The organism is Streptomyces sp. NPDC055287, from assembly GCF_053646035.1.
This window is the reverse complement of sequence record NZ_JBSHNE010000006.1, coordinates 1-115,343: the sequence shown is the minus strand read 5'-3', so window position 1 is coordinate 115,343 and position 115,343 is coordinate 1. Positions and strand designations below refer to the sequence as shown.

The following is a 115,343-nucleotide window of genomic DNA, read 5'->3' as shown; positions in this document are numbered from 1 at the left end:
GATGTATAAGTAAGGTTAGCCTAACCTTATTTATGCTCGCAACGACCCCTCGCCCCCCAGGGGACTCAGCTGTTGTGGTGAAGGCGGCCGAGGCCTACGCCTCTTCGTCGTCCGCCCGCTCGCGGAGCTGCTCCTCGCTGAGCCCGCGGCGCCAGTAGCCCACGAACGTGACGCGCTTGCGGTCGAACTTCCGCTCCTGGACGAGATGGCGGCGCAGCGCCCGTACGGACGACGACTCGCCCGCGATCCAGGAGTACGGCGTACCTTCGGGCAACTCGGCGTCGGGCACGGCGCATACGGCCTCCAGGGCGGAGGGCGCGTCCTCGTCCCGTACCAGCCAGGTGATGTCCGCGTCGGCCCCCGTGGTCAGCTCCAGGCGGTCGTCTGCGTGCTGGACCTCGATCCAGACCTTCGCCTTCGTCCCGGCCGGCAGCCACTCCAGGGCGGCAGCGGCGGCCGGCAGCGCCGTCTCGTCCGCCCACATCAGGACCCAATCGGTGTCCTCCGGTGGGCGGAAGCGCACGGCGGTGTTGTCCTCGACCGCCGGGCCGAGCACCACGACGCGGTCGCCGGAACTCGCCTGCGCCGCCCAGCGGCTGGCGGGCCCGCCGTCACCGTGCAGGGCGAAGTCGATGTCGACCTCGTCCGCCTCGGCCCCGTCGGCGGCGCGGCGCTGCTCGCGCAGCGTGTACGAGCGCATGACCGCGCGCACCTCGTCAGGCAGCGCGCGGTACGCCGCGAACCAGTCCGGCTCGGTCTGCGGCGGCAGCACCGGCTCCGGCTGGCCCGGGTGCGGGAGGAAGAGGGAGAGGCTCTGGTCTCGGCCCCCGGAGGCGAAGGCCCGCAGGTCCTCGCCTCCGAGCGTCACCCTGAGCAGAGAGGTGCTGAGCCGGCGCGTCCGCACGACCGTCAGGCCGAAGAAGCGGAACGGGACGGTGGCCGTCTCCTCGGCAGTCTCGGTCTCGGCCTCCGTCATGGTCAGGCGACCTTCTTCGCCTTCTCGATGGCCTCGGCGAGGTCCTCGAGGATCGGCGCGCACTTCTCGTAGGAGTAGATCGGCTCCGTGGTGCGCGGGACGACCTGGCCGGCCTTGACGGCGGGCAGCCGGGTCCAGGTCGGCTTGTCCTTGAGAGCGGACGGCTGCAGGACGGCGGTCCGGTTGTCCATCATGATGATGTCGGCCTTGTACTTGTCGACGTTCTCCCAGCTCAGGCTCTCGAAGAAGCCGGCCGCGTCGACCTTCGGCTCGACGAACTTCACGCCCAGCTCCTGGAAGTAGAGCGTGTCCGCGGACATCTTCGCGAGGGAGACGTAGAAGAGGTCCGGGCTCGCGGAGCCGATCATGACCTTGACCTTCGGGTTGGCCTTGGCGGCCTGGCGCAGGCGCTCGGCGGCCTTCTCGAACCGGGCCTTGGCGTCGGTGGTCTTCTTGCCCTTCACGTCCGCGCCGAGGGACTCGGCCAGGTCCGCGTGGCGCTGGATCGCCTTGGGGATCGTGGTCTCCGCGGCCCACAGGGCGACGCTGGGGGCGCCGACCTTGAGAATCTTCGCGGTGGACTGCTCGGGGACGTACCAGAGCTTGTCCTTCTCCCACATCGCCGTGACCAGGAGGTCGGGGTTGAGGGCGGCGTACTCCTCGACGTTGAACTTGTCGTAGGCGTTGCCGAGGATCTTGACCTTGTCGACGTCGAGGTCGCCGGCCTGGACATCGGCCTTGCCGTCGGCGGTCTTGGTCGGGCCGAACACGCCCTTGACCTCGATGCCGAAGTCGTGGAGCGCGGCGGCGGTACCGGTGAACGCGACGATGTTCTTGGGGGTGGCCGGGCGCTTCGCCGTCTTGCCGCGGTCGTCCTTGAAGGACCACGGGCCCGACTTCCCCGCGGCCTTGTCCTCGCTTTTCGCGGAGGTCTCGCCGCAGGCGGTCAGCGCGGCGCCGATACCGAGGGCGCCGCCGGCGGCGAGCAGGCTGCGACGGGAAAGGCGGGAAGCTCGGGCGTGAGGCATGACGGTGTCTGCTTTCATACGTGCGGCTGGGTCCACCGGGGGACAAGTTCGAAGGTAGGTTAGCCTAACCTCAGATCTTGTCCAGAGGGTGGTTCCCGCAAGAACGCCCGGCCCTGCCCGCCGTTACGGCTCCGGGGCCCGTCCCGGAGCCGCTGCGCGGCGATATGTGGGTGCGTCAGTCCGTGAGGCCCAGCTCGCGGGCGATCAGCATGCGCTGGACCTCGCTGGTGCCCTCGCCGATCTCCAGGATCTTGGAGTCGCGCCACATCCTGGCCACCGGGTACTCGTTCATGAAGCCGTAGCCGCCGTGAATCTGGGTCGCCTCGCGGGCGTTGTCGACCGCGACCGTGGAGGAGTACAGCTTCGCGAGCGCCGCCTCCTTCTTGAACGGCTCGCCCTGGACCAGGCGTGACGCCGCGTCGCGCCAGCCGATGCGGGCCATGTGGGCGCGCATCTCCATGTCGGCGATCTTGAACTGGATCGCCTGGTTGGAGCCGATGGGCCGGCCGAAGGTATGACGCTCCTTCGCGTACGCCACCGACTCGTCGACGCAGCCCTGGGCCAGGCCCGTCGCGAGCGCCGAGATCGCGATGCGGCCCTCGTCGAGGATGCGCAGGAACTGGGCGTAACCCCGGCCCTCTTCGCCGAGCAGGTTGGCGAGCGGGACGCGTACGTCGGAGAAGGACAGCTCACGGGTGTCCGAGGCGTTCCAGCCGACCTTGGAGTACGGGGCGGCGACGGTGAAGCCGGGGGTGCCGGACGGGACGATGATCGCGGAGATCTCCGGCTTCCCGTCGGGCTTGCGGCCGGTCACCGCCGTGACGGTGACCAGGCCGGTGATGTCCGTACCGGAGTTGGTGATGAAGCACTTGGAGCCGTTGATCACCCACTCGTCGCCCTCGCGGCGCGCGGTGGTCTTCGTGCCGCCGGCGTCCGAGCCGCAGTCCGGTTCGGTCAGGCCGAACGCGCCCAGCAACTCACCGGAGCACAGGCGGGGGAGCCACTCGCGCTTCTGCTCCTCCGTGCCGAAGCGGAAGACGGGCATCGCGCCGAGCGAGACACCCGCTTCGAGGGTGATGGCCACGGAGGAGTCGACGCGGGCGAGCTCTTCGAGGGCGATGCCCAGCGCGAGGTAGTCGCCGCCCATGCCGCCGTACTCCTCGGGGAAGGGCAGACCGAAGAGGCCCATGCGGCCCATTTCGCGGACGATCTCGTACGGGAACTCGTGGCGTTCGTAGAGGTCGCCGATCTTCGGGGCGACGACGTCGTGGGCGAACTTCTCGACCGTGCGGCGGAGTTCTTCGTGTTCGACGGAGAGGCGGTGGTCGAGGGACATGGCTACGACTCCTTGTGGGACAGGGCACGCACGGTGCGGGAGGGGCTGGGGCGGCCCAGCCGTTCGGCCATCCACGCGCTGGTGGCGGTGAGACGGCCGAGGTCGACCCCGGTTTCGACGCCGAGGCCGTTGAGCATCCACACGAGGTCTTCGGTGGCGAGATTTCCGGTGGCGCTCTTCGCGTACGGGCAGCCGCCGAGGCCGCCCGCGGACGCGTCCACGGTGGTGACGCCGTGCTGGAGCGCGGCGAGGGTGTTGGCGAGGGCCTGGCCGTACGTGTCGTGGAAGTGCACGCCGATCGCGGAGGTCGGGACCCCGGCCTCGTTGAGGGCAGTGAGCAGGGCCAGGACGTGGCCGGGGGTGGCCACACCGATCGTGTCGCCGAGGCTCAGTTCGTCGCAGCCGAGGCCGAGGAGCGCCTTGGCGACCCCGACCACCTGCCGGACGGGGACCGCGCCCTCCCACGGATCGCCGAAGCACATGGAGAGGTAGCCGCGTACGTGGACCTTCTCCTCCCTCGCACGGGCCACGACCGGCTCGAACATGGCGAGCGACTCGTCGACGGTCCGGTTGAGGTTGCGGCTCGCGAACGTCTCGGTGGCGCTTGCGAACACGGCGATGCGCCGCGCGCCGAGCGCGAGCGCCCGGTCGAGGCCGCGGGCGTTCGGTACGAGCACGGGGAGCTCGGCGTTCACGTCGTGCAGGAGCGGGAACAGAGCCTCGGCGTCGGCCAGTTGGGGCACCCATTTGGGGTGCACGAAGCTGGTCGCCTCGACGGTGGTGAGTCCGGCGTCGGCCAGACGGTGGATGAACTCGGCCTTCACCTCGGTCGGTACGACGGTCTTCTCGTTCTGGAGGCCGTCGCGGGCGCCGACTTCGTGGATGCGTACGTGAGCCGGCAGGCCCGACGCCGGTACCCGCATCGGCAGTCCCCCGGTCATGACTCCTCCTGCGGGGTGACCACGGCCAGGACCTGGTCCATGGCGACGGTGGAGCCCGGCGTCACGTCGAGCTCGGTGACGGTGCCGGCGTGCGGGGCGGAGATGACGTGCTCCATCTTCATGGCCTCGACGACGAGGAGGCTCTGCCCGGCCTCGACATGGTCCCCGACGGCCACCTTGACCACGGTGACGGTGCCGGGCATGGGCGCGGCGAGCGTGTCGACGCCGGAGCGGGCCCCGCCGGTCAGACTGGCCTCGACCGGGTCGTGGGCCTGGATGTGCCAGGCGTCTCCGTCCCGGCCCAGCCAGATGCCCTCCGGGCCGATGGCGTGGCTGAAGGTGTGGGTCACGCCGGCGAGTTCGACGGTGACGGTGTCCGCGTCGGCGGTGACGACACGGGCCCGGACGGGCAGCCGCTCGTCGTCCCCCGCCCCGCCCGTCCCCTGGTGGGGCACCTGCGGCTCCGGCGCGATGGGGGGCAGGCCCCCCGGGCTCCGGGGCGGCAGCGCGGCGCCGCCGCCCGTGGGCCGGCCGGGGGGTGGCGTGTCGCGGGGGGCCGAACCGGTCCCACCGTCCGGGGTGACCGGTTCCAGGGGGATGGCGGTGGCCAGGTCCGGCGGCGCCGGTGCGGCTTCGGGGAGCAGGATCTGCGGGCCCGCCGCTGTCGTACGCAGCCGGATCCGCACCGGGTCGTGGCCCGGTACGCGTGCGTGGTGCACTGTCCAGGCGGGCGTTCCGCCCAGGCGCCAGCCGTTGCCGGCGGAGAACGGGTCCGCCCAGCCCGCGGTGCCGTCCGTACCCTTCGCGGCCCGCAGCAGCGCCGCCGTCGCGTACACCTCCGGGGGCACTCCGTCCGGGATCAGGCTGTCCGCGTCGCGTTCGACCAGGCCCGTGTCCAGCGCGCCCGAGACCACGTCCGGGTGGGCCAGCAGGCGGCGCAGGAAGCCCGCGTTCGTCGGCACGCCCAGGGTGACCGTGTCCGCCAGGGCCGAGCGCAGCCGCCGCAGGGCGGTGGCGCGGTCCGGGGCGTACGCGATGACCTTGGACAGCATGGGGTCGTAGAGGCTGCCGACCTCCGTGCCCTCCGTGAGGCCCGAGTCGGTGCGTACGCCGTCGCCCTGCGGCTCGCGCAGCGCCAGGATCGTGCCGCCCGACGGGAGGAACCCCCGCGAAGGGTCCTCCGCGCAGATACGGGCCTCCACGGCGTGCCCGGTGAGTCTGATGTCCTGCTGCGTGAAGGGGAGTTCCTCGCCGGCCGCGACCCGCAGCTGCCACTCCACCAGGTCCAGCCCGGTGATCAGCTCCGTCACCGGGTGCTCGACCTGGAGGCGGGTGTTCATCTCCATGAAGTAGTACGACGACGGGTCGTTGCCCGGGACGATGAACTCCACCGTGCCCGCACCCCGGTAGCCGCACGAGCGTGCCGCCTGGACCGCCGCCTCGCCCATCGCCGCACGGGTCGCCTCGTCGAGCAGGACGGACGGGGCCTCCTCGATGATCTTCTGGTGCCGGCGCTGGAGGGAGCATTCGCGTTCGCCCAGGTGGACCACGTTTCCGTGGGCGTCCGCCAGGACCTGGATCTCGATGTGCCGGGGGCGGTCGATCCATCGCTCCACCAGCAGCGTGTCGTCGCCGAACGAGGCCCGCGCCTCGCGCCGGGCCGCCGCGATCTCGTCGGCCAGTGCCGACTCGACCCGCGTGAGGCGCATGCCCTTGCCGCCGCCGCCGGCCGACGGCTTCAGGAGGACGGGCATGCCGATCTCCCGCGCCGCCGCGGCCAGTTCGGCGTCGCTCAGGCCGCTGCCGGACGAGCCGGGGACCACGGGCACGCCAGCCGCCCGTACCGTCTCCTTCGCCCGGATCTTGTCGCCCATCAGGGCGATGGCGGAGGAGGGAGGGCCGATGAAGGCGAGGCCCGCGTCCGCGCACGCCTGCGCGAAGCCGGCGTTCTCGGCAAGGAAGCCGTAGCCCGGGTGGACGGCCTGCGCGCCCGTACGGGCGGCGGCCTCCAGCAGGCGGTCGGTCCGCAGGTAGCTCTCCGAGGCCGCTGCCGGGCCGATACGGACCGCCGTGTCCGCCTCCCGTACATGACGGGCGTCCGCGTCCGCGTCGCTGAACACGGCCACCGAGCGCACGCCCAGCTCCCGCAGCGTGCGGATGACGCGGACCGCGATCTCGCCGCGGTTGGCGACCAGGACTGTGTCGAACATCGTCATCTGTCTCTCACATCCGGAAAACGCCGAAGGCGGGCTCGGTCAGGGGCGCGTTGGCGCAGGCCGTCAGGGCCAGGCCCACCACCTGCCGGGTCTCCAGCGGGTCGATCACCCCGTCGTCCCACAGCCGCGCCGTCGCGTAGTAGGCGTTGCCCTGGGCCTCGTACTGCTCGCGGATCGGGGACTTGAAGGCCTCTTCCTCCGCGGCCGGCCACTCCTCGCCGCGTGCTTCCAACTGGTCGCGCTTGACCGTGGCGAGGACCGACGCCGCCTGCTCGCCGCCCATCACCGAGATCTTCGCGTTGGGCCACATCCACAGGAAGCGCGGTGAGTACGCCCGGCCGCACATCGAGTAGTTGCCCGCGCCGTACGACCCGCCGACGACGACCGTCAGTTTCGGGACGCGCGTGCACGCCACCGCCGTCACCATCTTCGCGCCGTGCTTGGCGATGCCTCCGGCCTCGTAGTCCCTGCCGACCATGAAGCCCGAGATGTTCTGGAGGAAGAGGAGGGGGATGCCCCGCTGGTCGCACAGCTCGATGAAGTGCGCGCCCTTCTGGGCGGATTCGGAGAACAGGATGCCGTTGTTGGCGACGATGCCGACCGGGTGCCCGTGGATCCGCGCGAACCCGGTGATCAGCGTCTGGCCGAACTCCGCCTTGAACTCCTGGAAGCGTGAGCCGTCGACCGTACGCGCGATGACCTCGCGCACGTCGTAAGGCGTGCGGGAGTCCACCGGCACGGCGCCGTACAGCCCCGCCGGATCGACCTTCGGCTCCTCGACGGGCTCGACCGACCACGGCAGCGGGCCGCGCTCCGGGAGCGTCGCGACGATGTTGCGGACGATGCGCAGGGCGTGCGTGTCGTCCTCCGCCAGATGGTCCGTGACGCCCGACGTGCGGGAGTGGACCTCGCCGCCGCCGAGCTCCTCCGCCGTGACGACCTCGCCCGTCGCCGCCTTCACCAGCGGCGGCCCGCCGAGGAAGATCGTGCCCTGGTTCCGCACGATCACGGCCTCGTCGCTCATCGCCGGTACGTACGCCCCGCCCGCCGTGCAGGAGCCGAGCACCGCCGCGATCTGCGGGATGCCCGCCCCGGACATGCGGGCCTGGTTGTAGAAGATCCGCCCGAAGTGCTCGCGGTCCGGGAAGACCTCGTCCTGCATGGGGAGGAAGGCGCCGCCGGAGTCCACCAGGTAGAGGCAGGGCAGTCGGTTCTCGAGGGCCACCTCCTGGGCGCGGAGGTGCTTCTTGACGGTCATCGGGTAGTACGTGCCGCCCTTGACCGTGGCGTCGTTGGCGACGATCACCACTTCGCGGCCGCTCACCCGGCCGATCCCGGCGATCACACCCGCGGCCGGCGCCGCCCCGCCGTACATTCCCTCGGCCGCCAGCGGTGCCAGCTCGAGGAAGGGGGACCCGGGGTCCAGAAGTGTGTCCACGCGGTCGCGGGGGAGGAGCTTGCCGCGCGCGGTGTGCCGGGCACGGGCCTTCTCGCCGCCCCCGAGCCGCGCCGCGGCGAGCCGCCCTCGCAGCCTCTCCACGAGTTCCTGGTGAGCCGCTTCATTGGCCCGCCATGCCTCGGCTGCCGGATCGGCGGTGCTGGTCAGCACCGGTGCCTGCCGCATCTCCTGAGCCCCCTTGCCCGGTCGATGTGATGATGATCGTGACGCGCATGTTAGTGAGCGTTAACGCTTTTTCAGGTTAACGAGCGCTAACCTTCCTGTCCAGGGGGCGGATTCCTCGCGCGGTACGGGGCGGCCAAGATCGAGAGCTGTCAGGATCAGTCCGACTGCATTCCGTACGGGGTGAGGGCTGGTGGCGGCACTGAAGGGCACGGCGGAATCACGGCCGCGGCAGCGCATCCTGGAGGTGGACGCCCTGCGCGGCTTCGCGCTCCTGGGCATCCTGCTCGTCAACAGCCTGACCATGGCGGGCCCGTACGGCCTGCTGGGCGGCCGCCCACCCGGCACCGGTGACACGGTGGCCCTCTGGCTGGTCGAGTTCCTCGCGCGGAGCAAGTTCTACGTGCTCTTCTCGTTCCTCTTCGGCTACAGCTTCACCCTCCAGGCGGCCTCGGCCGAGCGCACCGGCGCCCGGTTCGGGCCGCAGACGACGCGGCGGCTGCTGGGGCTGTTCCTCCTCGGCGCCCTGCACATGGTGTTCCTCTACGTCGGCGACATCCTCACCATGTACGCCCTGCTCGGCCCGGTCCTCTTCGCCGCCCGCCGGGCCACTGCCCGGGGGGCCTTCCGTGCCGCGCTCCGGGTGTGGGGCGTGTGCGGGTCGGTCCTGCTGATCCTCGGCGTGCTCTGGACGCCTGCCGACGGTGTCGCGGACCCGGCGCCGGACGCGGGGGCCGCCGCGGAGGCCGCCGAACTCGTCGCCGCCTACCGGGGCGGTTTCGCCGACGTCGTCGGAGCGAACCTGGACCAGCTGCCGTCCGCCGCGCTCGCGTTCCTGTTCTCGGGCGGCTTCGTCGTGGCCGCCTTCCTCGTGGGACTCGCGGCGGGCAAGCGGCACTGGGTCACGCGGGCCGGCCGGGCCGGCCTGCGGCGTACCTTCGTGACCGGCCTCTGTGCGGGCGTGCCGGCCGCCGCCTTCTCGGCGGCCGGTACGGCGGGCCCGCTCTCCGCCCGCTGGGAAGTGCTCGCCGCGATGGCCGGCATCGTTGTGGCCCCCGCGCTCAGCGCCGCGTACGCCGCCGGACTGCTGCTCTGGTTCGGTACGCCGAGCGGGGCGCGGGTGGCCGCGGTGATGGCGCCCGCCGGGCGGATGGCGCTGACCAACTACCTCATGCAGTCGCTGGTCATGGCCCTGATCTTCACCGGGTACGGTTTTGGTCTGTACGGGCGCATGGGCATCGCCGCCTCCCTCGGCGTCGCGCTCGCCCTGTTCGTCGCGCAGCTCGCCCTCAGCGGTCTGCTGATGCGGCGATACCGGTTTGGGCCGGCCGAGTGGGCGTTGCGGGCGTTCACCCACCTCCGGGCGCATCCCGGAGAGCGTTCCGGCAGGCATTCCAGCGCATGTTCCCGTCAGGTTAACGACCGCTAACCTGACGGTTTAGAATGGGCTCATGAGCACCAACGCCGCCGCCCGCGTCGCGGCCCCGACCCGCCGCGAGCAGATCCTCAAGGAGGCCGCCCGCCTCTTTGCCGAGCGCGGCTTCCACGGCGTGGGCGTCGACGAGATAGGCGCCGCCGTAGGCATCAGCGGCCCCGGCCTCTACCGCCACTTCCCGGGCAAGGACGCCATGCTCGCCGAGCTGCTCGTCGGCATCAGCGAGCGGCTGCTGGACGGCGGCCGCCGCCGTGCCGCCGCCGCCGAGTCGGCCGACAGCCCGCAGGCCGTCCTGGGCTCCCTCATCGACGGCCACATCGACTTCGCGCTGGACGACCGTCCGCTCATCACCCTGCACGACCGCGAACTGGACCGGCTCAGGGAGAGCGACCGCAAGCGGGTCCGTCAGCTCCAGCGGCAGTACGTCGAACTGTGGGTCACCGTCGTACGGGAACTGAACCCCGGCGTCCCCGAGGCGGAGGCCCGGTCGGCCGTGCACGCCGTGTTCGGACTGCTCAATTCGACGCCGCACCTGGGTGCTTACGGCAACGGGCTGCCGGGGCGCGCGGCGATGGAGGGGCTGCTGCGGCGGCTGGCGCACGGGGCATTCGGGGCGCTGGCGCCGAGCTCGGCGGCCTGAGGCGACCGGGGGTCGGCCCGGACCGCTCCGCGCACCCCGGACGGGCCGGATGTGCCGGGCAGGGGTGCTTTTGCCGGACGGGGCCGAAAGTCGGACGGCACAATGGGGGCATGCCGATACCCAGCCGCGCCGCACTTGTCGATCACCTCGCCCGCACCCGCATCGCCGGGGACGTCGCCACCCCCCGCGACAACAACCTCTCCCACTACCGCAAGCTCGCGAACGGCGACCGCCACTACTGGCTCGGCCTGGAGCTCGGTGACCGGTGGACCGATGAGCAGGACGTCCTCGCGGTGATGGCCGAGCGCTGCGGCGTGAGCGACGACCCCGGGCACCGCATGGGCCAGGACACCATCGACCCCGAGCTGACCGTCGACGCGCTGGAGCGGATGGCGGCGAGGCTGCGCAAGGCCGCCGCCGGCAAGGAGCGCGTGCTGTTCGCGACGGGTCACCCGGGCGGGCTGCTCGACGTACACCGCCGAACGGCGGACGCACTGCGCCGCGCGGGCTGCGAGATCGTACGGATCCCCGGCGGGCTCACCGCCGACGAGGGCATGGTGTTCCAGTTCGCGGACGTCGCGATGCTGGAGCGCGGCGCCACCCTCTGGCACACGCACTCGCCCGAGCCGATGACGGCGATCCTCAACGGCCTGGAGCACGAGGGGCGGCCGCTGCCCGACCTGGTCGTCGCCGACCACGGGTGGGCCGGGTGCGCCGGCCAGCGCGGGATCGACGCGGTCGGGTACGCCGACTCCAACGACCCGGCGCTCTTCATCGCCGAGGCCGAAGGCACCCTCCAGGTCACCGTCCCCCTCGACGACCACGTCACCGACCCGCGCTACTACGACCCGATGACGGCGTACCTGCTGGACGCAGCGGGCCTGTCGGACGGCGCCTGACGAGTGGGGCCTGACGGGTGGGGTCCGCGGGCACGCGGGGGACGCCGCACCTGACCGGCGGTCAGCGAGGTACCCGGACCACGCCCTCCTGGATGACGGAAATCGCCAGCCGGCCGTCCTGCGTGTAGATCCTGGCCTGCCCCAGGCCCCGGCCTCCCGACGCGGACGGCGACTCCTGGTCGTACAGCAGCCACTCGTCCGCCCGGAAGGGCCGGTGGAACCACATCGCGTGGTCGAGCGACGCGCCGACCACATCGCCGGTCGCCCAGCCGCCGCGCCCGTGAGCGAGCAGCACCGAGTCGAGCAGCGTCATGTCGGAGACGTACGTGGCGAGGCAGACGTGCAGCAGCGGTTCGTCGATGGCACCGTCGAGCTTGCCGTTCGTACGGAACCAGACCTGCGAGCGCGGCTCGCGCGGTTCGCCGACGCTGCCGTACGGCGGGGCGTCGACGTACCGCAGATCGACCGCCGCGCGGGCTTCGAGCATGCGGTCGACGACACCCTGGTCGAGGAAGTGGTTTTCGTACCGGGGCAGCATCTGGGCCGCCGTGGGGAGCGATTCGGGGTCCGGCGCGGGCGGCATGTCCGTCTGGTGCTCCAGGCCCTCCTCGTACGTCTGGAAGGACGCGGAGAGGTGGAAGATCGGCTGCCCGTGCTGGACGGCGACGACGCGGCGCGTGGTGAACGAGCGGCCGTCGCGGATGCGGTCCACGGTGTAGACGATCGGCGCGCCCGGGTCGCCGAGGCGCAGGAAGTAGGCGTGGAGGGAGTGGGGGAGGCGGTCGCCGGGGACGGTGCGGCCGGCGGCTACGAGGGCCTGGGCCGCGACCTGGCCGCCGAAGACGCGGGGAACGATCGCCGAACGGCTCACGCCTCGGAAGATGTCCTCCTCGATCCGCTCGAGGTCGAGCAGATCGAGGAGGGCGTCGAGTGCCTTGTTCATGGAGGCAGTTCTACAGGGCGGGTCTTAGAGGCCCATGTCCTTGGCGATGATCATCTTCATGACCTCGCTGGTGCCGCCGTAGATGCGGTTCACGCGGTTGTCCGCGTACAGGCGGGCGATCGGGTACTCGTTCATGAACCCGTAACCGCCGTGCAGCTGGAGGCACTTGTCGATGACGCGGTGCGCCACCTCGGTGGTGAACAGCTTCGCGGACGCGGCCTCGGCGGGAGTGAGCTCGCCGGCGTCCAGGGCTTCCAGGGCGCGGTCGGCGACAGCCTCGGCGGCGTCGACCTCGGCCTGGCAGGCGGCCAGTTCGAACTTGGTGTTCTGGAAGGACGCGACGGGCTTGCCGAAGACGGTGCGCTCCTGCACGTACTGCTGGGCGAACCGGATGGCGGCCTTGGCCTGGGCGTACGCGCCGAACGCGATGCCCCATCGCTCGGAGGCCAGGTTCTTGCCCAGGTAGCCGAAGCCCTTGTTCTCCTCGCCGAGCAGGTCCTCGACCGGGACCTTCACGTCGACGAACGCCAGCTCGGCGGTGTCGGAGGTCTTCAGGCCGAGCTTGTCCAGCTTGCGGCCGACGGAGTAGCCCTCGGACTTGGTGTCCACCGCGAACAGGGAGATGCCGAAGCGGCGGTCGTCCTCGCGCGGGGCGGAGGTGCGGGCGCACACGATGACACGGTCGGCGTGCACACCGCCGGTGATGAAGGTCTTGGCGCCGTTGAGGACGTAGTGCGTGCCGTCCTCGGAGAGCTTGGCGGTGGTCTTCATGCCCGCGACGTCGGAGCCGGTGCCCGGCTCGGTCATCGCCAGCGCCCACATCTCCTCGCCGGACACGAACTTCGGCAGGAACCGCTGCTTCTGCTCGTCGGTGGCGAGCATCTCGATGTAGGGCAGGCCGAGCAGCACGTGCACGCCGGAGCCGCCGAAGTTGACGCCCGCGCGCGAGGTCTCCTCGTACATCACGGCTTCGTACTTGTGCGACTCGATGCCCGCGCCGCCGTACTCCTCCGGGACCCGGATGCCGAAGACGCCCAGCTCACCGAGCTTGTAGTAGAAGTCGCGCGGGGCCTGGCCCGCGGCGAACCACTCGTCGTAGACGGGTACGACCTCGGCCTCGATGAAGGCCCGGATGGTCTTCCGGAACGCCTCGTGGTCCTCGTCAAAAACGCTACGGCGCACGGGACGCCCCCTTCATGCTCATTGGCGATGCTGTTCTAAGCGCTTGCTCAGTCGAAGTTACCGGGTAGTCACCAACGCTGTCCAGGCTCCGGGACGGTCGTACGCGTCACAGCCAGCGCAGCGCGAACCACAGATCCATCCGTACGTCCGCGTCGTCCAGGTCGGCGTCGAGGAGGGTCGCGCAGCGGGCGACGCGCTGGCGGACGGTGTTGCGGTGGACGTCGAGCGCGACTGCCGTACGGTCCCAGCTCCCGTGCAGCGAGAGCCAGGTGCGCAGGGTCGTGGTGAGCGTGGGCGAGGCGGCGATCGGGCCGAGCTGAACCCGGGCGTGGGCGCGGGCCTCGTCCGGCGTGACCAGCGAGGCGAGCCCGGCGCCCGCCTCGCCCCCGTCGCGCACCAGGGGGCTCCGGGTGGCCTCGGCGCGGCGTACGGCCCGGTCGGCGCGGATGTCGGCGGCGGGCAGGTCGGAGACGGGCACCGGCGAGCTGACGCCCAGGGTCCAGCCCGGCTGCGGTTCGATGTCCCGGGCGTCGCTCACCAGGATCCGTACGCCGCCCCCCTCGTCCGTCGCGTCCACCAGCGCGGTGCCCAGGGCCGCGCCGAGCGCCGCGGCGGCCAGCGGATCGCGCCCGCCGGGGGCGGCCGCCGGCCGGGCGTGCACCACGGTCCAGTCGCCCGCGCCGAGCAGGGGCGCCACCTCGCCCGCGTCCGCCCCGAGCAGCAGCCGCACCAGCGCGGCGGCACGGCCGGCTTCCGCGGCGCCCTGATGCGGCGTGGTGAGCAGGGACAGGAGTACGACGGCGACGCCCGCGATGGTGTGGTCGCCGGCCTCCCGCCGGTCCGAGGCCACGGCGAGCACGAGCCGTTCGCCGCCGGCGAGGGCGTAGGCGGCGAGCTGGCTCCCGCCGACGGTGTCGGTGGCGGAGGCGGGCGCGGCCCTGGGGCCGGGGGCATTCCTGGACGCGGCGGCGGGCGGCGCGGCCGCGGCGCCGCCCTCGGCCGCGGACGGCCCCGGCGTCGACGGGCTGACCACGCGCGCGAGCCGCGTCAGGGCCGTGTGCGTCTCCGGCGACGGCGGGCGTCCCGCCGTCGCCAGCGGCGCACCTTCGGCGGACAGCAGCACCGCCCACGCCCCGTCGAGCCGCGCCGTCAGCTGCCGCAGGACCGCCGGGACGGGGTCCGGGCGGGCCGCCGCCGTGGCCAGCCCCTGCTGGGCCTGTGCGACGCGGCGCAGCTCCCGGTGGCGGGCCTCCGCCATCAGCCGCCACACCGCGCGGGCGATCGCCGTGAACGTCGTCGGCGGGGGGACCTCCACCAGCGGCAGCCCGTGGCGCTCACAGGCGTCCACCAGGGCGGAGGGCACCGTGTCGTACACCGGCGCGACACCGAAGCCGAGCGCCGCCGCGCCCGCCGCCACGACCCGGGAGACGTAGTGGTCGGGGTCCGTGAGCTGGACCCCCGCCGTCAGGAGAAGCTCACCGCCGAGCAGGTACGGGTACGGGTCGCCCATCTCCGACGTGTGCACCCAGTGCACATCCGCGTCGTCGGGCCCCGCGATGCGGCGCAGGCCGAGTTCCTCCCGATCCAGCAGCGCCGCCAGCGAAATCGACGGGGTCGGGGGGGAAGGGGAGGAGGTCACGGGCTCCGGCATGGATGGTCCATCCATCTGGGGTCGGGAGAGTGGATGAAACGTACACTTCAGCGTCGCCTTCCAGCCACCTAATGTCGAGCGAACCGGCGGCCGCGGGTACGGGCGGATGTCCCCGCACAAGAGCCGCCGCTCCTCTCTATCCCTGCACGACACGCCACTGAGGTGCGCGAAGGAGGATGGCTCATGGCCGTCGACTACACAGTGATCGTCATATACCTGGCCGGAATGCTCGCCATGGGCTGGTGGGGCATGCGCCGCGCCAAGTCCAAGAGCGAATTCCTGGTGGCCGGCCGACGCCTCGGGCCCGGCATGTACTCCGGCACGATGGCCGCCATCGTGCTCGGCGGCGCCTCCACCATCGGCGGCGTGGGCCTCGGCTACCAGTACGGTCTCTCCGGCGCCTGGATGGTCTTCACCATCGGCCTCGGGCTCCTCGCCCTCAGCATCTTCTTCTCCGCGCGCATTGCCCGCCTGAAGGTCTACACCGTCTCGGAGATGCTCGACCTGCGTTACGGCGGCGGCCGCGCCGGCATCATCTCGGGCGTCGTCATGTGGGCGTACACGCTCATGCTCGCCGTCACGTCGACCATCGCGTACGCCACGATCTTCGACGTCATCTTCACCATGGACCGCGGTCTGTCGATCGTCCTCGGCGGCACCATCGTCGTCGCGTACTCGACGCTCGGCGGAATGTGGTCCATCACGCTGACCGACATGGTGCAGTTCGTCGTCAAGACGATCGGCGTGCTGCTCCTGCTCCTGCCGATCGCGGTGGTCAAGGCGGGCGGCTTCAGCGAGATGAAGGCGCAGCTGCCCACCGAGTACTTCGACCCGCTCGGCATCGGCGGCGAGACGATCTTCACGTATGTGCTGATCTACACGTTCGGCATGCTCATCGGCCAGGACATCTGGCAGCGCGTCTTCACCGCCCGCAGCGACAAGGTCGCCCGCTACGGCGGCACGGTCGCCGGCACGTACTGCCTGGTCTACGCCCTCGCCGGCGCCGTCATCGGCACTGCGGCCAAGGTGCTCTACCCTAACCTCGCCCACGCGGACGACGCCTTCGCGACGATCGTCAGGGACGAGCTCCCCATGGGCGTTCGCGGCCTGGTTCTCGCGGCGGCCCTGGCGGCCGTGATGTCGACCTCGTCCGGCGCGCTGATCGCCTGCGCCACCGTCGCCAACAACGACATCTGGTCGCGGCTGCGCGGCGCCGTCTCCAAGGGCAGGCCGGAGGACGAGGCCCACGACGAAGTGCGCGGCAACCGCGTCTTCATCCTGATCATGGGCATCGCGGTCATCTGCATCGCCATCGCCCTGAACAACGTCGTCGAGGCGCTCACCGTCGCGTACAACCTGCTGGTCGGCGGCCTGTTGGTGCCGATCCTCGGCGGTCTGCTCTGGAAGCGCGGCACGGTGCACGGCGCCCTGGCGTCCGTCAGCGTCGGCGGACTCGCGGTCGTCGGCCTGATGTGGTGGTACGGGATCCTCGCCAACGAGCCCGTCTACTACGGCCTCCTGCTGTCGCTCGCGGCGTACGTCGTCGTCAGCCTCGCCACCCGCCCGACCGACGCCGCCGTCCTGGCCGCATGGCGTGAGCGGCTGGCCGGGCGGGACGCCGAAGTGGAACCCGAGCCCGAGTCCGTGCCCACGCCGGGCTAAAGTCAGATATCGCAACGAAGCGTAGGAAAGAAGGCAATTCACATGAGCAGCAGCAGCGAGCAGCAGTTCCGCGGCCCCGTCGACTCCTCCCGCGTCCCGCGGTACGCGGGCCCGGCGACGTTCGCGCGGCTGCCCCGCCTGGACGAGGTCGGCACGGCCGATGTCGCCGTCGTCGGCGTGCCCTTCGACTCCGGGGTCTCCTACCGCCCCGGGGCCCGCTTCGGCGGCAACGCGATCCGCGAGGCCTCGCGCCTCCTGCGCCCGTACAACCCGGCGCAGGACGCCTCGCCCTTCGCGCTCGCCCAGGTCGCGGACGCCGGTGACATCGCCGCCAACCCGTTCAACATCAACGAGGCCGTCGAGACGATCGAGGCCGCGGCCGACGATCTCCTCGGCACCGGCGCCCGCATGATGACGCTCGGCGGCGACCACACCATCGCGCTGCCGCTGCTGCGCTCGGTCGCGAAGAAGCACGGCCCCGTCGCGCTCCTCCACTTCGACGCGCACCTCGACACCTGGGACACGTACTTCGGCGCGGAGTACACCCACGGCACGCCGTTCCGCCGGGCCGTCGAGGAGGGCATCCTCGACACCGAGGCGCTCTCCCACGTCGGTACGCGCGGTCCGCTGTACGGCAAGCAGGACCTGACCGACGACGAGAAGATGGGCTTCGGCATCGTCACCTCCTCCGACGTCTACCGCCGCGGCGCCGACGAGGTCGCCGACCAGCTCCGCCAGCGCATCGGCGACCGCCCGCTCTACATCTCCATCGACATCGACTGCCTCGACCCGGCCCACGCGCCCGGCACCGGCACCCCCGAGGCGGGCGGCATGACCTCCCGCGAGCTGCTGGAGATCCTGCGCGGCCTGTCCTCCTGCAACCTCGTGTCGGCCGACGTCGTCGAAGTCGCCCCGGCGTACGACCACGCGGAGATCACCTCCGTCGCGGCCTCCCACACGGCGTACGAGCTGACGACGATCATGTCCCGCCAGATCGCGGCATCGAGGACCGACAAGTGACGCACGACCACGACCTGGTCCTGCGCCCCACCGAGGCCCAGACCGCCGCCGCACTGAACCCGCCCCCCGGCCGCAACGGCGGTGACCTCGTCGTGGAGACCCTGACCGGTCTCGGCGCGACCACCGTCTTCGGACTGCCAGGCCAGCACGCGCTGGGCATGTTCGACGCGCTGCGCCGCTCGTCGCTCTCGTACGTCGGTCTGCGCGTCGAGAACAACGCGGGCTTCGCCGCCGACGCGTACGGCAGGATCACCGGGGAGGCGGCCCCGCTCCTCCTCTCCACCGGGCCCGGGGCCCTGACCTCGCTCGCCGCGCTCCAGGAGGCGGCGGCGGCCTCTGCCCCCGTCCTCGCGATCAGCAGTCAGGTCCCGTCCGCCGGCATCGGCGGCGGACGGCACGGCTACCTGCACGAGCTGCGCGACCAGAAGGCGTCGTTCCGCGACATCGTGAAGTCGGTCCACACGGTCCGTACGGCGTCGCAGATCCCGTCGGCGATCGCCGAGGCCTGGGAGTCGGCCCTGACGGCCCCGCACGGCCCGGTGTGGATCGAGATCCCGCAGGACGTCCTCCTCGCGGAGACGACCCTGCCGCCCGTCACGGCGATGGACGCGACCCCGCGCGAGCTGCCCCCGCGTCCCGAACTGACGGCTGTGGCAGCACACTTGCTGTCGACGGCCGCCCGTCCGGCGATCATCGCGGGTGGCGGTGTCGTACGCTCCGACGCCTCCGGCAAGCTGCTCGCGCTCGCGGAGAAGCTGAACGCGCCGGTCGTCACGACCTTCGGCGGCAAGGGCGCGTTCCCCTGGGAACACCCGCTGTCGCTCCAGTCGTGGCTGGAGGACCGTCACACGACGGACTTCCTCGAAGACGCCGACGTGCTCCTTGTCGTCGGCTCGGGCCTGGGCGAACTCTCCTCGAACTACTACACGTTCAAGCCGCGCGGCCGGATCATCCAGATCGACGCCGACCTCGGCAAGCTGGAGTCCAACCACCCGGCGCTCGGCATCCACGCGGACGCCCGCCTCGCGCTCTCGGCGCTGCTGGAGACGGCGGAGGACCGCGAGGACGAGCAGGCGCACGAGCGCGTGGGTGACGTCCTGGCGAAGGTACGGGAACGCATCGCGTCCCAGGACCTGTCGCTGGAACAGAGCCTGATCGCTTCGATCCGCGAAGCCCTGCCCGCCACGTCGCCCAGCTTCTGGGACATGACGATCCTGGCGTACTGGGCCTGGTCGGCGTTCGACCCGCGCCACTCCAACACCATGCACTCGGCGCAGGGCGCGGGCGGCCTCGGCTACGGCTTCCCGGCGGCGCTCGGCGCGGCGGCGGCGGACCGAACCCGGCCCGTGCTCGCGGTCTCCGGTGACGGCGGCGCGATGTACTCGATCGCCGAGCTCGCCACCGCCCGCCAGCACAACCTCCCGGTGACCTGGCTGATCGTGGACGACGGCGGTTACGGCATCCTCCGCGAGTACATGACCGACGCGTTCGACGAGGCCACCGGCACGGAACTGGCCCGCCCGGACTTCATCGCCCTGGCCGAGTCCTTCGGCGTACCGGCCCACCGGACGAGCCCGGAGACCCTGAGCGAAGACCTGGCCAAGTCCCTGTCCGCTCCCGGCCCTTCGGTGCTCGTACTCCCGGCGTTGCTGCGGATGTTCGCCCCGACGCACCTGGGGAACGACGGCAGCTGACGTACAGCGAGGATGGGGGCCGTGAAACGCAGCAGACGCGGCCCCCGTCACCCGGCCCCGCACGGCATCTTCGCCGCCGGTGTGCAGGTGTTCCGGTTGTACCCGGACGGCACGGTCCTGGACGTCCTGGTCAAGCCGGCGCCCGGCCACGCGGACGGCGCGGCCGTCGCACGGTGGCTGCGCCGCGAAGAAGTCGTCCCCGGCGTGCACACGGCGCGCTACGAGCGACAGGGCGCGGCCATCTCGTTCACCACGCGAAGCCACGTCAGGAACGAGGACATCGCGGTGCGGGGCACCTGGGCCGACGGGCGGCTGACACTCGGCATGGCCGGGAGTTGCTGGAAGACAGCGCCGCGTACCTTCATCCGGCTCGACCAGCCGCGTCCCGTACAACCTTTCCGCCCCTCGAGGGTCATTTGAAGCAGAAGCCAACGGGGACGGGAAACCACACCATGACGCACAGCCGAATAACGCGCGCCGCGATCGCCGCAGCCCTGGCCGGGGTCGTCCTCGTGCCTGTCGCCGGCGCGGCGCCCGCCGCTGCCGCCACGGCGCCCGCCGTGGCCTGCACCTCGGGCAAGGCCGGCCTCGCCGCCAAGCTGACCGCGGACATCACCGCGGCGCTCAGGGGGCGGAAGTCCACCACGGCGATCTCGCTGTACGACCGCACCACCAAGACCACCTGCACCCTGCGCGCCACGCAGAAGTACGACTCCGCGAGCGTGGTCAAGGTGACGGTCCTCGCCACGCTGCTGTGGGACGCCAAGAAGACGAACCGCTATCTGACGGCGCGCGAGAACTCGCTCGCCACCGCCATGATCACCAAGTCGGACAACAACGCGACCACCACGCTCTGGCGCCAGCTCGGCATGACCAAGATCAAGGGCTTCCTCCAGGCGGCGGGGATGACCCAGACCGTCCCCGGGACCGGCGGCTACTGGGGGCTGACGCAGATCACCGCGCGCGACGAGCAGAAGCTGCTCTCGCTGCTGACCGCGAAGAACACCGTTCTGAGTGACAACTCGCGGGCGTACACCCTCAATCTCATGGCCAAGGTCATCTCCTCGCAGCGCTGGGGGACCCCGGCCGGAGCCCCGTCCACTGCCAGGATCCAGGTGAAGAACGGCTGGCTGCCCCGCTCCACGCACGGCTGGCGGGTGCACTCCGTCGGCGCGTTCACCGGCCGGGGCCACGACTACTCGATCGCGGTGCTCACCCACGACAACCCGACCATGAACGACGGCGTGAACACCATTCAGGCCGTCTCCCGGGCGATCCACAAGGACCTCAACCCGACGGCCTCCGCATCGACCCTGTACGCCCCCACGCAGACCCCGCGCGAGGCGATCCCGGCGGTGCCGAAGCCCTGACCATCAGCCTCAGCCACACGGCGACGGCGACCGGCCCCGACGCCGACCAGGAGCGCCGCCGCATCCGCCTTGCCACCGCCGACCGGAACGCCTTCGCACCGTGACGCGGCCGGACCAGGGCCCCGGGGAGCAAGGGCCGGGCCGCTCGCAGCCCGGCCGGTCCTAGGACCGGAGACCCGTATTTGTTGCGGAGGGATGAAATCCGCACCTCACCGCGTTGGTGACTTCCGGTAGATCAGGACGACCGGGAGGCACCAGTGGCGGCGGCAGATCAGGGGTGGGCACGGCGGCTGGCGGGCTATGCCTGGAGGTACCGGCGCAATGTCGTGCTCGCGCTCGGATCGTCGCTCGGCGGCATGGCCGTCATGGCGCTCGTCCCGCTGATCACCAAGGTGGTCATCGACGACGTCATCAGCGCCCATACGCGGTCCCTCGCCGTTTGGACCGGCCTGCTCATAGCCGCCGCCGTCGTCGTGTACGCCCTCACCTACGTTCGCCGCTACTACGGCGGACGGCTCGCCCTCGACGTCCAGCACGACCTGCGCACCGAGATGTACGGGACCATCACCCGCCTCGACGGGCGCCGCCAGGACGAGCTCTCCACCGGTCAGGTCGTCGGCAGGGCCACCAGCGACCTCCAGCTCATCCAGGGCCTCCTCTTCATGCTCCCGATGACCATCGGGAACTTCCTGCTCTTCCTCATCTCCCTCGTGATCATGGCGTGGCTCTCGCCGCTCCTGACCCTCGTGGCCCTGGCCGTCGCCCCCGCCCTGTGGCTGATCGCCAGACGCAGCCGCACCCGGCTCTTCCCGGCCACCTGGTACGCCCAGGGCCAGGCCGCCGCCGTCGCGGGCGTCGTCGACGGGGCCGTGTCCGGCGTACGCGTCGTGAAGGGCTTCGGCCAGGAGGACCAGGAGACCGGCAAGCTGCGCGAGGTCAGCCGCAGGCTCTTCGCCGGGCGGATGCGGACCGTACGCCTCAATTCGCGCTACACCCCGGCCCTCCAGGCCGTTCCCGCCCTCGGCCAGGTCGCGATGCTCGCACTCGGCGGCTGGCTGGCGACGCGCGGGGAGATCACCCTCGGTACGTTCGTGGCCTTCTCCACCTACCTCGCCCAGCTCGTCGGCCCGGTCCGCATGCTCGCCATGGTGCTCACCGTCGGCCAGCAGGCCCGCGCCGGTGTCGAGCGCGTACTGGAGCTGATCGACACCGAGCCGTCCATCGAGGACGGTACGAAGGAGCTTCCCGCCGACGCCCCCGCCACCGTCGAGTTCGACGACGTGTCGTTCGGCTATGCGGACGAGCGGCCCGTCCTCGACGGCTTCTCCCTGGAGATCCGGGCCGGCGAGACCGTCGCCCTGGTCGGCTCCTCCGGCAGCGGCAAGTCCACCGTCTCGCTGCTCCTCCCACGCTTCTACGACGTCTCGCGGGGCGCCGTGCTCGTCGGCGGACACGACGTCCGCGAGCTCACGCTCGACTCGCTGCGGGCCGCCATCGGGCTCGTACCGGAGGACAGCTTCCTGTTCTCCGACACGGTCCGCGCCAACATCGCGTACGGCCTGCCCGACGCCACCCAGGAACAGATCGAGACCGCCGCCCGCGCCGCCCAGGCCGACCGCTTCATATCGGAGCTGCCGGACGGCTACGACACCGCCGTCGGCGAACACGGTCTCACCCTCTCCGGCGGTCAGCGCCAGCGCGTCGCCCTGGCCCGCGCCATCCTCACCGACCCCCGCCTGCTCCTCCTCGACGACGCCACGTCCGCCGTGGACGCCCGCGTCGAGCACGAGATCCACCAGGCACTGAAGTCCGTCATGGCCGGGCGTACGACGCTGCTCATCGCTCACCGCCGCTCCACCCTCAACCTCGCCGACCGCATCGCCGTCATCGACGGCGGCCGCCTCTCCGACATCGGTACGCACGAGGAACTCCAGGAGCGCTCCGCCCTCTACCGCAAGCTCCTCACCGACCCCGACGAGCTCGGCGGCGTATCGCCCGGGCACCTCCTCACCAAGGCGCCGGAGCCGGCAGACGACCGGACCGTGCAGGACGAACTGGACGCCGAGTTCGACGCCGAGCGCGGCATCACCCCCGACCTGTGGGTACGGGACGAGTCCGCACCCGACAAGGGCACCGACCACGCGCCCGGCATGCCCGCCACCCCCGAACTGCTCGCCCAGGTCGACGCGCTCCCGCCGGCGAACGACGTGCCCGCGGTCGACGAGGCCCGCGCCGTCCAGCCGGAGGAGTCGTACGGCCTGCGCAGGCTCCTGCACGGCTTCGGACTGCCGCTGCTGGTCAGCCTCGCGCTCGTCGCCGTCGACGCCGGCCTGGGGCTGCTCCTGCCCATCCTGATCCGGCACGGCATCGACGAGGGCGTCACCCAGCTCGCGCTCGGCGCGGTGTGGGCGGCGGCCGGGCTCGCGCTGCTGTCCGTCGTCGCGCAGTGGGTCGCGCAGACCGGCGAGATGCGGATGACCGGCCGGACCGGTGAACGCGTCCTCTACTCGCTCCGGCTCAAGATCTTCGCCCAGCTGCAGCGCCTCGGCCTCGACTACTACGAGCGCGAGCTGACCGGCCGCATCATGACCCGCATGACGACGGACGTCGACGCCCTGTCGACGTTCCTCCAGACCGGCCTCGTCACGGCCTTCGTCTCGGTCGTCACCTTCTTCGGCATCCTGGTCGCCCTGCTCGTCATCGACGTGCAGCTGGCCCTGGTCGTCTTCGCGACACTGCCGGTGCTCGTCATCGGCACGTACTTCTTCCGCAAGTCGAGCGTCAAGGCGTACGAGCTGGCGCGCGACCGCGTCGGTGTCGTCAACGCCGACCTGCAGGAGTCCGTGTCCGGGCTGCGGATCGTCCAGGCGTTCCGGCGCGAGGGCTCCGGCGCCGAGCGGTTCGCGGAGCGCAGCGACAGCTACCGGCAGGCGCGCGTGCGTGGCCAGTGGCTCATCTCCATCTACTTCCCGTTCGTGCAGCTGCTGTCGTCCGTCGCCGCCGCCGCGGTGCTGATCGTCGGCGCCGGGCGGGTGGACGCGGGCACCCTCACCGCCGGTGCGCTCGTCGCGTACCTCCTCTACATCGACCTGTTCTTCGCGCCCGTACAGCAGCTCTCCCAGGTCTTCGACGGCTACCAGCAGGCGACCGTCTCCCTGCGGCGCATCCAGGAACTCCTCCGGGAGCCGACGTCGACCGCCGCCGCCGACCGGCCGAGGGAAGTCCCGTCGCTGCGCGGCGAGATCGCCTTCGAGGACGTGCGCTTCCAGTACGGGTCCGCCGACGAGCCCGAGGAAGCGCTCAGCGGGATCGATCTGCGCATCCCGGCCGGCCAGACCGTCGCGTTCGTCGGCGAGACCGGAGCGGGCAAGTCCACCGTCGTCAAGCTCGTTGCCCGCTTCTACGACCCGACCTCGGGGCGGGTCACGGCCGACGGCACCGACCTGCGCGACCTCGACATCACGGCGTACCGGCACCGCCTCGGTGTCGTTCCGCAGGAGGCGTACCTCTTCGCGGGCACGGTCCGCGACGCGATCGCCTACGGGCGGTACGACGCCACCGACGCCGAGGTCGAGGCGGCGGCCCGCGCGGTCGGCGCGCACGACATGATCGCCACGCTCGACGGCGGCTACCTGCACGAGGTCGCCGAGCGCGGCCGTAACCTCTCCGCAGGCCAGCGCCAGCTCATCGCGCTCGCCCGCGCCGAGCTCGTCGACCCGGACGTCCTGCTCCTCGACGAGGCGACCGCGGCTCTGGACCTGGCCACCGAGGCCCAGGTCAACCAGGCCACCGACCGTCTGACGGGCCGACGCACCACGCTGGTCGTCGCCCACCGCCTGACCACGGCGGCGCGGGCGGACCGGGTCGTCGTCATGGACCGCGGCCGGGTGGTCGAGGACGGCACGCACGAGGAACTGCTGGCGCTGGACGGGACGTACGCCCGCCTGTGGCGCACCTTCGTGGGCGAGGACGAGCCCGCGGCCGTCTGAGCCGCCGCCCGCCTGCCACGAACCTTCGCCGAATGTCCGCAACCGGCCCCTACCCTGCGAGCGTCCGTACGCACGTACGCTCGCTCATGTGGGGGAAGGGGAAACGCGTGTTCGATGCGGCGAGTGGGGCGACTGGGGCGATGAGAAGACACCTAACGTACGGACTTGCCCTGGTGGTCGCGGTGGCGGGCCTGACGCTCGCCGGTCCGAGCGCCCAGAGCGCCGAGGCCGTCGGAGCCTGCTCCGGCCGCAAAGTGCGGACCGTCGCCTTCCCGACCGGTGAACTGCGCATCTACAAGAGCCGCCGCTACGCCTGCGCCATCACCGTCTCCAAGCGCCCCGGCATACGGCAGATCATGACGGTCACCATCCAGGCGCGCGGCAGCCGCACGGCCAGGGACAGTGGCCGCTTCACCCACCGGGCCGGACCGGTCACCGTCTACGCCCTCAACCGCTGTGTACGGGCGCACGGTTCGGTCGGCACCAGGAAGGGATCCACCGGCTGGATTCTCTGCTGAGGCTGGTGGTACGGGAGTTGCCCCGCTAGGTTCGCCCCGTCGTCTGTGACTACAGGGGAGGGCGAATGCGCAAGGCGCGCAGCTTGCTGCTGTCGTTCGCGGTGCTCATAGGCACCGTAGGACTCGGCAGCGCACCGGCCGGGGCGGTCACCACCGCCGAGCCGGACATCAAAGAGCGAATACTCGCGATACCGGGCATGAGCCTGGTCGAGGAGAAGCCGTACACCGGCTATCGCTACTTCGTACTGAACTACACCCAGCCGGTCGACCACCGGCAGCCGTCCAAGGGCACCTTCAAGCAGCGGATCACCTTGCTGCACAAGGACACGAACCGCCCGACGGTCTTCTTCACCAGCGGGTACAACGTCTCGACGAACCCCGGCCGCAGTGAGCCGACGCGGATCGTCGACGGCAACCAGGTGTCGATGGAGTACCGCTTCTTCACTCCGTCCCGGCCGGCGCCCGCCGACTGGTCGAAGCTCGACATCAAGCAGGCCGCGAGCGACCAGCACCGCATCTTCACGGAGCTGAAGAAGATCTACTCCAAGAAGTGGATCTCGACCGGCGGTTCCAAGGGCGGCATGACCGCGACGTACTACGAGCGCTTCTACCCGCGTGACATGGACGGCGTCGTCGCGTACGTCGCCCCCAACGACGTGGTCAACAAGGAGGACGCGGCGTACGACCGCTTCTTCCGGGGTGTCGGCACCAAGGAGTGCCGCGACGCGCTCAACGCCGTACAGCGCGAGGCACTTGAGCGGCGCGGTCCGCTGAGCGCGAAGCTCAAGGAGTGGGCGGACGCCAACAACGCCACCTTCGACACCGTCGGCAGCCTGGACAAGGCGTACGAGTCCACGGTCCTCGACTTCGTGTGGGCCTTCTGGCAGTACAGCAAGGAGAGCGACTGCGCGGACGTGCCCGCCGCGGACGCCTCCGACCAGGCCGTCTACGACTACGTCGACGCGATCTCCGGGTTCTCCGCCTACAGCGACCAGAGCCTGGCGACGTACACGCCGTACTACTACCAGGCCGGCACCCAGCTGGGCGCGCCGCAGGTCAAGTACCCGCACCTCAAGGGCCTGATGAAGTACGGTCCGGACTTCTTCCAGCCGCGCGTCTACGTGCCGCGCGACATCCCGATGAAGTTCAACCCGAGCGCGATGCGGGACGTGGACAGCTGGGTGCGGCACAACGCCACGCGCATGCTGTTCGTGAACGGGCAGAACGACCCGTGGAGCGCCGAGCCGTTCCGCCTCGGCAAGGGCGCGCGCGACTCGTACGTCTACACCGCGCCCGGCGCCAACCACGGCGCCAACGTCGCGGGTCTCCACCCCGAGGAGAAGGCGAAGGCGACCGCCGAGATCCTCGAATGGGCGGGCGTGGCTCCGGCCGCCGTCCAGGCCGACCCGGCGAAGGCGAAGCCGCTGGCGTCGTACGACGCGAAGCTCGACAAGCGGGGGACGGAGCAGCGGCAGACGCTGCGGCCGTAGTACCGCCGGCTGTGCCCGCCGTGGTGGCTTCTCACACCCGGCGGGCGCAGCCCACCGGCTTCTCCCCGCCCAGCTGGACGTACAACGCCGTCGCCGGCGGGCACTGCGCCCGACGCTCGACGGAGGCGGCCACCTCGAACTCCGGGGCCGCCTCGCCCGACCCGTCGCACGGCGTCTCCTCCACCTGGCCCTTGCGCGCCGTGTGGACGCAGTCCCCGACGACCGTCCGTGGCCCGCCGCCCTTTCCCGGATCGCCGGGATGCGGCTGCTCAAGGTTGCGCATGCACGCGAACCCGCGCGGCACGGTCCCGTCGCCGTCCTCGTCGAACGCGGGCCTGCTCTCCGAGATGTGCAGGACGAAGTCCGTGGGTGGCGGACACACGGGCCCGCCGGCCATCTGCCCCGCGTGCCGAGCCAGCACCCGGGCGGTTGCCTTCTCGCTCGCGCAGGACACCTCACGGAAGTCGCGCCCGCGCGAGCTGCACTCGTCGATGCCGAGGAAGGTGGCGCCGTAGCCCGAGGGGGTGACAGCGCCGGTGAGGCTGCTGCCGGACCCCTGGCCCTCGCCGGTCCCATCCGGCGTTTTCTGGCACCCGGTCAATGCCGCGGCGCCCGTCGCGACGAGCAGCAGCGCGCACGCCACCGCCCTGGACCGATCCGTGCGCCGCATGAAGAACCCCCCGGTACGTCCCTCCAGCGTGACCCGCCGCAGCGGGCGCACGCCAGACGCGCGGGATGCTTTGCGCCACTTGTGGTGGTGCGCCGGTGGTTCGGCGTACGGGCGCGTACGCCCAATGCCCGAGCTAGTAGGTCAGCCCGTACCCGACCGGATACAGCACCTTCGCAGGATCGTCCGCGCGCTGCACCGGGACGGGCAGCTTCCCCCGGGGCGCCCGCAGGCCCGCGAGGACCCCGGCCGCCGCGCGCAGTTCGACATCGGTCCAGGAGTACGCGGCGACGCTCGCGTCGTATCCGGTCCCGGCGAGCTGGGCGATGTCGTAGGGGTTGCGGATGGCGAGGGTGACGACGGGCACGCCGGTCGCGGCCAGTTCGCGCACGAGCGTGCGCTGCGGACTGGTCGCCGAGACGTTGTACGTCCCCACGACCACCACGTCCTGGCCCTTGGCCGCCGCGACCGCTTCCTGGATCTTCGCCTGGGTCGGGGTGATCCCGGTGGACAGGACGCTCGCGGTGAAGCCGAGTTCGCTCAGGGCGCCGGCGATGACCGTGGTGGGCGGGCCGGTGGTGCTGGTGGGGGAGGCGGGATCGGCCCCGACCACCAGAACCTTCCTGTGCGTACGACGGCTGAGCGGCAGCAGCCCGCCCTCGTTGGCGAGCAGGGTGGTGGTCCCCTCGGCGATCCGGTCGGCCGCGGCGAGGTGCGGGCGTACCCCGACGGTCCGGTCGACGCCCCGGTGGGAGACGTACGGGTCGCGGAACAGGCCGAGCTTGGCCTTGAGCAGCAGGATGCGCAGGATCGATTCCTCGACGCGCTCCATGCTCAGCTCGCCGTCGCGTACCGCCTTGCGCACGGCGTTCCAGGCGACGGGCAGGTCCGGCGGGTTGAGCAGCTGGTCGCACCCGGCGAGGAGAGCGAGGACGGGCACGCGGTCGTCGCCGTACTTCTGGCGTACGCCGGCCATGGCCAGGGAGTCGGTGACCACGACCCCGTCGTAGCCGAGGCGCTCGCGCAGTACGCCGGTCAGGATCCGCTGGGAGAGCGTCGCCGGGTCCTTGTCCGGATCGAGCGCCGGTACGACGATATGGGCGGTCATGATCGAGTCGATACCGGCGGCGATGGCGGCCCGGAACGGCGGGGCGTCCAGCTCCTCCCACTGCTCGGCGGTGTGATGGATCGTCGGAAGGGAGTAGTGGCTGTCGTCCTTGGTGTCGCCGTGCCCCGGGAAGTGCTTGGAGGTGGCGGCGATCCCGGCGCCCTGGTACCCCTTCACCTGCGCGGCGACCATCCCCGCGACGGCCTGCGGGTCGGACCCGAAGGACCGTACGCCGATGACCGGGTTGGCGGGGTTCACATTGACGTCCGCGACGGGCGCGTAGTTCTGCGTGATGCCCATGGCGGCGAGCTCGGCCCCGGCGATCCGCGCGGCCTTCCGCGCGTCGGAGCGCGACCCGCCTGCCCCGAGCGCCATCGCACCCGGCACGAGGGTCGCGGGCCTGCCGACGCGGGCGACGATGCCGTGCTCCTGGTCGGTGGAGATGAGGAGGGGGACGGGGGTGTCCTGCGCCAGGCCGGCCCGCTGGATTCCGTTGGACAGGTCGGCGATCTGGTGGGGGTCGCGGGTGTTGTGCGCCCAGGCGAAGTAGATGATGCCGCCGACGTGGTACTTCGCGACGAGTTCGGCGGCGGTCCTGACCCCCATCTCCTTCAGGTTGAGGTCGATGTCGACCTGGTCGGGCTCGGTCGCGGAGTGACCGTACGCCCGCATCACGAAGAGCTGGCCGACCTTCTCCTCCAGGCTCATCCGGGAGATGAGTCGCTTGAGGCGGTCCCGGGTGGAGGCGTTGACGGATGCGCCGGACGCGCCCACGGCGGGTGTCGTACTGATGGCGGTCGCGGCCACTGCGGCGGCGGTCGCGGTGAGCAGGGTGCGTCTGGAGGTGCGGTGGTCGTGCACGTGAGCTCCTTACGGCCGTACTCGACAAGGGAGTTGAAGGAAACTTCCAGAGAGTCACGGATATCCGGAAACTAACTGCCAGGTCAAGGGTGCGGCAGCACAAAGGAGCCCGTGTCGGAAACGGGGTGCGGCGGTGGGGCCGGGGGAGGGGGAGCCGCCACTGGCGCATTCGGAGGGGGGCGCACCAGTGGCGGCTGTGCTGCCGGCCGCAGGCGGTTGGAGAGGGGAGTCAGCGATCGCAGCCGACAGCGCGTGCTGACACCGCTCTGCGGAGACTCACCGGCAGTACGCCGGTTGGACGGAGCGGACGGCCGACGGGTTCCCCGGATGCGTAGATTCCGGCGAAATGGTGCGGGTGTGGCCGGCTGGGCCGGGTGGGGCACTTCAAGCCCCCTCTTGTAGCCGCTCAGGGCGCCGGCGTCCAGGCGAAGAAGGTCACGCGGCAACCCCCGCGCAAGCGGAACACGCCGGTGCGACCGGCCGCCCGAGTGGCGCCGCTAGTGCCCCAGCCGCTCGAGGTACTCCCGTCCCCCCGCCAGCATGCCCGGCAGGTCCGCCGCCTGCGGGTACCAGCGCTTCTCGTACTCCCAGCACACCCACCCGTCGTCGTCGAGCAGCGCGACGCACTCACCCAGCGGCAGCACGCCCGCCCCCAGCGCCAGCGGGGTGGTGTCGTCGGCCGACGCGATGTCCTTGACCTGGGTGTATCCGAGATGCGGGGCCAGTACGGCGTGTGCGGCAGCCGGGGTCTCGCCGCCCAGCCAGGTGTGCATCACGTCCCAGAGCGCACCCACGTTCTTGTGCCCGACCGGTCCCAGGACGCGCGAGGCCGCCGCGCCCGTGCGGTGGGAGTCGTGCGTCTCCAGCAGAATGCGTACGCCCAGGTCGGCCGCCGTCTCCGCCGCCAGCCCGAGGCGCCGGGCCGCCGTCGCGTCCGCCTCCTCCTGGCCCTGCTCCTCGCCGGCGCCGGGAAAGACCCGGACGTACGGCGCGCCGAGGTCGCGTGCCAGGGCCAGCAGGCCGTGCAGCTCCTCGTGCACGGGCTGGTCCTCGCCGGGGGCCGCCACCCGGGCGTACCCCGCCACCGACAGGATCCGGACACCCGCCCGTTCGAACGCCTCGACGAGATCCGCCCGTTCCTCCGCCCCGATGCCCGGATGGACCGGCTCCTCGGGGTGCGCGCGCAGTTCCACGCCGTCGTAGCCCGTCGCGTTCGCCAGCCCTACGACATCGTTCATCGGCATGCCCGGCACCCCGAGGGTGGAGAAGGCGTACTTCACGTTGATGCTCCTTCCTGAAGCGGCAGTCGCCAGTCCTGGCCCACCAGGTCCGCTCCGTACGAGCGGTGCGGCTTCTCGGCGACGAGCGTGAAACCGGCGCGCCGGTAGATGTTCCGTGCCGCCGCCAGCGAATCGTTCGTCCACAACACGACTTCCCGGTAGCCCGCCTCGTAAGCGAACTCGATCACCGTTCGGACCAGCAGGTCACCCAGACCGTGGCCGCGCGCCTGCGGATCGACCAGCAGCAGGCGCAGCCGCGCCGCACCGGGGGCGTCGTCCCGTACGCACATCACCGAACCCACGGGGCAGCCGTCGATCTCGGCGATCCAGACCCGTTCGAGGTGCGGATCGTGATCCTGGGCGAAGCCGGCGACGATACGGGCGACCAAGCCCTCGAACTCGGCGTTCCAGCCGAACTCGGCCGCGTACAGCGCGCCGTGCCGCTGCACGATCCACCCGAGGTCGCCCGGCACCGGCTCCCGCAGCACCGGCCGCGCGCCTCCGGCGTTCGCGCCGAGCAGCTCCCGGATCGTGCGCATCGCCCCGGTCAGGCGCGGCCGCTCCCGTGGCGGCACGCCCGCCAGCAGGGAACCCACCGCCTCGCGCGACCGCTCGTCGAGCAGCGCCGCGGCCTCCCGCCCCCTGCCCGTGAGGGTGACCCGCTGGCGCCGTGCGTCGTCCTCCGACGGCCCGCGCTCGATCAGCCCGTCCCGCTCGAACTTCGCCAGCAGACGGCTCAAGTACCCGGCGTCCAGCGACAGCTGGCCGCGCAGGTCGGCCGCGTCCGTACGCGCGGAGTGGGCGAGCTCGTACAGGACGCGCGATTCGGTCAGCGTGTACGGCGTGTACAGGTGCCGGCTGTAGTCCAGCGCGCCGATCAGGTTCGTGTAGAAGCGGTTGAACGCGCGGATTTCCTGGACGGCCATGATCCACCTCAGGTTTTCTTTGACTGAGTCAACAGTAGCGCCAGGTCGGCCGCGTACGGAAGCTCCCGGTGGGGCAGTACTCGGCCATGACAGCAGCAGACGCGATATGGCAGTTCGGCGACGACCGCGGACAGGTGTCGTCCGCCCTCCGGTGGCCCACCAGGGTCGTCGCCTACATCCAGGCCGGAGCGACGCTCTGGGACCACGGCTTACTTCCGCTGGGCATCTTCGGCTCGTACCACGACGGTGACGCGCCCGACCGCGCCAAGTCCGCCCACCTCCCGCTCGGCGAAGTCAGGTACTTCGGTGCCGGCGCCTCCTTCGACCCCGACCGCCTCCTCTCCGCCGGAGCGGACCTCGTCGTGGCTGTCAGCTACAAGAACGGCCAGGTGTACGGCATCGAGCCGGACGCCGCGAAGCACCTCGAGGAGCGGGTGCCGGTGGTCGTACTGGACGTGGGGCAGGACCGTTCGCTCGACACGATCCGCGGACGCTTCGCCGCATTGGCGGCCTCACTCGGCGGTGCGGAGCCCCCGGTCGACCTGGACGCGGCACGCGAGCGGCTCCGCAGCGCCGCGACGGCCGACGCGCCCCACGTCCTGGCGCTGTCCCCGGCGGGCGACGAGGTCCACCTCGCCCGCCCCGGCTCCTGGCCCGATCTGCGCGCCCTTGCCGGACTGGGAGTACGCCTCGTCGAACCGCCCGCCGGGGACGGCGCGAACTGGTCCACCGTCGCCTGGCCCGAAGCGGCGTCGCTCGTACCGGGGATCGTCCTGGCGGACACCCGCGCCAACGCGACGCCCCTCGATCCCGCCGGCCTGGGCAACGCCCGCGTGATCCCCTGGAATCCGGAACTCCCGGCCAGCAGCGCGGCTCACGCCCGCTTCTTCAGCCGCATGGCCGCGGCGCTGACGGTTCGCTGACACCACCGGCCACCGCCGGTGTCGGGGACAAGCCGGTCACCCGGCTTGTCGGCGATGGTGCAACGGCCAACCGAGCCGCTGGGGTTACCTCTCGACGGGTTCCTGTCGAACGACGCGCACGCTTCGCCGTGGCGGTCGCAGCTCCTCCGAAAAGTGCGACGAATCGCCGCCAGACAGACGGAAAATCGCGAACTTGGCCCCTTCGACCCACTGAACGCGTAACCGTCCGTGCCGCCCTTCGCTGGCGCATCGCCAGGAGAGTAATTTCCTTTCACCCGAGAAAGAAGGAACTCCATGCGGTCCGTTCGAGCCCTCGTCGTCGCCCTTTCCGTGGGCGCTCTCCAGGGACGACCACGATCTCCCGGGCCACAACCTGGAGCACCCTGGCGTCAAGGCCCAGCAGCTCCAGCGCCCCGCGGGCGGGGAAACGGCGACGGCAGGGACCGCAAGAAGGTGCACATCGCTCATGTCCCTCGTGCTACGCCGCCGGCCCGATGCGGGCCTGCCCAGTCCTCCGGGCACGGGCCGGGCGAGACCAGCGTCCTGCCGCACACGAAGCACCTCGGCCGGGCCGGCACCGGCCGCAGAGGGTCCTCGGCTTTCGGCCCACCGGAGTGAAGACCTGGGACACGCGGGGGGGGCACCACCCACCCCCGCCCTGGCTCGTGGCGCCGCCCCAAGGGGCTCGCGGCGCCTGCCCGGCCCCGCACGAGCCCGAGGCCCCGCCCCACACGTCAACCCCGCGCGACCGCCGTGGACCCCCGCACCATCAGCTCCGCCGGCACCGCAGCGATACCCCCCGGAGGCGCCGCCTCCCGTCCCATCGCGAGCCGCCCCGCCCGCGCCCCCGCCTCGTACAGCGGCAGCCGTACGGTCGTCAGTGCCGGCATCGCGTCCGCCGAGAACGGCAGGTCGTCGAAGCCCGCCACCGATACGTCGTCCGGGATGCTCCGCCCCTGCTCCCGCAACGCCGCGCACGCCCCCAGCGCCACCGTGTCGTTCGCCGCGACGACCGCCGTCAGTTCCGGCTCCCGCCGCAGAAGCTCCAGCGTCGCGTCGTACCCGGACCGCCGGTCGTAAGGTCCGTGCACCGTCAGGGGTTCCACCGTGCCCCCCAGCCCGGCCGCCACCATCGCCTCCTGGTGCCCCTCCAGTCGGTGCCGGGTGGTCGTACGTTCCACCGGCCCGGCGACGTATCCGATCCTCCGGTGCCCCAGCGCAAGCAGATGCTCGGTGAGCCGCCGCGCCCCGCCCCGGTTGTCGAACGCCAGCGCGGCCGCCACCGCCTCCCCGCCCCCCGGCAACGCCAACGGCGGGCGCCCGCACAGCACCACCCGTGCACCCCCGTCCGCGAGCTTCGCGAGCTTCGCCGCGACCGCCGCCGAGTGCTCGGGGTCCTCGATCGCGCCCCCGGTGAGAATCACGGCGGCGGCGCGCTGGCGCTGCAACAGCGTGAGGTACGTGAGTTCCCGCTCGGGCGATCCCCCCGTGTTGCAGACGATCGCGAGCTTCTCCCCGCCGGCCCGCCCCGCGCCCGCCCCCTCCGACCCACCGATCTGCGACTGAGCAGCCCCGGCCATGATCCCGAAGAAGGGATCGGCGATGTCGTTCACCAGGATCCCGACGAGATCGGACGTCGCGGCGGCAAGCGCGCTGGCCGGCCCGTTCAGCACGTAGTCGAGCTCGTCGACCGCGCGCAGTACCCGCTCCCTGGTGGTGGCGGCAACCGGGTAGTTGCCGTTGAGCACACGGGAAACCGTGGCCGGGGACACCTGCGCGCGGGCCGCCACGTCCGCCAAGGTCACTGTCATCTGGTCGTCCTCCGGGTCTTGTACGGGCCGCTGCCCGCAGGCTAGCTTCATAGCGTATAGAAAGCGCTTGCTACGGCCGTACGGAGGGAACTCTCGTGACACGCAGGACAGTGCGCATCGCCATGAACGGCGTCACGGGCCGGATGGGGTACCGGCAGCATCTCGTCCGCTCGATACTCGCCGTCCGCGAGCAGGGCGGCCTGGATCTCGGCGGCGGCACGGTCCTGTGGCCGGAGCCCGTCCTGGTCGGCCGCCGCGACCACGCGCTCAGGGAGATCGCCGAACGCCACCACCTCGCCGAGTGGTCCACGGACCTCGACGCGGTCCTCGCCGACGAGACGATCGACATCTACTTCGACGCGCAGCTCACGTCCGCCCGCGAGGAGGCCGTCAAGAAGGCCGTCGCCGCCGGCAAGCACATCTACACGGAGAAGCCCTCGGCCACCGGTCTCGACGCCGCCCTCGGCCTGGCCCGCCTCGCCAGGGACGCCGGCATCAAGCACGGCGTCGTACAGGACAAGATCTTCCTCCCGGGCCTGCTGAAGCTGAAGCGCCTGATCGACGGCGGCTTCTTCGGCGAGGTCCTGTCCATCCGGGGAGAGTTCGGTTACTGGGTCTTCGAGGGCGACTGGCAGGACGCCCAGCGCCCCTCCTGGAACTACCGCGCGGAGGACGGCGGCGGCATCGTCGTCGACATGTTCCCCCACTGGGAGTACGTCCTGCACGAGCTGTTCGGCCGCGTCACGACCGTCCAGGCGCACGTCACGACGCACCTCCCGCAGCGCTGGGACGAGCAGGGCAAGCCGTACGCCGCCACCGCCGACGACGCCGCGTACGGCATCTTCCAGCTGGAGGGCGGCGTGGTGGCCCAGATCAACTCCTCCTGGGCGGTCCGCGTCAACCGCGACGAACTCGTCGAGTTCCAGGTGGACGGAACGCACGGATCGGCGGTCGCCGGCCTGCGCAACTGTCGCGTGCAGCACCGCAGCGCGACCCCCAAGCCGGTCTGGAACCCGGACCTCCCCGTCACGCACTCCTTCCGCGACCAGTGGCAGGAAGTCCCCGACAACGCGGAGTTCGACAACGGCTTCAAGGCCCAGTGGGAGCTGTTCCTGCGCCACGTGGCGCTCGACGAGCCGTACACGTGGGACCTCTTCTCCGGCGCCCGCGGCGTACAGCTCGCGGAGCTCGGCCTCAGATCATCGGCGGAGGGCCGCCGTTACGACGTACCGGAGCTGTCCCTGTGACGATCAGACTCCCCCACGGCGGACCCGGCGGTCACGGCCACCGCACCTACGAGCCCCGCACCGATCACCTCGCTCTCGCACCCCACGGCGCCCCCCTCGTCTCCCGCACGGTCTACTCGGCGGCTCATGTGGTGGCCGACCCGTACGCCGACGTGTCACCCGACTCTCCCGCGGCCGTCGACTGGGACGCCACGCTCGCCTTCCGCCGCCACCTGTGGTCGCACGGTCTGGGGGTGGCCGAGGCGATGGACACCGCGCAGCGCGGCATGGGCCTCGACTGGCCCGGGGCACGTGAACTCGTCCTCCGCTCCGCCGCGGAGGCGAAGGCGGTCGGCGGCGCGATCGCGTGCGGCGTCGGCACCGACCAACTGCCGCCCGGTGAAGCCACTCTGGAGGCCGTCACCGCCGCGTACGAGGAGCAGCTCGCCCTCGTCGAGTCGGCCGGCGCCCGTGCCGTCCTCATGGCGTCCCGGGCGCTCGCGGCGGCCGCCCGCGGCCCCGAGGACTACCTGGCGACGTACGGCCGCCTCGTGCGCCAGGCGGGCGAGCCGGTGATTCTGCACTGGCTGGGCCCGATGTTCGACCCGGAGCTCGACGGCTACTGGGGCAGTACGGACCTGGACGCCGCCACGGAGACCTTCCTGGAGGTCGTCGCCGCGCACCCCGGCAAGGTCGACGGCATCAAGGTCTCGCTCTTGGACGCCCGGCGCGAGACCGCCCTGCGCCGCCGTCTGCCCGAGGGCGTGCGCTGCTACACGGGCGACGACTTCAACTACCCCGAGCTGATCGCGGGTGACGACCAGGGGTTCAGCCACGCCCTGCTCGGCGTCTTCGACCCGCTGGGGCCCCTGGCGGCGGAAGCGGTCCGTACGCTCGACGCGGGCGACGCGAAGGCCTTCCGCGCGCTCCTCGACCCCACCGTCGAGCTGTCACGCCACCTCTTCGAGCCCCCGACCCGCTTCTACAAGACGGGCGTTGTCCTCCTCGCCTGGCTCGCGGGCCACCAGTCGCACTTCACGATGGTCGGCGGCCTCCACTCGGCCCGCTCGCTGCCGCACCTCTCCCGGGCGTACGAACTGGCCGACGGTCTGGGCCTGTTCCCGGACCCGCTCCTTGCCGAAGCCCGTATGAAGACCCTCCTCACCCTGCACGGAGTGGACCAGTGAGCGACCTTTCCAGACTCTCCCTCAACCAGGAGACCATCAAGCAGTGGTCGCTGCCCGAGCTGGCCGAGGGGTGCGTCGAGGGGGGTGTCCCGGGCGTGGGACTGTGGCGCGCTCCGGTCCAGCAGTACGGCGTCGAGCGTGCCGCACGCCTGATGCGGGACGCGGGGCTGGCCGTCACCAGCCTCTGCCGGGGCGGCTTCCTCACGGGCGTGGGCGCCGACCGCGCTCCGGCCCTGGACGACAACCGCCGGGCCGTCGACGAGGCCGCCACGCTCGGCACCGCGACCCTGGTCCTGGTCGCGGGCGGCCTGCCGCCCGGCCACCACGACCTGCACGGGGCGCGCGAGCGCATCGCCGACGCGCTGGCCGAGCTGGCTCCGTACGCCGCCGAACGGGGCGTGCGCCTGGCCGTCGAACCGCTGCACCCGATGTTCGCCTCGGACCGCTGCGTGGTGTCGACCCTGAGCCAGGCTCTCGACCTCGCCGAGCGATTCCCGGTGGAGCGCGTGGGCGTGGTGGTCGACACGTACCACCTGTGGTGGGACGACCGCGTCGCGGCGGACATCGCCCGCGCGGGCGAGCGCGTCGCGGCCTTCCAGCTGGCGGACTGGATCACGCCGCTGCCGGCCGGCGTGCTGCTGGGCCGGGGGCAACTGGGCGACGGCGTGATCGACTTCCGCCGCTTCCGCGAACTGGTGGACGCGGCCGGCTACGCGGGCCCGATCGAGGTGGAGATCTTCAACGAGGGTCTCTGGTCCCGGGACGGCGCGGAAGTGCTGGCAGAGGTGGCGGACCGCTACGTCACGCACGCCCTTCCGGCATGATCGAAATGCTCCGGTTGTGATCAAGGATTGATCATTCACCGACATCTTGTGTCCTCGTCAAATAAATCCAAATCTCTGTGCAACCGTTCCGGCACTCCGCGGGTCCTACTTGGCATCAGGGCTTCTGGGAGGGGATCCGGGGGGATTCAGGGAGGCCTGTAGGGGAGGGATCTGAGGGGCCCGGTCGACGGACCGGGCCTCCTTGGTTTCCTCTCCCAATTCACTCTCCGCCGGGCGTTGTCCGCACGAGGGCTGTCCGCACGGCTCCCGCACTGTCGGACCCCGGCTGTAGCGTCGGATCATGTCCAGTGCAGCAGCGGTTCCGGCAGCGGCCCAGGCGGTGCTCGAAGGGGTCCTGGAGCGGATCACCTACGCCAACGAGGAGAACGGCTACACGGTCGCCCGGGTCGACACGGGGCGCGGTGGCGATCTCCTCACCGTCGTGGGGTCCCTGCTCGGCGCGCAGCCCGGCGAGTCGCTGCGCATGGAAGGGCGCTGGGGCTCGCACCCCCAGTTCGGCAAGCAGTTCACCGTGGAGAACTACACCACCGTGCTGCCCGCCACGATCCAGGGCATCCGTCGCTACCTCGGCTCCGGACTGATCAAGGGCATCGGCCCGGTCATGGCGGACCGGATCACCACGCACTTCGGCGTCGACACCCTGGACGTGATCGAGACCGAGCCGAAGCGGCTGATCGAGGTGCCGGGGCTCGGCCCGAAGCGGACGAAGATGATCGCGGCGGCCTGGGAGGAACAGAAGGCCATCAAGGAGGTCATGATCTTCCTCCAGGGGGTGGGGGTCTCGACCTCCATCGCGGTGCGCATCTACAAGAAGTACGGCGATGCCTCCATCTCGGTCGTCAAGAACGAGCCCTACCGCCTGGCCGCCGACGTCTGGGGCATCGGCTTCCTCACCGCCGACAAGATCGCCCAGTCCGTCGGCATCCCGCACGACAGCCCGGAGCGCGTCAAGGCCGGCCTCCAGTACGCGCTGTCGCAGTCCAGCGACCAGGGCCACTGCTACCTCCCCGAGGAGCAGCTGATCAGCGACGCCGTGAAGCTGCTCCAGGTGGACACCGGCCTGGTCATCGACTGCCTGGCCGAACTGGCGGCGGAGGAAGGCGTCGTACGGGAAAAGGTGCCGCCCGCGGAAGGCGGCGAAGGGGATCCCGTCACCGCCGTGTACCTCGTCCCCTTCCACCGGGCCGAGGTGTCCCTGGCCGCGCAGACCCAGCGCCTCCTGCGCGCCCCCGAGGACCGGATGCCCGCGTTCCGGGACGTGGCCTGGGACAAGGCCCTGGCCTGGCTCGCCGGGCGTACCGGCGCGGAGCTGGCGCCCGAGCAGCAGGCGGCGGTCAGGCTGGCGCTGACCGAGAAGGTCGCCGTGCTGACCGGCGGCCCGGGCTGCGGCAAGTCCTTCACGGTCCGCTCCATCGTGGAGCTGGCCCGCGCCAAGAAGGCCAAGGTGGTACTGGCGGCCCCCACCGGCCGCGCGGCCAAGCGCCTGGCCGAGCTCACCGGGGCCGAGGCGTCCACCGTGCACCGGCTGCTGGAGCTGAAGCCCGGCGGCGACGCGGCGTACGACAGGGACCGCCCGCTGGACGCCGACCTGGTCGTCGTGGACGAGGCATCCATGCTCGACCTGCTGCTGGCCAACAAGCTGGTGAAGGCCGTCGCGCCGGGCGCGCACCTGCTGCTGGTGGGCGACGTCGACCAGCTGCCCTCGGTGGGGGCCGGGGAGGTGCTGCGTGACCTTCTCGCCGACGGGGGGCCGGTGCCGTCCGTCCGGCTCACCCGGATCTTCCGCCAGGCCCAGCAGTCGGGCGTGGTGACGAACGCGCACCGCATCAACTCCGGTGTTCAGCCGATCACCCAGGGCCTCCCGGACTTCTTCCTCTTCGTGGAGGACGAGACCGAGGATGCCGGACGGGTCACGGTCGACGTGGCCGCCCGCCGCATCCCCGCCAAGTTCGGCCTCAACCCGCGGCGCGACATCCAGGTGCTGGCCCCCATGCACCGCGGTCCGGCCGGCGCGGGCGCGCTCAACGGGCTGCTCCAGCAGGCGATCACACCCGCGAGGCCGGACCTCCCGGAGAAGAGGTTCGGCGGCAGGGTGTTCCGCGTCGGAGACAAGGTGACCCAGATTCGCAACAACTACGACAAGGGACAGAACGGGGTCTTCAACGGCACCGTGGGCGTGGTCACCTCGCTCAGCCTGGACGACCAGCGCCTGACGGTGCTGACCGACGAGGACGAGGAGGTTCCGTACGACTTCGACGAGCTGGACGAGCTGGCGCACGCGTACGCCGTCACGATCCACCGCTCGCAGGGCAGCGAGTATCCGGCGGTGGTGATTCCGGTCACCACCGGGGCCTGGATGATGCTCCAGCGCAATCTGCTCTACACGGCGGTCACCCGGGCGAAGAAGCTCGTCGTGCTCGTCGGCTCGCGCAAGGCGATCGGCCAGGCCGTTCGCACCGTTTCCGCAGGCAGGCGGTGTACGGCACTGGATCACCGGCTCGCCGGGCGGATCGTGAGGAGCCGCCCCGGGCGCCAGACCGCCCCATAGGGGGACTGTTCATGGCAAACGTCTCGCTCGACTTCCAGAACCGGGGGTAAGGGGGCAGGATGAGCAGGTTGGCGGCACTGAGTGCCGCGAATGGGCCTAATGGCCGACCCCGAGTGCACTCTGCTGAGCCAAATGGGGGATGGTAGAGACAGTCAGGGCACCTCGAAGAAGAGGCACTACGTCGGTGAGGGATGACGTGAGCGACAACTCTGTAGTACTGCGGTACGGCGATGGCGAGTACACCTACCCGGTGATCGACAGCACCGTCGGCGACAAGGGCTTCGACATCGGGAAGCTCCGGGCTCAGACCGGTCTGGTGACTCTCGACAGCGGATACGGCAATACAGCCGCCTATAAATCCGCGATCACCTACCTCGACGGTGAGCAGGGCATTCTGCGCTATCGCGGATATCCCATCGAGCAGCTGGCCGAGCGCTCCACCTTCGTCGAGGTGGCGTACCTGCTGATCAACGGTGAGCTTCCCAAGGTCGACGAGCTCGCCGCCTTCAGGAACGAGATCACCCAGCACACGCTGCTGCACGAGGACGTGAAGCGGTTCTTCGACGGCTTCCCGCGTGACGCGCACCCGATGGCCATGCTGTCGTCTGTGGTCAGTGCGCTGTCGACGTTCTACCAGGACAGCCACAACCCGTTCGACGAGAAGCAGCGTCATCTTTCGACGATCCGCCTTCTTGCCAAGCTTCCGACCATCGCGGCGTACGCGTACAAGAAGTCGATCGGCCACCCCTTCGTCTACCCGAGCAACGACCTCGGGTACGTCGAGAACTTCCTGCGCATGACCTTCTCGGTCCCGGCGCAGGAATACGTGCCGGACCCGGTCGTGGTCGCGGCGCTCGAGAAGCTGCTGATCCTGCACGCGGACCACGAGCAGAACTGTTCGACCTCCACCGTGCGTCTGGTCGGCTCCTCGCAGGCGAACATGTTCGCCTCGATCTCCGCCGGCATCAGCGCCCTGTGGGGCCCGCTGCACGGTGGCGCCAACCAGTCGGTGCTGGAGATGCTCGAGGGCATCCAGGCCGACGGCGGCGACGTCGACAACTTCATCCGCAAGGTGAAGAACAAGGAAGACGGCGTGAAGCTCATGGGCTTCGGGCACCGCGTCTACAAGAACTTCGACCCCCGCGCGAAGATCATCAAGGCGGCGGCGCACGACGTTCTCTCCGCCCTGGGCAAGGACGACGAGCTGCTCGACATCGCGCTCAAGCTCGAAGAGCACGCGCTGGCCGACGACTACTTCGTGGAGCGCAAGCTCTACCCGAACGTCGACTTCTACACCGGCCTGATCTACCGGGCCATGGGCTTCCCGACCGAGATGTTCACGGTGCTCTTCGCGCTGGGCCGTCTCCCGGGCTGGATCGCCCAGTGGCACGAGATGATCAAGGAGCCGGGCTCCCGCATCGGCCGCCCGCGCCAGATCTACACCGGCGAGGTCCTGCGCGACTTCGTCCCGGTCGAGGGCCGCTGAGCGACCCTGCCCCACCGCGTCACCCGCTGAAAAGCGGAAAGCGCCCCGCTGCCGATCCCCCCACGGGTCGACAAGGCGGGGCGCTTCCCTTTTCCCGGAGCGGATTCCCCCCACGGGATCCGGCCGGGCGTCTGTTGGGTGCAGAAGCTCCACACGCGGTCTGCCGGGACGCGTACGTACGGGAGGGCCGCTCAAAGCTCCCCGGTGCACGTGCCCCGGCCAACGCTTGCCCGGAATGTCCCCCAAGACATATCCGCGAACGTCCCCCAAGACGTTCTTGGCATCGCCCACTTAGACTCGCGAGCCGGCCGAATGGTTACCCTCAAATCTCAGTGACGTGAGTCACTTTGTGTGCGTCCTGTGAAGGTACGCAGCCGGAGGCTGTTTGTCACTACGAACACCGAGGAAAACGCCATCGCAAATCCGGCGATCATGGGGTTGAGCAGCCCGGCGGCCGCCAACGGCAGGGCGGCGACGTTGTAGCCGAAGGCCCAGAACAGGTTGCCCCTGATGGTGCTCAGTGTGCGGCGGGACAGCCGGATCGCGTCCGCCGCCACCCGCAGATCTCCACGAACGAGCGTCAGATCGCCCGCCTCGATGGCAGCGTCCGTACCCGTACCCATCGCGAGCCCGAGATCGGCGGTGGCCAGCGCCGCCGCGTCGTTGACGCCGTCGCCGACCATCGCCACGCGGCGCCCCTGGGCCTGCAGTCGCTTCACCACGTCGACCTTGTCCTGCGGCAGGACCTCGGCGTACACCTCAGCCGGGCCGATCCCGACCGCACGGGCCACCGACTCGGCCACCGCCCGGTTGTCGCCGGTCAGCAGGACCGGGGCGAGGCCGAGCTCGCGCAGCCGCGCCACCGCCTCGGCGCTGGTCTCCTTGACCGCGTCGGCGACGGCCAGGACGCCGCGCGCCGACCCGTCCCAGGCCACGGCCATCGCCGTATGCCCCCGGGCCTCCGCGGCCGCCTTGGCCTCGGCCAGCTCACGCGGCAGTTCCACGCCCGCTTCGGCGAGCAGCGCCTCCCGGCCGACGAGCACCTCGCGCCCGTCGACCACACCGCGCACCCCGAGCCCCGCCACGTTCTCGAACTTCTCCACGCCGGGAAGCGGCCCGGTCCGCGCGGCGGCGCCTGCCGCGACGGCGCGCGCGACCGGGTGCTCGGAGGCGTGCTCCAGCGCGCCGGCCAGGCGCAGCAGCAAGGTCTCGTCCGTGCCGGGCGCCGGGACGACGTCCTGGAGCTCCATCCGCCCCGTCGTGACCGTCCCGGTCTTGTCGAGCACGACGGTGTCCACGCGGCGGGTCGATTCCAGCACCTCCGGGCCCTTGATCAGGATGCCGAGCTGGGCGCCGCGCCCGGTGCCGACCATGAGCGCGGTCGGTGTGGCCAGCCCCAGGGCGCACGGGCACGCGATGATCAGCACCGCCACAGCCGCCGTGAAGGAGGCGGTCGGGTCGTCCGTGAGCAGCAGCCACGTCACGAGCGTGCCGAGTGCGATGAGCAGGACGACCGGCACGAAGACCGCGGCGACGCGGTCGGCAAGGCGCTGCACCTGCGCCTTGCCGTTCTGGGCGTCCTCGACCAGACGGGCCATCCGGGCGAGCTGGGTGTCGGCGCCGACCCTGGTGGCCTCGACGACTATCCGGCCGGCGGCGTTCACGGTGGCGCCGGTGACCGTGTCCCCGGTGGTCACGTCCACCGGCACGGATTCGCCGGTCAGCATGGACGCGTCGACGGCCGAGGAGCCTTCGGTGACGGTGCCGTCGGTGGCGATCTTCTCGCCGGGGCGTACGACGAAGTGGTCCCCGACGGCTAGGTCGCCGACCGGGATGCGTACCTCCGTACCGCCTCGCAGGACCGTCACGTCCTTTGATCCGAGCTCCATGAGCGCGCGCAGCGCGGAGCCCGCCCGTCGCTTGGCCTTCGCTTCCAGGTAGCGGCCGAGGAGGATGAACGTGACGACACCCGCGGCGACTTCGAGGTAGATCGCCGAAGCGCCGTCGGTGCGCTGTGACGCGGTCAACTCGAATGCGTGGCGCATGCCGGGCATGCCCGCGTGCCCGAAGAACAGGGCCCACAGTGACCAGCCGAAAGCGGCGAGGGTGCCGACCGAGACGAGGGTGTCCATGGTGGCGGCGCCGTGGCGCAGGTTCGTCCAGGTGGCGCGGTGGAACGGCAGCCCGCCCCAGACGACGACCGGCGCGGCGAGCGTCAGCGAGAGCCACTGCCAGTTGTCGAACTGGAGCGAGGGGACCATCGCCAGTACGACGACGGGGGCGGAGAGCACGAGCGAGACGAGGAAGCGCTGCCGCAAGGAATCGAGCGCCGGGTCGCGCCGGCGCCCGGCCGGTGCCTGCTGGGCGGGGGGCGCGGTGGGCGGCGGGGGCTCCTCGGCGGTGTAGCCGGTCTTCTCGACGGTGGCGACGATGTCCGCGACGCCCACCCCGGCGGCGTAACTGACCTTGGCCTTCGCCGTCGCGTAGTTGACGGTGGCGTAGACACCGTCCATCCGGTTGAGCTTCTTCTCGATGCGGGCGGCGCAGGAGGCGCAGGTCATGCCGCCGATGGTGAGCTCGACCTGGGTGGTGTCCACGGCCGGTGCCCGGCTCGGCGTCGGCGTCTGCGTCGGCGTCTGGGCGGGCGCCTCGTGCGCTGTGCTGGTCATCTTCTCGCTCCAGGAAAGCGGGCCGGGCCGTACGGAAGCCAGTATGAACTGGTCCGGTACGGCCCGGCCGGGGAAGGCGGTGCGGGTGTTGCTGGTCGGGTGGTTCGGGTGGTTCGGCTCGTGTGGGTGGTTCCGGTGGTTCGCGTCTTCGCGCGGTCCTCGGGCCCCTGTCTCAGGCCTGGCCGACGAGCTCGTAACCGGCCTCGTCGACGGCCGCACGTACGGCTTCCACGTCCAGCGGCGCATCGGAGACGACCGTCACCTGGCCGGTGGAGGCGACCGCCTTCACCGAGGTGACTCCGGGGATCTCCGAGACCTCGCCGGCGACGGCGCCCTCGCAGTGGCCGCAGGTCATCCCGCTCACCTGGTAGACGGTGGTGACGGCGCCCACCTGGGCCTCGGCCGAGGAGTCGTGGCAGGAGCCGGACGGCGAGCAGCAGGAGCCGGTCGCGGGGGCCTCGGTCTTCGTCTCGGCGGTCATGTCGGTTCTCCCTCTCGAAGGCTTGCGCAGTCGTGGTGCCGCAGAAAGCCGCGGGGGATGCCGTGGCTTCTGACGCTGCCAAGACTATACCCCTAGGGGGTATAAAGGCGAGCGGCTCGCCGCGGCGGCTCACTCCGTGGCGGTGTCCGTGAACGCGCAGTCGCCGATGACCGGGTCCAAGTAGCGCTGCAGGGTGGTCTTCAACTCGGCGGCGTACCCCTCGCGTTCCGTGCCCTCGTGACCGAGGACCAGCATGAGCCCGGCCTGGAACACGGCGAAGGTCATGTTCGCCACGCGTGAGAGGTCGGCGGCCGGTGTGCCGGGGAGGAATCCGGCGAGGAGTCCCTCGATGCGGGCGAGCAGGGCGGAGTGCAGGGCGTTGAACTCCTGCGCGAGCTGACCGGGGCTGCCGGGGGCCTGAGTGAGGACGGCGAAGGCCGGGTTCTCGACGTTGAACCTGATCAGCGGGTCGAGATAGGCGTCCAGCAGCTCGGGGAGGGGCAGGGCGAGATTCTCGGGAGTGAGCGCGCCCTTCTGGGAGTCGTTCCATTCCTGGAGGAGCCGGCCGCCGAGCTCGACGGCGATGGCCTCCTTGTTCGGGAAGAACTGGTAGAGCGTGCCGGGGGAGACGCCGGCCTCGCGGGCGATGGCGTTGGTGCTGGCGGCGGTGTAGCCGGACGTGACGAAGACGTTCGCGGCGGCGTCGAGGAGCTGGGCGATGCGGCGCTCGCCGCGAGCCTGACGGCGGCGAGGCTTCGCCGCGTCCTCGGTCGCTTCGGAGGCCGCCGTCGCTTCGGTCGGCGTGGCGCTCTTCGTCCTCGCGGCGCTTTCGACGCCTTCGGCGCTCCCGGTGTCCGGCACGTGAATCCCCAGCTTTCAAGGAGTGGTTGACAAACGCGAGTGTGCGCTCGCATTCTTGAGCAATGCGAGCGATGGCTCGTGTTTGCCAGTCTATGGCAATGGGCGACCTGTGCCACAGGTCACGGTGAAGGGGACACCGCACCATGTCCGAAGTCAACAACCCGCCCGGGGTGGGGGGATGGACCCGGTTCGTCACCGCGCGGCCGAAGCTGTCCTTGCTGGTCGCCCTGGTGATCACGGCGCTCGCCGTGTTCGCGGGGAGCGGGGTCGCCGACCGGATGGGCAGCGGCGGCTGGGAGGACCCGGCCGCCGAGTCGACGTACGCGACCGAGGCCCTGGAGCGGGAGTTCCCGGCCTCCCAGCCGAACCTGCTGCTGCTCGTGGACAGCGGGCGCGCGAAGGTGGACGATCCGGCGGTCGCGGCGGAAGCGAAACGGCTGGGCGAGCGGCTCGCCGCCGAGAAGGACGTCACGGGCGTCGGGTCGTACTGGTCGACGGGCTCGCCCGCGCTGCGGGCCGAGGACAGTGGGCAGGCGCTGATCGCCGCCCGGATCGAGGGGGACGAGAAAGCCGCGTCGGAGGTTCTCGCTCGGATAGCACCCGAGTACGGGGGGAAGCACGGCCCCGTGGACGTGTCGATCGGCGGGCCCGTCGCCGTGCAGCACGAGATGACGACCATCATCCAGGAGGACCTGCTGCGGGCCGAGATGATCGCCCTGCCGGTGACACTCGTACTGCTGGTGATGGTCTTCGGGAGCGCGATCGCGGCCCTGCTGCCGCTGGGCGTCGGAATCGTCGCGATCCTCGGGACGAACGCCGTGCTGCGCGGCATCACGGAGTTCACCGACGTCTCGGTCTTCGCGCAGAACCTCACCACGGCGCTCGGACTCGGACTCGCCATCGACTACGCGCTCTTCATCGTGCGCCGGTTCCGGGAAGAGCTGGCGGCGGGGGCGGAGACCCGCGAGGCCGTCGGCACGACGCTTCGCACCGCTGGGCGCACGGTGCTGTTCTCCGCGCTGACGGTCGCCGTGTCGCTGGCGGCGATGCTGGTCTTCCCGCAGTACTTCCTGCGCTCCTTCGCCTACGCCGGCATCGCGGTCGTGCTGCTGGCGGCGGCGGCCGCGCTGATCCTGCTTCCGGCCGCGCTCATGCTGCTGGGGCACCGGGTCAACTCCCTGGACCTGCGCCGCCTCCTGCGGCGCGGACGGGCCGGTACGTCACGGGAGTCAGGGTCGCTGCCGGAGCAGTCGTCGGGGCAGTCGTCGGGGCTGCCGGAGGAGTCCGGGAAGGGCTGGGCGCGTACGGCTTCGCTGGTGATGCGGCGTGCACCGCTCTTCGCCTTCGTCACCATCACTGGTCTCGTGCTGCTCGGACTGCCGTTCCTGGGCGTGAAGTTCGGGACGCCGGACGACCGGCAGCTGCCGTCGTCGGCCGAGTCCCACGTCGTGCAGCAACAGATCCGGGACGGCTTCCCGGGCAGCCCCGACGGGGGACTCGAGGTGCTGGCCGAGGGACGCGGTACGCCGGAGCAGTATGCCGCCTACCGCGAGCGGATAGCCGCGCTCCCCGGTGCGCTGCGGGTCGACGGGCCGGTGCGCACCGGAACGTCCGCCTACTTCACCGTGCTGCCCGAGGGGGAGGCCGTGGGGGAGGGGGCCCAGCGGCTCGTGCACGACCTGCGGGACGAGCCGGCTCCGTTCGACACCTCGGTGACCGGCCGGGCCGCCGTACTGGAGGATTCGAAGGCCGCCATCGGCGACCGGCTGCCCATGGCTCTGGGGATCATCGTGACGGTCACCCTGCTGCTGGTGTTCCTGCTCACCGGCAGTGTGCTGATACCGATTCAGGCCGTGGTGCTCAACGCCCTCAGCCTCACGGCGATGTTCGGGGCCGTGGTCTGGGTCTTCCAGGACGGCAACCTCTCCGGTCTGCTGGCCTTCACCTCCACCGGCGACATCGAGACGACACTGCCGGTGCTGATGTTCTGCGTAGCCTTCGGGCTTTCCATGGACTACGGCGTCTTCCTGCTCTCCCGGATCAAGGAGGAGTACGACCGCACGGGGGACCACGAGCACGCGGTGCGCTTCGGTCTCCGGCGCACCGGCGGGCTGATCACCGCGGCGGCCGTGATCCTGGCCGTGGTGATGGTGGGCATCGGTACCTCACGGGTGACCAACACCAAGATGCTGGGGCTCGGGATCGCGCTCGCGGTGCTGATGGACGCGATGGTGGTGCGCAGCCTGCTGGTGCCCTCGGTGATGAAGCTGACGGGGCGGGCCACTTGGTGGGCACCGGGGCCGCTGCGCCGCTTCCACGACCGGTTCGGTGTCAGCGAGGGCGGTGGCGGGAGCGAGGGCAGCGGTCCGGGGGGCCGTGAGGCCGAGGTCCCGGCCGAGTCCGCGGGCGGGTCCGCGACCTCGGAGCGTGTTCCGGACCCGGACGGACGGGACCGGGTCACGGTGGACGGCTAGGTCCGGGCCGGCTGCGGGGCGAAGTCCAGGTCCGGGCCGACTGCGGTTGGGTTCGTCCCACTCGTGGAGCACGACCTCGCCGACATGCATGCGTGAACCCCGGAACCGGAGTTCCAGGGTTCCGGGGTTCACGCAGACCTACTGGTATTCACCTGTACCGGCGGGTCGAGCAATGCTCCCGCGTCGCCGTCAGATGCCGGTCGTCTGCACCGAGACGAGGCCGGTGACCTGCGAAAGGGGAAGGGTGGCCGCGAGGGACTGGGCAGCCCCGGCCACGTCGCCGACGCTCACGCAGGCACCGTGACCGGCGACATCGGCGCTGACGCCGGCCGTACCACCGGAAATGCTGTCCAGCGCGCTGTCGGAAAGCTCGCCGGTCTCGACCTCGGAGGTGAAGTTCTCGCGCATTACTCGGCCTTTCATTGAATGCGGTGGGGTTTCCGCAGCGGATGCAATCACGCCCGCAGGCCGCCCGGCAATATATTCCGGGGTCTCCTCCCAGTGCACACTTCGACGCCACAGAATCCCCCTGACGTGCAGTTTTGCCCTCGTGAAATAGCCCCGCAAATGAGTGGCGCGGCATACCAGAAAGGAGATGGCGGGAGATGTCTGCATGTGTGGTGTATCGATGCACAGGTGAAGCGAAAGCGGCATTTAGCGGCGCGGGCGGCCGAATGTGGCGCCGGTCTCCGGTTGGGGACGATCGGGGTGATCGGGGTGATCGGGGTGATCGCGGAGGCCGACGCCGTCCGGCTCTAGTCCTTGCGGCCTCTGTTGCCCGGCCGGCGTGAGACCCAGGTGCGGATGGTTTCCGCGTACCAGTAGGGCTTGCCGCTCTCCACGTGGTCGGGCGCGGGAAGCAACCCGTGCTTTCGGTACGAGCGCACGGTGTCCGGCTGGACCCGGATGTGCGCGGCGATCTCCTTGTACGACCAGAGCTTGCGGTCAGTCATCTGTGGCACCTCCCTGCGTGCGCCTCAGCGGCGGCCGGGGGGCCGTCGCGGGGGCTGGGGCGCGAACGCTGGCGATCACTCAGCCTGTGTCCGTTGAACGACGCAGAGTGGCGATCGGGGAGGGGCTGTCGTATGCCTGTGACGGAAGATCTGCGTAACGGAGACATGTGTGACAGGAGTTCAATAAATGTGACGTGTGTGATGCCTGGTCCGAGGCGCCTGGGGGCCCTTGGGGCTAGGCGCCACAGGAGCGCAGGAAGTGGCGCGTGCGCCGCGCGATGGGGAAGGGCTTGTCCGGCGGGCACGGGTACATGTCCTGCTCGACGATGGCGAACAGGTCCACGTCCAGCCGCCGGGCCGCCGCCAGCACGGGCTCCAGTGCCGGCACTCCGGCAGGTGGCTCGCACATCACGCCCCGCCCCACGGCGGGCCCGAACGGCACTTCGCTCGCCACGACTTCGGCGAGAATCGCCGGGTCCACCTGCTTGAGGTGGAGGTAGCCGATCCGCTCTCCGTACGTCTCGATGAGCTTGACGCTGTCCCCGCCGCAGTACGCGTAGTGGCCGGTGTCCAGGCAGAGCGACACCAGGGTGGAGTCGGTCGCGTCCAGGAAACGGGTGACGTTCTCCTCGCTGTCGATGTGGGTGTCCGCGTGCGGGTGGACGACGATCTTCAGCCCATACCGCTCACGCACCTCGCGCCCGAGCCGCTCGGTCTGCCGGGCGAGCGTGCGCCACTGAGCGGCCGTCAGTGTGCGCTCCTCCAGTACTGCGCCGGTCTTGTCGTCCCGCCAGAACGACGGGATGACGACCAGGTGCTCCGCGCCCATGGCCCTGGTCAGCTCGGCGACATCGGCGACGTGGCGCCAGGTGGCGTCCCAGACCTCCGGCCCGCGGTGCAGCCCGGTGAAGACCGTGCCCGCCGATACGGACAGGCCCCGGCGGCGCGTTTCGTCGGTGAGGCGGGCGGGATCGGTCGGGAGATAGCCGTACGGGCCGAGTTCGATCCAGGGGTACCCCGCCTCGGCGACCTCGTCGAGGAAGCGTTCCCAGGGCACTTGTCGCGGGTCTTCGGGGAACCAGACTCCCCAGGAATCGGGGGCGGATCCGACCCGGATGCGGGTCGGCGCAGGTGCGGGAGAGGTCATGGGCGCCAGCTTTCCGGCCGCCCGGGAAAGGTGTCAAGCGTTCGTCCGAATGTAAGGACAAAGTGTTGACAGGGCGCGGCGGAGCCCACTAGACCTGGGGGCAGTCGCCGGACCGGAGGGACGCGCATGCTGCCCAACTCGTACGAGCCGTACGACCTGATCACGATGGGCCGGATCGGGGTGGACCTCTATCCGCTGCAAGCCGGGGTCCCGCTGGCGCAGGTCGACGCGTTCGGCAAGTTCCTCGGCGGATCGGCCACGAACGTGGCGGTCGCGGCGTCCAGGCTGGGCAGGCGTACGGCCGTCATCACCCGCACCGGGGCCGACCCCTTCGGCGACTATCTCCACCAGCAGCTGCGGGAGTTCGGCGTCGACGACCGCTGGGTGACGGGGGTCGCGGACCTGCCGACCCCGGTGACGTTCTGCGAGATCTTCCCGCCGGACGACTTCCCGCTCTACTTCTACCGGCAGCCGAAGGCGCCGGACCTGGAGCTGCGGGCCCAGGAACTCGACCTGGACGCGATCCGTTCGGCGCGGATCTTCTGGATGACCGGCACCGGTCTGTGCGAGGAGCCGAGCCGCTCGGCGACGCTCGCGGCGCTCGAAGCGCGCAGCGACCCGGGTGGTATTACGGTCTTCGACCTCGACTGGCGGCCCATGTTCTGGAAGACCCCCGAGACCCCCGAGACCCCCGAGACCCCCGAGACCCCGGAGACCCCCGGGGCGCCCAGGGCGGACGGGGCGCCCGGGGCGGACGGGGCGGACGGGGCGCCCGGGGCGGACGGAGTGGGGCCGGCCGGCCCCGGCCGCCCCGACTCCGTCCGGGCCCGCTCGTACTACGCCGAGGCCCTTCGCCACGCCACCGTCGCCGTCGGCAACCTCGACGAGTGCGAGGTCGCCACCGGGGAGCGCGAGCCGTACGCCGCCGCCCGCGCGCTCCTCGCCGCCGGTCTCGAACTCGCCGTCGTCAAGCAGGGACCCAAGGGCGTGCTGGCCATGCGCAGCAACGGTGAGACGGCCGAAGTGCCGCCTGTCCCGGTCGAGGTGCTCAACGGCCTCGGCGCCGGCGACGCCTTCGGCGGGGCCCTGTGCCACGGCCTGCTGGCCGGCTGGGAGCTGGATCAGGTCATGCGGTACGCCAACGCGGCCGGCGCCATCGTCGCCTCACGCCTCGCCTGCTCGTCCGCCATGCCTCGCCCCGCAGAGGTCGACCACGTCCTCGTCGACGGCCGGGTCCCCGCGCAGGAGCCCACGTCGTGACCACCGGCCTGCGCATCTCCGACCTCGTACGGGTACGGACCCGCCACCCCGAAGCGATCGCCGAAGCCGCCGCCCGCCGCCCCCGCAGACCCCTGATCGGCGCCGGCGGACGCCTCATGATCATCGCCGCCGACCACCCGGCCCGGGGCGCCCTCGGCGTCGGCGACCACGAACTCGCCATGGCGGCCCGTCCCGACCTGCTGGAACGGCTCTGCCTGGCGCTTTCCCGCCCCGGCGTCGACGGCGTGCTGGCCGCCGCCGACATCCTCGACGACCTGCTCCTCCTCGGAGCCCTCGACGGCAAGATCGTCATCGGCTCCATGAACCGAGGCGGCCTGGCCGGCGCCGCCTTCGAACTCGACGACCGCTTCACCGGCCCCCGCGCCGAGGATCTGGAGCGCCGCGGCTTCGACGCGGGCAAGCTGCTCCTGCGCATCGACTACGACGACGCCGGTTCGCTGGACACCCTCCACGCCACCGCCCGCACCATCGACGCCATGGCCGAACGCCGGCTGCCGGTCTTCGTCGAGCCGTTCATCTCCCGCCGCGTGAACGGCAAAGTCCACAACGACCTGACTGCCGACGCCGTCACCCGCTCCATCGCCATCGCCTCCGGCCTCGCCGGCACCTCGGCGTACACCTGGCTGAAGGTCCCCGTGACGGAGAACCCGGACGACATGGCGCGGGTCATGGAGACCTCCACGCTCCCCGCCGTGCTGCTCGGCGGCGAGGTCGGCACCGACCAGGACGCGGCGTACGAGAAGTGGCGCAAGGCGCTCCGGCTGCCGACCGTCCAGGGGCTGGTCGTCGGCCGGTCGCTGCTCTATCCGGCCGACGGGGACGTGGCGGGTGCGGTCGACACGGCCGTGGGACTGCTGTAGCGCGAGGCCTACGGGTAGGGAGAAGGCATGACGGACAACGACAGGCACGTACTCCGGGCGGGGGCCGCCTCGCAGGGCCCGTACGCCCTGGACATCGACCCCGAACGGGCCGGCTGGAGCTACTCGGGCCTGCGCGTGCTGGAGCTGCCGCCCGGTGGCTCCCACCCGCTCGCGGCCGGAGACAGCGAGTGGATCGTGCTGCCGCTGAGCGGTGGTTGTGCGGTGCATGTGGAAGGCGAGACCTTCGAACTGCGGGGCAGGTCGAGCGTGTTCAGCTCGGTCACGGACTTCGCGTACGTACCGCGCGACGGCCACGCCCGGATCACCACCGGCGCGGGCGGCCGCTTCGCCCTGGCAGGAGCGAGGTGCGAGCGACGACTCCCCGCCCGCTACGGCCCCGCGCCGGAGGTACCCGTCGAACTGCGCGGCACCGGCAACTGCTCGCGCCAGGTCAACAACTTCGCGGCGGCCTCGGCCTTCGCGTGCGACCGGCTGATCGCGGTCGAAGTCCTCACCCCGGGCGGCAACTGGTCCTCGTACCCGCCCCACAAGCACGACGAGCACCACCCGGGAGTCGAGTCCGAGCTCGAAGAGATCTACTACTTCGAGGTCGACGGGAACGGCTCCGTCGGCCGGGACAGCGGTCTCGGCTATCACCGCGTCTCGCCGTCCCGTCCCGGCGGTACGGACGTCCTCGCCGAAGTCCGCAGCGGCGACGCCGTTCTCATCCCCGACGGCTGGCACGGCCCGTCCGTCGCCGCGCCCGGCCACACCCTCTACTACCTCAATGTGATGGCCGGACCCGGGGAGGAGCGGGAGTGGCTGATCCGCGACCATCCCGACCACGGCTGGATCCGCGACACCTGGCGCTCGCAGCCCGTCGACCCCAGGCTGCCGCTGTACGGACCCGAGGAGCAGGAGAGATGACCACCCACCCCCCGGCCGGCCACCCGCCTGCCACCCACCCCCCGGCCACTCACCCCCAGGTCACCCGCCGCCTGACCACCGCCCAGGCCCTGATCGCCTTCCTCGCCCGCCAGTACACCGAGCGCGACGGACTGCGCCACCGCCTGATCGCCGGCACCTGGGGCATCTTCGGCCACGGCAACGTCGCCGGCATCGGCCAGGCGCTCCTCGAACCCGGCTCGGACGACATGCCGTACCACCAGGGCCGCAACGAGCAGGCCATGGTGCACGCCGCCGTCGGCTACGCCCGCCAGAGCAACCGCCTCTCCGCGCACGCAGTGACCACCTCCATCGGCCCCGGCGCCACCAACCTCGTCACCGGAGCCGCCCTCGCGACCGTCAACCACCTCCCGGTGCTCCTCCTCCCCGGCGACACGTTCGCGTCCCGCCCCGCCGACCCCGTCCTCCAGCAGCTCGAAGTCCCGTACGCCGGTGACGTGTCCGTCAACGACTGCCTGCGCCCGGTGTCCAGGTACTTCGACCGGGTCACCCGCCCCGAGGCCCTGATCCCGGCGGCGCTCGCCGCCATGCGGGTCCTCACCGACCCCGCCGCGACCGGGGCCGTCACGCTCGCGCTGCCGCAGGACGTGCAGGCGGAGGCGTACGACTGGCCGGAGGATTTCTTCGCCGAGCGCGTCTGGCACGTACGGGCCCCCGAGCCGGACCGGCACGAACTCGCCGAGGCGGTACGAGCGCTCCGTGCCGCCCGCCGCCCCCTGCTGATCGCGGGCGGCGGCGTCCACCACAGCGGCGCCGAGCAGGCCCTCGCGTCCTTCGCCGAGGCCACCGGCGTCCCCGTCGCCTCCACCCAGGCCGGCAAGGGCTCACTCCCGTACGACCACCCGGCGGACGTCGGCGGCATCGGCCACACGGGCACCGCCACCGCCGACGATCTCGCCCGTACCGCGGATCTGGTCATCGGCGTCGGCACGCGCTACTCCGACTTCACCACCGCCTCCGCCACCCTGTTCCAGAACCCGGGCGTCCGCTTCGTCAACCTCAACATCACCGGCTTCGACGCCCACAAGATGGGCGCCCAGCAGGTGGTCGGCGACGCCCGCGCCGCCCTCCGGGCCTTCGAGCACGCCCTGGACGGCCACCGCGTCCCCGACGCCCATGTCACCGAGTACCGCGAGGCCAAGGCGCACTGGGAGTACCGCGTCACCGCCGCCTACGCCGCGCCCGACGGGGACGCCCGGCCCACCCAGGTCCAGGTCCTCGGCGTACTAGACAGCCTCGCCACCCACGACGACATCCTCATCAACGCGGCCGGCTCCCTCCCCGGCGACCTCCACAAATTGTGGCGGTCCCGCTCCCGCGACCAGTACCACGTCGAATACGGCTACTCCTGCATGGGCTACGAGATCCCCGCCGCCATCGGCGTGCAGCTCGCCGCGCCCGGCCGGCCGGTGTGGGCGCTGGTCGGGGACGGTACGTACCTGATGAATCCCACTGAGATCGTCACCGCCGTGCAGGAACGCCTCCCCATCAAGGTCGTCGTCCTCCAGAACCACGGCTATGCCTCCATCGGCGGCCTCTCGGAGTCCGTGGGCTCCGAGCGTTTCGGTACGGCGTACCGCTTCCGGACGCCCGACGGCACCTACACCGGCGCGCCGCTCCCGGTGGATCTGGCCGCCAACGCCGCCTCCCTGGGGATGCGGGTCATCCGCGCCCAGACCGTGCGTGACCTGCGGGAAGCTCTGACGGAGGCGCGCCGGTCCGACGGCCCCACATGTGTCTACGTCGAGACGCGAACGCCCGACACAGTGTCGGGCGCGCCCGGCGCGCAGGCGTGGTGGGATGTTCCCGTGGCCGAGACCGCGACCCGCCCGTCGACGGTCAAGGCCCGGGAGGAGTACGACCGTCAAGCCGCTGCGCGACGCCGCCATCTCTGACCGACCCCGCTGCAATACAAGGAGTTCTGGGATGAAGACCGTCAACCACTTCATCGGCGGCAAGACCGTCGAGGGCGCGTCGGGCAACTGGGGCCCGGTCACCGACCCGGCCACCGGCGAAGTGACCACGCAGGTCGCGCTCGCCTCGGTCGAGGAGGTCGACGCCGCCGTCGCGTCGGCGAAGGCCGCGTACGCGACGTGGGGCACCTCCTCCCTCGCCGCGCGCACCGCGGTCCTCTTCCGCTACCGCGCGCTGCTGGACGCCCACCGCGACGAGATCGCCGCGCTGATCACCGCCGAGCACGGCAAGGTCCACTCGGACGCGCTGGGCGAGGTCGCCCGCGGTCTGGAGATCGTCGAGCTGGCGTGCGGCATCACGACGCAACTCAAGGGCGAGCTGTCCACGCAGGTGTCCAACCGCGTCGACGTCTCCTCGATCCGCCAGTCGCTCGGTGTCGTCGCGGGCATCACGCCCTTCAACTTCCCGGCCATGGTGCCGATGTGGATGTTCCCGCTGGCCATCGCGTGCGGCAACACGTTCGTGCTGAAGCCGAGCGAGAAGGACCCGTCCCCCTCGGTCAGGCTCGCCGAGCTGGCGTCCGAGGCCGGGCTGCCCGACGGCGTACTGAACGTCCTGCACGGCGACAAGGTCGCGGTCGACGGCCTGCTCCACCACCCGGACGTGGCGGCGGTCTCCTTCGTCGGCTCGACGCCGATCGCCCGCTACATCCACCAGACCGCCTCCGCCAACGGCAAGCGCGTCCAGGCCCTCGGCGGCGCGAAGAACCACATGCTGGTCCTGCCGGACGCCGACCTCGACGCGGCCGCCGACGCGGCGGTCTCGGCGGCGTACGGCTCGGCGGGTGAGCGCTGCATGGCGATCTCCGCGGTGGTAGCGGTCGGCGCGATCGGCGACGAGCTGGTCGACAAGATCCGCGAGCGCGCCGAGAAGATCAAGATCGGCCCCGGCAACGACCCGACATCCGAGATGGGCCCGCTGATCACCGCCGCCCACCGCGACAAGGTCGCCTCGTACGTCACGGGCGCGGCCACGCAGGGCGCGAAGGTCGTTCTGGACGGCACGGGCCACACGGTCGAGGGCTTCGAGAACGGTCACTGGATCGGCCTGTCCCTCCTGGACGAGGTCTCCACGGACTCCGACGCCTACCGTGACGAGATCTTCGGCCCGGTGCTGTGCGTGCTGCGCGTCGACACCTACGACGAGGGCGTCGCCCTCATGAACGCGTCGCCCTTCGGCAACGGCACCGCGATCTTCACCCGTGACGGCGGCGCGGCCCGGCGCTTCCAGCTGGAGATCGAGGCCGGCATGGTCGGCGTCAACGTGCCGATCCCGGTGCCGGTGGGCTACCACTCCTTCGGTGGCTGGAAGGACTCGCTCTTCGGCGACCACCACATCTACGGCAACGACGGCATTCACTTCTACACGCGCGGCAAGGTCACCACGACCCGCTGGCCGGACCCGGCGGACGCCCCGGCGGGCGTCGACCTCGGCTTCCCGCGCAACCACTGATCACCGTCCGACAGGGCCCCGCGCCGGCCGCCAGTCCGGCGCGGGGTCCTGCCCGTTCACCTCTCCTCGCGTACGGCCTCGATGTTGTTGCCGTCGGGGTCGCCGACGAACGCGCACCAGGCGCGGTACTCGCTCCACACGCGCGGAGCGCGCCGCACCTCGCCGCCCGCCGCCGACGCGGTGGCATGGAAGCCTCGAGCCGGACGATCGCGCACAGCGTGCTCCGCGACAGCCCGCCGGACGGGTTGAGCGTGTTCTTGCGGCAGGCCGGCGACGCGACGAGCTCGGCGCGGACCTGCTGGGGCCGCCTACGCGGCATGGCCTCCGCGGTTGATGTCCATGCGCGCGAAGCTGCCACACCGGGCCGGACGCTGCCCGGGTGTCGGCGGACACCCCCGGCGAAATGCGGTGGTGGCACGCGTCCCCGGGCGGCATTCTGGCCGCATGACGCACCACCCCATGCGCGAGATACGCGCGCTGCACACGGACACCACCGTCACCGTCTACCAGGCGTACGCCCCCGCGATCGGCATCCCCGCCGCGCGTGACGGCCGTTTTCCGGCCGCCTGGAAGCGGGGCCGGATGACGTGGATCAAGCCGTCGTTCCTGTGGATGATGTATCGCTGCGGCTGGGGCCTGAAACAGGATCAGGAGACGGTACTCGCGGTCGAGATCACCCGCGACGGCTTCGACTGGGCCCTGCGCAACGCCTGCCTGTCGCACTACGCACCCGGCGTCCACGCCGACCAGGCCGACTGGAAACGTCAGTTGAGTCAGGCCCCGGCCCGCGTGCAGTGGGACCCGGAGCGCGACGTACGGCTCAATCCGCTGCCGTACCGCTCGTTGCAGCTCGGGCTGGCAGGCGAGGCGGCCGGGCGGTACGCGGACGAGTGGACGGTCTCCGTCACCGACGTGACCCCGCTCGCCCACGAGATCCATGCGCTGGTGCGGGGTGGGGACGCAGCGGCGGCCGAGCGGCTGCTGCCGCGCGAGCGGGTCTATCCGGCGGGGGCGGAACTGCTCGCTCCCCTGGGCGGCGCGGCGTAACCGCTGCCCCCCCCAGGGGGCACGGACCTGAAGCGTCAGCGCACGTCGACGTAGTCGCCGGCGGCGGCCACCGCGGGCGTGGTGGCCGTGCCGGCGAAGTTCCAGCGCCAGTAGCCGTCGGCGCGGGCCGTGGTGGTGGCCTTCAGGTTGCCCGTCCCGTCACTCGTCACGGTCTTGACGGTCGTGTGGTCACCGAGAGGGTGAACGACTCCGTCCGTGAGGTGCCGAAGACGACGGCCCTGCCCCCGTTCACGGAGACCTTCTTGATCTCCACACCGGTTTCCGCCGCGTACGCCGCGGGAGCGGCGGTGAGGGCGGAGCCGGAAAGTACCAGGGCGCCGGCGAGAAGGGCGCCTGTGGATGCTGCGCGCATGAATCCCCAGATGGTTCGGGCTGCCCGCGACCGACCGTAAACCCCCCGGTCACGGGCATGACAGATTGCGGCGTGAGGATAACGCGCGATCCGACGGCGTCCGCACCCGAGTGTCCGCTCCTCCGGGCGCGGCGACGCCTGCCGCGCCCGGGGAAGGGATCACTGGGTCGTCGCCGGGCTAGAACAGCGAGTGCAGGAGCCGGTTGGGCGAGCCGGTGCGCGGGTCCTGGACCTTGCCTGGGGTGGCGTTGTTGACGAGGGCGTCGCGGACCTGGGCCGGAGTGGCGGTGGGGTGGGCGGAGACGTAGAGGGCCGCCACTCCCGCGGTGTGGGGGGCCGCCATCGACGTACCGGAGATGGTGTTCGTCGCCGTGTCGCTGTCCTTCCAGGCCGAGGTGACGTTCACACCCGGCGCGAAGAGGTCCAGGCACGTGCCGTAGTTGGAGAACGAAGCGCGGCGGTCGCTGCTGTCGGTCGCGCCGACGGTGATGGCCTCGGGGACGCGGGCGGGGGAGTAGTTGCACCCGTTGGCGGGCCAGCCGAGGAAGTTGCCGTTCCCGGCGGCGACGGCATAGCTGACGCCGGAGGCGATGGACCGCTTCACCGCGTTGTCGAGGGAGGTGTTCGCGCCGCCGCCCAGGCTCATGTTGGCCACGGCGGGCTTCTGTGCGTTCGCCGTCACCCAGTCGACGCCGGCGATGACGCCGGCGTTCGTACCGGAGCCGGCGCAGTCCAGGACGCGCACCGCGACCAGCTTCACGGCCTTCGCCACGCCGTACGTGCTGCCGCCGACCGTGCCCGCCACGTGCGTGCCGTGGCCCTGGCAGTCCTGGCCGTTCTGGCCGCCGCCCACCGTGTCGGTGCCGACCGTGGCGCGGCCGCCGAACTCACTGTGGGAGGTGCGGATTCCGGTGTCGATGATGTACGCCGAGACGTTCGAAGCGGTGGTGTTGTAGGTGTACGTCGTGGAGAGCGGGAGGCTGCGCTGGTCCACGCGGTCGATGCCCCAGGTGGCGTTCGTCTGCGTCTCGCTGAGCCGGACCCGGGAGTCCTGTTCGACGTACGCGACCTTGGGGTCGGAGGCGAGCTTCGCCGCCCGCGCCTTGGGCATCGTGGCGGAGAAGCCCTTGAGGGCACTGCGGTAGACGTGTTTCGGCGTGACGCCCAGGTCGGCGGCGCGCGTCGTGCCGTCCTTCAGGACGACGATCCAGCTGTTCTCGACCGCCGTTGAGGCCGGAGCCAGGCGGAGGTCACCGGCGGGCGCGCTCTGTGCTGTGGGAGGGCCTGCGAGCTGGAGACCGGCTGCGAGGGCTATGACGGGTATCAGGGCCCCTGCGCGGCGGAAAGTACGTCTCATGTGTCGTGCACCTGACCTTTCGTTGACCGGATCGCGGGCAATTGCGGGGTGCGTGGTGCGGTCGCGCGGTGCGGATGCGCAGCACAGGGTCTCGTGCGGCGCACAAGCGCACAAGGTCGTGTTACGGGCGGGATCAAGCCAAAGAGATGCCTGCGACGCGCAGGCGCCCGGTCGCAGCCGACCGGCCGGGCGGGGAGAGGGACATGGGCTGATTCATGTCTGTGCTCGCGCCCTCAGGTCTCCGCGGGCCGAGACGCTGCCCACAGCGCCACGCTCACTCGAACGTCCAGGTGAGCATCGAGAAATCACCGTCGTCCTCGGCCCGCGTCGAGCGGTACGTCGCCAGCGCCGCGTCGTTGTCGCGCTCCACGCCCACCCACATGTCGTAGCAGCCGCGCTCCTTGGCGACCTCCGCCAGTGCCTGCGTCAGGGCGCGGCCGATGCCGCGTCGGCGGTGCGCCTCGTCGACGGACAATTCGTACAGGCATATCTCGGTGCCTTTGTCCGGATGGCTCATCTCGATGCCCGAGACCATCCCGGCGGGCTCCCCGTCGACGTACGCGATGAGCATCAGATGGCCGGGCGAGGCCAGGAACCTCTCCGCCCATTCCGGGCGGGCCGGGCCGTCGTACAGGTGCTCGGCGGCGGTGAGTTCCGCCACTGTCGTCGCTCGCCGGACGACCGGTCGGACATCCATGGGTTCCCCTCGCTACTCCGGCTGCGGTACGGGGCGGCGGCCCCGTACTCCTCGAGTACTCCACAGACTTCCATCCGGGGGCCCGCTTCGGCTGTCATACCCGGGACCTAGGGTTCAGTTATGAAGCTACGCATTCCCCGCAGCAGGGCGCTCGTCGGCGCGGCCGCCGCGTGCGCCGTCCTCGTCGGGGGCGGCACATGGACGGCCGTCGCCTCCGACAGCGCGCCCGCCGTGCACCGCGAGGAACGGATCATGCGCATGGACGGGGTGAGAATCGACACCTCGTTCTTCACGACGGACAGCGGCGCCGGGAAACGGCCCGCGGTCCTCCTCGGCCACGGCTTCGGCGGCAGCAAGCGCGACGTACAGGCACAGGCCGAGCAACTGGCCCGCGACGGGTACGCCGTGCTGACGTGGTCCGCGCGCGGCTTCGGGAAGTCGACCGGGAAGATCGGGCTCAACGATCCCGACGGCGAGGTCAAGGACGTGTCGCGGCTGATCGACTGGCTCGCCGAGCGCCCCGAGGTGCGGCTCGACGCCGACGGCGACCCGCGTGTCGGCGTCAGCGGCTCGTCGTACGGCGGCGCCATCTCACTCCTCGCCGCGGGACACGACAAGCGCGTCGACGCCGTCGCGCCCCAGATCACGTACTGGAACCTGGCCGACGCGCTCTTCCCCGACGGGGTCTTCAAGAAGCTCTGGGCCGGGATGTTCATCAACGCGGGGGGCGGCTGCGACCGCTTCGAGGAGCGGCTGTGCGAGATGTACGAACGGGTCGCCGTCGCCGGAAAGCCGGACGCCGCGGCGCGTGACCTGCTGGCCGCGCACAGCCCGTCCGCCGTCGGTGACCGCATCAAGGTGCCCGCGCTCATCGTGCAGGGACAGAACGACTCGCTCTTCCCGCTCGGTCACGCCGACGCGATCGCGAAGGCGGTCGACGACAACGGCGCGCCCGTGGCCGTGGACTGGATCGCGGGCGGGCACGACGGCGGGGACCGGGAGTCAGCCCGTGTGGAGGGCCGGATCACCGACTGGTTCGACCGCTACCTGAAGGGCGACAAGGGCACGGACACCGGGCCCGGGTTCCGCGTCACCCGTACCGGAGGTGTCGACTCCACAGACGGCGCGGCCCGGCTCAGGGGCGCGACCAGTGACCGTTACCCGGGCCTGGAGGCCGGGCAGCGCAAGCTGAACCTCACGTCGGGCGGGCGCGAACAGCACTTCACCAACCCGGCCGGGGCGAACCCGCCCGCCATCTCCGCCGTACCGGGCGTCGGAGAGCTGTCCCGGCTGTCCGGGCTCGGCGTCGGGCTCTCCCTCGACTTCCCCGGCCAGAACGCGCGCTTCGAAACCGCGAAGCTGCGCTCCGACCTGCGCATCACGGGCTCACCGACCGTGAGGGTCAAGGTGAAGTCGGACAGCGACGACGCCGTCCTGTTCGGCAAGGTGTACGACGTGAGCGCCGACGGCAGCCGGCAGGTGCTGCCCTCCCAGCTCGTCTCGCCCGTCCGCGTCACCGGGGCCGGCGCGAAGGACGGCGCCACCGTCGAGCTGCGGCTCCCGGCGGTCGACCACGAGGTCAGGGCCGGCCACCGGCTGCGCCTCGTGCTCGCCGCCACCGACCTCGGGTACGCGTCCCCGGCCGACCCGGCCGCGTACACCGTCTCGCTCGAAGGGGACGGCGCGCTCACCGTGCCCACCGCGTCCGATGTGAGGACCCAGGCGGCCCCGCTGCCCTGGTGGGTCTGGGGGCTGCCCGCGATCGGCGCCGCCCTGGCCGTGGCCCTGCTGCTCACCGCCCGGCGGCGGACCGCCGCGCCCGCGCCGGACCCGGCGCTCGCCGAGGTGCCGCTGCAGATCACCGACCTGACGAAGAAGTACGCCAAGTCCGCCGACCGGTACGCCGTACGGGACCTGTCCTTCCGCGTCGAGAAGGGCCAGGTGCTCGGACTCCTCGGGCCGAACGGCGCGGGCAAGACCACCACCCTGCGCATGCTCATGGGCCTCATCGCGCCGGACAGCGGCGAGATCCGGGTCTTCGGGCACGCCGTCAGGCCGGGCTCACCCGTGCTGTCGCGCGTAGGCGCGTTCGTCGAGGGCGCCGGTTTCCTGCCGCATCTGACCGGGCGCGCCAACCTGGAGCTGTACTGGCAGGCCACCGGCCGGCCGGCCGAGGACTCCCGGACGGAGGAGGCCCTGGAGATCGCGGGGCTCGGCGACGCGCTGGAGCGCGCCGTACGGACGTACTCCCAGGGCATGCGGCAGCGACTCGCCATCGCTCAGGCCATGCTCGGCATGCCGGACCTGCTCATCCTCGACGAGCCGACGAACGGCCTCGACCCGCCCCAGATCCGCGAGATGCGGGACGTCATGATCCGGTACGCGGCGGCGGGGCGCACCGTCATCGTCTCCAGCCACCTCCTCTCGGAGGTCGAGCAGTCCTGCACGCACCTCGTCGTCATGGACCGTGGGCGGCTGATGCAGGCCGGGCCCGTGGCGGAGATCACCGGCGGCACGGACACGCTGCTCGTGACGACGGACGGCGACGTGACCGAGGCTCTGGCCGAGAAGGTGGGGGCGCTGCCGGGCATCGGTTCCGCCGTACGCACCGACGAGGGCCTGCTCGTACGGCTGGACGGAGCGTCGCCGAGCGCACTCATCGGCGAACTGGTGCGCCTCGACGTTCCGCTGACGGGCGTCGGGCCGAACCGCCGCCTGGAGGACGCGTTCCTCACCCTGATCGGAGGCTCCTCCGCATGAGCACCAACCTTGTGGATCCGGCGACCGCGTCGGCCCCCGGCTACCGGGCCGGTCACACCCTGCCGCTGCGCGTCGAGGCGATGCGGCAGTGGCGCAGGCGGCGCACCATGGTCATGGCCGTGGTGCTGGGCGCGCTGCCGCTCATCCTGATCGCGGCGTTCGCGATCGGCGGCACACCGGGCGCCGAAGGCGGCCGGGTGACCCTGATGGACACCGCCACCGCGTCCGGCGCCAACTTCGCGGCCACGTGCCTGTTCGTGTCCGCGGGCTTCCTGCTGGTGGTGCCGGTGGCACTGTTCTGCGGCGACACGGTGGCCTCCGAGGCCAACTGGTCGTCGCTGCGCTACCTGCTGGCGGCGCCGGTGCCGCGTGCCCGGCTGCTGTGGAGCAAGCTCGCGGTGGCTCTGGGCTTCAGCCTGGCGGCGATGGTGCTGCTGCCGGTCGTGGCCCTGGTGACGGGTTCGATCGCGTACGGCTGGGGTCCGCTGGAGCTGCCGACCGGCGGTTCGCTGCCGGCCGGGGACGCCATACCGCGCCTCGCGGTCGTCGTGGCCTTCATCTTCGTGTCCCAGCTGGTCACCGCGGCGCTCGCGTTCTGGTTGTCGACGAAGACCGACGCCCCGCTGGGTGCGGTCGGCGGTGCGGTCGGCCTGACGATCGTGGGCAATGTGCTGGACGCGGTCACGGCGCTGGGATCCTGGCGTGATTTCCTCCCCGCGCACTGGCAGTTCGCGTGGGCGGACGCGCTTCAGCCGCAACTGGAGTGGGGCGGAATGCTCAAGGGCGCGGCGGTGTCGGTGACGTACGCGCTGGTGCTCTTCGCCCTCGCCTTCCGCGGGTTCAGCAGAAAGGACATCGTTTCCTGACGGAGGGTCGGCCATGATGTGCGCATGGCCACACTTCTGATTGCCCTCGCCATCGTCGCCACCGGGCTCTATGCCGGTTTCATGCTGATCTTCCTGACCGGGATCATGCCCGCCCTGGGGCGGCTCACGGACGAGCAGTTCGTGGCGGCGATGCGACGTATCAACGAGGAAGTCCCGCGCGGCGTGTTCGTGTCGGTCATGCTCGCCTCGGTCGCCTTCCCGGCGGCCGCGCTGGCCGTGCCGGGCGACGACCGGTCGGGTACGCAGTGGGTCCTGCTGGGCGCCGGCCTCGTGCTCGTGGTCCTCAACCATGTGGTCACCGTCGCCGGGAACATCCCCCTCAACAACGCCCTGGCCGCCTCCGAGCAGACGGGCACCGAGCAGACCGGCACCGGGAAGGCACGCGCCGGGCAGCCAGGTGCCGGGCAGTCCGCTGCCGCCGACCGCGAGGCCCGTGCGGCCTTCGAGACGCGGTGGAACCGCCTGCATCTGGTCCGGACGCTGCTGGTCACAGCGGGCTTCGCCCTCGTGGTGAGCGCCGCGCTCGCATAACGGCGGAAGTACTCAACATCCTTGAGGACACCGCCCGGTTGCGAGGAGTCAACCGCAGCGCAACCATTTGCGGGGCCCGGGTGTCTGGTGAGGCGTGGAGGGACCAGTCCGCTCCGCCACGGCCCACCCGCACTGAAGGAGTACGTGTGCCCGCCAAAGCACTCCGCGCCGGCGTCGCCCTGGGCACCATCGCCCCAGGAGCCGCGCTCGGCTCCGCGTTCAACCGCTGACCCTCCACGGGAAGGCAGTGCCCCGCCGCGACGAACCCGCGACGGGGCACTGCTGATTCCTCCGGTTGCCGTCGGGCGGCGGGGGGAGTCGACGACTCACGAGGCCGTGGACGATCCCGGGTCGGTGAGGGTGATGGCCCCGGCGGGGCACACCCCGGCGGCGATGCGGGCGGCCGCGTGGTGCTCGCGCGGCGGCCAGGCGTTCAGAAGGGCGACCAGGCCCTCGTCCGCGTCCTGGTCGAAGACCTCGGGGGCGGTCAGTGCGCACATTCCGGCGCCGAGGCAACGGGCGCGGTCGACTGAGAGTTCCACGGCACTCAGTCCTTGTCCCAGGTGACCGGGAGCCGGTGCACGCCGTAGATGTTCATGTTCGTCCGCAGGGGCACCTCGTCCGGCGGTACGGCCGTCCGGAGGGTGGGGAACCGGGTGAACAGGGCCGGAAGGGCGACCTTCATCTCGACGCGGGCCAGCTGCTGGCCCAGGCACTGGTGGATGCCGTGTCCGAAGCCCAGATGCCCTGTGGCCCCGCGGCGCAGGTCGAGGGTGTCGGGGTCGGGGAACTTCTCCGGGTCGCGGTTGGCGGCCTCGAACGAGACGGTGACCGTCTCACCCGCCCTGATCACCTGACCCTCCAGCTCGACATCCTCCAGCGCCGCCTTCACCCCGGTGTGAGCGATGGTCAGGTAGCGCATCAGCTCTTCCACAGCCTGGTCGGCGAGGTCCGGATCGGCGCGCAGGGCGTCGGCCTGCGCGGGGTTGCTCAGCAGCGCGAACGTACCGTGGGCCAGCATGTTGGCTGTCGTGTCGAGGCCGGCGCCGAGGAGGAAGCCGCCGACGCCGCTCAGTTCGTCATCGGTGAGGTCGGAGCCCCGGGCCAGGTCGCCGAGCAGATCGTCGGTGGGCTCGGCGCGCTTGGCGACGACCAGCTGCCGTACGTACTCCTGCAACCCGGTCATGGCGCCCTGCCGTTCCTCGGGGCTCGCGTCCATGCTGGTCAGGGTGAGCGTGTGGCGGTGGAAGGTCTTGCGGTCGGCGTACGGCACACCGAGGAGCTCGCAGATCATCAGCGCGGGGATGGGCTGAGCGAAGGTCTCCACCAGATCCACATCCGGACCCTGGCGCTCCATCGCGTCCAGATGCTCGGTGGTGATCTGCTCGACCCGTTCGGTGAGCCGGCGCATCCGCCGGACCGTGAACTTGCCCATCAGCAGGCGCCGGTAGCGCGTGTGCTCGGGGGCGTCCATGCCGGTCATGTCGCCAGTGGGGGCGGGCGGCAGCAGGCCCTCGGGGCCGCCCGGGAGCGGATAGTGCATCAGTTCGTAGCGGGAGCTGAAACGGGAGTCGGCGAGTATGGCCCGGACCACGGAATAGCCGGTGGCCAGCCAGCCCACGTGCCCGTCGGGGAAGACCAGCCGGGTGAGCGGGCGCTCCGCCCGAACCTGCGCCAGCGCGTGGGGCGGATCGAAGGGGCAGCCCGTGCGGCGGTCGGTGGGCAGCGCGGGTAATGCTTCCTGGGAGTTGGTGCGGGGTGACGGCACGGGAGGTTCGTACTGCATGCTGTTCTCCAAGGTGGGAGTGAGCTTGCAAGTGAGTGCAAGTGAGTGCAAGTGAGTGCGGGTGGCGGGCGGGGCGGTCAGCGGACCAAGCCCGTGCAGCTCTTCCCGTGGCGGTGCGCACGCGGGGCGGGGCGGTCGGGCTCGCCCGGCTCCAGCGCGGCGGCCACGGCCCGTATGAGCCACGCGTTGATCGACAGGCCCTCCTGGCCTGCCGCCTCCTCGACGCGGGCCTTGAGGTGGGCGGGAAGCCGGAAGTTGACGCGGGCGGTGGCGCCGTCATCCCCCTCTGCCGTCATGGGCGGCGTCGATGGCGCCACGTGTGGCGCCATCGACGCGCCGGTCGCGACCGGCGCGCTCTCGGAAACCTCCGGGGCGGGCGGCGGCGTCACGACGAACTCCGGCTCGATTCCCCGCAGCCGTACGTCGACCGAGCCCGGCGCCAGCTCCCGGGTGATCTCGTCCATGGCACTGGACAGGGCGCTCAACAGGGTGAGCCGGGCGGCCGAGCCCAGGGGAGCGGTGAGCCGCTCGGCCAGGGCGCGAGCCTCCTCCCCGCCGGCTGCCGCGGCGACGGCGAGTTCGTGGCCGAGGCTGTCCACGTAGGGCGTGAGGTCCATGACGCCATGGTGGCACCATGATGGCGTCATTGCAAGCAGTTGTGGCGCCGCAGGGCGTGCAGGCGCCGGATGACGCCGGCGTGCCGAGAGGGCCCCACGGCCGGGGCTGGGGCCTGCGGCCCAAGTGCTGTCGAAGGCGCCGCGCATCATGCGTCTGTGGACCGCGGCGCCGCAGGGGTGGGCTCTCGGCTGGGTGCGCGTATTGCGTGAATTCACACCGGAATTCCGGCCGCATTGTCTTTGAATGGCTCGCCCCCTGAATTTCGGGCAGCCGCGGCGGCGCAGGTGCGCGGCGCAACATCGAAATGAGAGGCAGCGCACCATCACGAGGAGGTGTCGTTCATGCCCGAGGCTCCTGGAATCGGGCACGTCGCCCTGACCGTGAGCGACGTGAAGCGCAGCGCGGAGTTCTACAACCGGCTGCTGGACACGCAGACGGTTCTCGACGTGGAGGACGAATACGGCCCCTTCGTGGTCGACGCCTCCCCGTCGTTCGTCCTCGGTTTCCGCAGGCATCGGGCGACGAGCGAAGCGGATGTCTTCGACCCGGCGCGCGTCGGACTCGACCATTGCGGATTCCATGTCGCCGACCGGGGTCAGCTGGAGGTTTGGGAGGCCCGGCTCGACGAGCGGGGTGTGTCGCACTCCGGAATTGTCGAGGACCCGTTCGGGCTCCATCTCAGCTTCAAGGATCCGGACCATATCGCCCTGGAGTTCTTCTGCCCGGCGGAACAGGGCTGACCCCGCGGCAAGGAAGCCCTCCCGGAGGGGAGGACTGGCGGTCGAACGGGTGAAGCGCCCCCGGCAGGACTCGAACCTGCGGCCAAGCGCTTAGAAGGCGCCTGCTCTATCCACTGAGCTACGGGGGCCGGATCATGGCCTCGGCGGCCTGGGGCCCCGGGCTGGGAGGGTCCTGGACCTTGCCGGGGACAAGGATAGGGCTCCGATCGCCTTGGGCCGGTTGCTTCACCTGCGTGGCACGATGTGGAGGTTCAGTGAAGCGAACCTGATAATCGCAGGCGAGTGCGAATCGCGCACCGCTTTTGGCGTCTCGCGCCCCGGGTGTTGTGCACTCGTTATGCCTGCGCCCCACTCGTACCGTCTGTCCCTCACCGCCAATTGGCGCTCATAGGCGCGCAGAGGGGCTTTTAGGCTTCTAAAAGGCTCCAAAATTGGGCATTCTTCGCATGTGGTGACCTTGGACGCACGGCCTCAGCTGATCGACGCACTCTCCGCCCTGCGCGACCGTGTCGCCGCCGTGCGCCTGCCGCTCCCCCTGCTGGGGGCTCCGCGCGCACGGCAGACGCGGATCGAGTTGCTGGCACAGCTCGACGACTATCTGCTGCCCCGGCTGAAACAGCCCGAAGCGCCCCTGCTCGCCGTCATCGGCGGTTCCACCGGAGCCGGCAAGTCCACCCTCGTCAACTCCCTTGTGGGCAGGCGGGTGAGCGAAGCCGGGGTGCTCCGGCCCACGACGCGCACGCCCGTGCTCGTATGCCACCCGGACGATCACCACTGGTTCGCGAATCTCCGCGTACTGCCGCAGCTCACGCGCGTCTGGCTGCCCCGGCAGGAGGGCGACGACGACGCGGCCGACACACCCCTGGGGGCGGAAAGGGGCGGCGACGGCGGCGACACACTGCGGGTGGAGACCGTCGGGACGCTGCCGCGCGGGCTCGCCCTCCTCGATGCCCCCGACATCGACTCGCTGGTGGCCGGGAACCGCGTGCTCGCCGCCGAGCTCATCTGCGCCGCCGATGTGTGGGTGATGGTGACCACCGCTTCCCGGTACGCCGACGCCGTGCCGTGGCACCTCCTGCGTACCGCGAAGGAGTACAAGGCCACCCTCGTCACCGTCCTCGACCGGGTGCCCCACCAGGTCATCGGAGAGGTGTCGCAGCAGTACGCCGCGCTCCTGACCAAGGCCGGACTCGGCGACGTCCCCCGGTTCACCATCCCCGAGCTGCCCGAATCCGCCGGAGGCGGCACCGGACTGCTGCCCTCCACCGCCGTCGAGCCCCTCCGCGCCTGGCTGGCGCACCGGGTGCACGACCCGGCGGCCCGCCAGCAGGCCGTGGGCCGTACCGCGACCGGCGTCATCGAGTCGCTCAACGCCCGCATGCCCGAGCTGGCCGGTGCCGTCGCCGCACAGTACGCCGCCTCCGTACGGCTGACCGCCGATGTCGAGGAGGCATACGAGAAGGAGGGCGCGCGGGTACGCCGCAGGCTCCAGCGCGGCGCGGTTCTGTCCGGCGACGCCCTCACGCGCTGGCGCGGCTATCCGCTGGACAGTTCGGCGCGTGAGCTTCTCGACTCGCTCGTCGAGAGCCTCACGGCGTTGCTGCAGTGCGCGGTCGCCGCCGCCGACGAGCACGTCCACGAGGCATGGCGGCGGGAACCCGCCGCGGACGCGGTGGCGTTCGGCATCCCCGACCGGGAGGCGGGCGAGCGCATCGGTATGGCCGCACGGCGCTGGCGACGCGTGCTCGAAGAGCTCGCCGAGGAGGAGGTACGCGACCTGGAACGGCCGCCCGCGCCCGACGCCGAGACCGTGGCCGCCCTGCTCGCCGCCGCGCTGCTGGGCGGCCGCCGGGCGCGCACCGCCGGGGAACGGCTGGCCGAACGGATCGGCGCCGTCGCCGCGACCCGGCTGCGCGACAAGGGCGGGGAGCTGCTCACGACGTACATCGACCGCGTACTCAACACCGAAAGGGAACGGCGGCTCGCGCCGCTCGACGCCCTCGCAGTGACCCCGGAACCGCAGGCCGAGCTGATCGCCGCGCTCTCCGTGCTGCAGAAGGAGAAGTGATCGCAAACGTGACCGCTGTGACAAATGACATGGATGGCTTGGATGGCGGCGCCGACGTCGATGAGGTGCATGACGTGCGTGGGGCAGATGAGTCGGACGTGCCAGGTGAGTCGGGTACGTCCGGTGAGGTACACGGGGTGGACGGAGCGGATGGCGCGGTCGCGGGGCGGTGGGACGACGGGCTGATCGCGCGCCGCGCCGCCGAGCGCGCGGCCCGCGGCGAGCGGGCCGGCCGTCCCCTGCGTCCCGTGCCGCTGTCGTCCGACGGCTCCCGGGCGGCCGACGACGAGTACGACGGCCTCCTGCCCGGCGGCGCCTACGGCGGCCGGCTGCGCGGACGCCTCGACGCCCTGCGCGAGCTGGTCGGGCTCTCCCGTACCCGCCTCGACGCGACCACTCTCGCCGAGGCCGGCCGCGTACTCGACGAGGCAGCCGCCCGGCAGCGGCTCTCCGCCCGCCACACCGTCGTCGCCGTCGCGGGCGCCACCGGCAGCGGGAAGTCGACGCTCTTCAACGCCCTCGCGGGCGTCCAGATCTCCGACACGGGACTGCGCAGGCCGACCACGTCCGCACCGATCGCCTGCAGCTGGACGGACGGCGCCGCCGGGCTGCTGGACCGCCTCGGGATCCCCGGCCGGCTGCGCCGCAGGCCGGCTCCGCTCGGCTTCCGCGACGAGGCCCTGAACGGGCTCGTGCTCGTCGACCTGCCCGACCACGACTCGGCCGCCACAGCCCACCGGGACCAGGTGGACCGGGTCCTCACGCTCGTCGACGCGGTGATCTGGGTCGTCGACCCGGAGAAGTACGCCGACGCCGTGCTGCACGAGCGCTATCTGCGGCCGCTCGCAGGGCATGCCGAGATCACCTTCGTGGTCCTCAACCAGGTGGACCGGCTGCCCGGCGACGCCGCCGACCTGGTCCTCGACGATCTGCGCAGGCTGCTCGACGAGGACGGCATGGCGCTCGGCGAGCACGGCGAACCGGGCGCCACGGTCCTGTCCCTGTCCGCGCTGACGGGCGAGGGCGTCCCCGAACTGCGCGAGATGCTCGGACAGTTCGTACAGGAGCGCGGGGCTCCCGCCCGCCGGCTGTCCGCCGACGTGGACGCCGCCGCGGCCCGGCTGCGGCCCGTCTACGTCGCCGACGGCCGGCGGCCGCAGGAGCTCGGCGAGCTGGCCCGGGCCGAGTTCACCGACCGGCTCGCGGAGGCGGTGGGCGCGGCGGCCGTGGGCGAGGCGGCCGAGCGGGAGTGGCGCCGGAACGCGGGCAAGTCGTGCGGTACGCCCTGGCTGAGGCTGTGGCGCTGGTACGAGGCGCACCGTGCTCTGGGTGCCGGGATCGACCCGATTTCCGGGCAGACCCCGGCCGAGGGCGAGGAAGCGGAGATCACCGCCCGCCAGCGCGTGGAGCAGGCCGTGCGTACGGTCGCCGACCAGGCCGCCGCCGGGCTGCCCGGTCCCTGGGCGCAGGCGGTGCGGGAGTCTGCGGTGCGCGGGGCGGCCGGGCTGCCGGAGGAGCTGGACGTCCTGGCGGTACGGGCCGGAGTGCCCCGCGGCAGGCCGCCGAAGCCCCCGTGGTGGCCGGCGGCGGTGCTGACCCAGGCCTCGATGACGCTGCTCCAGATCTTCGGCGGGCTGTGGCTGGTGGGCCAGATCGTGGGCGTGCTGGAGCCGCAGTTGCTGCCGCCCGTACTGGTGATGCTCGCCGGCATCATCGGGGGCCCGCTGGTGGAGTGGGCGTGCTCGGTGACGGCCAGGGGTCCCGCGCGGCGGTACGGCCAGGACGCCGAGCGCAGGCTGCGGGAGGCGGCCGCCGGGTGCGGCCGTGCGCGGGTGCTGGATCCGGTGTCGGCGGAACTGATGCGGTACTGGGAGGTGCGGGAGCAGTACGTGGCGGTGACGGGCTTGTCCACAACCGGCCGGTAGTCCCCAGGCCCCGGCGGGCTCGCCGCGTCCGGTCCAGCATGGGACCAGCCGGCCGGGCATGGGCGGCTCGGGAGTGTGGAGGGGGAGTCGGGATGAGTGACACCTGGGTGACGCTGGTGGGCAACGCCGCGACCGGCGTGGACTACCGGGACACGGCGACGGGCGGCGTGGCGCGCTTCCGGCTGGCGGTGTCGGCGCGGTACTGGGACCGCCAGAAGGAAAGCTGGGCGGACGGGCACTCCAGCTTCTACACGGTCTGGGCGCGGCGGTCGCTCGCGACGAATCTGGCCGGCTCGTTGTCGATCGGGGAACCGCTGCTGGTGCACGGGCGGTTGCGGGTCCGCGACGAGGAGAAGGACGGGCAGCGAAGATTCTCCGCGGACATCGACGCGCTGACGGTAGGGCACGACATGACACGGGGTACGTCCGCCTTCAGGCGCGTGGTGAAAGGAGATCCCGCGTTGACCCGGCGTCCGGTGACGGAAGGGTACAACTCGGCAGATTCGCACGGCGATTTGTCGACAGGGCCGGTAAGGCGAGGCGATGAGCGATAACGATTCTGATTCGGAATGGCTATCTGACGGTATGACAGAGGGCTGTCGTTCCCCGCGTCTCTAGGATTTCGGGATACTCACGGGGCACTTGAGTCTGCCGGCGAGGCGCTCCCCCCACCGTCGCACCCACGCGAAAGGGCCTCGCCCGAAGGGGAATTCTGTGTTTTCTGCTTTCTCTGCGTTGTCTGTACGTGGGCGGGGCTCCGCCCGTCTCGCCGCCGCGGCCGTGGCTTCGGGCCTCCTCGCCACGGGGGCGCTGGCTGCCGCGGGGCCCGCCGCAGCGGAGGAGGCGCCGCAGCACCAGGGCGGTGCGGCCGCCACGCTGGACGGGCTGAAGACCTACGACAAGGCCGTCCTGCACGCGGACGGCGGGGACCAGCAGATCCCCGCCGGTCTCTTCCAGATGACCGTCGACGGCGGCGGCACCCTCAAGACGTACTGCGTCGACGTCCACCGCCCGACGCAGGAGCAGGCGAAGTACCTGGAAACCTCCTGGGACCAGACGTCGCTCGGCTCGAACCGTGACGCCGGCAAGATCCGCTGGATCCTGGAGCACTCGTACCCGCAGGTCGACGACCTGAGCGCGCTGGCCAAGCAGGCAGGGGTCGACTCGCTCACCGAGCAGACGGCCGCGGCGGGCACCCAGGTCGCGATCTGGCGGTACTCCGACCACGTCAAGGTCGACGCGCTCGACCCGAAGGCGGAGAAGCTCGCCGACTTCCTCGAGAAGAACGCGCGCGGCGCGGCCGAGCCCAGCGCGTCCCTGACCCTGGAGCCGAACGCGGTCTCCGGCAAGGCAGGCGAGAAGGTCGGCCCCGTCACTGTCCGTACCAACGCCGGCCGCGTCACCGTCGTCCCGCACGCCGATGCCGCCGCCAGCGGCGTCAAGATCGTCGGCAAGGACGGCAAGCCCGTCACCGAGGCGGCCAACGGCAGCCGGCTGTACTTCGACGTGCCCACCGACGCGACGGACGGCACGTCCTCGCTGACCGTGCAGGCCACCACGTCGGTGCCGGTCGGTAGGGCGTTCGCCGGAGTCACGCAGAGCCAGACCCAGATCCTGGCCGGCTCCAGCGAGTCCACCGTCTCCGCCGGCGCCACCGCCACCTGGGCGAAGAAGGGGGCCATCCCGGCGCTCTCCGCCAGGAAGAACTGCGCGAAGGGCGGTGTGGACATCACCGCCACCAACAAGGGCGACGAACCCTTCAGCTTCGAGCTCATGGACCTCAAGCACACGGTCGCCGCCGGGCAGTCGCGGACCGTGAGCGTCCCGGTCCAGGAGGACCAGGCGTACGACTTCACGATCGAGGGTCCCGGCGGCCTGAAGAAGAACTTCAAGGGCATCCTCGACTGCAAGACGTCCGGCGCCGTCGGCGCGGGCCCCGGCACCGGCACCATGGACCAGCCCCGGAACCAGCCCAGCCCCGCCACGGCCGGTAACGCCCCCACTGCCGAGGACGGGCTGGACCTCGCCGAGACCGGCAGCTCCGACGCCACGCCGATGATCCTCGGCGTCGCGGTGGCATTCGTCGTACTCGGCGTCGCCGCGGTCCTCTTCGTACGCCTGAAGAAGCCCACCTCCGACGAGGAGTGAAACGGCGCGACGCTCGGTGACCGGGCCATCACCGCGGCCCCGGCGTGCCTTGGCGCACCGGGGCCGTTGGCATACCCGTTTCCGTTGGGGGATGGACGTGCGGCAAGATGGGGTGTATCTGCCCACACATCGATTGCCGGACGGTTTCTCTTGGCTGAGTTCATCTACACCATGCGCAAGACGCGCAAGGCGCACGGCGACAAGGTGATTCTTGATGACGTCACCCTGAACTTCCTGCCCGGCGCGAAGATCGGTGTGGTCGGCCCGAACGGTGCCGGTAAGTCCACCGTTCTGAAGATCATGGCCGGCCTTGAGCAGCCGTCCAACGGTGAGGCGTACATCTCGCCCGGCTTCAGCGTCGGCATCCTCATGCAGGAGCCGAAGCTCGACGAGTCCAAGACCGTTCTGGAGAACGTCCAGGACGGCGCGGCCGAGATCATGGTCAAGCTCAAGCGCTTCAACGAGGTCGCCGAGCTCATGGCGACCGACTACTCGGACGCGCTGCTGGACGAGATGGGCAAGCTCCAGGAGGACCTGGACCACGCCAACGCCTGGGACCTCGACGCCCAGCTCGAGCAGGCCATGGACGCGCTGGGCTGCCCGCCCGGCGACTGGCCCGTCACCAACCTCTCCGGTGGCGAGAAGCGCCGTGTCGCGCTCTGCAAGCTGCTGATCGAGGCGCCCGACCTGCTGCTCCTCGACGAGCCCACCAACCACCTCGACGCCGAGTCGGTGAACTGGCTTGAGCAGCACCTGTCGAAGTACGCGGGCGCCGTTGTCGCCGTCACCCACGACCGGTACTTCCTGAACAACGTCGCCGAGTGGATCCTCGAGCTCGACCGCGGCCGCGCGCACCCGTACGAGGGCAACTACTCCACCTACCTGGAGAAGAAGCAGGCCCGTCTCAAGGTCGAGGGCCGCAAGGACGAGAAGCGCCAGAAGCGGCTCAAGGAAGAGCTGGAGTGGGTGCGCTCCAACGCCAAGGGCCGCCAGACCAAGTCGAAGGCGCGTCTCGCCCGGTACGAGGAAATGGCCGCCGAGGCGGACAAGATGCGGAAGCTGGACTTCGAGGAGATCCAGATTCCGCCGGGCCCGCGTCTCGGCTCGATCGTGGTCGAGGTCAACAACCTGTCCAAGGCCTTCGGTGAGAAGGTCCTGATCGACGACCTGTCGTTCACGCTGCCGCGCAACGGCATCGTGGGCATCATCGGCCCGAACGGTGCCGGTAAGACCACGCTGTTCAAGATGATCCAGGGCCTCGAGACCCCGGACTCCGGGGCCATCAAGGTCGGCGAGACCGTCAAGATCTCGTACGTCGACCAGAACCGCTCCAACATCGACCCCAAGAAGTCGCTCTGGGCGGTCGTGTCGGACGAGCTGGACTACATCAACGTGGGCCAGGTGGAGATGCCTTCGCGGGCGTACGTCTCCGCGTTCGGGTTCAAGGGCCCGGACCAGCAGAAGGCGGCCGGTGTCCTGTCCGGTGGTGAGCGCAACCGTCTCAACCTGGCGCTGACGCTCAAGGAGGGCGGCAACCTGCTGCTCCTCGACGAGCCGACGAACGACCTCGACGTCGAGACCCTGTCGTCGCTGGAGAACGCGCTGCTCGAGTTCCCGGGCGCGGCCGTGGTCATCTCCCACGACCGCTGGTTCCTGGACCGGGTCGCGACGCACATCCTCGCGTACGAGGGTGAGTCGAAGTGGTACTGGTTCGAGGGCAACTTCGAGTCGTACGAGAAGAACAAGGTCGAGCGTCTGGGTGTGGACGCGACGCGGCCGCACCGCGCGACGTACAAGAAGCTGACGCGAGGCTGATCTTGTCGCGTCACATTTACCGCTGCCCTCTGCGCTGGTCGGACATGGATGCCTTCGGGCACGTCAACAACGTCGTCTTCCTCCGGTACCTGGAGGAGGCGCGGATCGACTTCATGTTCCGGCTGGCGCCGGGGGACGGCTCCCCGTCGTTCGCAGGCGGGTCCGTCGTGGCCCGGCACGAGATCGACTACAAGCTGCCGCTGGTCCACCGGCACGAGCCGGTGACCATCGAGTCGTGGGTCACGAAGATAGGCGCTGCGTCGCTGACGATCGCATACGAGGTGAAGGACACGGACACCGACGGCTCCGAGCGGGTGTACGTGCGGGCCTCGACGGTCGTCGTGCCGTACGACCTCGAGGCGGCGCGGCCGCGGCGGATCTCGGCGGAGGAGAAGTCGTTCCTCCAGGAGTACCTGGACGACGGCGAGGGTGACCGTGCCGGCCGGCGGGGCCCGCGGGGGGCTGTCGCCGCATGACGGCGCTGAGCGGGCTGGTGCTGGCCGATGTGGGGGAGGCGGCTGATCTTGCCGCGTTCCTCGGTCGGCTGATCCATTACGACCGGGCCGCGGCGGTTCGTTTGCAGGTGGGCGGTGGGGCGGTGGCCGTTTTCGGGCGGCCGCCGTCGTTCGACGTGCTGGCTGTGCGGACTTCGCGGCTCGCTGGTGCGGGTTCCGGCGCGGGTGCGCGTGAGGGTTCCGGTGCGGATGCCGGGGGGCTGGACGTCACCGTTTCCGCCGGCGAGCTTCTCGAAGGCATCGACGAGTCCACCGGGGCCGTTGTCGTGCCGGGCGCGGTTACGGGGCCGCCGTGGGCCGGGGTGCTGCCGCCGCGTGGTGGCTGGCGGCAGGTTCCGGGGCTGCCGGGGCCCGACGCCATGCGCGCGGTGGTCGCCGCCGCGGTCGCGGAATTCCGGGCGCGGGACGAGGCGTTGGCGCCGGAGGACCGGACGCGGGCGGCTCGGGACCGTATCGGCCGCGAGATCTGGTCGCGGACGCTGGGCGAGACGGAGTTGCCGCTGCGAGCGGTGCACGCGGCACAGTCACTCGGCTTCCTGAGGCCCGGGCGGGCCGACGCGGAACCGGGGGCGGTGGCGCTGCTGGCCGCTGGCGGCTGGCTCCGGTTGCGCACGCCGTACGGATCGATCGCGGTACGCCGGGCAGGACTCGGGGTGCTTTCGGTGGCGCCGGTGTAGGTGCGGTGGGGTGGGCGGCCCGAAGCCGCCTGCCCGGCGCCGCGCGTCCGGCGCAGGCTTCCGTCCTCAAACGCCGGACGGGCTTGGTCTGCCGGGTCGCGGCGGACGGGCCGCAAGCGGTCGGCCCGGTCAGTCCTCCTGCTTGTCCGGCCAGATTCCGATGTGGTCCTGTTCCAGTTCCAGCATCACCCGGTGTTCCATGCCCAGCGGCCGCGTGTAGTCCGCGGGGAGCTGCAAGCGGCCCGCCCGGTCCAGCATCGCGTACTCCCTGGCCACCACCGACTCCTGGCCCGTCGTCGCGTCGACCTCCGTGCGGCGCAGTACCTCCGACGATGTGCGGCCGTCGCGGATGGCCACCGTGCGGCGGACCTCGCTCGCCACCTGCTGGTCGTGCGTCACGATCACGATCGTCGTGCCGAGCTCCTCGTTCGCCGTGCGGAAGGCCTGGAAGATCTGCTCCGCGGTCGCCGAGTCCAGTTCGCCGGTCGGCTCGTCGGCCAGCAGCACCGAGGGGCTGTTGGCGAGCGCCACCGCGATCGCCGTTCGCTGCTGCTCGCCGCCGGACATCTGGTGCGGGCGGCGGTCGCGGCAGTGGGCGACCTCCAGCATCGTCAGGAGCGCGTCGGCGCGGGCCGTGCGGTCGCGGTTGCGCCCGCGGCCGCGCAACTGCATGGGCAGCGAGACGTTCTGGGCCGCCGTCAGGTACGGCAGGAGATTGCGCGCCGTCTGCTGCCAGACGAAGCCCACCACGTCCCGCCGGTACCGCAGCCGTTCCTTCGCGCCCATCGCCAGCAGGTCGCAGCCCGCGACCTTCGCCGCGCCCGCCGTCGGCTCGTCGAGGCCCGCCAGGATGTTCATCAGGGTCGACTTGCCGCTGCCCGACGCGCCCACCAGCGCCATCAGCTCGCCCTCCTCGACCAGGAGGTCGAGGCCCTGGAGCGCCTGGACCTCCACGCCGTCCGTCGTGAAGATGCGCACCAGGCGGTCGCAGGAGATCAGCGCGTCGTGGCCGTACGCGGGGCGGCTGCGACGGGTGGTCGCGCGGTGCTCCAGGTCCGCCAGGGAGGTGGGGGAGGTTTCGGTTGTCATGTGGAGTCTCCTGCCCTGAGTTCCGTTGTCGTCCTGAGGCGCGTCGACCACCAGGCCTGCACCGTCGCCACCGCCGCCGCGATCGCCACCACGCCGCAGGCCGGCAGCAGCAACGACCAGGGGTCGGTGCGCAGTTGTACGGGGCCCAGAGCGTCCAGCTGCCGAGGCGCCGCCATCGCCAGCTCCGCCAGGTCCAGGCCGGGGCCCACCAGCCGGATCGCCGCCCACCCCACCAGCGCTCCGCCGAACGCCGCCAGCAGCGCCTGCGGCAGTGACTCCAGGACGAGCAGGCGCCGGCCCTGAGCGCGGGTCAGACCCATGGTGCGCAGCCGGGCGAGGAGAGCCCTGCGTTCGGGGACGGTCTGGAGCAGGGAGAGCAGTACGGCCAGTACGGCGTACCCGGCGCCCGCCGCCACCGCGGCCGTGTAGACGCGCCCCGCGCCCGCCTGGACCGGCGAGTCGGCGAGCGCGGCGCGCTCCTCGGACCGGAACGTGACCGCGATGTCCCCGCCCGCCTCGCGCACGGCCGCCTCGACGGCCGCCGTGTTCATGCCGTCGCCCGTGAGCAGCAAGGTGTTCGGTACGGAACGCTCCAGTGCGCCGGCGTCGACGAGCAGGAAGCCGCTGTCGGGCAGCGCGGGGGTGGTGGGGCGCCGGGCCGCGACCCGTACCTCGAAGTCCCCTGCCAGGGACGTGAACCGCGTCGTACCCGAACCGAGCCGCTCGGCGACGGACGGGGACGCGATCGCCGGGACGGGGCCGGCCGACGACTGCTTTCCGCCGGGCCGCTGCAGAAGGCCGGCCGGGAAGGCGCCCAGGCCGGTGCGGCGGGCCAGCTCGGCGTACGACTCGGGCTCCACGGCCACCAGGGGCACCGAGCCCTTGCCGTCGCGCAGGTCCAGGTTGTAGTCGATGAGCACGGGCGTCGCCTCCCGTACTCCTGCCACCTCGCGCACCGCGTCCACCAGAGAGGGCGGCAGGGTTTCCAGCCCGGAGACGCGGGCGTCCGCGCCGACGGCCAGGGTCGACGCTTGCTCCCGTGCGTCGGCGACCCCGGCGAGTACGGAGCCGCCGAAGGCCGCCGTGGTGAGCGCGGTCAGCAGGGCGAGCAGCGGCAGCGCGGCGGTGGCGGGGGACCGGCCGGCGCGGGCCAGCGACAGGAAGCCGATCGCGCCGCGCCGTCGTGCCACGGGCCGGGCCGCGAGGCGCAGGGGCAGCGGATAGAGGCGTACGAGCACGAGGGCCGCGATGACGCCGATCAGCACCGGCGCGGCGCTGACGAGCTGATCGACCTGACCGGAGCCCGCCCCCCGGCGGCGCAGTGCGGTGACCGCTCCGGCGGCGAGGACGAGCAGGGTCAGCTCCGCGACCGTACGGCGCCTGGACGGCTTCGCGTGGACCAGGTCGTCGCGCCCGCCGTGCACCCGCGGCCTGCGGTGCACGTAGACGGCGCGCAGCGGCAGCGTGCAGCAGGCGAGCAGGGCGACGGCCCCCGAGGCCAGCGCCGCGGGCAGCGCGCGGCCTTCCGGCAGGAGCAGGGCGGCCAGCCCCCAGCCGGCCGCGGCGGCGGGCACCGCCAGTACCGCCGTCTCGGCGAGCAGCCGGCCGCCGATGCCGCGCACGGAGCCGCCGCGTGAGCGCAGCAGGCCGAGTTCGGCGCCCCGGCGGGCGGCGGCCAGGCCGCCTGCCATCAGCAGCACCACGGCGGCAACGGTCCCGACGCCGAACGCCCCGACCGCCACGACGGGGTCGACGGCACCGAGGGAACCGGAGAAGGAGGCGAGGACGTCGTCGAGCCGGGAGTCGACGCTCGCGTCGGGTACGGCCTCGGCGCGCATCCGGGTCCGGCCGGGGCCGTGTTCCAGGGAGGCGACACGGGCCCTCAGCCCGGTCAGTCCGGCGGCCGTGAGCGGGTCGGCCCGGGGAGCGAAGCGCCAGTACAGCTCAGGACTGGGATCGACGCCGAAGATCACGGGCGCGGCGTCGGGCGCCAGCAGCAGCGCGGCGACCCAGTACTGCCTGGGCGGGGACGTACCGGGCTCGTACTGCAGACCGGGCGTGCGCAGCAGCGGTTCGAAGGACCAGTAGCTCAGCTCGGGCCGGCGCGGCTCGACGATCCCGGTGATGGTCACCGCCAGGCTGCTGGACCGTAGGGGCGAACTGACATGAACGGTCGAACCGACTTTGAGCTTCAGCGATTTGGCGGTGGCGGTGGTGACCGCCGCCTCCACCGCGCGCGTGCGCCCGGTGATCGTGCCGGCCTCGGCGCGCGGCAGCCGCCCCTCGCTCGGCCGCGAATGCACGGGCAGCGCGGACTGGGTGCTCAGCGAGAACTTCGCCGGCAGGCCGTCCGGGCGGGGCAGCCACGGGTCGTCGGCGGCGAACGGCTCGATGGTGTGCACGCCGTAGGCCGATTGCCGGGCATCCGCCGGCAGCCCGTCCGGCAGGAGCGCCTTCGCCTTCCGGTACTGCTCGGCCAGGAGCGCGGGCCGGGCGTACTCGTGGCGCCGCGTCGGGTCGATCCGCGGGTCCGACAGATCGGTGGTCAGCTCGATGACGCTCTGGCCGGCCGGCGCCGTTCTCACCGCGTGGCGCAGGCCCCGGTCCTCGTACGTGTCGACCGCGCGCGGGAACGCCGCCGCGAGGGCGGAGGTGAGCAGGACGAGCAGTACGAGCGCGACCGCCGGGCCGGGCGCGGAGCGCAGCCTGGTGCGGACCCAGGGCGCGACGGCACGCGTCCTCTTCCCCGTCCCACCCATGTCAGTTGCCTCCCTGGGCACGCAGCGCCGTAGCCGGATCGCCGCGCCGCAGCGTCGGCACCGCCACGATCAGCAGAGGTACGGCGGCCACCCCGGCCAGCAGCGCCGCCACGGGGCCTGCGGGCAGTTCGACCAGCACGTGCGGGACGGGCCGGGCGGCCTGCTCGGTGAGCACGATGAGCGGGATCACGGCCCGGGCCAGCACAGTGCCCAGGGCCAGCCCCACGAGCAGCGCCAGCCCGATCAGCAGGCCTTGTTCGGCGGCGTGCAGGCGGGCGAGCTGGCGGCGGGGCGCGCCGAGGGCGCGCAGTACGGCGAACTCGGCGGAACGTTCCCGCAGTGAGCCCGCCGCACTCACCGAGAACCCGACGGCCGCCAGCGCCGCCGCGACGACGGCCGCCGCGAGCAGCGCCGCCTGCGGGCCCGCGCCCAGCGGATCGTCGTGCAGCTCCCGGGCGATCTCCGCACGCACCTGGATCTGCGCGGGGTCGATGTCGCGCCGCTCGCGCAGCGCCGACGCCACGTCACCGGACGCTCCGGGGGCGGTGAACAACCACCATTCGCCGGGCGGAAGGGAGGCGTTGGGCAGGGCCGCGAGCACCTGGTTGACGGCGCGCAGGTCGAGCAGGACCGCCCCGCCCTCCGTGCTGGCGTCCCGGGCCTGCGCGAGGGTACGGGTGCTCGGCCCCGTGGTCGGCAGCTCCCGTACCACTGCGGCGATCCGCACCTTCAGCGACTCGCCCGCCAGCGGGATCTCCAGGACGGAACCCGCCTTCGCGCCGCTGGAGTCCAGGAAGCGGTCGGTCACCACGGCCGCGGGCAGCGGAGGCTTCGGGGCCGAGGCGGTGATCCGGATGTTGACCGTCCGGGAGGCGGCGAACCGGTCGCCGAACTCCACCGGCTTGCCGGTGCGGTACGTGACGTCCAGCGGCTCGGCGGGGGAGGAGCGCGGCCGGCCGGCGCGCGGCATGACGTCGACCGAGGCGCTGTCCGTCGAGCCGATGGACGCCTTGGCGCGCCATTTCAGGCCGGCGGGCAACGGGACCTCGCGGGAGGCGCCGTCGGCGGCGAGCGACCGTACGGCCCCGACGGTCAGCCGCTCGCGCGTGTCCCTGACGTCGAAGAGCTCCTGGTCGACGTCGACGGAGGTGAGCCCCAGCGGACCGGCCGGCCGGCCCTCGGGGGAGCCGGCGGCCCTGGCGATGTCCAGCGTGTACGTGTGCGGACGGCCGTCGGGGCGCAGCTGTCCCATCGACAGCTGGTACGGCACGCCGTGACGGTCCTTCAGCGTGACGGTCAGGGACGGGGCCGACTCGTCGTCGTCGGCGGTCAGGCTCGTCGAGCGGAACGTCACGTCGAGGGCGAGCCGGGCGGTGCCCTCGGGAAGCGGCACCCCCTCGCGGGCAGTGGGCCGCGCGGGCTTCAGGGCGTCGATCACCCGGTCCGGGTCCCCGCCGTCGGCCAGGTCGTCGCGCAGCCGCAGTCCTTGTGCGGCGAGTGTGGTGTCCAGGGCGAGCACGGTCGCGGAGCGTCCGTCGGACAGTTCCAGGTTGGTACGGGCGGCGGGCGCCGCGGAGCGTACGCCCGGCATCCCGTCGTACACCCCGCCCTGGCCCAACTGTGGCGTACTGCTGCCCAGTACGCGCACCGGCGCACCCGACCGGAAGTCCGCCTGGTCGTCCTGCGAACGGTCCCAGGTCGCCCCCTGCCCGATCGCCAGCATGCCCATCGCCACCGCCAGTACGAGCAGCAGCACCGGGCCGGCGCCGCGCGTCGGGCGGCGGCTCAGCTGCCAGCCCGCCAGCGCGGCGGGCAGGCCCCGGCCCCGGGAGGCGCGGCGCTCGGCTAGGCGGGCGACGGGCGGGAGCAGCCGCAGGGTGAGCATCGTGCCGGCCAGCAGCGCCAGTGCGGGGGCCGCGACCAGCAGCGGGTCGATGCCCAGCCTGCCCTCGCGGTCGCCGCTGATCGCACCGCTGCCCGAGGACTGCCGGTCGAGCTGCCGGTACGCGACACCGGCGATCACCAGGAGACCGATGTCCGCACCTGCCCGCAGCGGACCGGGCAGCGCCCGGGCACGTCCGCCGCCCGCACCGCCCGCGCCGAGCGCCGGAGCCACCACGGCCACCGCGCAGCCGACCGCGACCGACACGCCGACCAGCCAGATCTGGGCGGTCGGGGCGGTGTCGAGGCGCAGTCCGATCCGGGACAGCGACCCCTGTCCGGCGATCAGCCGGGTCAGCGGTCCGGCGAGCAGCGGGGCGCACATCCCGGCGGGCAGGGCGAGCAGGACGGCCTCGGCGGCGGCGAGGACGGTGACGCGCTGCCGGGAGCCGCCGCGCGCCCGCAACAGGGCATTTTCGCCCGCCCGTTCGGAGCTGAGCAGCCGGGCCACCAGGAGCAGTGCGTAACCGGCGAGCAGCACCAGTTGGAGCGAGACGATCAGGAGCGTCGACCGGGCCACCAGGAGCGAGCGCTCCGCCTGGTCCAGCACATCCGGCAGCGCGGTGCGGACGGTGACCTTCCCCTTGAGCGGCTCCTGCGCGTCGAGGTGAGCCGTACTGCCCTTGGCGGCTTCGCGCAGCGGTCCGATCCGGTCGGTGGTGACCGTACGGAAGTCGGCGGTCGCCAGCCAGCCGACGTGGCCCGCGCTGACGCGGCCGGAGCCCATGAGCGCGGGGTTGGCGAGCAGCGGACCGTACGTCGTGAAGGCGAGCTTGCTGGCACCTCGGCCGCCCTGCTCGTCCAACTGCCAGTACGGGTCGGTCCGGTCGGCGGGCCGGTAGAGGCCGGTGAAGCGGATCTTGAGAGCTGGACCGCCGAGCCGGTCGGTGAGGGCGAACACCTTCTGGCCGGGCGTCACCTCGAGCTCCTGGGCGACCGCCTCGGGCAGTGCCACGTCGGAAACGCCGCCCGCCCCATTCCCGGGCCAGGTGCCCGCCGTCAGCCGGACCCGCGAGCGGTCGAGCGAGGCGACATGGGTGAGGTCGGGGTCGTCCTTCGTGGCGCTGGGCGAGCGGAGGCCGTCCGGCAGGGCGTACGGCCCCGAGCGGCCGAACCTGCGCAGCTCCACCGGCAGCCCGTCGAACGCCGCACGGGCCCCGGCCAGTACCGCGCCCTCGGCGGGCTTCCCGTCGCCGCTCAGAGATTCGGCCTTGATCAGCAGCGCCGCCGAAGCGGCGTTCCTGGTCCGCAGCGAGTGGCGGAGCCCGGCGTCGCCGATGGAGGCGGAGAAGGCGGCGAGGGTCGCCAGTACGGCCGTCGTCAGGAGGACGGAGAGCAGCGCGGCGGTGAGCAGCAGCCGGTGCGCGCGTACGCGCAGAAATATGAACCCCGCCACCCGTTCCCCCCGAAACCGCCCTGTCGTGGCGCTACGCGCGCCACCGGCCTGTGGGGATGCTGTCAGAGTCGGGTGGCGGAGGAAACCGCTTGCACAGCGGACTTGACACGATCGTGACCGGATTCCGGGCGCCGGTCACCGCAATGCGCGCGTCAGCCCTCGGTGTTGAGCATCGAGGCGGCGGCGTACGTCAGGTAGTCCCACAGCTGCCGCTGGTGCTCCTCGGAGAGCCCGAGCTCGTCGACGGCCACCCGCATGTGCTTGAGCCAGGCGTCGTGCGCGGCCTTGTCGACGGTGAACGGCGCGTGCCGCATCCGCAGGCGCGGATGGCCCCGGTTGTCGCTGTACGTGCGGGGGCCGCCCCAGTACTGCATCAGGAAGAGGGCGAGCCGCTCCTCCGCGGGGCCCAGGTCCTCCTCCGGGTACATGGGCTTGAGCAGCGGGTCCTCCGCGACTCCCTGGTAGAACCGGTGCACCAGGCGCCGAAAGGTCTCCTCGCCGCCGACCTGCTCGTAGAAGGTCTGCTCCTGAAGCGTGCCGCGCGGAATCTCTTTCACCCGTCCATCGTCTCAGACGGACCGGCCGACGACCTAAGGCCTAGGACCGGCCCCATGGCGCCCACGGCCCCCAGACACTCGCCCCGGGGCCCGCGCCGCGCGACAGTGGGCGTATGGGCTCACCTCACGTGGACATGTACGCCGAGGCCCGTGCGGCACTGGTACGGGAGATGGCGGCGGCCGGGGCCCTCGACGACCCCGCCTGGCGCGCGGCCTTCAACGACGTCCCGCGCCACCTGTTCGTGCCGTACTTCTTCGTCCCCGGCCCGGCAGGCCATGAGCGGCTGTGGAGCGAGGACCCCGATCCGCAGCGGCGGGCGCGGTGGCTGCGGGGGGTCTACTCGGACGCTCCGCTGGCCACCCGCATGCGCGGCGGCGAGCAGATCTCCTCCAGCAGCCAGCCCTCGCTGATGGCGGGGATGCTGGAGGAGCTGGATGTACGGGACGGGAACGCCGTACTGGAGATCGGCGCGGGCACCGGCTACAACGCGGCGCTTCTCGCGCACCGGCTCGGCGACGAGCTGGTGACCACGATCGACCTCGACCCGGAGATCGCCGAGTCGGCGCGCAAGCACCTGGAGGCGGCGGGGTACCACCCGAAGGTGGTCACCGGGGACGGGGCGCGCGGCTGTCCCGCCCGGGCCCCCTTCGACCGGATCATCGCGACCTGCGCCCTGCCGTCCGTGCCACGAGCCTGGCTCGCCCAGTGCCGGCCGGGGGCCCGGATCCTGGCGCCGCTGGCGACCGGGCTGCTCGCACTGGACGTACGGGACGCCTCGCATGCGGAGGGGCGCTTCCTGCACACCCCGGCGTACTTCGTCCCGCTGCGCGGCGGGCCGGCCGAGCCCGCGCCGAGGCAACTGGGCGGGCTGCCGCGCAGGGCGCTGGAGAACGAACTGTTCCGGTTCATGCTCGCGCTGACCGCGGGCAGCCTGGACCCGCACGAGGCGCTCACGCTGTGGCACCGCGAGAAGCGGCCGTCGCGGGACCGCTTCGGCGTCACGGTCGCCGAGGACGGGGAGTGGGCCTGGCTGGACGATCCGCGGGGCGCCTATGCGTGGCCGCTGGGTGGGACGGTGGGGGAGTGGACCGGCTGACCGGATGAGCGCGGCTCCTTGAGCCGCGCTCAGCGACGGGGGTCCGTGGCCTGCTCAACCCCGTCGGACCGTGATCGTCGTCCAGGCGCCCACGTGCACGCGGTCGCCGTCCTGGAGAGGGATGGGGACGTACGGCTGGATCGGGTCCTCCGCGCCGTTGACCGTGGTGCCGTTGGTCGAATTCTGGTCGACCACGGCCCAGGAGCCGTCGGGCTGCTGGACCAGGACCGCGTGCTGGTGCGATACGCCCGGGTCCTCCGGCGGCACCGACAGGTCGATGTCGGGGGCTTCGCCCGTGCTGTGGCGGCGGCGGCCGATGGTGACCTGGTTGCCGGTGAGCGGGCGCTGTTGCTCGGGCGAGTACGCGGGCAGGTTGAGGCCCGCGGCGTCGGGGCCGCTGCGCTGCATCATCGCCATGAAGTACTCACGGTCGGGGCCCACGGTCGCGGTCCAGCCGGCCGGAGCGGGCGCCTGGTACTGCTGCTGAGGCGGCTGCGCCTGCTGGGGTGCCTGCTGCTGATGCGCCTGCTGGTGCTGCGGCGGTTGCTGCTGCTGGTTCTGCTGGTTCTGTTGGTGTTGCTGCTGTGACGGCGGAGGCAGCATCCAGTCGTCGTCACCGTTGCGGTCCCGCTGCGGAGGAGCAAGCGGCTGCTGGTGCTGCGGCGGCGCGGGCGGTGCCTGCTGCTGGAACGACGGCGGCGGCGGACCCTGCTGCTGGAACTGCGGCGGGCCCGGCTGCTGGAACGGCGGCTGCTGCTGGAAGGCCTGCGGCGGCGCCTGCCGGCCCGACTGCTCGGGCGCCAGCGGTTCGGCCGGCCGGTTGACCTGCGACGGCCGCGAGCCCTGGTACTCGTACGGATCCCGGGCCTGCGGAGGCGGCGGCCCCTGCTGCGCCTGGAAGCCGGGCGGCAGGTTGAGGCCGGGGCCCGGGCCGGAGTTCTGGGGGGCGACGGGCGTGTACGAGGTCGCCGTGTTCGTCAGGTAGTTCCAGCGGCACTCCTCGCAGAACGGGGCCATGGCCTCGCGCGGGGTGCGGCACTGCGGGCAGATCTCCGCCTGGGCGGTGGCGTCGGGTCCGGGCGGCGGGAAGCCGTAGCCCGAGCCGGGGCCAGGGCCGGGGCCCTGCGGGTAGCCGTAACCGGGGGCGGGCGGTGGCGGAGGCGGGGGAGGCGGCGGCACGGCGCCGGCCATGCGATGGCCGCAGACCTCGCACCAGTCGTCGGAACCCGACTGGTGTCCGTTCGGGCAGGTCGGCATGTCGGCGCTTCCCCCTCTCTCGTTCGGCCCTGGGGCCGTAAATCGGTACTTCTCGCAGCTTTTATTGGTTACTTCTTGACGCGAACTGTCTTGGTCGAGCGCGTTTCGAGGGTCATCTCGTCCGCCTCTGCGACCTTCGCCTTGAGTCGCACAGTACCCGTCGTCGCGTCGACGACGTCCACCACCTTCGAAAGCAGTTTCGCGGTGTCCGCGTTGCCGGAAGCTGCCGCCAACTGCACCGCGCGGCCCAGTTTCGCCGTCGCTCCGTCGAAATCTCCAGACTTGCGCGCATCAAGCCCCTGTTGGATGACTTGTGCCAGTTCGGCCTGTCCTGTGTAGTGCGCCACCTGCGGGTTGATGGAGGTGGACGCCACCATGTCGTCCGTCCACACCGCCCGTACGAGCCCCTGGGAGAGCGTCTGCGGCGTACCGCCCGACGGGTCGGGAAGGAGCAGAGAGACGCGGGCCGCCAGCATCTCCTGGCCGATGCCTGCCTCGGGCACCCGTACGCACACGTGGTAGTCGCGGGACTCGTCGCCCCAGGAACCCGTCGGGTAGTCCCCGGCACGCGGGCCCGCCTCCGTACGGCGCCCGGTCAGGTCCTCGACGGCAGGCGCCACCTGCTTGACGAACTTGATCTCCACACCGACGGGTGTCCACAGCCGCAGGGCCACGTCCGCGACCTCCTTGCCCATCGCGTTCTCCATCATCTGCGTGAAGTCCGCGGCCAGCCCGCTGGGGTCGGCGACGATGTCGGCCGTGCCGAGCAGCGCCGAGGCGATGCCGGTGACCTCTTTCACGTCCCAGTCCGTACCGACGCCACGCGCGTCACAGGTGAAGCGGCCCGCGCAGGCTTCGAGGGCGTTCTGAAGGTGCTTGGGAGACTCGTGCTCGTTGCGTCCGTCGGTCAGCAGGATGCCGTGCCTGATCGGCGCCTGCGCCTCGGCGAGCAACTTGTCGGCCAGCCGCAGCCAGGTGCTGATGGCGGTGCCGCCGCCGGCGCTCAGCCTGTACAGCGCCTCCTTGGCCTGCGCCCGGGTCACCGCGCTCGCGGTCGCGAGGCGCCCGTCGCCCGGGTAGACCTCTTTGGCCTGGTGCGTGCCGGCGACCACCGCGAACGTGACACCGTCGCGCAAGGTGTCGACGGCGGCCGCCGTTGCCTCGCGCGCGTTGCGCATCTTGGTCGGCGGGTACTCCATCGAACCCGAGCAGTCCACCATGATCACGACGGCGGCGCCCGGCGTCTGCCCCTGCCCCTGCCCCACAGGTATGTACGCCAGCGAGGCACCAGCCCCGGCGAGGAGCGCGGCGGCTCCGCTCGTGCCGCCGCCGGTGGACGTCACCGTGACGATCGCGTTGACCTCGCGGCCACCCTCCGGCAGGTACTCGTTCTGGTACACGTCGACGGAGAACTGCGGCACGTGCGACTTGGAGAAGTTGGCCATGGTCAATCGGCTCCTCGGGACGGACTGATTCGACGCCCGCCCGCTCCACGTCCATGGGAGAAGCGGTGAAGGCGGTGGATGCGTAGAGGCGGTTCAGACGGTGGAGGCGGTTCAGACGGTGACTGAGTGACGGGTGTGGTCGGTACGCAGGGGCCTTACGCCGTGCCGTAGGCCGATCCTGCCCCTTGCTCCGGCATGGCGAACGGCAGCACGGCCACTGTTACGTTGTCGTGGCCCCCGCCGTCGAGCGCGTGCCCCACCAGCACCTGGGCGCAGTGCAGTGGCCGGACGGCGGCGTCGGCCGGTGCGACCTGCGCCATCTCCCGCGCGGCCTCCGCGTAGTTCCACAGGCCGTCGGTGCACACCACCACCACGCCCGGCCGGTCCGGCTTGAAAGAAGCGGTGTGCGGCTCCAGTTCGTACGCGTCGGCGCCGAGCCAGCCCGTGATGGCGTGGGCGCGCTCGTCGGCGTACGCCTCCGCCTCGTTCATCAGGCCCGCGGCCACCATCTGGGCCGCCCACGAGTCGTCCTCGGTGAGGCGGGCGGGAGGCGCGGTGCGGTCGTCGGGCACCCAGTAGACGCGGCTGTCGCCGACCCAGCCGACCACGAGCAGACCACCGGCCACGATCGCGCCGACCAGGGTGCAGGCGGGTGCGTTCGTGTGCCGGTTCGGATCGTGCTCCATGCCGTGTTCCCCGTCGGTGGCCAGCGAGTTGACAGACTCGGCGGCGGCGACGATCGCCTCGTGCATCGCCTGCTGCGGGTGCGTGCCGCGCGGCAGTGACTCCAGGAGGGCCTCGTTGGCGGCCGTCGCCGCGGCGGCCGACGCCTCGTCGGGGCGGGTCGCCGACGACACGCCGTCGCAGACGATCGCGACGACGGCGGGCGAACCGTCGGGGAGCGCCGCCGCCGAGACCGCGAACGCGTCCTCGTTGCGGTGGTGGCGCAGCCCGCGGTCGCTGACGGCGGCGACCGCGTCCAGCTCCTGCTCCATGTGGTCGCGCTCACGGGGCTGGGCGTGACCGCAGTTCTCGCAGTAACCGTCTTCGTCGATCCTGCCGGTGCGGCACGCGACGCACACCTTGGCGACCGTGCCGGACGGGGGCGTCGGCTCGGGAGCGACGGAGCGGGGGTCGACGGGCTGCGGCTCCGGCGACACGGGTGCGGGGGCGGGCGCCGCAAGCGTGAAGTCCCCTGTCCCGGAGGCCGCCCGGGGCGGATCGTCGTACCGTACGGCCGCGGGCGGGACGGCCTCCGTGGCGGCGCCCGCGGCGGGCGGCGCCACCGTGATGGCCACCGTGGGGTGGTCCTCCGGCGTCTGTGTCAGGGCGGACAGCTCGTATCCGCACGCCCCGCAGAACAAGTCGCCGGGCTCCAGCGGCTCTTCACAGCCGGGACAGGTCGGCTCAGCAGGCAGCTGGCGCATCTGCGACATCTTTCACACCCAGGTCCGGGGGCGGAAACGGTTGGCCCGTTCCACCAGGTCGATCCTCTCGTCGCCGCGCTGGGCGAGCCGGGCAAGTACCCGGTACGAGCGCTCCAGACCGAAGCGCAGGCCACGCTCGTCCAGTTGGCTGCCGAGCAGCGCGGTCTGCGCGGGGCGAGCCCCGTGCCCACCGGAGAGTACCCAGTCCAGGGCGGTGCCCAGCACCTCGGTGGACAGCTGCTCCCGGCGTACGGCGTCGAGTCCGAAGCTCTCCAGGGCTTCCACCTGCGTCGCTGCCGCCGTCAGATCGTCGATCAGCGGGTCCTGCGTGGCGCGCCGGCGAAGGCGCGCGCGCACGGCGGCCACCCGTGCCGCCGTGTAGTGGATCGACGCCTCGGGCACGGACTCCAGCGTCTGTACGGCGCCGGGCCTGTCGCCCGCCGCGAGCTGGACGCGGGCGAGGCCGAAGGCGGCGCTCACATAACTCGGGTCGGTCGCCCAGACGAGCCGGTAGTACTCGGCGGCGTTGTCGAGCTGTCCGAGGACTTCGGCGCACACGGCCAGGGCGAGCTTGGGCGCCGCCTCGCCGGGGAACGCGTCGTAGACGGCGTCGAAGGACAGCGCGGCGTTCTCGTCGTCCCCCGCCGCGAGGGAGGCGATGCCCCGGTACCAGACGACCCGCCAGTCGTCCGGGTGCTGGAGCTCCAGGGTGCGCAACGCCTCGGCGGCGACGGCTCGTTCGTCCATCTCCAGGCGGGCCCGCAGCTCGCGCAGCCGACGTTCGACGGAGTCGCCGGGCGCGGACTGGAGCGCGCTGATGAGCTCCGCCGGGGCCGAGGCCAGCAGGCCCGCGAGGAATCCCGCGTTGGGGTCGTCCGGGTCGACGCGCGGCACCGGCAGCGCGAGCGCGGTCGCCCCCGCCTTCAGGGGCGCGAGGCAAGGGGACAGCGCCGGTACGCCGCCGGGCCCGACACCGGGAGCGGCCCCCGGCGGCGCGACGGCCCCGGGCACGGTCACCGGCGCCGGGACGGCCGCCTGGGTCGCGGAATGGGCCACGCCGGCCCCGGCACCGCCGGGTGCTCCCGGCTGCGGAACCGGCGCCGGGCAACCACCGCTGCCGGGAGCGTGCCCGCCGTACCCCGGGCCGCCTGTGACGGCGTGACCCTGCACCGAGCCGGGGAGCGGCCCGGTCCCGGTTCCCTGCGCCGGAATGGCTGCCGCGCCCGCGTACCCACCCGGGACGGGCACTCCGAACGGGGCCGGGCCCGCGCCGCCACCCTGCGCCGGGACGACCACGCGAGCGCCGCGGCGTGCCCGCCGTCCGGCCGGGACGACCCGGCCGCCCAGCTGCGACACGTCACCCGTCAGTTCGGCGAACAACTGCGTGTCCGGAACTCGCAGTTCCGGGCCGAAGAGGGTGGACAGCGCCGGGCGCGGGCGGCCCGTCTGGAGCGCGACCACCTCGCGCAGCACGCCTGTCAGCTGCTCCGCCATCTCCGCCGCCGACGCGAACCGGCGCGCCGGGTCGGGGTCCGTCGCGCGGACCAGCAGCCGGTAGAAGGACTCGTACCGCCGGAAGACCTCGATGTGGCCGGGGTCGGGCAGGCTGTCCACGAAGATGTTCGTGTAGCCCTGGAAGTCGAAGGTCAGCACGGCCAGCGTGCGCGCCACCGTGTAGAGGTCGGAGGCGACGGACGGCCCGACCTCCGCCACCTCGGGCGCCTGGTACCCGACCGTGCCGTAGATCGCGCTCTCGTCGTCGTCCATCCTGCGGACCGCGCCCATGTCGATGAGCTTGAGCTGGTCCTGCTGCTGGATGGCGTTGTCGACCTTGAAATCGCAGTACAGCAGATTGCGGCTGTGCAGGTGGCCCAGCGCCTCCAGCGCCTCGATGCCGTACGCGCACGCCTGCTCGACCGGCAGCGGGTCGCGCTTGCCCGCCGGGCCGCGCCGCTCGTTGGCGATCTCCTTGAGGGACTTGCCGCCGACGTACTCCATGACGATGTAGCCGTCCATGGAGCCGGTGCGCTGGTCGAGGTGCTCGACGAAGTTGTAGATGCGGACGATGTTGGAGTGCTCGATCTCGGCGAGGAATCGCCGCTCCGAGATCGCCGCCGCCATCGCGTCCTGGTCACCGGTGTCGAGCAGGCCCTTGAGCACGACCCACCGGTCCGAGACCGCGCGGTCGACCGCCAGGTAGACCCAGCCGAGGCCGCCGTGCGCCAGGCAGCCCATGACCTCGTACTGGCCGTGCACGATGTCGCCCGCGCCGAGCTTCGGCACGAAGGAGTACGGGTGCCCGCACTTCGTGCAGAAGCCCTCCGTACGCCCCTTCCTGTCCCCGCGCGAACGCCCCACCGGTGCCCCGCAGTCGGAGCGCGAGCAGAACCGCTTGCGCTCGGGGACCTCGGGGTTCGTCATCACCGCGGACTGCGGATCGGGGCGGGGCACGTCCGGAACCGACACCAGGCCCGCGCCCAGCCGGTTGCGCCCGGACGCGCCCGACGACGCACCGGAACTGCGGACCGAGACCGAGCGGGACGTGGACGCCCCCGACAGGGAGCGGGAGAGGCGGCCGGAGACGGAGCGGCGCGAGGTCGAGGACCGCGACGAGCGGGACGAGGACGGCACGGAAGCCCGAGAGCCGCTGCGCGCGGACGAGCTGTCGCCGCCCTTGCCGCTCCGGCCGCCTGCCGCCATCCCGGTCGGGGGCGACGAGAGCATCCCGGTGGGCGAGACGACCGGCGCGAGCCCGCAGGTGTCGCAGTAGAACTCGCCGCCGCCCATGTCCTCGTACGAGCCCTCGCATCCGGGGCGCTGACACTGGCTCATGAGGGATTCCCCGTGTGATCGCTGGGCTCGGTCCGTCGCGGAACCAGGACTTCCGCGGCTGCCTGCTGATACCGCAGCACCGCCTGCTCCGCGACCCGCAGATCGCACGGAGCGCTCCACAGCATGCGGCGGGCGGCGTCGTACCGCTCGATCAGCAGCGGGTCCTCCGCCATGCCGTGCCGGGCGACCTTCGCCTTGTACGCGTCGAGCCGGCCGCGCAGCTCGGCCCGTACCGCCAGCGGCGCGGTGACCGCGGTCAACGACTCGCGCGCACGCATCAACTCGTCCTCGGCCTCGCGCTCCAGGGACTCCAGGAGCGGCGACAGCCGGTGCCACTGGGCGTGCCTGCGATAGTCGGCCGCCAGCACCAGCTGCTCCTGGAGCGCGGTGGGCGGGCCGCCGACGGCCGGCACCTCGGACGCGGCGATCTTCGCGAGCACCTCGCCGCGCGCCGACCGGGCCTCGGTGAGCGTGCGGTCCGCGCGCGAGAGCACGTCACGCAGCCGGACCAGCCGCTGCTCGGCGTCCTGTCGTACGGTCAGCACCGCGTCGATCTCGCGCCGGACCTCCTCGAGCGCACGGGCCGCCCGGTCGTAGCGCTCGGTGTCGGGGCGGCCGCCGCCCGGCGCCGAACTGCCGAGCCCCGGACGCCAGAAGGCGAGCGGGTCGGTCACCACCTGCGCGCGCAGCGCCCCCAGCTCGTGCGTGATCGACTCCAGGTCGTCGCCCGACGGATGCTCACCGGGGCGTACTCCGACGGAGTGCGCCAGCGAACGGGTGCGCTGGAGCTCCGCCGCGAGGAGGTCGATGCGGGCGGGCAGCGCGGACCACACCGCGTCCGCCGTGACGACCATGTCGAGCGACTGGGCGTACAGGTCGTTCATCCGGGACACCAGCTCCGCCAGCGTGAGCCGCTCGGAGAGCTTGGCCGGTCCCGTGATCGACGGGGTGATGTGGGAGGACGCGCTGCCCGCCACGGTCACGCTGGCGCCGCGCAGGATGTCAGTCAGTTCGGTCAGGTCCTGGCGGCTGGGGAAACGCCGCCTCGACCGCAGCTCACGGGCGGCGCGCAGGGCCGCCGTGTACGTGTCGAAGTACGACCACAGCAGGGTGATGGCCGGCTCCGTCGCGTTCCAGCGGTCCAGTGTGGTGCCCGTCAGCTCGGCGCCCTCGAGCAGCCGGCGTCCCGCGTGGTCCTGCAGCGCGAGGAGCGAGCTCTCGATCGCCTCGTACTCCGCCCCGAGCCGCGCCAGCGCGCGGTCCACCTCGTCCCGGTCCATCACCGGCCCGGTGGCACCCGCCGCCACGCTCATCGATCACCTCTCCGCTCTTCCGCTTCCCCGATGTGCTGCCTCGTGTCGTTCTGCCCAACATCCAACCGGCTCAATTGTCGCGGTACTTCGGCTCCGGCGGCTTCTTCACGCCGGGAAGGTCGTCCTTCAGCCACTTGGCGTACGCCTTCATCCACGGGCCGTCGTCACCGCCCTCGCGGTAGTCGTCGAGGACCTGGTTCAGCCGGCGCACCAGGTCGTCGCTGCCGAGCTTCGTCGCCACGCCGTAGTACTCCTGAGTGAACGGTTCGCCCTTGAGCTCGACTGCCGGGTCCTGCGCCGCCTGGCCGGCCGCCAGGGCGTTGTCCGTCACCACCGCGTCGACCTCGCCGAGCTGGAGCCGCACCAGGCAGTCCAGCTGGTTGGACACGGTGAGCCCTTCGAACTTCGCGCCGAACGACTTCGCGGCCAGCGCGTCGTACGCCGTGGAGCCCTTCGCCGTACAGACCTTCTTGCCGGCGAGCGAGGAGTCGTAGCCCCTGACCGTCGACTCCTTCGGGGCGAGGACCTGCTGCCCCGCCTGGAAGTACGCGGTGGAGAACGCGACGTCCTTGATGCGGGTGCAGTTGACCGTCATCGTCCGCACGACGACGTCGACCCGGTCCTCCTGGAGGGCGAGGATGCGCTGATTGGTGGGTATGGCGCGGTAGATGACCTTGTCGGGGTCGCCGAGGATGTCCTCCGCGATGGCGCGCACCAGGTCGATGTCGAACCCTTCGAGATCGCCGGTGGCCGGATTGCGGTAGCCCCAGCGGAAGCTGTTCTGGTCGACGCCCGCGATCAGCTTGCCCCGGGCCTTGATCTTCTCGATCGCCGGGCCCTCCGCGTTCGACGGCCGAAGACTGCGCTCCGGCTCCTCACAGGTGTCGTCCCGCGCGGCGACCGCCCGCGCCACACCGTGCCCCGCCGTGCCGGGACCGTCGGCGCCGGCGCCGTGGGAGAGCGGCAGCAGCGTCACCGCGGCCGTCAGCGCGCAGGCCGCGGCCATCCCGGCCACTCCGCCCCAGCCGCGCAGCCTGCCGCCCGCGCCGCCGTTCCTGCTGCCCGTCCTGGTCACCGCGCCTCCTCCCACCCGTATCACCTGTACTCCGAAAGCCTGCGCCCTATGCCGAGCACGGCACCCGCCGCGCCCAGCACCGCCAGGACCGCGGCGCCGAGCGGCAGCCCGGAGAGCGCGCCCCGGCCGCCCTCGGCGGCCCGGGTGAACTCAGCCTGCTCGTGGGCGAGCGCCTTCTCCAGTGCGGCGTCGACCCCGTTGAAGCACTCGCCCGTGGAGCCCTTGTCACCGATGACCTTCGCCAGGGCGCCTTCGTAGTCGCCGCTGTCGTCGGTGGCGCGCGCGGTGGTGTGCCGCTTGCGCCACTCGTCGGCCTTGGCGGTCGCGTCCGTCAGAGGACCGCTCCCCTGCGTGTCGTCGGCGAGGTCGCGGGCCTCCCCGAGGCGCTGCCCGAGGACCTTCATGCCGTTGGCGAACTGCGATTCGTACAGGTCGCTCTTGCCGTCCTCGGCCATGACGGCGCCACGTGCGACCAGGGTGAGGTTCTCGTTGGCGCGGGCGTTGAGCGAGTTGATGCGGGCGTCGTTCAGGACTTCCAGCGACTTCTGGCCGTGCGCCATCGCGTCCTCCAGCCCGGCCCGCGCCACGGCGTGCCCGACGCCCAGCCACAGCAGGACCACGGCGGAAGCGACACTCGCCGCCAGCATGCCGTGGTTGAACACCCGGTTCGTACGCCGGTAATTGCGCCGCTGGGCCCAGGCGAGGCCGGCCAGCGCGAGGACGCCGAGCCCGAGCCCGGTGAACGGCCACACGCGGGCGTCGTCGTAGTCGTCCCCGAGCCGGCTCGTCTCCGCTTTGTAGAGCCGCTCGGCCGCCGGCAGCAGTTTGGTGGTCATGCGCTCGTTCGCGTACCGCAGATAGGCGCCGCCGAGGGGCAGGCCGAGACGGTTGTTGGCGCGAGCCCGCTCCACCAGGCCGGTGTACTGGGGAAGTTGCCTGTTGAGGGCGGTGATCTCGCGCCCGGAGGCGCTGGTGCTCTCCGTGTTGGCCGCGGCCTTCACGAGCAGCGCGGACGCGGTGGCGATGTCGTCCTCGTACCGCTCGCGTACGTCCTGCGGTTCCTGCGCGCCGGCCAGGAAGCCGCTCGCGGCGGCGGAGTCGGCATCGGCGAGGGAGCGGTAGATGCTCGCGGCGTCGGCACTCAGGGGCTGGCTGCGGGTCACGACGTCGTCCGCGGCTGCCGCCCGGTCCGCGATCTCCCAGGCGGTCACCGCACCGAACGCGACGACGAGCGCGGCCACGAGGGCGCCGATGATGCGCAGCCGGCCGGGTTCGGTGGTGGCGCCGGCGCGCAGCCGGTCCACGCCCTCCGACCACGCGGTCGTTCGCGCGGGCGGCTGTGCCTCGCGCACATTCGGCGGGTGTGCCACGTGACCTCCCCCTCGGTCATCGACGGTCTGCCGTCGCCCTGTACGGGCGGGGGACGGCACCCGGCAAGCAGTATGGCCGCAGGGACCGGTATCCACACCAGGATTGACTGGATCTTGTGCCGATCAAGGCGTCGCGCGCGATGAACTCCCCCTGATGTATACGCAGGGGGGACGGGTTCGGTTCCTGGGGCGCCGCCCATGACCCCGCCCCTCAAAGCCGGAGGGGCTGGATTCGGTTGCGGCAACCGCTCCAGCCCCGGGAAGCCCGTCCTACGCGTAGTGCGACCGCAGTCGCTCATGTGCCCGCGCCGGGGCCGACGTACGGTCCAGGCCCAGCAGCGCCGCGCCCAGCACCGGCGGTGCCGTCACCACGCGCAGGACCGCCTTCGGGGCACGGTCCGACATCAGGGCCGCGATGCGGCCGTCCAGCTCCGGGTGGCGGGCCGCCAGGACACTGCCGCCCAGCAGCACCGGGGCGACCTCGTCGAGCAGCCCGAGGCGCCGGAGCGCCACCGTGGCCATCGCGACGATCTCCTCCGCCTGGCGGTGGACGATCGACCGGGCGATCCGGTCCCCCCGCGCCGACACGGCGAAGAGCACCGGCGCCAGCTCGTGCCGCCGCCCCGGCGCGATACGCCCCAGATGCAGCGCCTCGATCAGCGCGTACATCGACGGCAGCCCGAAGTGCGCCGGGAGCGCGCCCGCCAGCTCCGTGCGTGCGCCCCGGCCGTCCTCCGCCCGCGCCGCGAACCACAGCGCCTCGTCCGCCAGCCCCCCGCCGCCGCCCCAGTCGCCGGAGAGCCGGCCGATCGCGGGGAAGCGGGCGGTGCGCCCGTCCGGGAGCATCCCGGCGCAGTTGATCCCCGCGCCGCACACCACCGCGACGCCGCGCGGCTCGTCGACGCCCGCCCGCAGGACCGCGAAGGTGTCGTTGCGGACCTCCGTCGTACGACCCCAGCCGCGCGCGTGCACCGAGGCCGCCAACTCCTCCTCCTCGACGGGCAGATCCGCGTTGGCGAGGCAGGCCGAGACGTGCTCCGCCTCCTCGACGCCTGCTTCCGCCAGTGCCTCGCCGACCGTCCGCGCCAACGCGTCGACCGCCGCCCCGACCCCCACCACCGGCGGCTGGAAGCCTCCGCCGCGCGCGGCGGCCAGGACCGTACCGTCCGCCCCGACCACCGCCACGTCCGTCTTGCTGTTGCCCGCGTCGATGGCGACAACCGCCGCGCTCACACCCACGCCAGGTGCTCCCGGTTGTGCGCGATCAGCCGGTCGGTGAGCCCGTCGGCGTACTCGAACTGGCCGATCAGGGGGTGGGCGAGCAGCGCCTTGAAGACGCGGTCGCGTCCGCCGCGCAGCGCCGCCGCCAGCGCCAGGTCCTCGTACGCCGTCACGTTCGCGACGAGCCCCGCGTACAGCGGGTCCAGCTCCGGCACGGCCAGCGGTGTTGCGCCCGTACGGTCCACCCTCGCCTGGACCTCGATGACCGCGTCGTCCGCGAGGAACGGCAGCGTGCCGTTGTTGTACGTGTTGACGACCTGCACCGGGCTGCCGCCGTTGCCCAGCAGCGACGCCGCCAGGTCCACCGCCGCCTCCGAGTAGAAGGCGCCGCCGCGCCTGGCGAGGAGCGCGGGCTTCTCGTCCAGCGCCGGATCGCCGTACATGGCCAGGAGCTCCGCCTCCATCTTCGCCACCTCCGCCGCCCGCGACGGCTTCGTCCCGAGCTCCCGCACCACCTCGTCGTGCGCGTAGAAGTAACGCAGGTAGTAGGAGGGGACGACACCGAGCCGGTCGAGCACGGCGCGCGGCAGCCGCAGGTCGTCGGCGATCGCGTCACCGTGCTCGGCGAGCAGCTTCGGCAGCACGTCCTCGCCCTCGGGGCCGCCGAGACGCACCCCCAGCTCCCAGCTGAGGTGATTGAGGCCCACGTGGTTCAGGTGTACGTCGGCGGGCTCCACCTCCAGCAGCTTCGCGAACTTCCGCTGGAGGCCGATCGCCACGTTGCACAGCCCGACGGTTTTGTGACCGGCCTGGAGCAGGGCGCGCGTGACGATGCCGACCGGGTTGGTGAAGTCGATGATCCAGGCGTCCGGATTGGCGCGGCGTACCCGCTCGGCGATGTCCAGGACGACCGGGACCGTGCGCAGCGCCTTCGCGAGTCCGCCCGCGCCCGTCGTCTCCTGCCCGACGCACCCGCATTCCAGCGGCCATGTCTCGTCCTGGTTGCGCGCGGCCTGCCCGCCGACCCGGAGCTGGAGCAGCACCGCGTCGGCGTCCGCGACACCCGCGTCCACGTCGGACGTGGTCGTGATGCGGCCGGGGTGGCCCTGCTTGGCGAAGATCCGGCGGGCAAGGCCGCCGACCAGGTCGAGGCGGCCGGCCGCCGGGTCGACGAGGACGAGCTCCTCGAGCGGCAGGGTGTCCCGCAGGCGGGCGAAGCCGTCGATCAATTCGGGGGTGTAGGTGGAGCCGCCACCCACTACTGCGAGTTTCATGCCAGCCATCAGCCCTTTACTCCGGTCAGTGTGACGCCTTCGACGAACGCCTTCTGGGCGAAGAAGAAGACGACGATCACAGGGGCCATGACCAGTACGGTCGCGGCCATGGTCAGGTTCCAGTCGGTGTGGTGCGCGCCCTTGAAGGATTCGAGGCCGTACGACAGCGTCCAGGCCGCCGGGTTCTCGGAGGCGTAGATCTGCGGTCCGAAGTAGTCGTTCCAGGCGTAGAAGAACTGGAACAGCGCGACGGCCGCGATACCCGGCCTGGCCATCGGGAGGACGACCCGGATCAGCGTCCGGACCTCGCCGCAGCCGTCGACCTTCGCCGCGTCGAGGTACTCGTTCGGGATCGTCAGCAGGAACTGCCGCAGCAGGAAGATCGAGAAGGCGTCGCCGAACGCCATCGGGATGATCAGCGGCCATAGGGTGCCGGACAGGTCCAGCTGCTTCGCCCAGAACAGGTACATCGGGATGATGACGACCTGCGGCGGCAGCATCATCATGGCGACGACCAGCATCAGGGAGAGATCGCGGCCCCGGAAGCGGAACTTGGCCAGCGCGTACGCCACCGGGATGGACGAGGCCACCGTCAGCACGGTGCCGAGTCCGGCGTACAGGAGGGTGTTCTTCCACCAGGTCAGGAAGCCGGGCGTCTCGAAGACCTTGACGTAGTTGCCCCACTCCCAGGTATTGGGCGTGAGGTCGCGGGTCAGCGCCTGCTGGTCGTTCATCAGTGAGGTCAGTACGACGAAGACGAACGGCAGCACGAAGAAAAGCGCGGCCGCGATCCCCAGCGCGTGGACGGCGATCCAGTGCAGCAGCGCCTTCCGCCGTGCGGTGCGCTCGGCGGGGGTGGCGGAGGAGGCGTTCGTCCCCGACTCCACGGGGTTGTCGAGAAGTTGCGTCATGGCTGTCATTCACCTGCCTGGAGGATGCCGCCGCGCCGCCGCATCAGCAGCGCGGTGAAGGCCATGGCCAGGGCGAACAGCACGAGCGCGACCACGCACGCGGCCCCGTAGTCGAAGCGCTGGAAGCCGAGGTTGTAGACGAGCTGGGGGAGCGTCAGCGTCGACTTGTCGGGGTAGCCGGGCTCGAACTGCTGGCCCGAGCCGCCGATGATGCCGGAGGCGACCTTCCCCGCGACCAGCGGCTGCGTGTAGTGCTGCATGGTCTGGATCACGCCGGTGACGACGGAGAACATCACGATCGGCGAGATGTTCGGCAGCGTGACGTAGCGGAAGCGCTGCAGCCCGGAGGCGCCGTCCAGCTCTGCCGCCTCGTACTGCTCCTTCGGTACGTCGAGCAGCGCGGCCATGAAGATCACCATCAGGTCGCCGATGCCCCACACGGCCAGCACGGTGAGCGCCGGCTTCGACCAGGACGGGTCGTTGAACCAGCCCGGGGTCGGCAGCCCGAGGTTCCCGAGGATCGAGTTGACCGGCCCCGTACCGGGGTTGAGGAGGAAGACGAACGCGAGCGTCGCGGCGACGGGCGGCGCCAGGAAGGGCAGGTAGAAGAGGGTGCGGAAGACCCCCGTACCCGTCTTGATCCTGGTGATCAGCAGGCCGACGCCCAGACCGAAGACGACCCGGCAGGTGACCAGGACCAGGACCAGCCAGAGGGTGTTGCCCAGCGAGGGCCAGAACATGGGGTAGTCGCGGAAGACGTAGGTCCAGTTGTCGAGTCCGTTGAACGTGGGGACCGCGAAACCGTCGTAGTCCATGAAGGAGAAATAGACGGTCGACAGCAGCGGATAGGCGAAGAACACGCTGAAGCCGATCAGCCACGGCGACATGAAGGCCGCCGTCCGCAGTGCCGTTCTCCGGCGCTTCGAGCGGAGCGTGTGCGTGGTCGTGCTCATCGGGCGGCTACTTCGCCTTCGCGATGTCGGTGTCGATCTGCGCGGCGGTCTTCTCCAGGCCGGCCTTCAGGTCCTTCACCGCGCCCTTCTCGTACTGGTAGCCGAACTCCTGGATCGTCAGGAGGTACGTCGCGCCGTTCACCGCGCCGGCCGGAGTGCTGGACCTCGGGTGCCGAGCGATGTCCAGGAACGTCTTGAAACGCGGGTCGAGCTCGAGGTCCGGCGACTTCAGCGCGTCGAAGGTGGACGGCACATTGCGGATCGCGTTGGCGAACTCCACGACGGCAGTCGTGTCCGTGGTCATGAACTTGACCAGCTCCCAGGCCGCGTTCTGCCTCCTGCTCGCCGGGGCGATGCCCATGACCGTGCCGGACAGGAAGCCCTTGCCGTAGCTGTCGGCCTCGTCGTCGGCGACCGGCATCGGCGCGACGCCGATCTCGAACGGCACCTTGGCGTCCTCGGCCATGCCGAGCCGCCACTCGCCGTCCATCTGCATCGCGACCTGGCCGGTGTGGAACGGGTGCTTGGCACCCCACTCGTCACCGAACGAGCCACGGTACTTCTCCAGCTTCTGGAAGCCGCCGAGCTCGTCGACCAGCTTCTTCTGCTGCGTGAACATGGCGGCGAAGGCTGGGTCCTTGGCGATGTTCGACTTGCCGTCCGCGTCGAAGTACTGCTGGTCCCAGCTGCCCATGTAGTGCTCGGTCGTCGTCTCGAAGCCGTGGTAGTTCGGCATGAAGCCGAGCTGCTCGTAGCTGTCGCCCCTGGTCTTCGTCAGCTTCTTCGCGGTCGCGGTCAGCTCGGACATGGTCTTCGGCGGGGCCTTGATGCCGGCCTTCTTGAAGGCGTCCTTGTTGTAGTAGAGGCCGTACGCGTCGGCGAGCAGCGGCATCGCGCACCGCTTGCCCTCGAACTGCGTGTACTCCAGCGTCACCTTCGGGAAGGTCTTCTCCAGATCGAGCTTCGACTTCTCGATGAAGGGCGCCAGATCGGCGAAGGCGCCCGACGAGCAGAACTTGCCGACGTTCGACGTCGTGAAGGACGAGACGACGTCCGGGCCCTTCGAACCGCCCGCGCGCAGCGCCTGGTTGAGCTTGTCGTCGTTGATGTTGCCGACGACGTTCACCTCGATGTTCTTGTGCCGGGCCTCGAATCGGTCGACGTTCGCCCGGATCGCCCTCACCTCGCTCGGGGCGCTCCAGCCGTGCCAGAACGTGATGGTGGTCTTCGCGTTCGGGTCGTCGGTCGCGCCGGACTCCGGTTGCCCCGTGCACGCGGAGGCGAGCACGGATATCGCGGCGACGGCGACCGCTGAGCCGGTGAGGCGGCTGTTTTTGCGCATGGCGAAACTCCCAGGGACAGGACGGGTCGGAGAGATCGGAGAGGCCGGAGGCATCGGAGAGGGCTGAAGGCTCTAGCGGGACGTGTCGAAGACCTCGTCGCGGGTCGTGGCGAGCGCGCTCTCCAGCGCTCCCCGCACCACGGCGTTGTACTGGATCTCGCCGACGACGAGACGGGGCCGGGAAGCGGCGAGTTCTGCCAGTTCCGCCTGGACGAGTGCGCGCAGAGGTTCTCCGCCGGCGGTGGTCACGCCGCCGGTGAGGACGATCAGTTCGGGGTCGAGTACGGCGACGACCGAGGCGAGTCCGGTGGCCAGACGCTGGGCGAACTGCCTGAGCAGCTCCGCCAGTTGCTCGTTTCCGTCGTGTTCGGCGGCCGCTCGCGCCAGCAGCCCGGCGGCCACCTCGGCGTACGGCTGCTCGGGGGTGTCGATGCCGAGCGACTTGGCGAGGCGCGGCACGGCCTGCGCGCCGGTGAGTTCCTGGAAGCCGCCGCTGTTGGCCTTGGTCACCTGGCGTACGAGCGGCGTGCCCGGCACCGGCAGGAAGCCGACCTCGCCCGCGCCCCCGCGCCAGCCCCGGTGCAGACGCCCGCCGATGACGAGAGCGGCGCCGATGCCCTCCTGGTTCCACAGGAGTACGAAGTCCTCGTGGCCCCGGGCCGCACCCAGTCGCTGCTCGGCCACGGCGGCGAGGTTCACGTCGTTCTCGTACTCGACGGGCATGGGCAGCGCCGCCGCAAGGTCGTCGAGCAGGGTGGGGGAGTGCCAGCCGGGAAGGTGGGAGGCGTACCGCAGGCGCCCGGTGCCGGGGTCGAAGGCGCCCGGAGTGCCGATGACGACGCGGTGGATGTCGGCCCGTACGAGTCCGGCGGCCTTCACGGCGCCGTCGAGCGCCTCGGTCACCTGGCGTACGACGGACTCGGCGCGGCGCCCCGGGGTCGGCAGCTCGAACTCGCCGGCGGTCTCGCCCGTGATGTCGGCCACTGCGGCGCGGATGCGCTCCGGCGTGACGTCGAGGCCGGCGACGTGCGCGGCGCGCGGGTTGACCGCGTAGAGCTGGGCGTTCGGTCCGGGGCGGCCCTCCGTCGTACCGGTGGCGACGACGAGCCCGGCGGTCTCCAGGCGTACGAGCAGCTGCGAGGCGGTGGGCTTGGACAGCCCGGTGAGCTTGCCGATCCTCGTACGGGAGAGCGGGCCGTGCTCCAGGAGCAGATCCAGGGCGGCGCGGTCGTTCATCGCCCGCAGGACGCTCGGCGTTCCCGGCGTTCCCGGCGTCCCGGCCATGGCAAAGCACCCACCTTCGGCTACCACTCGGCCAGCAAGCGAAATTTCCCACCCGCGCTCGCTGCCGTGAGCATTGTTAGTAAAGTTTCCTATTCTGTGGGTCGAAAGTAGGGCGCCCGTAGCCGGTCGTCAAGAGCCGACCACGCACAGCGCCCCCGGGGCAACCAAAGCGTTACCTGCGGGGGCGCCGGACGGCGTACAGATGTACGGACTACTTGTTGAGGTTCGTGGCGGGCGGTGTGATCGGAGAGGCCGCGAGCGACTGCGGGGACGTCGGGCTGGCCAGCGCCGACGGCGCCGTCATGCCCGCTGTCGGATCGGCCGGCGCCGCTTCGTCGGCGAGCAGCGCCGCGCCGCCGACGATGCGGATGCCCGCCCGGTCGAACGCCTGCTTGATGCGCCAGCGCAGTTCCCGCTCGACCCCGAGCGCCTTGCCCGGCATCGTCTTCGCGGACACCCGCACCACCATCGAGTCGAGCAGCACCGAATCCAGGCCCAGCACCTCCACGGGGCCCCACAGCACCTCGTTCCACGGCTCGGCCTTGGCCAGCTCCTCGGCGGTCTCGACGATCACCTTGCGCACGCGGTCCAGGTCCTCCGTCGGACGCACCTGTACGTCGACTCCGGCCGTGGCCCAGCCCTGGCTCAGGTTGCCGATCCGCTTGATCTCGCCGTTGCGGACGTACCAGATCTCGCCGTTGTCGCCGCGCAGCTTCGTCACGCGCAGCCCCACTTCGATGACCTCGCCGGACGCCACACCCGCGTCGATGCTGTCCCCGACGCCGTACTGGTCCTCGAGGATCATGAAGACGCCGGAGAGGAAATCGGTGACGAGGTTGCGCGCACCGAAACCGAGCGCGACGCCCGCTACGCCCGCCGAGGCCAGCAGCGGCGCCAGGTTGATGTTGAGGGCGCCGAGCACCATCAGGGCGGCCGTACCCAGGATCAGGAACGACGCCACCGACCGCAGCACGGACCCGATGGCCTCCGAGCGCTGGCGGCGCCGCTCGGCGTTCACCAGGAGGCCGCCGAGCGCGGTGCCCTCGACCGCCTGGGCGCTGCGGTTCATCCGGGCTATCAGCTTGGTGAGCGAGCGGCGGATGACCGTACGCAGAACGGCGGCGATCACGACGATCAGGAGAATGCGCAGGCCGACGCTCAGCCAGGTGGACCAATTCTGCTCGACCCAGCTCGCGGCGTCGGTCGCCTGCTCCGCCGCTTCGTCGAGGGTGACGGGCTCGGATGTCGGATCGGCGGCCGACAGGACGGACCAGAGCACGGCGGGAACCTCCAGGCGGGTGGGACGACAGCAGACCAACCACACTAACGGGGCATCCCGCATACTCCGGCGCTGTGTTCGAGGGAGAGACAAGGCTCACCAGGGCATGAAGGCCGTGTGGTCGAAAACACTCCGAGCCCGTTACCCGGACGTGGTGGCGTTTCGACCAGGCATGAGGGGAGACTGAGAGCAGATCGTCCCGGCGCGAGCCACGCGCCGCCGGCGTAATAGGAGGCATCCGTGCCGCATGTCCTGGTCCTCAATGCGTCGTACGAGCCGCTCGGCGTCGTACCGCTCCGCCGCGCGCTCGTCCTCGTCCTGGAGAACAAGGCTCTCTGCCTCGAGGAATCCGGCGCCTTCATGCACAGCGCGACCCGCGCTGTCCCCGCACCCAGCGTCGTGCGGCTGAAACGGTTCGTGCGGGTCCCCTACCGGGGGCCCGTTCCTCTCACCCGCCGTGCGCTCTTCGCCAGGGACGGCGGGCGCTGCATGTACTGCGGTGGCGTCGCAACCAGCGTCGACCACGTCGTTCCGCGCAGCCGGGGCGGGCAGCACGCATGGGAGAACGTGGTGGCGGCGTGCCGCCGCTGCAACCACGTCAAGGCCGACCGGCACCTCATGGAGCTCGGCTGGCGGCTGCGCCACCAGCCGGCGCCGCCGTCCGGGCTGGCCTGGCGGATCATCGGGACCGGGCATCGGGACCCGCGCTGGCTGCCGTACTTGCAGCCGTTCGGCGCGGACGACGCACTGGCTCGGATCGACGGCATCTCCGCCTGAGGGTCCGGGCCTTTGCCGTCCCGCGGTGGCGGGGTGCGTCCTGTGGGGTGGGAAAAGCCCCGCAGGGCCGCAAGTGGCCGCCTGCTAGTCCGCGTCGGCGGCCGCGTCCACCGCGTACGCCTCCACCGCGAACAGCGAGTATCCGAACGGCAGCGCCCGCTCGTCGCACTGCACCCGCACGAACCGCGCGTCCCCCGCGTCCATCCGGACCGTCTCGCGCCCGCCCTGGCCGTCCCTGACCGTCGCCGCCGTACGCCACGAGCGGCCGTCCTGCGACACCTGGATGCGGTACTTCTTCGCGTACGCCTCCTGCCAGTGCAGCACGACCTGGCCGAGCCGCACCGGCTCCGCCAGCTCCGTCTGCCACCACGCGGAGGGGCCCACCGGCGACGTCCACCGGGTCGCGGGGTCGCCGTCGGCGGCGTGCGGTGCAGGGAAGTCGGCGGTCTCGTCACCGGACGACGACACCCTGACGCCTGCGCCCCGGACGAGATCCGGCCCGCCCGTACGCGGGAAGGCCCGCACCGTAAGGACACTGTCCTGCCCGTCGAAGGACACCGGCACCTTGTACTCGCCCGCCGCCACCGCCTTGTCGACCCTGACATCGAGCGGAACGGCGGTGGACGCGCCGCGCGGCACCGTCGTCGCCCGGGGCGCGCGCACCTCGATGCCCTTCGGCGCCTCCGCCCTCAGCCTCCCGCGCACCTCGCCCGGGCGCTGCCCGGTCAGCCGTACCGTGACGCGCTCCGGCCGGCTCCCGCCGATCTCCGCGTCCGTCTCACTGCGCTCCAGCCGCAGCCCGGCGCGCGGCTCGTCCGCGAACCAGGGCACCAGCCGGTGCACGACGGGAGCGCCGCCCTCACCGGTCGCGTCCCAGGTCAGGCGTACGGCGTCGACGCGGGCTCCTTCGGCGTCCGTCTGCGTCCAGCCGCTCTCGGACAGCGTGCCGACGCGCCGCCAGCCCTGGCCCGGGACATGCGCCTCGACGGCCGCGCCCTCACCCGTACCCGGCTCGGTCATGGCGGTCAGCGCCGCGACGGGCCGCGCCCGGTCGAGCCGCACGGTGTACGAACCGGCGTCCTCGGAGACGCTGCCCGCTGTGCGGGCCGCGCCGGTCCAGGCGTCGGCCGCCTTGACGGCCTTCGCCAGGAAGGGGTCGAGCACGCCCTGGCCGACGGTGACGCGGCTCGCCTTCAGGGAGCCGCGCAGCGCGTCCAGGTCCAGCGAGGCGCGCCAGGCGGCCGGGCCGTCACCGCGCGCCTGCGCCTGGAGCAGGTCGACGGAGAGCTCGCCCGCCCTCCCGTACCGCGCCAGCTGCTCGGTCCACGGCCGTACTTCCTCGTCGAAGGTGCCGTCCGCCGGGCCCTGGAGCCGCGCCGGGGCCTCACGCATCACGGTGAAGGCGTCGCGCAGCTTCTTCGCCGCCGCGTCCCGGACGCCCGGGTCGGCAGACGTACGCGCACGCCAGAAGCCGTCGATGAGCGGCCGCAGATACGCCGACTCCTCACCGCCCAGCACGGACGACGCGTCGTTGCCGGCCAGCGCCCGCATCGCCTCGCGGGCCGTGGCGTCGCTGCCCGCCAAGTCGTCCATCGCGGCCTGCCAGGACTCCTGCGGCTGGTAACCGCGCGGGTTCCAGGCGTAGTCGGCGGCCGTGAAGAGCGGGATGCGGGAGGCGGACGCCTGCTCCATGGCGTTGGCGAGGAGGGCGGCGGAGCCGCTCGCGACGGCGGGGTCCCGGCCCGTGTAGGGGCCGAGGAAGATGCGGTCCTGGGCGTAGTCGTTGACCGGGTAGTTGTCCATGGTGACCAGCGGGTGCGCGAACGCGTCGCGCGCACCGGCGAGTTCACGCCCGGTGATCGTCTTCGGTACGACGCCGACGCCCGTCCACGCGACCTGCACCCCGCCGTCCAGCTCGGCGGCGAGCGCCCGCCGGTAGTCGGTGTCGCCCTCCTGGTAGAACTCCGTCGGCATCACGGACAGCGGCTCGGAGCCCGGGTGCCGCTCCGCGAGGTGGCGCGCCACTTCGTTGGCCACGCGCGCGTGCGCCTTCGCCGCCGCCTCCGGACCCGAACCGAAGGTGTCCGCGTCCGCGCCGCAGTGCCACTCGCTGTAGCTGACGTCCTGGAACTGGAGCTGGAAGGAACGCACGCCGAGCGCCCACATCGCGTCGAACTTGCGGTTCAGCGCCCTGATGTCGTCGTCGGACGACATGCACATCGCCTGCCCCGGAGCAACGGCCCAGCCGAGCGTTACATGGCTGCCGCGGGCCCGCTCGGCGAGCGCCCGGAAGTCGGCGCGCCCGTCCGCCGGGTACGGGTCGCGCCAGCGGGCCTGGCGGTACGGGTCGTCGCCGGGGGCGTAGAGGTACCGGTTCTGCTTCGTGCGGGCCATGAAGTCGATCTGGGCGAGGCGCTGTTCGCTGGTCCAGGGCTGCCCGTAGAAGCCCTCGGTCATGCCGCGTACGGCCGTCCCCGGCCAGTCGCGGACCGTGGCCGCCGCGATCTGCCTCTCCTCGCCGCCCGTCACCAGCTGACGCAGGGTCTGAGCGGCGTGGAACAGGCCGTCGTCGCCGACCCCGTCGAGCGCGACCGTGTCCCGCCCGTCGACGCTGCCGACGGCTATCCGGTAGCCCCCGGAGGGCAGATCGGTGCGTTCGGGTGCGCGCAGGGCGCGCAGCGCGTCGTTCGCGCCGGTGCCTCCGGCGCGTACGACCAGGCCACGTGCGGGCAGCGGCTCGTCGGGCCGCACGGTGTAGAGAGTCTTCACGCCCGCGTCCCGCAGCAGGTCTCCGAGCGCCTTCAGGGCGTACGGATCGGTGCCCGTCTCCGAGACGAGCACCGCTTCGTCGCCCACCGGCACGGGCTGCCCGGCAGCCCGTATCGACTGCGGCCGGGGCCAGACGGCGGGGAGAGCCGAAGCGTCGTTGCCGCGGTCCGGCTTGGTGGCGGCGGGGGCGCCCGGGTCGGGGTCGGAGGGGGCGGCGGACGCTCCGTGCGAACCGCCGAGCAGCCCACCGATCACGGCGACCGCGACGGCGGTCGCGCCCCTCGCGCCTCTCCTGCGCCCGAACTGCACGGCCGTCTCCTCAGTCGCGTCAGTCACTTCTGTGGGCCCCGAGCCCACCACCCGTCCGGCCGGGTGTCAATTTTCATACAGGGAACCGGGTGTGACGCGGGACACGTTGATGGAACGTATACGTCTGCGGCCGTGTCCATTGGGTAGGGCTGCTGTGTCCACTTAGCCCACCGTAGGGAGGCCCCTGTGGCCGCTGCACAGCTTCTCCTCTCCGCCCTGTCCAAACCCGTGCCCGCTCCCCGCGCCGAGCCCCACGCCGCATTCCCTTTCGACGCCGGCTTCGCCGAGCCGCTGCTCGCCACCGAGCCGCCCCTGACGAGCGAACCCCCGATGGCCGACGCCGCGCCGCTCACCAGTGAGCCCCCGATGGCCGACGCCGCCCCCCTGACCAGCGAACCGACCGCCCACGGCACGGCATCGGGCGTGGAGCCCACGGGGGTCTAGATGGGCCTTGCCCGGCTCGCGGCCCTGCACGGTGTCGCCACGTCCTACCAGCCTTCGGCGCATCGCACGCTCCAGGTCCCCGACGACACGGTGGTGGCCGTCCTGGCCGCCCTGGGCGTCGACGCGCGGACGCCCGAGGCGGTGCGTACGGCCCTCGAAGCCCACCAGGCCGCCGCCGCCCGCCGTCTGCTGCCCGCAACGCTGGTGTCCTGGGCGGGTCAGGCCGGCCCCGAGCCGCCGCCCGCCGTCACCGGCCTGCCCGCCGGCACCCGGCTGCGCATCGAGACGGAGCAGGGGCCGGCGGTGGAGTGGGAGACGCCGGCCGCAGGGGCGCCGCCGACCGCCGGGGCGACGTCGGCCGACCGGCCGCTTGGTCACCGGCCGGGGGAAGGCCCGCCGCCGGACGGCCCGCCGCTGGTCCATGCCCCGCCGGACGGCCCGCCGTGGGTGCGGGAGGTGCCCGGCGCGGAGCCTGGCCCGGGAGCGGACGCGGCGCCCGGCCCGGTATCCGGCGCGGTGCCCGACCTGGGACCCGACGCAGAGTTACCGTCTCCCGCCGCGAGCGAGGGCTGGGGGCGGCTGCCTCTCGGAGTGCACCGGCTCCGTGTGCGTACGCCGGAAGGGCGGGAGGACACCGCCACGCTCGTCGTCGCGCCGACCCGCGTCCCGCAGCCCCCCGGCCGCACCTACGGGTTCATGGTCCAGCTCTACTCCCTGCTCTCCCGGCGCTCCTGGGGCATGGGCGACCTCGGTGACCTCGCCGAGCTCGCCGCCTGGTCCGGGCGCTCCCTCGGCGTCGGTTTCGTGCAGATCAACCCGCTGCACGCGGCCGTCCCCGGCACGCCCACCGACCCGTCGCCGTACCGCCCGTCCTCGCGCCGCTTCCCCGACCCCGTGCACATGCGGGTCGAGGTCGTGCCGGAGTACGCCCATGTCCCGGCCGCCGACCGGGCCCGTATCGACGACCTGCTCGACCGGGCGGCGACCCTGCGCGACGGCGTACTGAGCAAGGGCGAGCTGATCGACCGCGACGCCGTGTGGCAGCTGAAGAAACAGGCCCTGGAGCTCGTACGGCCCGTCCCGCTCGGACCCGGCCGCCGCGCGGCCTACTGCGACTTCCTGGCCGAGCAGGGCACGGCGCTGGAGGACCACGCCACGTGGTGCGCGCTCGCGGAGGTGTACGGGCCCGACTGGCACGCCTGGCCGGCCGAGCTGCGCGACGACCCGCACTCCGCCGCCGTGGAGCGCGCCCGCAACGAGCTGTACGACCGCGTCGACCTGCACTGCTGGATGGCCTGGCTCACCGACTCGCAGCTGGCCGCCGCCCAGAGCGCCGCCCGCGAGGCCGGCATGCCCGTCGGTATCGTCCACGACCTGGCGGTGGGCGTGCACCCGGGCGGCGCCGACGCCTGGGCACAGCAGAACGCGTACGCCCGCGGCATGTCGGTCGGTGCCCCGCCGGACGCCTTCAACGCGCTCGGCCAGGACTGGGGCCTGCCCCCGTGGCGCCCCGACGTCCTGGCCGCAGCCGCGTACGCCCCCTTCCGCGGCCTGCTGCGCGGGCTGCTGCGCCACGCGGGCGCCCTGCGCATCGACCACGTCATGGGGTTGTTCCGGCTCTGGTGGGTCCCGGAGGGCCGTGAGCCCACGGAAGGGACGTACGTCCGCTATGACGCGGAGGCGATGCTCGCCGTACTCGCACTGGAGGCGCAGCTGGCGGGAGCGAGCGTCATAGGGGAGGACCTGGGGACGGTCGAACCCGGCGTGCGGGACGCGCTCGCCGAGCGCGGTGTGTCCGGCACGTCGGTGATGTGGTTCGAGCGCGACTGGGCCGGTACGGGCGAACCGCTGCCCCCGGACGGCTGGCGCGAGCACTGCCTGGCCACGGCCACGACCCACGACCTGCCGTCCACCGCCGCCCGCCTGACGGGCGAGCACGTGGCGCTGCGCCACCGGCTCGGCCTGCTCACCCGGCCGCTGGAGGAGGAGCGGGCCGAGGCGGCCGTGGAGGTGGCCGACTGGCTGTCGTACCTGGCCAGGCTCGGCCTGCTGCCGGAGGGCGCGGGTGACGAGGAGGGCGAGATCCGCGCCGTGTACCGCTTCCTGCTGCGCACCCCGGCCCGGATGGTCGGCATCTGGCTGCCGGACGCGGTGGGCGACCGCCGGCCGCAGAATCTGCCGGGCACCTGGGACCAGTACCCCAACTGGCGCCTGCCCGTGGCCGACGCCGACGGTCGTCCCGTAACCCTGGAGGAACTGGCCGCGTCACCCCGCCTGCACGACCTGATCGCCGCCTTCCGGACGCGTACGGCACCCCCGGGCGCGCGGTCCTGTTAGGCGTTCGCTACGTTTGCACCGTGGACAAGAAGAACGCCCTGCGCGCCGGTGCCGTCGCGGCCGGTACGACGCTGATGATGCTGCTCATGTCGTCCCCGGCCCTCGCGGTCACGCCCGACGACGGCGACGACCCGGGTCCCGGCCTGAGCGTGGCCGAGACGCTCGGCCTGTATGTCGTGGCTCCGATCGCGCTGTTCGTGGTGATCGCGGGTCTCGTCATGGTGCTGGACAAGTCCAAGAAGCAGAGCTGACACCCGGCACCAGTTCAGTACGCGCTGAGAACGCGCTTCGGAGGGCGCCTGCGCCCGTACGCGGTCAGTCGCGTACGGGCGCAGGCGCCCTCACGTTTTTCTGCGGCTCAGCGCTCAGCGGCTCTATGGGTCTGCGGCTCTGCGGCTCTGCGGTTTTTGCGGACGGTTGCCGCGCGGCGGGCCGGGCTCTACTGGCGTGTCGAACCGGCCAGGAGCTGCCGCAGTAGCCCCTGAAGCTGTTCCACCTGCTCCTCGCCGAACCCTTCGAGCGCCTCGTGCTGAAGCTCCAGGCCCGCCACCACTGCCTCGTCGACGATCGCGAGGCCGCGTTCGGAGAGCGTCACCCGCAGTCCGCGCCGGTCGTGCGGGTCGGGGCTGCGGCTGAGCAGCCCGGCCCGCTCCAGCTTGTCGAGCCGGCCCGTCATCCCACCCGTGGTGAGCATCAGCGTCGCGGAGAGCTGGCGCGGCGAGAGCGTGTACGGCTCGCCGGAGCGGCGCAGCGTGGCGAGGACGTCGAACTCGCCGCGTGAGATCCCGAACCGGTCGTACGCCTTCTCGATGCGGTCGCCCATGGCGCGTGCGATCCGGTAGATGCGGCCGAAGACCGCCATCGGGGCCGTGTCGAGGTCGGGGCGCACTTCGGCCCACTGGGCGGTGATGGCGTCGACGGGGTCCGTCGCCTTGGTCGTCATGACCGCAAGTATCTGGAGAGTTCCGGTCGCCCGCAAGGAAGTTGCTTGACGGAAAGTAGCTTAGGAGTAAGCTACTTCCTGTCAACCTACTTTGAACGCCGGGGGTCGAAGCAGTCATGAACCGTGCCGGGACAGTCGCGCTCACCGCGCTCGCGCCCATCTCGTGGGGCTCGACGTACGCCGTCACCACCGAGTTCCTGCCGCCCGACCGGCCGCTCTTCACCGGCCTGATGCGCGCCCTGCCCGCCGGACTGGTGCTGCTCGCCATCGCCAGGACGTTGCCGCGCGGCGTCTGGTGGGGGAAGGCGGCCGCGCTGGGGGCGCTCAACATCGGGGCGTTCTTCCCGCTGCTCTTCCTCTCCGCGTACCGGTTGCCCGGCGGCATGGCGGCGGTCTTCGGCTCGCTCGGGCCGCTGTGGGTGGCCGGTCTCGCGGTATTGCTGCTGAGCGAGAAGCCGACCGTACGGACCCTGCTGACGGGGGTCGCGGCGGCGCTCGGCGTGAGCCTGGTGGTGCTGCGCGCCACCGCCGCACTGGACACGATCGGCGTACTGGCGGCGCTCGCCTCCTCCGCGTCGATGGCCGCGGGCACGGTACTGACCAAGCGCTGGGGGCGGCCCGAGGGAGTGGGTCCGCTGGTCATGACCGGCTGGCAGCTGACGGCGGGTGGCCTGCTGATCACCCCCGTCGCGTTCCTGGTGGAGGGCGCGCCGCCGGCGCTGGACGGGAGGGCTGTCGCGGGTTACCTCTACCTGGCGTTGGTGAACACGGCGGTCGCGTACTGGCTCTGGTTCCGCGGCATCGGCAGGCTCACGGCCACTTCCGTGACCTTCCTGGGCCCGCTGTCGCCCCTGACGGCGGCAGTCATCGGCTGGGCGGCGCTGGGGGAGGCGCTGACGCCGGTGCAACTGCTGGGGATGGCGATCGCTTTCGGGGCGACTCTGGTGGGTCAGATGAGGATTGGCCGGGGTCAACATTTCAGTTCAACTGAAGGAATTGGTCAAAAAGATTCGATGGACCTGATGGGTGGAGCGGTGCGACGGTAGGGCGCAGAGCGGCGAGAGCCGGCCGGCAACGTGTGGGAGGGGTTACCCGGTGGCAGTCCAGGACCGCGTCCGTATCGGCAGCGAGCAGGTGGGGGAGGGGGCGAGCGAGAGGGGGAGCGAGAGTGAAAGGGGGAGGGAGAGCGAGAGGGGGCGGGGGAGCGAGAGGGGGAGGGGGGCGGTAACGGCCGGGGCGGAGAGGGCGGCGGCCGTCGGTCTCGTCCTTGCGGCCGTAGCGACGGTCGTCTGGTCGGGCAGCTTCGTCACCTCTCGCGCACTTCACGACTCCGTCCCACCCGTCCAGGCTGCCTTCTGGCGGTGGATCGTGGCGATCGTCGCCGTGGCACCGTTCGCGGCCCGCGAGGCCTGGCGCCAACGGGTACTGCTCCGACGCCACTTGGGCTTCGTGACCTTGGCCTCGCTCCTCGGGGTCACTGTTTACAACACTCTGGTGAACCAGGCAGGACTCTCGACGTCGGCCGGCAACATGGGCATGATCATGGCCGCCTCGCCGGTCCTGATGGCCCTCTACGAACGCGTCGGCGGCGCACGGCTCGGCGCCCGTCGCACCTTCGGGATGCTGGTCGCCTGTGCGGGGGTGCTGCTTCTGGTCAGCAAGGGCTCGTTCGCCATGGACTTCGCCGCCGGGGACCTGTGGATGCTGGCCGCGGCGGTCTGCTTCGGCTCGTACAGCGCGCTGCTGCGCCGGAAGCCCGCAGGGATCGGCGGACTGGCTTTCCTCTTCAGTACGTTCGTGCTCGGCGCGCTGATGCTGTTGCCGGCGTACGCCTTCAGCCTCGCGCTCCAGGGCGGCTTCGAGCCGACGGCGGGAACGGTCGGGCCGCTGGTGTACGTGGGCGTGTTCTCCTCGGCGGTCGCCTTCTTCGCCTGGAACAAGGCGATCGCGCTGATCGGCGCGGCGAGGGCGGGCGTCATCTACTACCTCCAGCCGGTGTGCGTGGCCCTGCTCTCCCTCGCCCTGCTGGGCGAGGCGACGGGCCCGATGCAGATCGTGTGCATGGCGCTGATCCTGGGCGGAGTGATGCTGGGGGCGGCGGGCCGGGGGCGGTGAGGGGCGGCGGCCGGGGTGGTGACTGGGGGTGGTGACGGGTGGAGGTGACCGGTGGGCGTGGCCGGTTGGGTTGACCGGGTGGGGGTGGTTGACCGGCCGGGTGGGCGTGCGGGGAGGGGGCGGGTGGTGGTGACGGGCGGGTGGATGTGGTGGTGACGGGCCCGGTTGGCGGCGTCGAGAGGGATAGATTCCGTCCCATGATCGAGTGGGACATCAAGAAGCTGCGGATCCTGCGGACCCTGCGCGACCGGGGGACTGTTACCGCGACGGCCGAGGCGCTGCTGATGACGCCGTCGGCCGTTTCGCAGCAACTGTCCAACCTCGGCAAGCAGCTCGGCGTACCTCTGCTGGAGGCGCACGGGCGGCGGGTGCGTCTGACGGACGCGGCCCACCTGGTGCTGCGCCACGCAGAGGCGGTCTTCGCCCAACTGGAGCAGGCCGACGCCGAGTTGACGGGGTACGTGCACGGGGAGGCGGGGGAGGTGCGAGTCGGGGCGTTCTCGACCGCCGTGCCGGCGCTGGTGGTGCCGGCCGTGCAGCGGCTGCGTACGACACATCCGGCGGTGGAGGTGCGCGTGCGGGAGGCGGAGGCGGCGGAGGCGTACGAACTGCTGGCGAGCGGGGCGGTGGACCTGGCGCTCTCGCTGGCGGCGCACGCGCCGACCGCCCGCGACCTTCAGCTGGCCCGGGTGCCGCTGCTGGCGGACCCGATGGACGTGGCGCTCCCGGCGGGGCATCCGCTGGCGGCGGCGCCGGGGCTGAGGCTGGCGGACCTCTCGGGCGAACCGTGGATCTTCGGCGGGAGCGGGCCGTGGTCGGAGATCACGCGCCATGCGTGCGAGGCGGCGGGTTTCGTGCCGGAGCAGGCGCACAGCGCCGCGGGCTGGACGGCGATCCTGGCCATGGTGGAGGCGGGGATGGGCGTGGCGCTGGTGCCGCGGATGGCGGCGGCGGAGCGGCGTATGGGGGTGGTGATGCGGGTGCTGAGCGCGGATCAGCCGCAGCGTCATGTGGTGGCGGCGGTACGCCGGGGAGCGGAGGCGGGTCCGGCGGTGGCCCGCGTGCTGTCGGCCCTGCGCGAGGTGGCGGCTGCACGGCTGCCGTGACGGGGGGGGCGGGGTGGGGTGGGGCGGGGTGGGGCTTGGCGGCGTCGGAAGTCGCGGTGTCGGATCGCTTCTGGGGGTTTCGGGTCGTCCCTGGGCGCTTGAGTGTCGGTGGGCCGGGGTGGCGCGTCAAGGGCGCTCCTGCGTCGCGTCGCTGCGCGATGGGCCTGCGGCCCACCCTTG

General features: G+C 71.7%; 90 protein-coding genes, 1 tRNA gene and 1 pseudogene. 43 read left to right on the top strand and 49 right to left on the bottom strand.

Translation table 11 applies throughout. The features are described 5' to 3' along the window. Positions 1–94: 94 nt before the first annotated feature. From ACWIHY_RS12275 to ACWIHY_RS12250, 6 genes are all read right to left on the bottom strand, one after another. A complete protein-coding gene (locus ACWIHY_RS12275; RefSeq protein WP_454375570.1) occupies positions 95–976 on the bottom strand; it encodes a siderophore-interacting protein in 882 nt (293 codons plus the stop codon). A 2-nt stretch (positions 977–978) separates the two neighbouring features. After that, positions 979–2,004 (bottom strand): ABC transporter substrate-binding protein, encoded by a 1,026-nt coding sequence (locus tag ACWIHY_RS12270; protein WP_454375569.1) that lies wholly within the window; start codon positions 2,002–2,004, stop codon positions 979–981. A 175-nt stretch (positions 2,005–2,179) separates the two neighbouring features. After that, positions 2,180–3,340, bottom strand: coding sequence for an acyl-CoA dehydrogenase family protein (locus ACWIHY_RS12265; protein ID WP_454375568.1), 1,161 nt, complete (start codon positions 3,338–3,340; stop codon positions 2,180–2,182). A gap of 2 nt (positions 3,341–3,342) precedes the next feature. After that, on the bottom strand, positions 3,343–4,281 hold the full coding sequence (locus tag ACWIHY_RS12260; RefSeq protein WP_454375567.1) for a hydroxymethylglutaryl-CoA lyase: 939 nt from the start codon (positions 4,279–4,281) through the stop codon (positions 3,343–3,345). Beyond that, positions 4,278–6,491: an ATP-binding protein gene (locus ACWIHY_RS12255; RefSeq protein WP_454375566.1), complete on the bottom strand. Its 2,214-nt coding sequence runs from the start codon at positions 6,489–6,491 to the stop codon at positions 4,278–4,280. The genes ACWIHY_RS12260 and ACWIHY_RS12255 overlap by 4 nt, the downstream gene beginning before the upstream one ends. 13 nt (positions 6,492–6,504) lie before the next feature. Beyond that, entirely contained in the window at positions 6,505–8,121 is a 1,617-nt protein-coding gene (locus ACWIHY_RS12250) for a carboxyl transferase domain-containing protein (RefSeq protein WP_454375565.1), read from the bottom strand. 190 nt (positions 8,122–8,311) lie between these two features. On the opposite strand from ACWIHY_RS12250, the gene ACWIHY_RS12245 reads away from it, so the two are divergent. From ACWIHY_RS12245 to ACWIHY_RS12235, 3 genes are all read left to right on the top strand, one after another. Next, the gene (locus ACWIHY_RS12245; RefSeq protein WP_454375564.1) at positions 8,312–9,547 is read left to right on the top strand and encodes a DUF418 domain-containing protein; all 1,236 of its coding nucleotides are present in this window, start codon (positions 8,312–8,314) and stop codon (positions 9,545–9,547) included. A gap of 22 nt (positions 9,548–9,569) precedes the next feature. Continuing rightward, entirely contained in the window at positions 9,570–10,193 is a 624-nt protein-coding gene (locus tag ACWIHY_RS12240) for an SACE_7040 family transcriptional regulator (RefSeq protein ID WP_454375563.1), read from the top strand. A 110-nt stretch (positions 10,194–10,303) separates the two neighbouring features. Beyond that, positions 10,304–11,092 carry a phosphatase gene (locus ACWIHY_RS12235; RefSeq protein WP_454375562.1) on the top strand — a complete coding sequence of 263 codons (789 nt, stop codon included), beginning with the start codon at positions 10,304–10,306 and terminating at the stop codon, positions 11,090–11,092. A gap of 61 nt (positions 11,093–11,153) precedes the next feature. Here ACWIHY_RS12235 and ACWIHY_RS12230 read toward each other — a convergent pair whose 3' ends face one another. The 3 genes from ACWIHY_RS12230 to ACWIHY_RS12220 all read right to left on the bottom strand — a co-directional run bounded on the left by ACWIHY_RS12230 (position 11,154) and on the right by ACWIHY_RS12220 (position 14,868). Beyond that, positions 11,154–12,035: an acyl-CoA thioesterase gene (locus ACWIHY_RS12230; RefSeq protein ID WP_454375561.1), complete on the bottom strand. Its 882-nt coding sequence runs from the start codon at positions 12,033–12,035 to the stop codon at positions 11,154–11,156. Between the two features lie 24 nt (positions 12,036–12,059). Continuing rightward, complete coding sequence (locus ACWIHY_RS12225; protein WP_454375560.1) at positions 12,060–13,217, bottom strand: acyl-CoA dehydrogenase family protein; 1,158 nt, start codon at positions 13,215–13,217, stop codon at positions 12,060–12,062. Positions 13,218–13,323: 106 nt separating this feature from the next. Beyond that, a complete protein-coding gene (locus ACWIHY_RS12220) occupies positions 13,324–14,868 on the bottom strand; it encodes a PucR family transcriptional regulator ligand-binding domain-containing protein (RefSeq protein ID WP_454375559.1) in 1,545 nt (514 codons plus the stop codon). Between the two features lie 183 nt (positions 14,869–15,051). Between ACWIHY_RS12220 and ACWIHY_RS12215 the strand changes: the two genes are divergently transcribed. From ACWIHY_RS12215 to ACWIHY_RS12180, 8 genes are all read left to right on the top strand, one after another. Further along, positions 15,052–16,530, top strand: coding sequence for a sodium:solute symporter (locus ACWIHY_RS12215; RefSeq protein WP_454375558.1), 1,479 nt, complete (start codon positions 15,052–15,054; stop codon positions 16,528–16,530). A 42-nt stretch (positions 16,531–16,572) separates the two neighbouring features. Further along, positions 16,573–17,550: an agmatinase gene (gene speB, locus ACWIHY_RS12210; RefSeq protein WP_454375557.1), complete on the top strand. Its 978-nt coding sequence runs from the start codon at positions 16,573–16,575 to the stop codon at positions 17,548–17,550. Next, a complete protein-coding gene (locus ACWIHY_RS12205) occupies positions 17,547–19,244 on the top strand; it encodes a thiamine pyrophosphate-binding protein (RefSeq protein WP_454375556.1) in 1,698 nt (565 codons plus the stop codon). The genes speB and ACWIHY_RS12205 overlap by 4 nt, the downstream gene beginning before the upstream one ends. A gap of 21 nt (positions 19,245–19,265) precedes the next feature. Beyond that, positions 19,266–19,664: a hypothetical protein gene (locus ACWIHY_RS12200; protein ID WP_454375555.1), complete on the top strand. Its 399-nt coding sequence runs from the start codon at positions 19,266–19,268 to the stop codon at positions 19,662–19,664. Positions 19,665–19,696: 32 nt separating this feature from the next. Then, positions 19,697–20,614: a serine hydrolase gene (locus ACWIHY_RS12195; protein WP_454375554.1), complete on the top strand. Its 918-nt coding sequence runs from the start codon at positions 19,697–19,699 to the stop codon at positions 20,612–20,614. Between the two features lie 257 nt (positions 20,615–20,871). After that, the gene (locus tag ACWIHY_RS12190; protein ID WP_454375553.1) at positions 20,872–24,603 is read left to right on the top strand and encodes an ABC transporter ATP-binding protein; all 3,732 of its coding nucleotides are present in this window, start codon (positions 20,872–20,874) and stop codon (positions 24,601–24,603) included. Positions 24,604–24,743: 140 nt separating this feature from the next. After that, positions 24,744–25,121 carry a hypothetical protein gene (locus tag ACWIHY_RS12185; protein ID WP_454375552.1) on the top strand — a complete coding sequence of 126 codons (378 nt, stop codon included), beginning with the start codon at positions 24,744–24,746 and terminating at the stop codon, positions 25,119–25,121. Between the two features lie 65 nt (positions 25,122–25,186). Next, complete coding sequence (locus tag ACWIHY_RS12180) at positions 25,187–26,611, top strand: S28 family serine protease (RefSeq protein ID WP_454375551.1); 1,425 nt, start codon at positions 25,187–25,189, stop codon at positions 26,609–26,611. A 31-nt stretch (positions 26,612–26,642) separates the two neighbouring features. Here ACWIHY_RS12180 and ACWIHY_RS12175 read toward each other — a convergent pair whose 3' ends face one another. The 4 genes from ACWIHY_RS12175 to ACWIHY_RS12160 all read right to left on the bottom strand — a co-directional run bounded on the left by ACWIHY_RS12175 (position 26,643) and on the right by ACWIHY_RS12160 (position 31,453). Beyond that, positions 26,643–27,281: a hypothetical protein gene (locus ACWIHY_RS12175; protein ID WP_454375550.1), complete on the bottom strand. Its 639-nt coding sequence runs from the start codon at positions 27,279–27,281 to the stop codon at positions 26,643–26,645. A gap of 133 nt (positions 27,282–27,414) precedes the next feature. Beyond that, positions 27,415–29,247, bottom strand: a complete 1,833-nt coding sequence (locus ACWIHY_RS12170; protein ID WP_454375549.1) for a glycoside hydrolase family 3 protein — start codon at positions 29,245–29,247, stop codon at positions 27,415–27,417. 497 nt (positions 29,248–29,744) lie between these two features. Further along, a complete protein-coding gene (locus tag ACWIHY_RS12165; RefSeq protein WP_454375548.1) occupies positions 29,745–30,527 on the bottom strand; it encodes a sugar phosphate isomerase/epimerase family protein in 783 nt (260 codons plus the stop codon). Beyond that, positions 30,524–31,453, bottom strand: a complete 930-nt coding sequence (locus ACWIHY_RS12160; RefSeq protein ID WP_454375547.1) for a bifunctional helix-turn-helix transcriptional regulator/GNAT family N-acetyltransferase — start codon at positions 31,451–31,453, stop codon at positions 30,524–30,526. Before ACWIHY_RS12160 ends, ACWIHY_RS12165 begins: the two co-directional genes overlap by 4 nt. An 86-nt stretch (positions 31,454–31,539) precedes the next feature. Here ACWIHY_RS12160 and ACWIHY_RS12155 point away from each other — a divergent pair, with 86 nt between their 5' ends. Then, positions 31,540–32,376 (top strand): ABC transporter substrate-binding protein, encoded by an 837-nt coding sequence (locus ACWIHY_RS12155; protein ID WP_454375546.1) that lies wholly within the window; start codon positions 31,540–31,542, stop codon positions 32,374–32,376. A 734-nt stretch (positions 32,377–33,110) separates the two neighbouring features. Here the strand turns inward: ACWIHY_RS12155 and ACWIHY_RS12150 are convergent. Beyond that, positions 33,111–34,187, bottom strand: coding sequence for a LacI family DNA-binding transcriptional regulator (locus ACWIHY_RS12150; RefSeq protein ID WP_454375545.1), 1,077 nt, complete (start codon positions 34,185–34,187; stop codon positions 33,111–33,113). A 95-nt stretch (positions 34,188–34,282) separates the two neighbouring features. Here ACWIHY_RS12150 and ACWIHY_RS12145 point away from each other — a divergent pair, with 95 nt between their 5' ends. The 5 genes from ACWIHY_RS12145 to ACWIHY_RS12125 all read left to right on the top strand — a co-directional run bounded on the left by ACWIHY_RS12145 (position 34,283) and on the right by ACWIHY_RS12125 (position 41,479). Then, positions 34,283–35,434: a Gfo/Idh/MocA family protein gene (locus ACWIHY_RS12145; RefSeq protein ID WP_454375544.1), complete on the top strand. Its 1,152-nt coding sequence runs from the start codon at positions 34,283–34,285 to the stop codon at positions 35,432–35,434. Further along, positions 35,431–36,600 carry a dihydrodipicolinate synthase family protein gene (locus ACWIHY_RS12140; protein ID WP_454375543.1) on the top strand — a complete coding sequence of 390 codons (1,170 nt, stop codon included), beginning with the start codon at positions 35,431–35,433 and terminating at the stop codon, positions 36,598–36,600. Before ACWIHY_RS12145 ends, ACWIHY_RS12140 begins: the two co-directional genes overlap by 4 nt. Next, the gene (locus tag ACWIHY_RS12135) at positions 36,597–37,424 is read left to right on the top strand and encodes a sugar phosphate isomerase/epimerase family protein (protein WP_454375542.1); all 828 of its coding nucleotides are present in this window, start codon (positions 36,597–36,599) and stop codon (positions 37,422–37,424) included. The genes ACWIHY_RS12140 and ACWIHY_RS12135 overlap by 4 nt, the downstream gene beginning before the upstream one ends. Positions 37,425–37,725: 301 nt before the next feature. Then, on the top strand, positions 37,726–39,993 hold the full coding sequence (gene recD2, locus ACWIHY_RS12130; protein WP_454375541.1) for an SF1B family DNA helicase RecD2: 2,268 nt from the start codon (positions 37,726–37,728) through the stop codon (positions 39,991–39,993). Between the two features lie 196 nt (positions 39,994–40,189). Continuing rightward, positions 40,190–41,479: a citrate synthase gene (locus tag ACWIHY_RS12125; protein WP_454375540.1), complete on the top strand. Its 1,290-nt coding sequence runs from the start codon at positions 40,190–40,192 to the stop codon at positions 41,477–41,479. A gap of 329 nt (positions 41,480–41,808) precedes the next feature. Here the strand turns inward: ACWIHY_RS12125 and ACWIHY_RS12120 are convergent, their stop codons facing one another. The 3 genes from ACWIHY_RS12120 to ACWIHY_RS12110 form a co-directional block, all read right to left on the bottom strand. Further along, entirely contained in the window at positions 41,809–44,148 is a 2,340-nt protein-coding gene (locus ACWIHY_RS12120) for a heavy metal translocating P-type ATPase (protein WP_454375539.1), read from the bottom strand. Positions 44,149–44,320: 172 nt separating this feature from the next. Beyond that, complete coding sequence (locus ACWIHY_RS12115; RefSeq protein ID WP_454375538.1) at positions 44,321–44,629, bottom strand: heavy-metal-associated domain-containing protein; 309 nt, start codon at positions 44,627–44,629, stop codon at positions 44,321–44,323. Between the two features lie 129 nt (positions 44,630–44,758). Next, positions 44,759–45,490 (bottom strand): TetR/AcrR family transcriptional regulator, encoded by a 732-nt coding sequence (locus ACWIHY_RS12110; RefSeq protein WP_454375537.1) that lies wholly within the window; start codon positions 45,488–45,490, stop codon positions 44,759–44,761. 143 nt (positions 45,491–45,633) lie between these two features. Here ACWIHY_RS12110 and ACWIHY_RS12105 point away from each other — a divergent pair, with 143 nt between their 5' ends. Beyond that, positions 45,634–47,964: an MMPL family transporter gene (locus ACWIHY_RS12105; RefSeq protein WP_454375536.1), complete on the top strand. Its 2,331-nt coding sequence runs from the start codon at positions 45,634–45,636 to the stop codon at positions 47,962–47,964. 189 nt (positions 47,965–48,153) lie between these two features. Here ACWIHY_RS12105 and ACWIHY_RS12100 read toward each other — a convergent pair whose 3' ends face one another. The 3 genes from ACWIHY_RS12100 to ACWIHY_RS12090 form a co-directional block, all read right to left on the bottom strand. Continuing rightward, positions 48,154–48,579: a hypothetical protein gene (locus ACWIHY_RS12100; RefSeq protein ID WP_454375535.1), complete on the bottom strand. Its 426-nt coding sequence runs from the start codon at positions 48,577–48,579 to the stop codon at positions 48,154–48,156. A gap of 140 nt (positions 48,580–48,719) precedes the next feature. Next, a complete protein-coding gene (locus ACWIHY_RS12095) occupies positions 48,720–48,917 on the bottom strand; it encodes a helix-turn-helix transcriptional regulator (protein ID WP_454375534.1) in 198 nt (65 codons plus the stop codon). Between the two features lie 235 nt (positions 48,918–49,152). Beyond that, entirely contained in the window at positions 49,153–50,064 is a 912-nt protein-coding gene (locus ACWIHY_RS12090; protein WP_454375533.1) for a sugar phosphate isomerase/epimerase family protein, read from the bottom strand. A gap of 126 nt (positions 50,065–50,190) precedes the next feature. Between ACWIHY_RS12090 and iolC the strand changes: the two genes are divergently transcribed. From iolC to ACWIHY_RS12065, 5 genes are read left to right on the top strand one after another with little or no spacing between them, the layout of a single operon-like run. Continuing rightward, positions 50,191–51,324 (top strand): 5-dehydro-2-deoxygluconokinase, encoded by a 1,134-nt coding sequence (iolC, locus tag ACWIHY_RS12085; RefSeq protein WP_454375532.1) that lies wholly within the window; start codon positions 50,191–50,193, stop codon positions 51,322–51,324. Between the two features lie 14 nt (positions 51,325–51,338). Next, positions 51,339–52,205 carry a Cgl0159 family (beta/alpha)8-fold protein gene (locus ACWIHY_RS12080; protein WP_454375767.1) on the top strand — a complete coding sequence of 289 codons (867 nt, stop codon included), beginning with the start codon at positions 51,339–51,341 and terminating at the stop codon, positions 52,203–52,205. A 27-nt stretch (positions 52,206–52,232) separates the two neighbouring features. Further along, positions 52,233–53,132 carry a 5-deoxy-glucuronate isomerase gene (gene iolB / locus ACWIHY_RS12075; protein ID WP_454375531.1) on the top strand — a complete coding sequence of 300 codons (900 nt, stop codon included), beginning with the start codon at positions 52,233–52,235 and terminating at the stop codon, positions 53,130–53,132. Further along, positions 53,129–55,066: a 3D-(3,5/4)-trihydroxycyclohexane-1,2-dione acylhydrolase (decyclizing) gene (gene iolD / locus ACWIHY_RS12070; protein ID WP_454375530.1), complete on the top strand. Its 1,938-nt coding sequence runs from the start codon at positions 53,129–53,131 to the stop codon at positions 55,064–55,066. Before iolB ends, iolD begins: the two co-directional genes overlap by 4 nt. Positions 55,067–55,097: 31 nt before the next feature. Beyond that, complete coding sequence (locus ACWIHY_RS12065) at positions 55,098–56,597, top strand: CoA-acylating methylmalonate-semialdehyde dehydrogenase (RefSeq protein ID WP_454375529.1); 1,500 nt, start codon at positions 55,098–55,100, stop codon at positions 56,595–56,597. A gap of 56 nt (positions 56,598–56,653) precedes the next feature. On the opposite strand, the gene ACWIHY_RS12060 is transcribed toward ACWIHY_RS12065, so the two are convergent. Further along, positions 56,654–56,812 carry a hypothetical protein gene (locus ACWIHY_RS12060; RefSeq protein WP_454375528.1) on the bottom strand — a complete coding sequence of 53 codons (159 nt, stop codon included), beginning with the start codon at positions 56,810–56,812 and terminating at the stop codon, positions 56,654–56,656. A 229-nt stretch (positions 56,813–57,041) separates the two neighbouring features. On the opposite strand from ACWIHY_RS12060, the gene ACWIHY_RS12055 reads away from it, so the two are divergent. Continuing rightward, a complete protein-coding gene (locus ACWIHY_RS12055) occupies positions 57,042–57,644 on the top strand; it encodes a DUF4291 domain-containing protein (protein ID WP_454375527.1) in 603 nt (200 codons plus the stop codon). A gap of 35 nt (positions 57,645–57,679) precedes the next feature. Here ACWIHY_RS12055 and ACWIHY_RS12050 read toward each other — a convergent pair whose 3' ends face one another. The 4 genes from ACWIHY_RS12050 to ACWIHY_RS12035 all read right to left on the bottom strand — a co-directional run bounded on the left by ACWIHY_RS12050 (position 57,680) and on the right by ACWIHY_RS12035 (position 60,071). Next, entirely contained in the window at positions 57,680–57,814 is a 135-nt protein-coding gene (locus ACWIHY_RS12050) for a hypothetical protein (RefSeq protein WP_454375526.1), read from the bottom strand. After that, on the bottom strand, positions 57,811–58,017 hold the full coding sequence (locus ACWIHY_RS12045) for a hypothetical protein (RefSeq protein ID WP_454375525.1): 207 nt from the start codon (positions 58,015–58,017) through the stop codon (positions 57,811–57,813). Before ACWIHY_RS12045 ends, ACWIHY_RS12050 begins: the two co-directional genes overlap by 4 nt. 178 nt (positions 58,018–58,195) lie before the next feature. Then, entirely contained in the window at positions 58,196–59,374 is a 1,179-nt protein-coding gene (locus ACWIHY_RS12040; protein WP_454375524.1) for a S8 family peptidase, read from the bottom strand. 274 nt (positions 59,375–59,648) lie between these two features. Then, positions 59,649–60,071, bottom strand: a complete 423-nt coding sequence (locus ACWIHY_RS12035; RefSeq protein WP_454375523.1) for a GNAT family N-acetyltransferase — start codon at positions 60,069–60,071, stop codon at positions 59,649–59,651. Between the two features lie 120 nt (positions 60,072–60,191). On the opposite strand from ACWIHY_RS12035, the gene ACWIHY_RS12030 reads away from it, so the two are divergent. From ACWIHY_RS12030 to ACWIHY_RS12020, 3 genes are read left to right on the top strand one after another with little or no spacing between them, the layout of a single operon-like run. Beyond that, complete coding sequence (locus tag ACWIHY_RS12030) at positions 60,192–62,831, top strand: alpha/beta fold hydrolase (protein WP_454375522.1); 2,640 nt, start codon at positions 60,192–60,194, stop codon at positions 62,829–62,831. After that, a complete protein-coding gene (locus tag ACWIHY_RS12025; protein WP_454375521.1) occupies positions 62,828–63,697 on the top strand; it encodes an ABC transporter permease in 870 nt (289 codons plus the stop codon). Before ACWIHY_RS12030 ends, ACWIHY_RS12025 begins: the two co-directional genes overlap by 4 nt. A 24-nt stretch (positions 63,698–63,721) precedes the next feature. Next, positions 63,722–64,249 (top strand): anthrone oxygenase family protein, encoded by a 528-nt coding sequence (locus tag ACWIHY_RS12020; protein WP_454375520.1) that lies wholly within the window; start codon positions 63,722–63,724, stop codon positions 64,247–64,249. A 326-nt stretch (positions 64,250–64,575) separates the two neighbouring features. On the opposite strand, the gene ACWIHY_RS12015 is transcribed toward ACWIHY_RS12020, so the two are convergent. From ACWIHY_RS12015 to ACWIHY_RS12005, 3 genes are all read right to left on the bottom strand, one after another. Beyond that, positions 64,576–64,791: a ferredoxin gene (locus ACWIHY_RS12015; RefSeq protein WP_454375519.1), complete on the bottom strand. Its 216-nt coding sequence runs from the start codon at positions 64,789–64,791 to the stop codon at positions 64,576–64,578. Between the two features lie 5 nt (positions 64,792–64,796). Next, a complete protein-coding gene (locus ACWIHY_RS12010; RefSeq protein ID WP_454375518.1) occupies positions 64,797–66,035 on the bottom strand; it encodes a cytochrome P450 in 1,239 nt (412 codons plus the stop codon). Positions 66,036–66,112: 77 nt separating this feature from the next. Next, positions 66,113–66,652, bottom strand: coding sequence for a hypothetical protein (locus tag ACWIHY_RS12005; protein WP_454375517.1), 540 nt, complete (start codon positions 66,650–66,652; stop codon positions 66,113–66,115). 342 nt (positions 66,653–66,994) lie between these two features. On the opposite strand from ACWIHY_RS12005, the gene ACWIHY_RS12000 reads away from it, so the two are divergent. Next, positions 66,995–67,393, top strand: a complete 399-nt coding sequence (locus ACWIHY_RS12000) for a VOC family protein (protein WP_454375516.1) — start codon at positions 66,995–66,997, stop codon at positions 67,391–67,393. A gap of 55 nt (positions 67,394–67,448) precedes the next feature. Here ACWIHY_RS12000 and ACWIHY_RS11995 read toward each other — a convergent pair. Continuing rightward, positions 67,449–67,521 (bottom strand) — tRNA-Arg (locus ACWIHY_RS11995). A 329-nt stretch (positions 67,522–67,850) separates the two neighbouring features. On the opposite strand from ACWIHY_RS11995, the gene ACWIHY_RS11990 reads away from it, so the two are divergent. The 7 genes from ACWIHY_RS11990 (at position 67,851) to ACWIHY_RS11960 (ending at position 76,541) form a co-directional block, all read left to right on the top strand. Continuing rightward, positions 67,851–69,461, top strand: coding sequence for a dynamin family protein (locus ACWIHY_RS11990; protein ID WP_454375515.1), 1,611 nt, complete (start codon positions 67,851–67,853; stop codon positions 69,459–69,461). Between the two features lie 29 nt (positions 69,462–69,490). Continuing rightward, positions 69,491–71,386 carry a GTPase gene (locus ACWIHY_RS11985; protein ID WP_454375514.1) on the top strand — a complete coding sequence of 632 codons (1,896 nt, stop codon included), beginning with the start codon at positions 69,491–69,493 and terminating at the stop codon, positions 71,384–71,386. Positions 71,387–71,478: 92 nt separating this feature from the next. Beyond that, positions 71,479–71,940: a single-stranded DNA-binding protein gene (locus ACWIHY_RS11980; RefSeq protein ID WP_454375513.1), complete on the top strand. Its 462-nt coding sequence runs from the start codon at positions 71,479–71,481 to the stop codon at positions 71,938–71,940. A gap of 181 nt (positions 71,941–72,121) precedes the next feature. Continuing rightward, the gene (locus ACWIHY_RS11975; RefSeq protein ID WP_454375512.1) at positions 72,122–73,534 is read left to right on the top strand and encodes a Cys-Gln thioester bond-forming surface protein; all 1,413 of its coding nucleotides are present in this window, start codon (positions 72,122–72,124) and stop codon (positions 73,532–73,534) included. 150 nt (positions 73,535–73,684) lie between these two features. Further along, on the top strand, positions 73,685–75,349 hold the full coding sequence (ettA, locus tag ACWIHY_RS11970; protein ID WP_454375511.1) for an energy-dependent translational throttle protein EttA: 1,665 nt from the start codon (positions 73,685–73,687) through the stop codon (positions 75,347–75,349). A gap of 2 nt (positions 75,350–75,351) precedes the next feature. Continuing rightward, positions 75,352–75,825 carry an acyl-CoA thioesterase gene (locus tag ACWIHY_RS11965; RefSeq protein ID WP_454375510.1) on the top strand — a complete coding sequence of 158 codons (474 nt, stop codon included), beginning with the start codon at positions 75,352–75,354 and terminating at the stop codon, positions 75,823–75,825. Then, complete coding sequence (locus tag ACWIHY_RS11960) at positions 75,822–76,541, top strand: hypothetical protein (RefSeq protein WP_454375509.1); 720 nt, start codon at positions 75,822–75,824, stop codon at positions 76,539–76,541. The genes ACWIHY_RS11965 and ACWIHY_RS11960 overlap by 4 nt, the downstream gene beginning before the upstream one ends. A 129-nt stretch (positions 76,542–76,670) precedes the next feature. Here the strand turns inward: ACWIHY_RS11960 and ACWIHY_RS11955 are convergent, their stop codons facing one another. The 4 genes from ACWIHY_RS11955 to ACWIHY_RS11940 all read right to left on the bottom strand — a co-directional run bounded on the left by ACWIHY_RS11955 (position 76,671) and on the right by ACWIHY_RS11940 (position 84,283). Then, on the bottom strand, positions 76,671–77,630 hold the full coding sequence (locus tag ACWIHY_RS11955; protein WP_454375508.1) for an ABC transporter ATP-binding protein: 960 nt from the start codon (positions 77,628–77,630) through the stop codon (positions 76,671–76,673). Next, positions 77,627–80,389 carry an FtsX-like permease family protein gene (locus ACWIHY_RS11950; RefSeq protein WP_454375507.1) on the bottom strand — a complete coding sequence of 921 codons (2,763 nt, stop codon included), beginning with the start codon at positions 80,387–80,389 and terminating at the stop codon, positions 77,627–77,629. Before ACWIHY_RS11950 ends, ACWIHY_RS11955 begins: the two co-directional genes overlap by 4 nt. A gap of 1 nt (position 80,390) precedes the next feature. Beyond that, a complete protein-coding gene (locus ACWIHY_RS11945) occupies positions 80,391–83,726 on the bottom strand; it encodes an FtsX-like permease family protein (RefSeq protein WP_454375506.1) in 3,336 nt (1,111 codons plus the stop codon). 152 nt (positions 83,727–83,878) lie between these two features. Further along, positions 83,879–84,283 (bottom strand): globin, encoded by a 405-nt coding sequence (locus tag ACWIHY_RS11940; RefSeq protein WP_454375505.1) that lies wholly within the window; start codon positions 84,281–84,283, stop codon positions 83,879–83,881. 113 nt (positions 84,284–84,396) lie between these two features. Here ACWIHY_RS11940 and ACWIHY_RS11935 point away from each other — a divergent pair, with 113 nt between their 5' ends. Beyond that, positions 84,397–85,380 (top strand): methyltransferase domain-containing protein, encoded by a 984-nt coding sequence (locus tag ACWIHY_RS11935; protein WP_454375504.1) that lies wholly within the window; start codon positions 84,397–84,399, stop codon positions 85,378–85,380. A 54-nt stretch (positions 85,381–85,434) separates the two neighbouring features. Here the strand turns inward: ACWIHY_RS11935 and ACWIHY_RS11930 are convergent, their stop codons facing one another. The 14 genes from ACWIHY_RS11930 to ACWIHY_RS11865 all read right to left on the bottom strand — a co-directional run bounded on the left by ACWIHY_RS11930 (position 85,435) and on the right by ACWIHY_RS11865 (position 104,363). After that, a complete protein-coding gene (locus ACWIHY_RS11930; protein ID WP_454375503.1) occupies positions 85,435–86,637 on the bottom strand; it encodes an FHA domain-containing protein in 1,203 nt (400 codons plus the stop codon). A gap of 68 nt (positions 86,638–86,705) precedes the next feature. Beyond that, on the bottom strand, positions 86,706–88,082 hold the full coding sequence (locus ACWIHY_RS11925; protein WP_454375502.1) for a vWA domain-containing protein: 1,377 nt from the start codon (positions 88,080–88,082) through the stop codon (positions 86,706–86,708). Between the two features lie 155 nt (positions 88,083–88,237). Beyond that, positions 88,238–89,518 carry a PP2C family protein-serine/threonine phosphatase gene (locus ACWIHY_RS11920; RefSeq protein WP_454375501.1) on the bottom strand — a complete coding sequence of 427 codons (1,281 nt, stop codon included), beginning with the start codon at positions 89,516–89,518 and terminating at the stop codon, positions 88,238–88,240. Positions 89,519–89,521: 3 nt separating this feature from the next. Beyond that, entirely contained in the window at positions 89,522–92,341 is a 2,820-nt protein-coding gene (locus ACWIHY_RS11915) for a tetratricopeptide repeat protein (protein ID WP_454375500.1), read from the bottom strand. Further along, positions 92,338–93,621: a hypothetical protein gene (locus tag ACWIHY_RS11910; protein WP_454375766.1), complete on the bottom strand. Its 1,284-nt coding sequence runs from the start codon at positions 93,619–93,621 to the stop codon at positions 92,338–92,340. Before ACWIHY_RS11910 ends, ACWIHY_RS11915 begins: the two co-directional genes overlap by 4 nt. Positions 93,622–93,724: 103 nt before the next feature. Then, entirely contained in the window at positions 93,725–94,729 is a 1,005-nt protein-coding gene (locus tag ACWIHY_RS11905) for a glutamate ABC transporter substrate-binding protein (protein WP_454375499.1), read from the bottom strand. A 20-nt stretch (positions 94,730–94,749) separates the two neighbouring features. Beyond that, the gene (locus tag ACWIHY_RS11900; protein ID WP_454375498.1) at positions 94,750–96,099 is read right to left on the bottom strand and encodes a hypothetical protein; all 1,350 of its coding nucleotides are present in this window, start codon (positions 96,097–96,099) and stop codon (positions 94,750–94,752) included. Between the two features lie 270 nt (positions 96,100–96,369). Beyond that, positions 96,370–97,338 carry an N-acetylglucosamine kinase gene (locus ACWIHY_RS11895; RefSeq protein WP_454375497.1) on the bottom strand — a complete coding sequence of 323 codons (969 nt, stop codon included), beginning with the start codon at positions 97,336–97,338 and terminating at the stop codon, positions 96,370–96,372. After that, complete coding sequence (locus ACWIHY_RS11890) at positions 97,329–98,594, bottom strand: 6-phospho-beta-glucosidase (protein ID WP_454375496.1); 1,266 nt, start codon at positions 98,592–98,594, stop codon at positions 97,329–97,331. Before ACWIHY_RS11890 ends, ACWIHY_RS11895 begins: the two co-directional genes overlap by 10 nt. An 8-nt stretch (positions 98,595–98,602) precedes the next feature. Next, complete coding sequence (locus tag ACWIHY_RS11885) at positions 98,603–99,505, bottom strand: carbohydrate ABC transporter permease (protein WP_454375495.1); 903 nt, start codon at positions 99,503–99,505, stop codon at positions 98,603–98,605. Positions 99,506–99,510: 5 nt separating this feature from the next. Then, on the bottom strand, positions 99,511–100,458 hold the full coding sequence (locus tag ACWIHY_RS11880; protein WP_454375494.1) for a carbohydrate ABC transporter permease: 948 nt from the start codon (positions 100,456–100,458) through the stop codon (positions 99,511–99,513). Positions 100,459–100,465: 7 nt separating this feature from the next. After that, on the bottom strand, positions 100,466–101,800 hold the full coding sequence (locus ACWIHY_RS11875) for an ABC transporter substrate-binding protein (protein WP_454375493.1): 1,335 nt from the start codon (positions 101,798–101,800) through the stop codon (positions 100,466–100,468). Positions 101,801–101,872: 72 nt separating this feature from the next. Beyond that, on the bottom strand, positions 101,873–103,084 hold the full coding sequence (locus ACWIHY_RS11870; RefSeq protein ID WP_454375492.1) for an ROK family transcriptional regulator: 1,212 nt from the start codon (positions 103,082–103,084) through the stop codon (positions 101,873–101,875). A gap of 211 nt (positions 103,085–103,295) precedes the next feature. Then, the gene (locus tag ACWIHY_RS11865) at positions 103,296–104,363 is read right to left on the bottom strand and encodes a mechanosensitive ion channel family protein (protein WP_454375491.1); all 1,068 of its coding nucleotides are present in this window, start codon (positions 104,361–104,363) and stop codon (positions 103,296–103,298) included. A 240-nt stretch (positions 104,364–104,603) separates the two neighbouring features. On the opposite strand from ACWIHY_RS11865, the gene ACWIHY_RS11860 reads away from it, so the two are divergent. Beyond that, a complete protein-coding gene (locus ACWIHY_RS11860) occupies positions 104,604–105,140 on the top strand; it encodes an HNH endonuclease (protein WP_028814500.1) in 537 nt (178 codons plus the stop codon). 84 nt (positions 105,141–105,224) lie between these two features. On the opposite strand, the gene ACWIHY_RS11855 is transcribed toward ACWIHY_RS11860, so the two are convergent. Beyond that, a complete protein-coding gene (locus ACWIHY_RS11855) occupies positions 105,225–108,218 on the bottom strand; it encodes a beta-N-acetylglucosaminidase domain-containing protein (RefSeq protein ID WP_454375765.1) in 2,994 nt (997 codons plus the stop codon). A gap of 186 nt (positions 108,219–108,404) precedes the next feature. On the opposite strand from ACWIHY_RS11855, the gene ACWIHY_RS11850 reads away from it, so the two are divergent. The 3 genes from ACWIHY_RS11850 to ACWIHY_RS11840 are packed head-to-tail and all read left to right on the top strand — an operon-like array spanning position 108,405 to position 111,250. Beyond that, complete coding sequence (locus ACWIHY_RS11850; protein WP_454375490.1) at positions 108,405–108,662, top strand: hypothetical protein; 258 nt, start codon at positions 108,405–108,407, stop codon at positions 108,660–108,662. Further along, a complete protein-coding gene (malQ, locus tag ACWIHY_RS11845; protein WP_454375489.1) occupies positions 108,663–110,999 on the top strand; it encodes a 4-alpha-glucanotransferase in 2,337 nt (778 codons plus the stop codon). It abuts the gene before it with no gap. A gap of 20 nt (positions 111,000–111,019) precedes the next feature. Further along, positions 111,020–111,250, top strand: coding sequence for a hypothetical protein (locus ACWIHY_RS11840; protein WP_454375488.1), 231 nt, complete (start codon positions 111,020–111,022; stop codon positions 111,248–111,250). Positions 111,251–111,438: 188 nt separating this feature from the next. Here ACWIHY_RS11840 and ACWIHY_RS11835 read toward each other — a convergent pair whose 3' ends face one another. Further along, positions 111,439–111,942 carry a MarR family winged helix-turn-helix transcriptional regulator gene (locus tag ACWIHY_RS11835; RefSeq protein ID WP_454375487.1) on the bottom strand — a complete coding sequence of 168 codons (504 nt, stop codon included), beginning with the start codon at positions 111,940–111,942 and terminating at the stop codon, positions 111,439–111,441. A 116-nt stretch (positions 111,943–112,058) separates the two neighbouring features. Here ACWIHY_RS11835 and ACWIHY_RS11830 point away from each other — a divergent pair, with 116 nt between their 5' ends. The 3 genes and pseudogenes from ACWIHY_RS11830 (at position 112,059) to ACWIHY_RS11820 (ending at position 115,163) form a co-directional block, all read left to right on the top strand. After that, on the top strand, positions 112,059–112,988 hold the full coding sequence (locus ACWIHY_RS11830; protein WP_454375486.1) for an EamA family transporter: 930 nt from the start codon (positions 112,059–112,061) through the stop codon (positions 112,986–112,988). A 205-nt stretch (positions 112,989–113,193) separates the two neighbouring features. Beyond that, positions 113,194–114,057 (top strand): annotated as a pseudogene (locus tag ACWIHY_RS11825) (DMT family transporter); the annotation flags it as partial. Positions 114,058–114,254: 197 nt separating this feature from the next. Continuing rightward, positions 114,255–115,163, top strand: coding sequence for a LysR family transcriptional regulator (locus tag ACWIHY_RS11820; protein ID WP_454375485.1), 909 nt, complete (start codon positions 114,255–114,257; stop codon positions 115,161–115,163). Positions 115,164–115,343 lie beyond the last annotated feature (180 nt).

Bases quoted from the DNA above. Each gene is read 5' to 3' on its own strand.
- ACWIHY_RS12275 (WP_454375570.1), bottom strand. From the start codon at position 976: ATGACGGAGGCCGAGACCGAGACTGCCGAGGAGACGGCCACCGTCCCG.
- ACWIHY_RS12270 (WP_454375569.1), bottom strand. From the start codon at position 2,004: ATGCCTCACGCCCGAGCTTCCCGCCTTTCCCGTCGCAGCCTGCTCGCC.
- ACWIHY_RS12265 (WP_454375568.1), bottom strand. From the start codon at position 3,340: ATGTCCCTCGACCACCGCCTCTCCGTCGAACACGAAGAACTCCGCCGC.
- ACWIHY_RS12260 (WP_454375567.1), bottom strand. From the start codon at position 4,281: ATGACCGGGGGACTGCCGATGCGGGTACCGGCGTCGGGCCTGCCGGCT.
- ACWIHY_RS12255 (WP_454375566.1), bottom strand. From the start codon at position 6,491: ATGTTCGACACAGTCCTGGTCGCCAACCGCGGCGAGATCGCGGTCCGC.
- ACWIHY_RS12250 (WP_454375565.1), bottom strand. From the start codon at position 8,121: ATGCGGCAGGCACCGGTGCTGACCAGCACCGCCGATCCGGCAGCCGAG.
- ACWIHY_RS12240 (WP_454375563.1), top strand. From the start codon at position 9,570: ATGAGCACCAACGCCGCCGCCCGCGTCGCGGCCCCGACCCGCCGCGAG.
- ACWIHY_RS12235 (WP_454375562.1), top strand. From the start codon at position 10,304: ATGCCGATACCCAGCCGCGCCGCACTTGTCGATCACCTCGCCCGCACC.
- ACWIHY_RS12230 (WP_454375561.1), bottom strand. From the start codon at position 12,035: ATGAACAAGGCACTCGACGCCCTCCTCGATCTGCTCGACCTCGAGCGG.
- ACWIHY_RS12220 (WP_454375559.1), bottom strand. From the start codon at position 14,868: ATGCCGGAGCCCGTGACCTCCTCCCCTTCCCCCCCGACCCCGTCGATT.
- ACWIHY_RS12215 (WP_454375558.1), top strand. From the start codon at position 15,052: ATGGCCGTCGACTACACAGTGATCGTCATATACCTGGCCGGAATGCTC.
- speB (WP_454375557.1), top strand. From the start codon at position 16,573: ATGAGCAGCAGCAGCGAGCAGCAGTTCCGCGGCCCCGTCGACTCCTCC.
- ACWIHY_RS12195 (WP_454375554.1), top strand. From the start codon at position 19,697: ATGACGCACAGCCGAATAACGCGCGCCGCGATCGCCGCAGCCCTGGCC.
- ACWIHY_RS12185 (WP_454375552.1), top strand. From the start codon at position 24,744: ATGAGAAGACACCTAACGTACGGACTTGCCCTGGTGGTCGCGGTGGCG.
- ACWIHY_RS12180 (WP_454375551.1), top strand. From the start codon at position 25,187: ATGCGCAAGGCGCGCAGCTTGCTGCTGTCGTTCGCGGTGCTCATAGGC.
- ACWIHY_RS12175 (WP_454375550.1), bottom strand. From the start codon at position 27,281: ATGCGGCGCACGGATCGGTCCAGGGCGGTGGCGTGCGCGCTGCTGCTC.
- ACWIHY_RS12160 (WP_454375547.1), bottom strand. From the start codon at position 31,453: ATGGCCGTCCAGGAAATCCGCGCGTTCAACCGCTTCTACACGAACCTG.
- ACWIHY_RS12155 (WP_454375546.1), top strand. From the start codon at position 31,540: ATGACAGCAGCAGACGCGATATGGCAGTTCGGCGACGACCGCGGACAG.
- ACWIHY_RS12150 (WP_454375545.1), bottom strand. From the start codon at position 34,187: ATGACAGTGACCTTGGCGGACGTGGCGGCCCGCGCGCAGGTGTCCCCG.
- recD2 (WP_454375541.1), top strand. From the start codon at position 37,726: ATGTCCAGTGCAGCAGCGGTTCCGGCAGCGGCCCAGGCGGTGCTCGAA.
- ACWIHY_RS12120 (WP_454375539.1), bottom strand. From the start codon at position 44,148: ATGACCAGCACAGCGCACGAGGCGCCCGCCCAGACGCCGACGCAGACG.
- ACWIHY_RS12115 (WP_454375538.1), bottom strand. From the start codon at position 44,629: ATGACCGCCGAGACGAAGACCGAGGCCCCCGCGACCGGCTCCTGCTGC.
- ACWIHY_RS12105 (WP_454375536.1), top strand. From the start codon at position 45,634: ATGTCCGAAGTCAACAACCCGCCCGGGGTGGGGGGATGGACCCGGTTC.
- ACWIHY_RS12100 (WP_454375535.1), bottom strand. From the start codon at position 48,579: ATGCAGACATCTCCCGCCATCTCCTTTCTGGTATGCCGCGCCACTCAT.
- ACWIHY_RS12095 (WP_454375534.1), bottom strand. From the start codon at position 48,917: ATGACTGACCGCAAGCTCTGGTCGTACAAGGAGATCGCCGCGCACATC.
- ACWIHY_RS12090 (WP_454375533.1), bottom strand. From the start codon at position 50,064: ATGACCTCTCCCGCACCTGCGCCGACCCGCATCCGGGTCGGATCCGCC.
- iolC (WP_454375532.1), top strand. From the start codon at position 50,191: ATGCTGCCCAACTCGTACGAGCCGTACGACCTGATCACGATGGGCCGG.
- iolB (WP_454375531.1), top strand. From the start codon at position 52,233: ATGACGGACAACGACAGGCACGTACTCCGGGCGGGGGCCGCCTCGCAG.
- iolD (WP_454375530.1), top strand. From the start codon at position 53,129: ATGACCACCCACCCCCCGGCCGGCCACCCGCCTGCCACCCACCCCCCG.
- ACWIHY_RS12065 (WP_454375529.1), top strand. From the start codon at position 55,098: ATGAAGACCGTCAACCACTTCATCGGCGGCAAGACCGTCGAGGGCGCG.
- ACWIHY_RS12055 (WP_454375527.1), top strand. From the start codon at position 57,042: ATGACGCACCACCCCATGCGCGAGATACGCGCGCTGCACACGGACACC.
- ACWIHY_RS12045 (WP_454375525.1), bottom strand. From the start codon at position 58,017: ATGCGCGCAGCATCCACAGGCGCCCTTCTCGCCGGCGCCCTGGTACTT.
- ACWIHY_RS12040 (WP_454375524.1), bottom strand. From the start codon at position 59,374: ATGAGACGTACTTTCCGCCGCGCAGGGGCCCTGATACCCGTCATAGCC.
- ACWIHY_RS12035 (WP_454375523.1), bottom strand. From the start codon at position 60,071: ATGGATGTCCGACCGGTCGTCCGGCGAGCGACGACAGTGGCGGAACTC.
- ACWIHY_RS12030 (WP_454375522.1), top strand. From the start codon at position 60,192: ATGAAGCTACGCATTCCCCGCAGCAGGGCGCTCGTCGGCGCGGCCGCC.
- ACWIHY_RS12025 (WP_454375521.1), top strand. From the start codon at position 62,828: ATGAGCACCAACCTTGTGGATCCGGCGACCGCGTCGGCCCCCGGCTAC.
- ACWIHY_RS12020 (WP_454375520.1), top strand. From the start codon at position 63,722: ATGGCCACACTTCTGATTGCCCTCGCCATCGTCGCCACCGGGCTCTAT.
- ACWIHY_RS12010 (WP_454375518.1), bottom strand. From the start codon at position 66,035: ATGCAGTACGAACCTCCCGTGCCGTCACCCCGCACCAACTCCCAGGAA.
- ACWIHY_RS12005 (WP_454375517.1), bottom strand. From the start codon at position 66,652: ATGGACCTCACGCCCTACGTGGACAGCCTCGGCCACGAACTCGCCGTC.
- ACWIHY_RS12000 (WP_454375516.1), top strand. From the start codon at position 66,995: ATGCCCGAGGCTCCTGGAATCGGGCACGTCGCCCTGACCGTGAGCGAC.
- ACWIHY_RS11985 (WP_454375514.1), top strand. From the start codon at position 69,491: ATGGATGGCTTGGATGGCGGCGCCGACGTCGATGAGGTGCATGACGTG.
- ACWIHY_RS11980 (WP_454375513.1), top strand. From the start codon at position 71,479: ATGAGTGACACCTGGGTGACGCTGGTGGGCAACGCCGCGACCGGCGTG.
- ACWIHY_RS11960 (WP_454375509.1), top strand. From the start codon at position 75,822: ATGACGGCGCTGAGCGGGCTGGTGCTGGCCGATGTGGGGGAGGCGGCT.
- ACWIHY_RS11955 (WP_454375508.1), bottom strand. From the start codon at position 77,630: ATGACAACCGAAACCTCCCCCACCTCCCTGGCGGACCTGGAGCACCGC.
- ACWIHY_RS11950 (WP_454375507.1), bottom strand. From the start codon at position 80,389: ATGGGTGGGACGGGGAAGAGGACGCGTGCCGTCGCGCCCTGGGTCCGC.
- ACWIHY_RS11935 (WP_454375504.1), top strand. From the start codon at position 84,397: ATGGGCTCACCTCACGTGGACATGTACGCCGAGGCCCGTGCGGCACTG.
- ACWIHY_RS11930 (WP_454375503.1), bottom strand. From the start codon at position 86,637: ATGCCGACCTGCCCGAACGGACACCAGTCGGGTTCCGACGACTGGTGC.
- ACWIHY_RS11925 (WP_454375502.1), bottom strand. From the start codon at position 88,082: ATGGCCAACTTCTCCAAGTCGCACGTGCCGCAGTTCTCCGTCGACGTG.
- ACWIHY_RS11920 (WP_454375501.1), bottom strand. From the start codon at position 89,518: ATGTCGCAGATGCGCCAGCTGCCTGCTGAGCCGACCTGTCCCGGCTGT.
- ACWIHY_RS11915 (WP_454375500.1), bottom strand. From the start codon at position 92,341: ATGAGCCAGTGTCAGCGCCCCGGATGCGAGGGCTCGTACGAGGACATG.
- ACWIHY_RS11910 (WP_454375766.1), bottom strand. From the start codon at position 93,621: ATGGACCGGGACGAGGTGGACCGCGCGCTGGCGCGGCTCGGGGCGGAG.
- ACWIHY_RS11890 (WP_454375496.1), bottom strand. From the start codon at position 98,594: ATGAAACTCGCAGTAGTGGGTGGCGGCTCCACCTACACCCCCGAATTG.
- ACWIHY_RS11885 (WP_454375495.1), bottom strand. From the start codon at position 99,505: ATGACGCAACTTCTCGACAACCCCGTGGAGTCGGGGACGAACGCCTCC.
- ACWIHY_RS11880 (WP_454375494.1), bottom strand. From the start codon at position 100,458: ATGAGCACGACCACGCACACGCTCCGCTCGAAGCGCCGGAGAACGGCA.
- ACWIHY_RS11875 (WP_454375493.1), bottom strand. From the start codon at position 101,800: ATGCGCAAAAACAGCCGCCTCACCGGCTCAGCGGTCGCCGTCGCCGCG.
- ACWIHY_RS11870 (WP_454375492.1), bottom strand. From the start codon at position 103,084: ATGGCCGGGACGCCGGGAACGCCGGGAACGCCGAGCGTCCTGCGGGCG.
- malQ (WP_454375489.1), top strand. From the start codon at position 108,663: ATGGGCCTTGCCCGGCTCGCGGCCCTGCACGGTGTCGCCACGTCCTAC.
- ACWIHY_RS11835 (WP_454375487.1), bottom strand. From the start codon at position 111,942: ATGACGACCAAGGCGACGGACCCCGTCGACGCCATCACCGCCCAGTGG.
- ACWIHY_RS11830 (WP_454375486.1), top strand. From the start codon at position 112,059: ATGAACCGTGCCGGGACAGTCGCGCTCACCGCGCTCGCGCCCATCTCG.
- ACWIHY_RS11820 (WP_454375485.1), top strand. From the start codon at position 114,255: ATGATCGAGTGGGACATCAAGAAGCTGCGGATCCTGCGGACCCTGCGC.